General features: G+C 50.2%; 100 protein-coding genes, 3 tRNA genes and 1 other RNA gene (1 of these 104 cut by a window edge). 57 read left to right on the forward strand and 47 right to left on the reverse strand.

Features of this window, described 5'->3' with window-relative positions; translation table 11 throughout:
- Positions 1–10 precede the first annotated feature (10 nt).
- The 5 genes from AC3QL0_RS03275 to AC3QL0_RS03295 all read left to right on the forward strand — a co-directional run bounded on the left by AC3QL0_RS03275 (position 11) and on the right by AC3QL0_RS03295 (position 6,134).
- Positions 11–877 carry a LysR substrate-binding domain-containing protein gene (locus AC3QL0_RS03275; protein ID WP_493010065.1) on the forward strand — a complete coding sequence of 289 codons (867 nt, stop codon included), beginning with the start codon at positions 11–13 and terminating at the stop codon, positions 875–877.
- Positions 878–1,054: 177 nt separating this feature from the next.
- Positions 1,055–3,121 (forward strand): LamG-like jellyroll fold domain-containing protein, encoded by a 2,067-nt coding sequence (locus tag AC3QL0_RS03280; protein WP_493010066.1) that lies wholly within the window; start codon positions 1,055–1,057, stop codon positions 3,119–3,121.
- A gap of 9 nt (positions 3,122–3,130) precedes the next feature.
- Positions 3,131–3,313, forward strand: a complete 183-nt coding sequence (locus AC3QL0_RS03285) for a hypothetical protein (RefSeq protein ID WP_493010067.1) — start codon at positions 3,131–3,133, stop codon at positions 3,311–3,313.
- A 21-nt stretch (positions 3,314–3,334) separates the two neighbouring features.
- Positions 3,335–5,512 carry a phosphocholine-specific phospholipase C gene (locus tag AC3QL0_RS03290; protein WP_493010068.1) on the forward strand — a complete coding sequence of 726 codons (2,178 nt, stop codon included), beginning with the start codon at positions 3,335–3,337 and terminating at the stop codon, positions 5,510–5,512.
- A 121-nt stretch (positions 5,513–5,633) separates the two neighbouring features.
- Entirely contained in the window at positions 5,634–6,134 is a 501-nt protein-coding gene (locus AC3QL0_RS03295; protein ID WP_493010069.1) for a hypothetical protein, read from the forward strand.
- Positions 6,135–6,165: 31 nt separating this feature from the next.
- On the opposite strand, the gene gspF is transcribed toward AC3QL0_RS03295, so the two are convergent.
- Genes gspF through gspG form a run of 11 tightly spaced genes read right to left on the reverse strand, consistent with a single transcriptional unit; the run spans position 6,166 to position 16,153 of the window.
- Entirely contained in the window at positions 6,166–7,368 is a 1,203-nt protein-coding gene (gspF, locus tag AC3QL0_RS03300; protein WP_493010070.1) for a type II secretion system inner membrane protein GspF, read from the reverse strand.
- 3 nt (positions 7,369–7,371) lie between these two features.
- Positions 7,372–8,787: a type II secretion system ATPase GspE gene (gene gspE / locus AC3QL0_RS03305; RefSeq protein WP_493010071.1), complete on the reverse strand. Its 1,416-nt coding sequence runs from the start codon at positions 8,785–8,787 to the stop codon at positions 7,372–7,374.
- The gene (gene gspD, locus AC3QL0_RS03310) at positions 8,787–11,081 is read right to left on the reverse strand and encodes a type II secretion system secretin GspD (protein WP_493010072.1); all 2,295 of its coding nucleotides are present in this window, start codon (positions 11,079–11,081) and stop codon (positions 8,787–8,789) included. Before gspD ends, gspE begins: the two co-directional genes overlap by 1 nt.
- A gap of 22 nt (positions 11,082–11,103) precedes the next feature.
- On the reverse strand, positions 11,104–11,820 hold the full coding sequence (gene gspN / locus AC3QL0_RS03315) for a type II secretion system protein N (RefSeq protein WP_493010073.1): 717 nt from the start codon (positions 11,818–11,820) through the stop codon (positions 11,104–11,106).
- On the reverse strand, positions 11,817–12,404 hold the full coding sequence (locus AC3QL0_RS03320) for a type II secretion system protein M (RefSeq protein ID WP_493010074.1): 588 nt from the start codon (positions 12,402–12,404) through the stop codon (positions 11,817–11,819). Before AC3QL0_RS03320 ends, gspN begins: the two co-directional genes overlap by 4 nt.
- Entirely contained in the window at positions 12,401–13,375 is a 975-nt protein-coding gene (locus AC3QL0_RS03325) for a hypothetical protein (protein WP_493010075.1), read from the reverse strand. Before AC3QL0_RS03325 ends, AC3QL0_RS03320 begins: the two co-directional genes overlap by 4 nt.
- Positions 13,376–13,377: 2 nt before the next feature.
- A complete protein-coding gene (gene gspK / locus AC3QL0_RS03330; RefSeq protein WP_493010076.1) occupies positions 13,378–14,262 on the reverse strand; it encodes a type II secretion system minor pseudopilin GspK in 885 nt (294 codons plus the stop codon).
- Complete coding sequence (locus tag AC3QL0_RS03335) at positions 14,259–14,885, reverse strand: PulJ/GspJ family protein (RefSeq protein ID WP_493010077.1); 627 nt, start codon at positions 14,883–14,885, stop codon at positions 14,259–14,261. Before AC3QL0_RS03335 ends, gspK begins: the two co-directional genes overlap by 4 nt.
- Positions 14,882–15,253 carry a type II secretion system minor pseudopilin GspI gene (gene gspI, locus AC3QL0_RS03340; RefSeq protein ID WP_135865962.1) on the reverse strand — a complete coding sequence of 124 codons (372 nt, stop codon included), beginning with the start codon at positions 15,251–15,253 and terminating at the stop codon, positions 14,882–14,884. The genes AC3QL0_RS03335 and gspI overlap by 4 nt, the downstream gene beginning before the upstream one ends.
- On the reverse strand, positions 15,250–15,726 hold the full coding sequence (locus AC3QL0_RS03345) for a prepilin-type N-terminal cleavage/methylation domain-containing protein (RefSeq protein ID WP_493010078.1): 477 nt from the start codon (positions 15,724–15,726) through the stop codon (positions 15,250–15,252). The genes gspI and AC3QL0_RS03345 overlap by 4 nt, the downstream gene beginning before the upstream one ends.
- Positions 15,701–16,153 carry a type II secretion system major pseudopilin GspG gene (gene gspG, locus AC3QL0_RS03350; RefSeq protein WP_430224241.1) on the reverse strand — a complete coding sequence of 151 codons (453 nt, stop codon included), beginning with the start codon at positions 16,151–16,153 and terminating at the stop codon, positions 15,701–15,703. The genes AC3QL0_RS03345 and gspG overlap by 26 nt, the downstream gene beginning before the upstream one ends.
- A 104-nt stretch (positions 16,154–16,257) precedes the next feature.
- On the opposite strand from gspG, the gene AC3QL0_RS03355 reads away from it, so the two are divergent.
- On the forward strand, positions 16,258–16,689 hold the full coding sequence (locus tag AC3QL0_RS03355; protein WP_493010079.1) for a type II secretion system protein N: 432 nt from the start codon (positions 16,258–16,260) through the stop codon (positions 16,687–16,689).
- Complete coding sequence (locus AC3QL0_RS03360) at positions 16,686–17,309, forward strand: prepilin peptidase (protein ID WP_493010080.1); 624 nt, start codon at positions 16,686–16,688, stop codon at positions 17,307–17,309. The genes AC3QL0_RS03355 and AC3QL0_RS03360 overlap by 4 nt, the downstream gene beginning before the upstream one ends.
- A 22-nt stretch (positions 17,310–17,331) precedes the next feature.
- Here the strand turns inward: AC3QL0_RS03360 and tenA are convergent, their stop codons facing one another.
- From tenA to xerD, 4 genes are read right to left on the reverse strand one after another with little or no spacing between them, the layout of a single operon-like run.
- Positions 17,332–18,009 carry a thiaminase II gene (gene tenA, locus AC3QL0_RS03365; protein WP_493010081.1) on the reverse strand — a complete coding sequence of 226 codons (678 nt, stop codon included), beginning with the start codon at positions 18,007–18,009 and terminating at the stop codon, positions 17,332–17,334.
- Between the two features lie 50 nt (positions 18,010–18,059).
- Positions 18,060–18,446: a VOC family protein gene (locus AC3QL0_RS03370; protein WP_493010082.1), complete on the reverse strand. Its 387-nt coding sequence runs from the start codon at positions 18,444–18,446 to the stop codon at positions 18,060–18,062.
- A 19-nt stretch (positions 18,447–18,465) separates the two neighbouring features.
- Positions 18,466–18,963, reverse strand: coding sequence for a Cys-tRNA(Pro) deacylase (gene ybaK, locus AC3QL0_RS03375; protein ID WP_493010083.1), 498 nt, complete (start codon positions 18,961–18,963; stop codon positions 18,466–18,468).
- Between the two features lie 7 nt (positions 18,964–18,970).
- Positions 18,971–19,861: a site-specific tyrosine recombinase XerD gene (gene xerD, locus AC3QL0_RS03380; RefSeq protein WP_493010084.1), complete on the reverse strand. Its 891-nt coding sequence runs from the start codon at positions 19,859–19,861 to the stop codon at positions 18,971–18,973.
- Positions 19,862–20,014: 153 nt separating this feature from the next.
- On the opposite strand from xerD, the gene modA reads away from it, so the two are divergent.
- Genes modA through AC3QL0_RS03395 form a run of 3 tightly spaced genes read left to right on the forward strand, consistent with a single transcriptional unit; the run spans position 20,015 to position 22,210 of the window.
- Positions 20,015–20,788: a molybdate ABC transporter substrate-binding protein gene (modA, locus tag AC3QL0_RS03385; RefSeq protein WP_493010085.1), complete on the forward strand. Its 774-nt coding sequence runs from the start codon at positions 20,015–20,017 to the stop codon at positions 20,786–20,788.
- A gap of 16 nt (positions 20,789–20,804) precedes the next feature.
- Complete coding sequence (modB, locus tag AC3QL0_RS03390) at positions 20,805–21,482, forward strand: molybdate ABC transporter permease subunit (RefSeq protein WP_493010934.1); 678 nt, start codon at positions 20,805–20,807, stop codon at positions 21,480–21,482.
- The gene (locus AC3QL0_RS03395) at positions 21,482–22,210 is read left to right on the forward strand and encodes a sulfate/molybdate ABC transporter ATP-binding protein (protein ID WP_493010086.1); all 729 of its coding nucleotides are present in this window, start codon (positions 21,482–21,484) and stop codon (positions 22,208–22,210) included. The genes modB and AC3QL0_RS03395 overlap by 1 nt, the downstream gene beginning before the upstream one ends.
- On the opposite strand, the gene AC3QL0_RS03400 is transcribed toward AC3QL0_RS03395, so the two are convergent.
- A complete protein-coding gene (locus AC3QL0_RS03400; RefSeq protein ID WP_135865556.1) occupies positions 22,207–23,022 on the reverse strand; it encodes a TOBE domain-containing protein in 816 nt (271 codons plus the stop codon). The two genes, AC3QL0_RS03395 and AC3QL0_RS03400, sit on opposite strands and share 4 nt — an antisense overlap.
- Positions 23,023–23,122: 100 nt before the next feature.
- Here AC3QL0_RS03400 and AC3QL0_RS03405 point away from each other — a divergent pair, with 100 nt between their 5' ends.
- The 6 genes from AC3QL0_RS03405 (at position 23,123) to recR (ending at position 33,062) form a co-directional block, all read left to right on the forward strand.
- Positions 23,123–25,783, forward strand: a complete 2,661-nt coding sequence (locus AC3QL0_RS03405) for a PD-(D/E)XK nuclease family protein (RefSeq protein WP_493010087.1) — start codon at positions 23,123–23,125, stop codon at positions 25,781–25,783.
- Positions 25,770–29,105 (forward strand): UvrD-helicase domain-containing protein, encoded by a 3,336-nt coding sequence (locus AC3QL0_RS03410; protein ID WP_493010088.1) that lies wholly within the window; start codon positions 25,770–25,772, stop codon positions 29,103–29,105. The genes AC3QL0_RS03405 and AC3QL0_RS03410 overlap by 14 nt, the downstream gene beginning before the upstream one ends.
- Positions 29,106–29,740: 635 nt before the next feature.
- An RNA gene (gene ffs, locus AC3QL0_RS03415) (signal recognition particle sRNA small type) lies at positions 29,741–29,838 on the forward strand.
- 134 nt (positions 29,839–29,972) lie between these two features.
- Positions 29,973–32,090: a DNA polymerase III subunit gamma/tau gene (locus AC3QL0_RS03420; protein WP_493010089.1), complete on the forward strand. Its 2,118-nt coding sequence runs from the start codon at positions 29,973–29,975 to the stop codon at positions 32,088–32,090.
- A 34-nt stretch (positions 32,091–32,124) separates the two neighbouring features.
- Positions 32,125–32,451, forward strand: a complete 327-nt coding sequence (locus tag AC3QL0_RS03425; protein WP_135866171.1) for a YbaB/EbfC family nucleoid-associated protein — start codon at positions 32,125–32,127, stop codon at positions 32,449–32,451.
- On the forward strand, positions 32,451–33,062 hold the full coding sequence (recR, locus tag AC3QL0_RS03430) for a recombination mediator RecR (protein ID WP_493010090.1): 612 nt from the start codon (positions 32,451–32,453) through the stop codon (positions 33,060–33,062). Before AC3QL0_RS03425 ends, recR begins: the two co-directional genes overlap by 1 nt.
- Positions 33,063–33,078: 16 nt before the next feature.
- On the opposite strand, the gene tal is transcribed toward recR, so the two are convergent.
- Entirely contained in the window at positions 33,079–34,044 is a 966-nt protein-coding gene (gene tal, locus AC3QL0_RS03435; RefSeq protein WP_493010091.1) for a transaldolase, read from the reverse strand.
- Between the two features lie 173 nt (positions 34,045–34,217).
- On the opposite strand from tal, the gene carA reads away from it, so the two are divergent.
- The 9 genes from carA (at position 34,218) to greA (ending at position 47,150) form a co-directional block, all read left to right on the forward strand.
- A complete protein-coding gene (gene carA / locus AC3QL0_RS03440) occupies positions 34,218–35,372 on the forward strand; it encodes a glutamine-hydrolyzing carbamoyl-phosphate synthase small subunit (protein WP_493010092.1) in 1,155 nt (384 codons plus the stop codon).
- A gap of 25 nt (positions 35,373–35,397) precedes the next feature.
- A complete protein-coding gene (carB, locus tag AC3QL0_RS03445) occupies positions 35,398–38,628 on the forward strand; it encodes a carbamoyl-phosphate synthase large subunit (RefSeq protein WP_135866626.1) in 3,231 nt (1,076 codons plus the stop codon).
- Positions 38,629–39,000: 372 nt separating this feature from the next.
- Positions 39,001–40,320, forward strand: a complete 1,320-nt coding sequence (locus AC3QL0_RS03450) for an ABC transporter substrate-binding protein (RefSeq protein ID WP_493010093.1) — start codon at positions 39,001–39,003, stop codon at positions 40,318–40,320.
- Positions 40,321–40,417: 97 nt separating this feature from the next.
- Positions 40,418–42,124 carry an ABC transporter permease gene (locus tag AC3QL0_RS03455; RefSeq protein WP_166409352.1) on the forward strand — a complete coding sequence of 569 codons (1,707 nt, stop codon included), beginning with the start codon at positions 40,418–40,420 and terminating at the stop codon, positions 42,122–42,124.
- A 2-nt stretch (positions 42,125–42,126) separates the two neighbouring features.
- On the forward strand, positions 42,127–43,215 hold the full coding sequence (locus AC3QL0_RS03460) for an ABC transporter ATP-binding protein (RefSeq protein ID WP_493010094.1): 1,089 nt from the start codon (positions 42,127–42,129) through the stop codon (positions 43,213–43,215).
- 8 nt (positions 43,216–43,223) lie between these two features.
- On the forward strand, positions 43,224–44,123 hold the full coding sequence (locus AC3QL0_RS03465) for a LysR family transcriptional regulator (protein ID WP_493010095.1): 900 nt from the start codon (positions 43,224–43,226) through the stop codon (positions 44,121–44,123).
- A gap of 6 nt (positions 44,124–44,129) precedes the next feature.
- Positions 44,130–44,777, forward strand: coding sequence for a histidine phosphatase family protein (locus AC3QL0_RS03470; protein WP_493010096.1), 648 nt, complete (start codon positions 44,130–44,132; stop codon positions 44,775–44,777).
- 344 nt (positions 44,778–45,121) lie between these two features.
- Entirely contained in the window at positions 45,122–46,441 is a 1,320-nt protein-coding gene (locus AC3QL0_RS03475; RefSeq protein WP_430224229.1) for a solute carrier family 23 protein, read from the forward strand.
- A 232-nt stretch (positions 46,442–46,673) separates the two neighbouring features.
- A complete protein-coding gene (greA, locus tag AC3QL0_RS03480) occupies positions 46,674–47,150 on the forward strand; it encodes a transcription elongation factor GreA (protein ID WP_493010097.1) in 477 nt (158 codons plus the stop codon).
- Between the two features lie 75 nt (positions 47,151–47,225).
- Here greA and AC3QL0_RS03485 read toward each other — a convergent pair whose 3' ends face one another.
- Complete coding sequence (locus AC3QL0_RS03485; RefSeq protein ID WP_135863950.1) at positions 47,226–47,732, reverse strand: YhbY family RNA-binding protein; 507 nt, start codon at positions 47,730–47,732, stop codon at positions 47,226–47,228.
- An 18-nt stretch (positions 47,733–47,750) separates the two neighbouring features.
- Between AC3QL0_RS03485 and AC3QL0_RS03490 the strand changes: the two genes are divergently transcribed.
- From AC3QL0_RS03490 to AC3QL0_RS03510, 5 genes are all read left to right on the forward strand, one after another.
- A complete protein-coding gene (locus AC3QL0_RS03490) occupies positions 47,751–48,386 on the forward strand; it encodes an RlmE family RNA methyltransferase (protein WP_493010098.1) in 636 nt (211 codons plus the stop codon).
- Between the two features lie 107 nt (positions 48,387–48,493).
- Positions 48,494–50,404, forward strand: coding sequence for an ATP-dependent zinc metalloprotease FtsH (ftsH, locus tag AC3QL0_RS03495; protein WP_493010099.1), 1,911 nt, complete (start codon positions 48,494–48,496; stop codon positions 50,402–50,404).
- An 18-nt stretch (positions 50,405–50,422) separates the two neighbouring features.
- Positions 50,423–51,271, forward strand: a complete 849-nt coding sequence (gene folP, locus AC3QL0_RS03500; RefSeq protein ID WP_493010100.1) for a dihydropteroate synthase — start codon at positions 50,423–50,425, stop codon at positions 51,269–51,271.
- Positions 51,258–52,604 (forward strand): phosphoglucosamine mutase, encoded by a 1,347-nt coding sequence (gene glmM, locus AC3QL0_RS03505; RefSeq protein WP_493010101.1) that lies wholly within the window; start codon positions 51,258–51,260, stop codon positions 52,602–52,604. Before folP ends, glmM begins: the two co-directional genes overlap by 14 nt.
- 66 nt (positions 52,605–52,670) lie before the next feature.
- Positions 52,671–53,465, forward strand: a complete 795-nt coding sequence (locus AC3QL0_RS03510) for a GNAT family N-acetyltransferase (RefSeq protein ID WP_493010102.1) — start codon at positions 52,671–52,673, stop codon at positions 53,463–53,465.
- Positions 53,466–53,514: 49 nt separating this feature from the next.
- Here AC3QL0_RS03510 and AC3QL0_RS03515 read toward each other — a convergent pair whose 3' ends face one another.
- Positions 53,515–55,011: a Ppx/GppA phosphatase family protein gene (locus tag AC3QL0_RS03515; RefSeq protein ID WP_493010103.1), complete on the reverse strand. Its 1,497-nt coding sequence runs from the start codon at positions 55,009–55,011 to the stop codon at positions 53,515–53,517.
- 191 nt (positions 55,012–55,202) lie between these two features.
- Between AC3QL0_RS03515 and ppk1 the strand changes: the two genes are divergently transcribed.
- From ppk1 to pstB, 5 genes are all read left to right on the forward strand, one after another.
- Positions 55,203–57,287 (forward strand): polyphosphate kinase 1, encoded by a 2,085-nt coding sequence (gene ppk1, locus AC3QL0_RS03520; RefSeq protein WP_493010104.1) that lies wholly within the window; start codon positions 55,203–55,205, stop codon positions 57,285–57,287.
- A gap of 104 nt (positions 57,288–57,391) precedes the next feature.
- Complete coding sequence (gene pstS / locus AC3QL0_RS03525) at positions 57,392–58,435, forward strand: phosphate ABC transporter substrate-binding protein PstS (RefSeq protein ID WP_493010105.1); 1,044 nt, start codon at positions 57,392–57,394, stop codon at positions 58,433–58,435.
- Between the two features lie 170 nt (positions 58,436–58,605).
- Positions 58,606–59,544 carry a phosphate ABC transporter permease subunit PstC gene (gene pstC / locus AC3QL0_RS03530; protein ID WP_135866727.1) on the forward strand — a complete coding sequence of 313 codons (939 nt, stop codon included), beginning with the start codon at positions 58,606–58,608 and terminating at the stop codon, positions 59,542–59,544.
- 18 nt (positions 59,545–59,562) lie between these two features.
- Positions 59,563–60,429, forward strand: coding sequence for a phosphate ABC transporter permease PstA (pstA, locus tag AC3QL0_RS03535; RefSeq protein ID WP_493010106.1), 867 nt, complete (start codon positions 59,563–59,565; stop codon positions 60,427–60,429).
- A 17-nt stretch (positions 60,430–60,446) separates the two neighbouring features.
- A complete protein-coding gene (gene pstB / locus AC3QL0_RS03540) occupies positions 60,447–61,232 on the forward strand; it encodes a phosphate ABC transporter ATP-binding protein PstB (RefSeq protein ID WP_135866731.1) in 786 nt (261 codons plus the stop codon).
- Between the two features lie 60 nt (positions 61,233–61,292).
- Here pstB and AC3QL0_RS03545 read toward each other — a convergent pair whose 3' ends face one another.
- Entirely contained in the window at positions 61,293–61,898 is a 606-nt protein-coding gene (locus AC3QL0_RS03545) for a cupin domain-containing protein (protein ID WP_493010107.1), read from the reverse strand.
- Positions 61,899–62,073: 175 nt separating this feature from the next.
- On the opposite strand from AC3QL0_RS03545, the gene AC3QL0_RS03550 reads away from it, so the two are divergent.
- Genes AC3QL0_RS03550 through AC3QL0_RS03575 form a run of 6 tightly spaced genes read left to right on the forward strand, consistent with a single transcriptional unit; the run spans position 62,074 to position 68,995 of the window.
- On the forward strand, positions 62,074–63,756 hold the full coding sequence (locus tag AC3QL0_RS03550) for a peptide ABC transporter substrate-binding protein (protein WP_493010108.1): 1,683 nt from the start codon (positions 62,074–62,076) through the stop codon (positions 63,754–63,756).
- Positions 63,757–63,759: 3 nt separating this feature from the next.
- Positions 63,760–64,710, forward strand: coding sequence for an ABC transporter permease (locus AC3QL0_RS03555; RefSeq protein WP_493010109.1), 951 nt, complete (start codon positions 63,760–63,762; stop codon positions 64,708–64,710).
- An 11-nt stretch (positions 64,711–64,721) separates the two neighbouring features.
- Positions 64,722–65,606 carry an ABC transporter permease gene (locus AC3QL0_RS03560; protein ID WP_493010110.1) on the forward strand — a complete coding sequence of 295 codons (885 nt, stop codon included), beginning with the start codon at positions 64,722–64,724 and terminating at the stop codon, positions 65,604–65,606.
- Positions 65,606–66,649 carry an ABC transporter ATP-binding protein gene (locus AC3QL0_RS03565; RefSeq protein ID WP_493010111.1) on the forward strand — a complete coding sequence of 348 codons (1,044 nt, stop codon included), beginning with the start codon at positions 65,606–65,608 and terminating at the stop codon, positions 66,647–66,649. The genes AC3QL0_RS03560 and AC3QL0_RS03565 overlap by 1 nt, the downstream gene beginning before the upstream one ends.
- The gene (locus AC3QL0_RS03570; RefSeq protein WP_493010112.1) at positions 66,642–67,643 is read left to right on the forward strand and encodes an ABC transporter ATP-binding protein; all 1,002 of its coding nucleotides are present in this window, start codon (positions 66,642–66,644) and stop codon (positions 67,641–67,643) included. Before AC3QL0_RS03565 ends, AC3QL0_RS03570 begins: the two co-directional genes overlap by 8 nt.
- A 20-nt stretch (positions 67,644–67,663) precedes the next feature.
- On the forward strand, positions 67,664–68,995 hold the full coding sequence (locus tag AC3QL0_RS03575) for an NAD(P)/FAD-dependent oxidoreductase (RefSeq protein ID WP_493010113.1): 1,332 nt from the start codon (positions 67,664–67,666) through the stop codon (positions 68,993–68,995).
- A 2-nt stretch (positions 68,996–68,997) separates the two neighbouring features.
- Here the strand turns inward: AC3QL0_RS03575 and AC3QL0_RS03580 are convergent, their stop codons facing one another.
- Genes AC3QL0_RS03580 through AC3QL0_RS03590 form a run of 3 tightly spaced genes read right to left on the reverse strand, consistent with a single transcriptional unit; the run spans position 68,998 to position 71,359 of the window.
- Positions 68,998–69,939 carry a 2-hydroxyacid dehydrogenase gene (locus AC3QL0_RS03580; protein WP_493010114.1) on the reverse strand — a complete coding sequence of 314 codons (942 nt, stop codon included), beginning with the start codon at positions 69,937–69,939 and terminating at the stop codon, positions 68,998–69,000.
- Between the two features lie 49 nt (positions 69,940–69,988).
- Complete coding sequence (locus AC3QL0_RS03585; protein WP_493010115.1) at positions 69,989–70,930, reverse strand: 2-hydroxyacid dehydrogenase; 942 nt, start codon at positions 70,928–70,930, stop codon at positions 69,989–69,991.
- A gap of 18 nt (positions 70,931–70,948) precedes the next feature.
- Positions 70,949–71,359, reverse strand: coding sequence for a DoxX family protein (locus AC3QL0_RS03590; protein ID WP_493010116.1), 411 nt, complete (start codon positions 71,357–71,359; stop codon positions 70,949–70,951).
- A 140-nt stretch (positions 71,360–71,499) separates the two neighbouring features.
- Here AC3QL0_RS03590 and AC3QL0_RS03595 point away from each other — a divergent pair, with 140 nt between their 5' ends.
- The 3 genes from AC3QL0_RS03595 (at position 71,500) to AC3QL0_RS03605 (ending at position 75,113) form a co-directional block, all read left to right on the forward strand.
- Positions 71,500–72,225 (forward strand): ABC transporter substrate-binding protein, encoded by a 726-nt coding sequence (locus AC3QL0_RS03595; RefSeq protein WP_493010117.1) that lies wholly within the window; start codon positions 71,500–71,502, stop codon positions 72,223–72,225.
- Positions 72,222–74,606, forward strand: a complete 2,385-nt coding sequence (locus AC3QL0_RS03600) for a phosphoketolase family protein (RefSeq protein ID WP_493010118.1) — start codon at positions 72,222–72,224, stop codon at positions 74,604–74,606. The genes AC3QL0_RS03595 and AC3QL0_RS03600 overlap by 4 nt, the downstream gene beginning before the upstream one ends.
- A 63-nt stretch (positions 74,607–74,669) precedes the next feature.
- Positions 74,670–75,113, forward strand: a complete 444-nt coding sequence (locus AC3QL0_RS03605) for a DUF411 domain-containing protein (RefSeq protein ID WP_493010119.1) — start codon at positions 74,670–74,672, stop codon at positions 75,111–75,113.
- A 129-nt stretch (positions 75,114–75,242) separates the two neighbouring features.
- Here AC3QL0_RS03605 and AC3QL0_RS03610 read toward each other — a convergent pair.
- Positions 75,243–75,319 (reverse strand) — tRNA-Pro (locus AC3QL0_RS03610).
- 43 nt (positions 75,320–75,362) lie between these two features.
- Positions 75,363–76,658, reverse strand: coding sequence for a phospholipase A (locus AC3QL0_RS03615; protein WP_493010120.1), 1,296 nt, complete (start codon positions 76,656–76,658; stop codon positions 75,363–75,365).
- 209 nt (positions 76,659–76,867) lie between these two features.
- Here AC3QL0_RS03615 and AC3QL0_RS03620 point away from each other — a divergent pair, with 209 nt between their 5' ends.
- From AC3QL0_RS03620 to AC3QL0_RS03640, 5 genes are all read left to right on the forward strand, one after another.
- Positions 76,868–77,581, forward strand: coding sequence for a polysaccharide deacetylase family protein (locus tag AC3QL0_RS03620; RefSeq protein ID WP_493010121.1), 714 nt, complete (start codon positions 76,868–76,870; stop codon positions 77,579–77,581).
- Between the two features lie 73 nt (positions 77,582–77,654).
- Positions 77,655–77,731, forward strand: a tRNA-Arg gene (locus AC3QL0_RS03625).
- A gap of 149 nt (positions 77,732–77,880) precedes the next feature.
- The gene (locus AC3QL0_RS03630; protein WP_493010122.1) at positions 77,881–78,420 is read left to right on the forward strand and encodes a hypothetical protein; all 540 of its coding nucleotides are present in this window, start codon (positions 77,881–77,883) and stop codon (positions 78,418–78,420) included.
- 457 nt (positions 78,421–78,877) lie between these two features.
- Positions 78,878–79,717, forward strand: a complete 840-nt coding sequence (locus AC3QL0_RS03635; protein ID WP_493010123.1) for an arylamine N-acetyltransferase family protein — start codon at positions 78,878–78,880, stop codon at positions 79,715–79,717.
- Positions 79,718–79,918: 201 nt separating this feature from the next.
- On the forward strand, positions 79,919–80,959 hold the full coding sequence (locus AC3QL0_RS03640) for an LLM class oxidoreductase (protein ID WP_493010124.1): 1,041 nt from the start codon (positions 79,919–79,921) through the stop codon (positions 80,957–80,959).
- A gap of 46 nt (positions 80,960–81,005) precedes the next feature.
- Here the strand turns inward: AC3QL0_RS03640 and AC3QL0_RS03645 are convergent, their stop codons facing one another.
- The 9 genes from AC3QL0_RS03645 to AC3QL0_RS03685 form a co-directional block, all read right to left on the reverse strand.
- Positions 81,006–82,250 (reverse strand): ArsB/NhaD family transporter, encoded by a 1,245-nt coding sequence (locus AC3QL0_RS03645; RefSeq protein ID WP_493010125.1) that lies wholly within the window; start codon positions 82,248–82,250, stop codon positions 81,006–81,008.
- Positions 82,251–82,455: 205 nt separating this feature from the next.
- Positions 82,456–83,814: an 8-oxoguanine deaminase gene (locus AC3QL0_RS03650; RefSeq protein WP_493010126.1), complete on the reverse strand. Its 1,359-nt coding sequence runs from the start codon at positions 83,812–83,814 to the stop codon at positions 82,456–82,458.
- A gap of 140 nt (positions 83,815–83,954) precedes the next feature.
- Positions 83,955–85,289 (reverse strand): nucleobase:cation symporter-2 family protein, encoded by a 1,335-nt coding sequence (locus AC3QL0_RS03655; RefSeq protein ID WP_493010127.1) that lies wholly within the window; start codon positions 85,287–85,289, stop codon positions 83,955–83,957.
- Between the two features lie 342 nt (positions 85,290–85,631).
- The gene (locus AC3QL0_RS03660; RefSeq protein ID WP_493010128.1) at positions 85,632–86,768 is read right to left on the reverse strand and encodes a M20 family metallopeptidase; all 1,137 of its coding nucleotides are present in this window, start codon (positions 86,766–86,768) and stop codon (positions 85,632–85,634) included.
- Positions 86,769–86,791: 23 nt separating this feature from the next.
- Entirely contained in the window at positions 86,792–87,790 is a 999-nt protein-coding gene (locus AC3QL0_RS03665) for an ABC transporter ATP-binding protein (protein WP_493010129.1), read from the reverse strand.
- The gene (locus AC3QL0_RS03670) at positions 87,787–88,779 is read right to left on the reverse strand and encodes an ABC transporter ATP-binding protein (protein ID WP_493010130.1); all 993 of its coding nucleotides are present in this window, start codon (positions 88,777–88,779) and stop codon (positions 87,787–87,789) included. The genes AC3QL0_RS03665 and AC3QL0_RS03670 overlap by 4 nt, the downstream gene beginning before the upstream one ends.
- Positions 88,779–89,732 carry an ABC transporter permease gene (locus tag AC3QL0_RS03675; RefSeq protein ID WP_493010131.1) on the reverse strand — a complete coding sequence of 318 codons (954 nt, stop codon included), beginning with the start codon at positions 89,730–89,732 and terminating at the stop codon, positions 88,779–88,781. Before AC3QL0_RS03675 ends, AC3QL0_RS03670 begins: the two co-directional genes overlap by 1 nt.
- Positions 89,732–90,709: an ABC transporter permease gene (locus AC3QL0_RS03680; protein ID WP_493010132.1), complete on the reverse strand. Its 978-nt coding sequence runs from the start codon at positions 90,707–90,709 to the stop codon at positions 89,732–89,734. Before AC3QL0_RS03680 ends, AC3QL0_RS03675 begins: the two co-directional genes overlap by 1 nt.
- Before the next feature lie 39 nt (positions 90,710–90,748).
- Positions 90,749–92,365, reverse strand: a complete 1,617-nt coding sequence (locus tag AC3QL0_RS03685; protein ID WP_493010133.1) for an ABC transporter substrate-binding protein — start codon at positions 92,363–92,365, stop codon at positions 90,749–90,751.
- Positions 92,366–92,541: 176 nt separating this feature from the next.
- Here AC3QL0_RS03685 and AC3QL0_RS03690 point away from each other — a divergent pair, with 176 nt between their 5' ends.
- Positions 92,542–93,453: a LysR family transcriptional regulator gene (locus AC3QL0_RS03690; protein ID WP_493010134.1), complete on the forward strand. Its 912-nt coding sequence runs from the start codon at positions 92,542–92,544 to the stop codon at positions 93,451–93,453.
- Between the two features lie 95 nt (positions 93,454–93,548).
- Here the strand turns inward: AC3QL0_RS03690 and AC3QL0_RS03695 are convergent, their stop codons facing one another.
- The 7 genes from AC3QL0_RS03695 to AC3QL0_RS03725 all read right to left on the reverse strand — a co-directional run bounded on the left by AC3QL0_RS03695 (position 93,549) and on the right by AC3QL0_RS03725 (position 99,938).
- On the reverse strand, positions 93,549–93,737 hold the full coding sequence (locus AC3QL0_RS03695) for a 4-oxalocrotonate tautomerase (protein WP_135863921.1): 189 nt from the start codon (positions 93,735–93,737) through the stop codon (positions 93,549–93,551).
- A gap of 21 nt (positions 93,738–93,758) precedes the next feature.
- A complete protein-coding gene (locus AC3QL0_RS03700) occupies positions 93,759–94,553 on the reverse strand; it encodes a class II aldolase/adducin family protein (protein WP_493010135.1) in 795 nt (264 codons plus the stop codon).
- Positions 94,550–95,062, reverse strand: a complete 513-nt coding sequence (locus tag AC3QL0_RS03705) for an ureidoglycolate lyase (RefSeq protein ID WP_493010136.1) — start codon at positions 95,060–95,062, stop codon at positions 94,550–94,552. Before AC3QL0_RS03705 ends, AC3QL0_RS03700 begins: the two co-directional genes overlap by 4 nt.
- A gap of 215 nt (positions 95,063–95,277) precedes the next feature.
- Entirely contained in the window at positions 95,278–96,747 is a 1,470-nt protein-coding gene (locus tag AC3QL0_RS03710) for a phospholipase D-like domain-containing protein (RefSeq protein WP_493010137.1), read from the reverse strand.
- Between the two features lie 656 nt (positions 96,748–97,403).
- Positions 97,404–97,691 (reverse strand): DUF5339 family protein, encoded by a 288-nt coding sequence (locus tag AC3QL0_RS03715; protein WP_493010138.1) that lies wholly within the window; start codon positions 97,689–97,691, stop codon positions 97,404–97,406.
- Positions 97,692–97,970: 279 nt separating this feature from the next.
- Positions 97,971–99,548: an SEL1-like repeat protein gene (locus AC3QL0_RS03720; protein WP_493010139.1), complete on the reverse strand. Its 1,578-nt coding sequence runs from the start codon at positions 99,546–99,548 to the stop codon at positions 97,971–97,973.
- Positions 99,549–99,862: 314 nt separating this feature from the next.
- A tRNA-His gene (locus AC3QL0_RS03725) sits at positions 99,863–99,938 on the reverse strand.
- A gap of 143 nt (positions 99,939–100,081) precedes the next feature.
- Between AC3QL0_RS03725 and AC3QL0_RS03730 the strand changes: the two genes are divergently transcribed.
- The 5 genes from AC3QL0_RS03730 (at position 100,082) to AC3QL0_RS03750 (ending at position 104,182) form a co-directional block, all read left to right on the forward strand.
- Positions 100,082–100,708, forward strand: coding sequence for an L-threonylcarbamoyladenylate synthase (locus AC3QL0_RS03730; RefSeq protein ID WP_493010140.1), 627 nt, complete (start codon positions 100,082–100,084; stop codon positions 100,706–100,708).
- A gap of 76 nt (positions 100,709–100,784) precedes the next feature.
- Positions 100,785–101,435 carry a site-2 protease family protein gene (locus tag AC3QL0_RS03735; protein ID WP_493010141.1) on the forward strand — a complete coding sequence of 217 codons (651 nt, stop codon included), beginning with the start codon at positions 100,785–100,787 and terminating at the stop codon, positions 101,433–101,435.
- A gap of 83 nt (positions 101,436–101,518) precedes the next feature.
- The gene (gene dapA / locus AC3QL0_RS03740; protein WP_135865881.1) at positions 101,519–102,424 is read left to right on the forward strand and encodes a 4-hydroxy-tetrahydrodipicolinate synthase; all 906 of its coding nucleotides are present in this window, start codon (positions 101,519–101,521) and stop codon (positions 102,422–102,424) included.
- 5 nt (positions 102,425–102,429) lie between these two features.
- Entirely contained in the window at positions 102,430–103,554 is a 1,125-nt protein-coding gene (gene bamC / locus AC3QL0_RS03745) for an NlpB/DapX family lipoprotein (RefSeq protein ID WP_493010935.1), read from the forward strand.
- Positions 103,555–103,684: 130 nt separating this feature from the next.
- The gene (locus AC3QL0_RS03750; protein WP_493010142.1) at positions 103,685–104,182 is read left to right on the forward strand and encodes a hypothetical protein; all 498 of its coding nucleotides are present in this window, start codon (positions 103,685–103,687) and stop codon (positions 104,180–104,182) included.
- Between the two features lie 108 nt (positions 104,183–104,290).
- Here AC3QL0_RS03750 and mutS read toward each other — a convergent pair whose 3' ends face one another.
- From mutS to AC3QL0_RS03765, 3 genes are all read right to left on the reverse strand, one after another.
- The gene (gene mutS / locus AC3QL0_RS03755) at positions 104,291–106,963 is read right to left on the reverse strand and encodes a DNA mismatch repair protein MutS (RefSeq protein ID WP_493010143.1); all 2,673 of its coding nucleotides are present in this window, start codon (positions 106,961–106,963) and stop codon (positions 104,291–104,293) included.
- Positions 106,964–107,123: 160 nt separating this feature from the next.
- Positions 107,124–107,765, reverse strand: coding sequence for a LysE family translocator (locus AC3QL0_RS03760; protein WP_493010144.1), 642 nt, complete (start codon positions 107,763–107,765; stop codon positions 107,124–107,126).
- A gap of 100 nt (positions 107,766–107,865) precedes the next feature.
- A complete protein-coding gene (locus tag AC3QL0_RS03765) occupies positions 107,866–108,654 on the reverse strand; it encodes an AraC family transcriptional regulator (RefSeq protein WP_493010145.1) in 789 nt (262 codons plus the stop codon).
- A gap of 106 nt (positions 108,655–108,760) precedes the next feature.
- Between AC3QL0_RS03765 and AC3QL0_RS03770 the strand changes: the two genes are divergently transcribed.
- Positions 108,761–109,984 (forward strand): MFS transporter, encoded by a 1,224-nt coding sequence (locus tag AC3QL0_RS03770; RefSeq protein ID WP_493010146.1) that lies wholly within the window; start codon positions 108,761–108,763, stop codon positions 109,982–109,984.
- Position 109,985: 1 nt separating this feature from the next.
- Here the strand turns inward: AC3QL0_RS03770 and AC3QL0_RS03775 are convergent, their stop codons facing one another.
- The gene (locus AC3QL0_RS03775) at positions 109,986–110,795 is read right to left on the reverse strand and encodes an AraC family transcriptional regulator (RefSeq protein ID WP_493010147.1); all 810 of its coding nucleotides are present in this window, start codon (positions 110,793–110,795) and stop codon (positions 109,986–109,988) included.
- Positions 110,796–111,073: 278 nt separating this feature from the next.
- On the opposite strand from AC3QL0_RS03775, the gene leuA reads away from it, so the two are divergent.
- Entirely contained in the window at positions 111,074–112,753 is a 1,680-nt protein-coding gene (gene leuA / locus AC3QL0_RS03780; RefSeq protein ID WP_493010148.1) for a 2-isopropylmalate synthase, read from the forward strand.
- Positions 112,754–113,181: 428 nt separating this feature from the next.
- Here the strand turns inward: leuA and AC3QL0_RS03785 are convergent, their stop codons facing one another.
- On the reverse strand, positions 113,182–114,174 hold the full coding sequence (locus AC3QL0_RS03785; RefSeq protein ID WP_493010149.1) for an alpha-L-glutamate ligase-like protein: 993 nt from the start codon (positions 114,172–114,174) through the stop codon (positions 113,182–113,184).
- Positions 114,175–114,177: 3 nt separating this feature from the next.
- Positions 114,178–115,343, reverse strand: the 3' portion of a protein-coding gene (locus AC3QL0_RS03790) for a UUP1 family membrane protein (protein ID WP_493010150.1). 367 nt of this gene lie beyond the right edge of the window; only the last 1,166 of its 1,533 coding nucleotides appear in the window; its start codon lies beyond the right edge, outside the window; it ends in the stop codon at positions 114,178–114,180.

A 115,343-nucleotide genomic window follows, 5' to 3' on the forward strand; every position in this document is an offset into this window, starting at 1 on the left:
AGTGCCAACGATGATTTCCCTGCCATTCCAAGCTTTTTTGCTGGTCGCCCAGCATGGCAGCATTACGTATGCTGCTCAACGGCTAGCGCTTAGCCAGCCCACCATCACTAACTATATACGGCAGATAGAACAACGCTACGGTATTGAGCTGTTTTATAGGCAAGGTAAAGGGCTGGTTATCAGTAAGGAAGGGCAGCAAATATTGCCGCATTTGCTCTTACTGCAGCAGCAAGCCACGCAAGTGGAGTTTATGCTGCGCGACTATAAAAAAATGCAGGGTGGATGCTTACGGGTAGGGGCGACAGGCCCGTACTACATCATGGAAAAGGTGCATGCTTTTCAAGCGTGTTATCCAGCGGTAGAAGTTTGTTATCTGCAAAAAAACTCTGTAGACATACTGAATGCGGTACGCAACTACGAACTGGAAATAGGTACGTCTTCTTTACTCATACAAGACGATGCCATGAGCTGCAAAGTGTTGGCGCAGGATCAACTTTTCTTCGTGTGCCACGCGCGCCATCCCTTAGCAAGAAAAACGTCAGTGTCCTTAAACGATCTGGTGAAGCATGACTTCTTAGTGCGTGAACAAGGGTCGATGACGCGCCATATCGTATTGGACAGTTTGCAGCAGCACAATGTGAAACTGGCCTCCCTCATTGAGGTGGGTAGCCGTGAAGCCATCCACTGGGCGTTGCGCCATAACATGGGCTGCAGCTTGTTGCCCCAACGTGAAATTCCTCCTTTTCCTGACTTACGAACTATCCCGTTGTTGGATGTGTCATTGCCCGTGCACGAGTACGTGTATTTCTTGAAAGAGCGCCAAGAAACAGCGGTGATACAAGCCTTCGTCGACACCTTGGAATTGACCGCACCGTAAATTTTGTAATGCATGCATCAAGAAAAGCATGGTTGCTGTCATTCACCTATCACTTCACCTCGCGATACTGGCACATGTTCCTGGTTGTACGTGTGTGCAACGTATCACTTGCTATAGGCATGACAAAAGAGGGGTGGGATTTGTCATGTTGTGTGGCGATTTTAAAGAAGCTCTATCATGAAATTGGTTCCTCTTCGTAAGAAAAAAGGCTGGCGCGCAGGAACAGTTACCGTAACGGTGCTGTTGACAGCATTATTAAGTGCGTGTGGTGGCAGTAGCGATGATGACGATTCATCGGTCAAACCACCTGAGCAAAATTTTGGTGCTCTGGGTGGTAAGAAAACACTAGTCGTTCATGTGGATGGTTTGGTGATGGAGCCGTTGCAGGCTGCGTTATCTGCACATCCTAAATTGCAGGAACTGGGTGACGTGTTGCCGTTGCGCAGTGGTGGCTATGCCGGTACTTCATCAGAACAACAAACAAAAGCATTGCCAAGCTGGGCATCCTTGCTAACCGGCACATGGTCGTTAGAGCACGGTCTGAGCACGACACTGCCTAGCACCGGCCCAGCACTCAAAACACCCACTATTTTTGATTGGGTAAAACAGGCTGACCCAGAAGCGCAAACCGCGTTGGTGGTAAGCACACCGGATTACCTCACTACCTTGCAAGCCAACGTAGATGAGGGTGACATTACCGAGGTGTCTGAATGTGCCAATAACGATAGCTGTGTGACCACACAAAGCCGTGAAGCCGTGGTGGAAGGCGCTGATTTTATTTTGGCGCAATACTCCGATTTGTTGGCTCAGTCAGGAAAGTACGGCTTGGGCTCTGAGCAGTACAAGAAACAACTACAAACAGTGCTGAACGATATTGACGGTTTGTTGACGTTGATCGCAGAACGTGAAGCGTTGGCGTCGAACGAGTCGTGGCAAATCGTGCTGGTAAACAGCTACGGTATGGATGAGTTCGGCACGGTGTCGGGCGCACAGTTCGAGCGTAATAAAACGGGTTGGATGTTGAGCAATATTCCTGTGAGTGACACGGTTATTGCAGACGGTGATGCGTCGCGTGGTGTGCTGGATCACGCGGCTATTGTGGACGTACTGCCTACGTTGTTGGTGGGTATGGATGTGACTCAGCCAGTGGGTGCCTATGCCTTTAACGGTAACGATCTGCGTAACCCAGTGCAGCTATCCAAACTGGTATACGACTACAACCTCAGCACGTACAACTTGGTGCTGGAGTGGACGCTATACAGTGACGATCAGTTTGCCGCGCCAGTGGAAATTTATCGTGAAGGCCAATTGTTAGCGAGCGTTGATGCCACGACTCGTCGTTATGTGGATTACATGATCCCTAGCGGTGCAGAGGGCGAGTTGTTGCCATTGCGTTATGAGATTCGTACACAAGGTGGCACAGCAGCGGTGCAAACCGTGGTGTTGCCTCCTCCTATGCTAAATCCTAGCGTGCTGAACGGCATGGTGATGTATTACCCATTCCTGAATGGTAAAGCTGATGACGTGAAGCAGGTATCTACTTTCACACCATGGAATGCCGCTAACCCAGGCGGCACATGGGTGAACAATGCCAGCGATTTACCGTACAAACCCTCCACAACACCTAGTGCCAATAGTGCCTTGACGATGGATCTGGGCGTATACAAACAAGGTGGTTTTGCGGGTTACAAGCTGAACATGGCGAATGCTGATGTGACGATGGATCCTTCCGTTGATGCCTTCACGATTGGCTTTTGGTTCAAAACAGACGGTGTATGTATTGGCGGTGGTTCTTCTGTTCTGGCGAACAAAGACTACGACAGCGGTAATAACCCCGGTTTGGCAATTGGTATGTTTGGTGGCTGCGAACTGCGCTTCAACACAGGCGGTGGTGGCAGTAGGGACGAGTTGCAAGGCTTTAGCTTGACGCCTAATGAATGGGCGTACGTCGCTGTGGCTGTGGACAAGAAAAACAAACAACTTTACGCCTATTTGATGGACCCTAGCGCTGGTCAGCAAAACAGCCAGAAAGCCATGGCAGATGCCCGAGTGAAAGCCATTGGTGGTACGGGTGTAGGTCTGATGGGCTTTGGTGACGACGTGACCGGCAAGTACTCCAGTAACTACAACTTTACCGGCATAAAGAGCTACACCGATTTGGCCGTGTGGAACCGTCTGTTAACGCTGGATGAGGTGAAAAATATTTACGCCTCTCGTTACCCCATTTCTTCCTTGCTCCCTTAAGGGTCAGTTATGCACACCTCAACTTATTTCTTGCGTTCCGCTACATGGGGACGTTACGTAGGCCGCCTATTTTGTGTGGTGGCGCTCAGCATAGGATTGGCCGCTTGCGGTGGTAGCGATGACGATGACTCATCTCCTACTACACCTGAAAAGCCAGAACCACCCGCCGCAGTAATGCACTGTGCTCCTTAATTGCAGGACAAGATAAACGTCATGAGTGTATCCAGAAGAAATTTTATTCGTGGTATGGCTGGTAGCAGTGTTGCTGCAAGTGTGTTGGCAACCTTCCCGCCTAGCATTAAACGTGCATTGGCCATTCCTGCGAATTCGCGTACCGGTACGATTAACGATGTAGAGCACATCGTGGTGCTGATGCAGGAAAACCGTTCCTTTGACCACTACTTTGGCACCATGAAAGGTGTGCGTGGTTTTGGGGATAGATTTACGATTCCAGCGCCTAATGGCCGTTCCGTTTGGGAGCAGCATGATAGCGCCGGTAAAGAAATTACGCCTTATCACTTAGATAGCAGCAAAGGTAATGCGCAACGTGTCAATGGCACACCGCATAGCTGGGTAGATGGTCAGCTAGCATGGGATCATGGTCGTATGACCGAGTGGGCCAAGCATAAACAAGCGCACTCCATGGGGTTCTATCGTGAAACAGAAGTGCCTTTCCAGTTTGCGATGGCTAATGCATTTACCTTGTGTGATGCCTATCACTGCTCCATGCATACCGGTACGAACTCTAACCGTTTGTTCATGTGGACAGGTACTAATGGCCCTACGGCCTCTAACGAAGCAGTAGTGAACAATACGCTGGATGGCATTGGTCCATCCACAGATGGTTTTGAGTGGAAAACTTACCCTGAGCGTTTAGAAGAAGCAGGCATTAGTTGGAAGGTATATCAGAACATGCCTGATAACTTTACGGATAACCCATTGGCTGGGTTTAGACAGTACCGTAAAGCCAATGAAGACTCCGGTAAGCCTGTGGGTGGCAACCCCTCACCAGCCTACCACCCTGACGACGATGCGGTTGCACCGCTGTACAAAGGTATTGCGAACACCATGCCCGATGGTGGTATGTTGCAGCAGTTGCGTGACGATGTGCTGAACAATGAGCTGCCACAGATTTCGTGGATTGTAGCGCCAGCTACGTACTCCGAGCACCCAGGACCATCTAGCCCAGTACAAGGTGGTTGGTATACCCAAGAGGTGTTGGATGCGTTAACAGCAAACCCAGAGGTATGGAGCAAAACAGTATTGCTGGTGAACTTTGACGAAAACGATGGTTACTTTGACCACGTACCGTCACCGTCTGCACCGTCTTACAACCCAGATGGAACGTTTGCGGGTAAAACCACATTGCCAGAGCAGGATGTGAGCTACGAGTACTACACTCACCAAAAACCAGTGAGCGCTGGTGGCCAGCCTGCACCAGACAAAAAAGTGTATGGCCCAGGTATTCGTGTTCCCATGTATGTGATTTCCCCATGGAGCCGTGGCGGTTGGGTGAACTCTGAAGTGTTTGATCACACCTCTGTGATCAAGTTTATGGAAGCGCGTTTTGGGGTGATGGAACCTAACATCAGCCCATACCGTCGTGCCGTATGTGGTGACTTGACCTCTGCTTTCAACTTTAAATCACCTAACGATGAGCCATTGCCATTCTTGAAAGGTCGTTACACCAAAGGTGAGGCGGACTCTATTCGTGCTGCTCAACAGGCATTGGCACAGGTACCACGTCCGTCTATTACGAAGTTGCCTGCACAAGAAGTGGGTGTACGTCCATCACGTGCCTTGGATTATCACCTGCATGTGAGTGCACGTTGTGATGCCAGCGCTGGTGTGATGCTAATGTTCAGCAATACCGGTAAACGTGCGGCGGTATTCCACGTATATGACAAGCTGAATCTGGACCGTTTGCCACGTCGCTACATGGTGGAACCAGGTAAAACTCTGGAAGATACATGGAACGTTGTGAAAGACAACGTGGGCCGATATGACTTGTGGGTGTTGGGCCCTAACGGCTTCCACCGTCATTTCAAAGGCAACACGAGCAATCTGACCTTCAATCCAGCCATCCCAGAAATTCGTGTGTGTTATGACGTCACGAATGGCGATGCGTACGTGGAACTGATGAACGGTGGTAAAGAAGCATGTACCTTTACGGTACAAGCTAACTTCTACCGAGAGGATGGTCCATGGGCGGTAAAAGTAGGCCCAGGTGAGAAACAGAAGTTGGCATGGGAATTGAAACAGAGCGGTCATTGGTATGACTTCTCGGTGACTACCGATACTGACAGCAGCTATGTACGTAGATTTGCTGGTCGTGTAGAAACCGGCCAGCACGGCGTGAGTGATCCGGCATTGGCTTTGCAGGATTTCTAAGCTAATGCTGCACTATGCAGGCAAACGCCCATGAGTCTCTCATGGGCGTTTTTTATTGGTGTGGGGGCGTGGCTAAAGGATAATAGGCAAAACACCAGAAATTGTGCAAAGGAGTTAAATAGTGGCCGTGAACCTTGCCGCCGAGTTAGTGCGTATTAGCGAACTTGATGAGATAGAGAGCGCGCACGCTTATGAAGACCTTATGTACGATGCGTCCAGTTTGGTTGAGCAGGGCCAGATTGAGGCGGCGTTACCTATACTCGAGGTACTGGCAGAGTTGGATCCCTACGATGATTTACTACAGGCCGTTGTGGAACCTGCTATCACGTATTTAGAGGCATTAGGGCGTCGAAGCCCCATACCTCTCTCAGACATCGAGCATGATTTGTTGCAGCGATTTCATATGTTGGCGGACGATAAAAAATATGTAGCCGTGGCAACGAGTTTGTTTAGAAGCTACGAGCACAAAAGACGCGATGCGTTGATGCTGGCGTTGGTCTATGTGGATAAGTTGCCCGAAGCAGCGAGCCATTCCAAGGTTGGAGCATTAGCGGCACAAATTCATAAGGCCCTAGCGCAACCTATAGGCATAGAAAGTGTGCGTATAGGCGGCAGGTGTTGAGGCGGGAGATACGACGGCGGCAAGTACGGGTTTATTGAATCAACTGGTTCAATTCGATAATAGGCAGCATCACTGCCAACACAATCAGCATTACAAAGCCGCCCATAAATAGAATCATCAGGGGTTCTAGGATGGCTGTACTGGTGGTGGCACGTTGCTCTAGTTCGGTAGAAAGCGTGTTGGCAGCGCGTTCTAGCATGAGGTCTAATTGCCCTGTGCGTTCACCACTTTGCACTAGGTGTATTAATAGCGGTGGAAAGCCTTGGTGTTGGCGTAAGGCTGCGGCAAGACTAGAGCCTTCTTGTACGGCCAGCGTGCTTTGAGCGATGGCTTGTTGTAAGTGGGTATTGCGTATGGTGCGCTGTGCAGCCTGTAAGGCTGCCAATAACGGGACGCCACTGCTATTCAAAATCGCTAAGGTAGACGCAAAGCGAGCAATATCCACGCCTTGTAAATACTTCCCTAGTAAGGGGGCTTTAAGCAGTTTGGCATCCCAGGCTAAGTGTAGTGCTGGCACGCGTAAGGCAAGGCGCCAACCCACAACGGCCATGCTCAGAACAATAAGACACACCACACCCCATTCACGGGTGAAGTCACTTAACCAAATCATCGCGACGGTTAAGGGGGGCAAGCTATTCTGGGTTTGTACAAAGGCGTTTACCACCTGCGGCACGACATAGCTCAGCATAAAGATCACAATCAATACCGACACAATGCTGACGATCACAGGGTAGATCAGCGCATTGGTGAGCTTATTGCGTAGTTGGTGACGTTTTTCTATGTAGTCTGCCAGTTTGGTCAGCACAGTATCCAACTGGCCTGAGTGTTCGCCAGCATCCACCAAGGCGCGATAAATGTCGGGAAAAATGTGTGGAAATTGTCCTAAGGCTTGGCCTAGGCGTTGCCCTGATCGTATTTCTTGGCGTATGTGGCGTAGCACCTGTTGTGTGGCCGCGCTGTCGCTTTGTTCTATCACCGCAGTTAAGACCGCCTCTAAGGGCAACTGCGCATCTAACAAACTAGCCAGTTGGCGGGTCATCCAACTTAATTCTCGGTCGCCTAGTTTTAAAGAACGCTGAGAGTGACCTCCTGTGCGCGATTTGGCGCGCAGTTTCAGCACTAACAAGCCTTGCTGCGCCAGTAACGATTGCGCTTGTTCGGGCGTGTCAGCTTCAATGAAGTCCTGTATGGTTTTACCGGCAGCGTCTAGGGCGTGATAGTGAAAGTACGTCATGGCTTAGTGTTCTCGCGTGACGCGTTGTAGCTCTTCTTCCGAGGTTTGTCCGCTGTCTAACCAGCGTAAACCGTCGTGATGTAAGTCGTGCATGCCGTGTTCTTGTGCATGGTGGCGCAACGTATGCGTATCAGCGTTTTGGCTAATCAGGCTACGTAAGTTGTCATCCACCACAAACAATTCATGTATGCCTGTACGGCCTCGGTAGCCTGTGAACCCACAATGCTCACAGCCCTGTGGATTGCGCTGTGCACGTCCAGAATCTATAGGTGTTTTGCAGTGTTCACACAGCTTACGTATCAATCGTTGAGCTAAAGCACCTTGTAGCGTACTGGCAAGCAAAAACGGTTCTATGCCCATATCAATCAAACGGGTGACGGCTGATACCGCATCGTTGGTGTGCAAGGTGGCTAACACCAAGTGTCCGGTCAGCGATGCTTGCACGGCAATTTGTGCGGTTTCTAAATCGCGGATTTCACCGATCATGATGACGTCTGGGTCTTGGCGCAGGATGGCGCGCAGCGCCGTGGAAAAATGCAGATCAATGCGCGAGTTCACTTGTGTTTGCGAGACGCCAGCCAAGTCGTACTCAATAGGATCCTCTACGGTCAAAATGTTGGTGGTTTGCGCATCTAAACAACCAATGGCGGCATATAAGGTGGTGGTCTTGCCGCTACCGGTAGGGCCAGTCACCAACACAATGCCATGGGGGCGACGTATCAATGAGGTCAACTGCTGGTAATGGCTAGGGGCCAAACCTAAGGCGGACAGCTCTAGCCTACCTGCTGACTTGTCCAGTAAACGCAGTACAGCCCGTTCGCCGTGACCAGTGGGTAAGGTGGACACACGCACGTCAATGGCGCGCCCCCCTACACGTAACGAGATACGGCCATCTTGGGGCAGGCGTTTTTCAGCAATATCCAACTTAGCCATGATCTTGATACGCGAGATCAAGGCGTTATGTAGGGCGCGCTTGGGCTGCACAATATCGCGTAGCGTGCCGTCTATGCGAAAGCGCACCACCGAACGGTTTTCAAAGGGTTCTATGTGTATATCGCTGGCACCTTGGTTAGCGGCTTGGGTCAGCAAGGCGTTGATCATACGGATGATGGGAGCATCATCGCTGGACTCTAACAAGTCTTCCACCTCCGGCATTTCATGCATGAGGGAGTCCAGATCAATCTCGTTGCTGGCGGCATCCATTACTGCCGCTGCGTTGTCTTGCTGACCGTAAGAGCTGTTTAACCACTGTTCAATTTCTTGAGCAGGCACCAGTTTGAAATCAGCTTGCCTATAGCGTCTACGTACTTCGGCCAACGCCCAGTCGGGCGTGTCGGTACAGTGCAGAGCTTGCAGTTGGTGATTGTCCTCACGCAGGATCAGACGTTGGGTTTTAGACCAGCTATAGGGCAGTAGCATTACTGTTGGCCTCGCAAATCTACCTGAGATTGCTGCAACGGTGCTAGGTCTGGCAAGGCATTAGGGCCGCCAATGTTGCTGAACCACAGGTCGTTGAAAGGCATGGCTTGTTGAGTAGAACGCATGTAGTTGTAGCGGTCCAAAGTCAGGCGTTGGCTATCTTGCTGGTCACGCACAATGTGGGGGCGCAAGAAGATCATCAGGTTGGTCTTGGTGCGTTTACGTGTTTCATAGCGAAACAGGCTACCTACTACGGGCAAGTTGCCCAAAATAGGCACGGCAGAGGTGCTGTCGTGCGTGCTGTCTTCCAGCAAACCACCCAGCACAATCACTTGACCATCATCCACCAGCACATTGGTTTCCAGCGCACGTTTGCGAGTCACTAAGGTAGAGCTACCCATAGAGGCATTGGGATCTATGCTGCTGACCTCTTGGTACAAGGCCAGTTTGACCGTACCGCCTTCCGAGATTTGTGGGCGTATGCGTAAGGTCAACCCCACGTCTTCACGCTCAATGGTTTGGAAGGGGTTGCTAGCACCGTCGCCCGAGGTGGTGTATTGCCCCGTCACAAAGGGTACGGTTTGGCCTACGATAATGCTGGCTTCTTCGTTATCCATGGTGAGCAGGTTAGGTGTGGACAGGACATTAGCCGCACCATTTTTTTCCAAAGCACGGGCGAGCACTCCCAAGTTGACGATCTCTTGGCCTAGTACATTGACGGTGCCTTTTACCAAACCCAAGCTTAAGCCTTGGCCAAGTGCATCTAATGTTGTGGCACCAGTCAGCGTAGTGCCTACGCCGCTACCACCTAAGTTTGTGCCGCCTACAAAGCCGCTGCCACCTTCACCTAAGTGGCTACCACCTGCCATCCACTGAATACCAAACTCGGCAGCATCTTCGGCGTTAACTTCAATGATTAAACTTTCTACCAGCACTTGCGCGCGGCGTTGATCCAGCAGATCAATCACCTCACGTATGCTGCGATACAGCGGTGGTGGAGCAGAAATAATTAAGGTGTTGGTAGAGGGGTCCGCTTGAATGGTAGCGCCCCCGGCGGAAACACTCACCGGCTGCAAATTGCTGGGTTGTGGCAGGGCGCCAGACGCCATCAAGTTATTTTGCATGGTGTCAGCATTGATGGCTGTGGGCGCTGGATTAGTACTGGCTGGGGCTGCCGCAGGCATGGCCGATCCCATGCCCGTGCCTGTCGCGGAGCTTTGTGGGTTTAAGCCTTCTAGTGCACCTTTCAGTACCTGTGCCAAATGGGTGGCCTGAGCATTTTTAAGGTACACCACATGCAGATTGTTAGGTCTGGCATTAGGCGAATCGATTTTGTAGATTAGGTCTTTGGCCATCTCTAATCTAGACGAACTACCAGCGCGGATAATGATAGAGTTCGTGCGTGGGTCAGCGACGATTTGCGTACGTGCATAGGGTTCGCTATTGGCATCATTCAGCAGTTGATTTGCCAAGGCCGCTACGTCCAATGCTACACCGTGTTCGATGGTGATGAGCTCAGTGTTTAAGCTGTGTGAGGTATCAATGCGCGCAATCACATCGGCGACGCGAGCAATGTTGTCGGCGTAGTCGGTAATCACCAAACTGTTGTTATTGGGGTAGGCGGTGATGGGGTTGCTGGGCGACACCATCGGGCGCAACACAGCGACTAAATCAGCAGCTTTCTCGTAGTTCAGGTTAAAGACCTGCGTGACAATTTCACCGCTGAGGTTGGTCAGTTCTGCCGCCGAGTAACTGACGGCACTGGCGTGCACTTTGGCTTCTGCTTCTGGCACCACTTTGCTGCTGCCTTCACTGTGTACGACAGCAAAGCCCTGCATACGCAACGCACCCAATAGCATGCTGTAGGCTTGTTGTGGGCTCACAGGTACTTCAGACACTAACGTGAGCTGCCCTTGTACACGAGGGTCTACGATGAAGTTTCTGCCCGTGAATCTTGCCAAGGTGCGTACCACTTGCGCTAAGTCGGCTTCCACAAAGTTTAGGGTCAGGGTATCGCCAGGGTTTTGTGCCCCTATAGGGGCTGGGGCCGATAATCTAGGTGTTTCAGCGGCTTGTTTCCACGTAGAGGCAGGGCGCACAGGGCGTCTGGAGCTATCGCCTACTGTACGTGTGCCCGCAGGTTGAGCGTAGGCATCTGCGGCCACGGTTCTTGAGGTTTGAATGGTGAGCGGGCTAGACGGCTGGCGGGACTCTGACTCTGACAAGGTACTACAGCCTTGAAGTACCAAAATGCTGCTTAATGCTGCTAACGGGAAAAAACGTTCAATACGCATAACAAAAAATCACGCCAAATGATCAATGTGCAGCCTGCAGGCGAATAGCAGCACGTCCATCTTGGACGGGGCCTAGCAGGTGCAATAACGGTTGTAAGGCAGCAAAATATTCTGGGTTGCTGTAAGCCTCCCCGGTAAAACTCCAGGGTTGTGTGGCGCCGAAGCTGCCTTGACCACGCAATTGCAGCGGGCCTTGTTCGGTACGTAGTTGCAATGAGGACGACTTGGCCAGTTGTAGGTCCAGTACATACGAGCCCAAAGGGCGTAAGGAACTGACGGCCACAGTGGCGTCTTGCCAGCGCAGTTGCAGGTCTATGGCTGCAGAGGAGTTGGCATAGAAGGTGGGCCAGCTTAGGCTAAGGTTGCCTTGGGGTTGCAGCGATGCCAGTAAGGGATGGGCGCTACTTAACAGGCTGGCCGGTAGTTGCAAACGCGATTGACCAATACTGAGTCTGGTACCGTTCAGAGTCAGCAGTAAGGGTTGTGCAAGGTCATCGCTGTTGATCTGTAGTTGGGGCCACGGAGTCCAGTTCCACTGCCAGTGAATACGCGAAGGTAGCGCTTGTGGGTGTTGAGTATTCACGATGAGTTGTGAACTTCCTTTCCATAGAGTGCCTTCACTGACATTGAGTTGTAGAAAGGCTGGCATAAAAACGTGTAGCCAGGATGCGGGAGCAGCCACCAAAAAACCGGCTGCAAACGCGAGGGCAGCCATAAGAATAAGAAGAATTCGTGTCATGATTGTGACACTCCCTCAGTAGTGGGAGTTTGGTATTGCACGGTCACGCTTCCACTGAGTACGCCAGCTTGTTCTCGTCCTTCAACGCGTGACCGAGAAAGCTCGGTAGCCGTAATGTGTAGGTTCAGCGATGCAGGGGTGTGCAGCAGCCATACCAGAACATCCGCTGCGGGTACGTGATGTAGGCGTAATTGCCAGCGGTTCGTGTGATCGGGCAGGGCAACCAGTGTGGCCTGTTCACTCTTAAAGGGCTGCAAACTGTTTTGCAGTGCCTCGTATACCTCTGTAGGTGAGTATTGGGCCGTCGGCGTTGCAGTAGGTGTGGGCTGACCTAGTAGTGTTTGCAACTGGGTAAATTCGTAGTGCGCGACGCGTAGCTGCTGCGTGTGTTGTTGTGATAGCTGCCACAGTTGAAACGCTACGTATCCCAGCACCAAAAAAGGCAGACACCATAACAGCACACGTGCCCGCAACCGTTCTCGTGGGGTTTGGCGTTGCCACTGTTGTTGTAGGCCAGAAAGTAATGGTTGCAGACGCTGATCTAGACGCTGGCGTAATTGCAGTAAGGAGGAGGCCGATTTCATGGTGTTAAGGGTTGTAGTTGCAGCACAAGAGGGTCTTTTTTAGGCTCATATAGCCACTGCAATCCTTGTGCTTGCAGCTGTGTGTGAGTCTGTTCCAGTAATGAGTCTACGGATTGCGTATTGCTATCTGGTTGCAGCGTGATGCGTAGGGTGTGATCGTCCCAGACTATGGATTGCACGGCAGGGGCCAAGGGCTGCAGCCATTGGGCTGATTGTTGTAGTAACGTCGGCAAGCTAAGCGCAACAGACTGATCTGGTTGGCCAGCACTTTGCAGCGCTTGTTGTGCTTGTTTAAGGGGCGCAATCACCACCGGTAATTGAGGCCAACGTTCACTAACGGCTTGCTGTGCCAGAGTTTGTAGCTGTTGCAGTTCATGACGTTGTTGGCGGGTGTGCACATACAGAGCGGCTACCAGCACCGCCAACGCGATTAATGCCCAGCCTAGCGGACGGCGTAGTCGCTTTTCAAAAGGGGTGTGGTGTTGCAGTTGTGCGCCTAATTCCAGCGCTTTATTCCAGACATAGCAGGTGGGGGCGTTGGCCTGCGTTTTGCTCAGGCAAACAGGCTGCATCAGCACACGATTTACCCCTAGCGCATGCAGACTATGTAGCAAGGTTTGCAAAGGTGCTCGCTCTGTCCACGCCACACTAAAGGTGTGCTCTGGTAGCGGCTCATAACAAAACAGATGTTGCTGCAGTGGTGCCAGCAGCATTTGCTGTAAACGGCTTTGTATGGCCATGGCTTGCTGGGCTTTTTTGACGGGAGGGATACGAATGGTGGTGTGCACCGTATCCAACGTATGCACCATCAATAGAAATGGCACCGTTGCAAACTGTTGGGCCAATTGCCTAAGCGTAGCGTTGCCTTGTCGTGTAATGTGCTCACGCTTGTAGATCAGCGCAAACGTCACCTCACTTTCTACGGTGAGATGCTCCAACTCAGGCAGCAAAATTTGTAAATGGGTGCGCATGATTAATACCGTATCCAGCGGGTGAAGGCTTGTGAGCCTTTGCGTTCTAACAGGGCGTGCAACGATTGCTGGGTGCCGGAGATTTCCAATAGTCCTTGCGCGCTAAACCAATGGCTTTTTACGCCTAAGGTGCGAGCAGGAATGGACAGCCCCGACGGTAGTTGCAAACTGAGGTCTGAGGCTTGGTTAAACCATCTGCCTTGGTCTCGTTGTGTGGTGAGCCTTACCGCATCGGCAAGGCTTAAGCCGTCTATATAGCTATGCAGTACTTGGGGGGAAGCCATGTTGATGTTCAGCAACGTAGCTGGGGGTAGCAACGTGGTGTAGTCGTCTAAACGTGCGCGCTGGGCCGGGCTTAACGATTGTGCAGCGATGAGCTCCGAAGGAAGCCTCGGCCCCACTTGGGTGGCAGGGTGCTGCGTGCTTTGATAGGCCTGAGCAAGCTGTTGAGCGAATGCGGTAGCCAAGCTTTTGGGTAGCTGCACACTGTGCAGCAGTTTTTCTAATCGGGTGATTTCTTCAGGACGAGTTTCACCGTTACGCTGCAAGCGTAATAGATTGAATTTGGCTTGTTCATCGCTAAGGAAGCCCGAGAAATAGGCTGTGGTGCGTTCATCTTCTATAGGCATGCGGTCTATGCGTTGTGCCCACAAGCCATTTTGGGTAGTAATGGCGCTATGGCGGTTATCTTGCTGCAGCAATTGACGCGTCCAGTCCATCGCGCCGCGCAGCAACCACGTAGCTTGGGTGACATCATTTTCAATGATGGACTGTTCGCTGGATTGCGTTTGTTTGCTGATTAAAGCTGCGGCAATTGCGCTGGTGGCAAACACGATGACCAGCGCATTAATGACGGCCAAACCTTGCTGTGATGTGAAGCGATTCATGATAGCGGGATCACCTTGCGATAGCGTACCGATTGGCCGCGCTCTAGTCTGACGATAGTGATTTCTATGCCAGTAGGTGCTCGTGTGGTTTGTGTCAGCGGTAGCGGCATCCAGCCTCGCGCTGGTATCCACGCTCGTGCTGTGAATTGTTGAACGTCATCCAATACTGGGTTTTGTGCAGCGGGTAAGGCACCAGGCAAGGTCGCAAACGGTATGCCTTGGTCTCGGTACAGTACGTTGTTCTCACTACGCCATTGCAGCCACACATTGCCCACAGCAGGTGGGGTGGCGGTTTGGCGTATGGCTAAAAAGTTGCTGCGTGGGTGTTGCTCCCAGACCAGTGCGTTATAGGCCGAAGCTATACCGTCAGGATGCAACGGAAAATCGCTAAGCTCTTCGTTCAGCAACGGTGAACTGTGGCGTTGCAGTATGTCGTGCTCCAACTGCTGTAGCACAGCATGTATGGATTGATGGCGTGTTTGCGTGTCTTGCAACTGTGATTGCGTACGTTGTATGTAATCCAGAGCACGCCATGACAGTACGCTTAGCAAGCTCATGATTAACAGCGTCACCAACACTTCTAATAAGGTGAAGCCGCGCTGTGTTGTCGCTGTGCGCTTCATGGTTGCATCAGAATGCCGTGTAAATAGGCAAAATTCTGCTGATGGTCGGGCAGCGTGACGCGCACGGTGATTTGTCTAAACTTGGCATGTTCGGTACTAGCGCTGGTGACTTCACAGTTGAACTCGTACATGCCTTGCGTACAGGGGTAATTCTGCGTTCCTGGAGAGGGAAACTGCTGTTGCAGGCGTAGTTCAGCCAGTGTGTTGCTAGCACTGTGCAGAGCCAGATTGCGCATCTTGAGCGATTGAGTGCTGCGGGTGCTAAGTTGCAAGGCTTGCAACACTGCCGTCAGCGCAATGCTAATGATGGCCAGAGCCACCAACACCTCTACCAAGGTGTAGCCCTGTTGTGATGCGGTGCGTTTCATGGTGTGCTGACATCAAAATTGCCATGCAAATCTCGGCGGATAATCAGCCTGTCTACGCCGTTATCGAGTGTGATGAGCAAGGGGGAGTACAACCACGAGGGTTCTATCAATAACGTGCTGGATGGTTGCAGCGTTACCTTGGTGGATCGTGTGCCGCGCCATGAGATATGGGAGAGGTGGGCGGGTAGGGGCGGGGCGAAGACGCCATTTCCTAGTGCTTCAAACCCAAAACCATCTTCGTGCTTTTGCCAACGCAATATTTGCTGATGTTGGATGGCGTAGCGCTGGGCGGCCTGAAAGCGCTGCGTCAACAACTTGGCATCTTGGCTGACGCTGTTGTCGTAGGTAGAGGGTAGGTAATGTATGCCTACGCTGGTGCTTATGCCAATGATGAACAGCACAATAATGACTTCCAATAAGGAAAAGCCGTATTGCCTAGCGTTGTGCTTATTGCCAAGAGCCAATGTCAGCATTCATTTCTTCGCCGCCGCGTTGACCATCCGCGCCAAAAGAGAACACATCCACATCGTTACTCACGCCGGGATTGAGGTATTGGTACGCATTACCCCAGGGGTCCGTAGGCACTTTATCCAAATAACGCTGCCAGTTTTGTGGCACAGGCGGTGCGGAGGGTTTTTGCTGTAACGCTTGCAGACCTTGTTGTGCATTGGGGTAGAAACCATTGTCTAAGCGGTATAGCTTCAACGCTTGCATGATGCCGGCAATATCTTGTTTGGCAGCGACAACGCGGGCCTGATCGGGGCGACTCAATAGGTTAGGAACCACCAGTGCGGCCATGATGCCCATGATGACAATAACCACCATGATTTCTATCAGGGAGAAACCGCGCTGTGAGGCTTGGGCGGCTGTAGAACGGGGGAGTGAATGCTGTGGTGTCATACTTCTTTCATTAATACATGCCAGACTCTGAGGTGGAAAAAATCATGCCGGTCAGAGCACTGTTGAATCCGGTCCCCAGTGTATAGATGAGATATGTCAGTTTTATGGCGCGATGGATACAGCGTTTAATGGTGGTGATAGCTGCTGCCGTAGCCGGTTATGGCACTGCCTATTTGGCTGCACCAACCACATTACGTTTTGCGCCGTTGGCTGCGACGCATACTGTGTTGCAAGGTATGGAAGCCGATGCCGTAGCATCGTGGTTTGGTACAGCAGGCGGCCCAGTGCGCATACTCATACAAGGCGTGATGAGTTCTAGCCAAGCTAACCAAGGCGCCGCGCTATTAAGCATTGATGGTGCACCCGCACAAGCCTATAGAAATGGTGATTGGTTAGCCGATGGTGTGCGTTTAGTCGTGGTAGGACCGCGATCTATACAAGTAGAACAGCACGGCGCTCGCTACACGGTGGAGGCCCCTCAAGAACCCGTTGCAGTCTTGCAAGAAGCCATACGCGTGGTACACCCTGCACCATGATGGTAATGCTAGCGGTGGGGCTACTATCCCTTTGGTATTTACGCTGGCAATGGGTAGTCTGTTGCCATGAGTTTTCAGTCGCTGGATTGAGCAATAGTCGTCGGGTAGGTCTGTTTTACAGTGGGATAGTGGCGAGTGTATTGCTGGCCCTGTTTTTGCCTGTTAACGGGCAGCAGCAGGTGGCACTGAGCGTGTGTTTTGTACAGCTATGGCTGTTGATGTGCTTTGACGGCTGGTATGGCTATTTACCCGATAAGTTGAGCTACACCTTACTGTGGTCTGGATTGCTGTGGTGTGCTTACGATGCGCCGTGGTTATTGCAAGATCGTGTGTGGGGGGCAGCACTAGGTTACGGTTTACCGTGGGCAGTAGGTGCCGTATTTGCGTTATTACGCGGTAAAGAAGGCTTGGGGCGTGGGGATGCTAAGTTCTTGGCTGGTATAGGTGCATGGTTAGGCGTGCTAGCTGTGCCCTATGTGCTGTTTGTGGCCAGTGCGTTGGCCTTGTGTTATGCCGTGCTGCAGCGTTGTCGTATTGCCAGTTGGCCCACCATGCTGTATTTTGGCCCGTTTTTAGGGCTGGCCGCTGGCATTATGTTGGTGGTGCAGTATTGGCGTTAAGGCCAGCGGCAAGTACGTCGTGTTAGTCGGTTTGGTCTAAACCCATCTGCCAGAAATCTACCTCTAAACGTGTGGCATCTCTAAAGGTAGTGGCCAGATAATCCATACGAGCTGGACCTATGTGGCTAAGGTGTTGGTTCAACCAGTCTTTCTCGGCGTTGGCGGCCTGCTGAAACTCTGGGCTGATATACATCTTGATCCAATCGGCGTATGGGTTGTTGTCGGATAAATCAGTGAAATCTTGTTCCACCAACCAACTGGCGATTTCAGCGTAACCAATCAGACACGGCACCAGCGCGACGTGCAAATCCAATAAATCACCACGGTTACCGGCATCCAATACATAGCGGGTATAGGCCATAGTGGCGCGGGCTTCAGGTAACTCGCCTAGCTCTTTTTCGCTAATGCCCCAGCGCTCGCAGTACTGAATGTGCAGGCCCATTTCCAGATCAACAATGGCTTTAAGGCTATCCAGACCTTGGCGCAGTTCTTGCATGGAACGGCTTTTATAAACAGCTAAACCCCACGCACGGGCAAAGTGCACGAGGAACAAATAGTCTTGGCGTAAATAGTGTTTGAAGGCTTCGGCAGGTAATGATCCTGCACCTAATTGGCGCACAAAATCGTGCTGAGTGTAGGCTTTCCACGCATCGTGGCAACGTTGTTTAAGCTGATCAAAAGGAAGCAGAGTAGAACTCATGGGGCCTCTTACAAAAGAAAAAGCGCTATAGGGGCTCACACTACAGGGTGTTAGGGTGTGGTGAGGGGCTCAGAAATTTCTATTAAGTTCAGGTCGGGGTCACGCAGATAAATAGAGCGTATGGGGCCTGTGGCACCTGTGCGTGGCACAGGGCCTTCCACAATGGCGGCGCCTTTTTTCTGCAAATGGGCAATGACCTCGTCTAACGGGCGATCAGCCATAAAACATAGATCTAGCGCGCCGGGTACAGGCAAGTGTGCTTTGGGCTCAAACTCAGCGCCTTTAACATGCACATTGATTTTCTGATTGCCAAAGCTAAAAGCTTTGCGGTTCTGGCCAAAGGTGACCAACTCCATGCCTAAACAGTCCACATAAAAGGCTACGCAGGCTGCTTCGTTGCTGGTGGTCAGTACCAAATGATCGAGGTGATGAATCATGCGCTGTTCCAGTAAAAAATTAAGCGTGCGCGTCTAGCCCGGCGTCTACAGGTGTAGCACCTAAAGCAGTGACCAGTGTGCTAGGAGGCAGTTCTAGCAGGTAACCACGCTTACCGCCGTTGATCAAAATAGTAGGAAATTCCAGCAGGCTTTGTTCTATGAAAATAGGCATGGTTTTGCGTGTGCCAAAAGGTGATGTGCCGCCCACCATATAACCAGAGTGTCGTTGAGCAACTTCTGGTTTGCAGGGGGTGACTTTCTTCACACCTATTTGTCTGGCGAGGTTTTTAGTAGAGACCTCGCGGTCGCCATGCATCACGATAATTAGCGGCTTGGCATTTTCATCTTCCATGATCAGCGTTTTTGCGACTTGGGCGGGCGGAAACTGTAGCTGTCGGGCCGCCTCTTGAGCGCCACCGTGATCAATATAGTCATAGTTGTGTTCAATAAAGGCGATCTTTGCTTTGCGTAGCCACTGGGTGGCTGGGGTTTCGCTAACGTGTTTTGCTTTGGCCATAACGAAATTATGCTCGTGGATGGTGTTGTTGATGCAGTTGTTTGAGCCGTTCTCTGGCAACGTGAGTGTAAATCTGAGTGGTGGAAATATCAGCGTGACCAAGCAGCAATTGCACCACGCGCAAGTCTGCGCCGTGGTTTAACAAGTGCGTGGCAAAGGCGTGGCGCAGTACGTGTGGCGATAGCGGTGCTTGAATGCACGCTTGCAGTGCGTACTTTTTGATCAGCAACCAAAATGCTTGTCGGGTCATGGCTTGGCCACGGCCGGTCACAAACAAAAAGGGGCTACGCTGTTGGCCTAAAATCAGTTGCCGTGCATGTTGCAGATAATTCTGTAGGCTGTCTTGGGCTTGTGCGCCCAAAGGTACTAATCGGTCTTTACCACCTTTACCGCCTACTACGCGTATCACACCATCGTTCATGCTTAGGTGTTGCAGCTGCACGTTGATGAGTTCACTCACGCGCAGCCCGGTGGCATACAGCGTTTCCAACATGGCGATATCGCGCAACCCCAAAGGCGTATCGGCGGGTGGTGCTTGCAGTAGCGCATCTACTTGCGCTTCGCTTAAGGTGGCGGGCACACGAACGGCTTGTTTGGATGAGTTCAAATTTTGGCAGGGGTTATGTGCGATCAGTTGTTGACGCAGCGCCCAGCCATAGAACTTTTTCAACGTCGCCAAACGGCGGTTGGTGGTGGTGGCTTTATGGGTTTGAGCCTCTACGCTGCGCCAGGTCTGTATATGTTCGGTTGAGGCATCCAACAAGGTTTTGCTGTGTTGTTCTTGTAACCATTCAGCAAAAATAAGGAGGTCGCGCTCATAGGCAGCCAACGTATTGTTGGCCAATCCTTCTTCCAATAAACAGTATTCTAAAAAGGCGGCAAGTTGGGGCGTAGTCATGCTTAGCATATTACACCGAGAGAGTAGGTAAGGCAGTGGGGAGCCACCGCATTGCTAATCACCTAAAAATCCAAGGTTTGTAGTGTTTGCGGTATCTATATACATCTATATATAATGCTTTCATAGATTCTTACAACTTGCCAAGGAGAAGGCATGAAAAGCTATAGCCGTATTGTTCGCGCTCTGTGTGTATCGGGTGCATTGAGTGCAGGTCTGGTTTTTGGTACTGCTGTTCAGGCCGGTGAATTGTTGGTGTCGGGCGCTGCTAGCCTGACTAACGCGTTCAAAGAAGTTGGTGAGGCGTTCGAGAAAAAACATGCGGACACTAAGGTGCTGAACAGCTTTGCTGCATCAGACGTGTTGTTGCAGCAAATCGTGAATGGTGCTCCGGCTGATGTGTTTGCATCGGCAGACCAAAAAGCGATGGATAAAGCGGTTGAAGCGGATGCCATCGTGCCTGATTCACGTGCCGATTTCGTGCGCAACCAAGTTGTGCTGATTGTTCCTAATGACAATCCTAAAAATGTAGAAGGCTTGGCATCGTTGTCCAATGCTGACGTTACTCGCATCGCTTTCGGTAACCCTGAAACTGTGCCTGTAGGCCGTTACACCAAAGGTGCTTTGGAAAAAGCAGGCGCCTGGGATGCAGTAACTGAGCGTCAGGTTTTGGGTCAAAACGTGCGCCAAGTATTGGATTACGTGAGCCGTGGTGAAGTGGACGCAGGCTTTGTGTTTGCCACTGATGCTGCCATCATGAAAGACAAAGTGAAAGTTGTAGAAGTGTTGGAAACAGTGACTCCTGTAACTTACCCAATCGCTGTTGTGAAACGTGATGGTGCTAACCCACAAGCACAAGAGTACGTAGATTTCATCTTGTCTGATGAAGGCCAAGAAATTTTGGCTAAATACGGCTTCTCTAAGCCTTAATTAGGCTAAGCATATGCTGTCAGGACTGTGGGTCCCCCTGTTACTTTCATTGAAGGTGGCAGGGTGGGCCACTTTTTTTGCCTCCATTCTGGGTATTGCCGGTGCGTACGCCTTGTCGCGCTGGAAGTCCCCATTCTGTAACGTGGTTGACTCAATCTTGACGTTACCGATGGTGCTGCCTCCTACCGTAGTGGGGTATTACCTGTTGGTATTGTTGGGGCGTCGAGGCGTGGTAGGGCAATGGTTAGCACAGTGGAACATCGAACTAGTGTTCACCTGGCAGGGGGCTGTGGTCGCCGCGACAGTGGTGGCCTTCCCCATGGTGCTGAAAGCAGCCAGAGCGGCCTTTGAGGATGTGGATCAGCGTTTGGTGAATGCCTCTAAAATTTTGGGTGTGTCCGATGCTGCCACCTTTTTTAGAGTCACTTTACCCTTAGCGATGCGCGGCATTATGGCTGGGGTATTACTAGCTTTTGCCCGTGCTTTAGGTGAGTTTGGTGCCACCTTAATGATCGCGGGTAGTATTCCGGGTCGCACACAAACCTTATCCATTTCTATTTACGAGGCTGTGCAAGCAGGTAATGATGATTTGGCGATGGTATTGGTGATTACCACCTCTATTAGTTGTGTGTTGGTACTGTGGCTGGCAAGCTATATCAAGCCTGCTTATGCTCGCCGACAAGGGGCACGCTGATGAGTATTACCATACGCATACAGCGCACCGTAGGGCAGGGCGATAGAAGTTTTAGCCTCGATGTAGACATACATACTGAAGCCAGACGCATTGCGCTATTTGGCCCTTCAGGCTCTGGCAAAACCTTAACGGTTCAAGCCGTGGCAGGTTTGTTACGCCCTGATAGCGGCCATATTGCCGTGGGCGACAGGGTGTTATTCTGTTCGGAAAAGAAAATTCTGGTATCGCCACAACAGCGCAGGTTGGCGTACCTGCTGCAAGATTATGGCCTGTTCCCTCACCTCACGGTGGCGCAGAATATTTGCTATGGCTTGCGTCGTTCGTGGTTGAATCCTAGCCGCAAGTTTTTACCTGAATCCGCAAAACGTTGGGTGCAGGCATTTGAGCTAGAAGCGGTATTGCATAATTATCCAGCCGAAATTTCTGGTGGACAAAAGCAGCGTACAGCCTTGGCACGAGCGTTGGCCGTAGAGCCAGAACTGTTGATTTTGGATGAACCGTTGGCGGCACTGGATGTGCATCTACGCCGAAAAATGCGTGTAGAGCTACGAGAGCTTCAGCAGCAGTTGGATATCCCGTCAATTATCATCACGCACGACCCAGAAGATGCCGTGGTGCTGGCTGATGAGGTGTATCGCATACGTCGAGGCAGCATTGAAGGCAGTTGCTCACCAACTGCCTTACAAGCTGAATCTGAGCAGCAATTAGCTCAGGAAGAAGTCGCTTAATCTAAGGTGCCCAGCAGTACGCTGGACGCTTTGAAAATTGCGCAGGCGTCTTGCCCCAATGTGAGTTTCAAACGTTGCAGGCTTTCAGTGGTGATGGTGGCTGCAATACGATGACCGCTAGGCAGTTCCAACCCCACTTCAGCACCCACAGCCTCGCTTTGCAAATGCACGATTTTCCCTTGCAGGATATTGCGTGCAGACATGCGAGTATTGGCGCAATCGGTACCGATGATAATGGATGATGCTTTGATGAATGCCAAGGCGCGTACGCCTTTGGTCAAGCCTAGTGTTTCCACGCTTTCACGTGTGACTGACGACACAATATCAAATTGCTCACCAATGCTCAGTCGTACTTCAGCGCTAATCTGCGACAAGGTGACGTCGCTGACTGTGCCAATAAAGTTATTTCGTGCAGAAGTTTGTACCATCATGTTTTGCAATACTTGCATGGTTTGTTCAGAGCCCGGGCGGGCACGGGACAGGCGCTTCATGAAGCGTTGATGCACTTCATCAAGATGCTCGTAGAGTTCCAGAATTTCAATGGCTTTTGGCGTCAGCGTCGCACCACCACCGCGTTGTCCGCCGGTGTTGCGCTGGATGAGGGTTTCATCAGACAGGTTGTTGATGGTGTCTATGGCATCCCAGGCGGCTTTGTAGCTTAGCCCTATGTCGCGGGCTGCTGCAGAAATAGAACCATGCTCACGTATCGCGGCCAACAAAGCCATGCGACGTGGGTTTCCCCAGTTCTGGGTTCCAGATCTAAACCAAATAGAACCAGCCAGTTCAAATTCAGGCAAAGAAGAGTCGGACATAATTCAAACAGTAGCGTCAGAAAGGAAACGACATCCTAGTATGGGAGGTCGCTACAATAAGCATCTATATTACAGGACAAAGCGGAGGCAAATCCCCGTCATGCAGGAAATTCCTTATTTGCAGATGCACGAACTGGGCGAGTTGGAGAGTACTCAAACCCTGATTCTGACGGTGAACAACCGTTTTGCCCGGCGTATTCTGGAAACGTTGCAGCGCTCGCTGAATGCTGGCCAACGTACGATGGCGGTGCCAGAAATCATGCCAGTAGGAGCGTGGTTGCGCCAGTTGGCTGACGAGCTGTGTTTTAGCGAAAGCTTTTCTCCAGCGGCACACGTGTTGGACAGCTTCGGTTGTCACTATGCATGGGAGGAATCCATACGCGAAGAGGAAGCCTCTGAAGGGGAAGGCTTGCTGGATATGCGTCAAGCCGCCAAGCTAGCCAGTGAGGCCGACACCTTGCTAGACGATTGGCAAATAGAGGTAATAGAAGCCGAGCAGTCCCCCGACTACGAGCGTTTTTTGCGCTGGCGCGAGCGTTATAAGACTAGGTTGCAAGAGTCAGACTTAGACGATGCCAATAGGTCTGCCAATAGAGTGTTGCAGGCGCTGCAAGCCTCGGCCTTACAGCCACCGTTTGCCATGCTGGTGTTGGCGGGCTTTCACGAATTGTCGCCACGTTTTACCGTGTTGCTGCAAGCATTAAGTGCTCAAGGGGTAAGGTGCTATCAGTTGGCCACACCTGAAGTAGAGGTCTCGGATCCGTTGCAAATAGCCGCCCACGATAGTGATCAAGAATGGCGTTTGGCTGTGCAATGGGCGGTAGAGCAGTTGCGCGCTAATCCGCATCACCGTGTGGCGATTGTGGCGGCGCAGTTGGAAAAAAATGTGCCCTTGGCGCATAGGCTGTTAAGTGAAGCCTGTCGTGGCGATGGTGATAATGTACCGGCTCTGGCATGGAACGTGGCGGTAGCTAGGCCCTTAACGGAATGGCCATTGGTGCGTGCTGCGTTGGCATGGTTAGAAGTGATGGCCGAGTTATTGCGCACGGAAAAAGTTGCCGCTGGTACCTTAGGTAAAGCCTTGTTAGCCGGTGCGTGTGCAGGCAGTATGAATGAAGCTGCTGCCCGGGTGATGTGGGATGTGCGCTTACGTCAGCAAGGCGAACTCAGTCTGGATACCCTCACATGGGAAACTGCACTCACCGAGCGTCTACCTGAGTTGCATCAAGCGTGGGGTGTGGCATGGGCGCATTTGCAAGCACAGCCAACACGCCAGTCAGCATTAGGCTGGGCGCAATGTATGCGTACGCTGTTGCAGCACCTAGGCTTTCCTGGTCAAGAAAGTTTAGATAGCCATGCGTTTCAGGTGATGGAAGCCTTTGATGCCAAGTTGGGGCAGTTTGCTCAGCAAACGCCCTTGTTGTCCACACTACGTTTTGGGCAAGCGCTGCGACTGTTGACCCGTTTGCTGCGTGAAACAGCCTTCCAGCCACAGCGTGACCCCTCATCCCGTTTGGATGTGTTGGGGATGCTGGAAGCCGAGGGCGGTCAATGGGATGCTATCTGGATTTTAGGGTTAAGCGACGAGGTATTGCCCGCTGCAGTGCGGCCTAATCCGCTCATTCCTTACAGTGCACTACGTCGCGTGAATGCGCCTCGCTCTACGCCTGAGCGTGAGTTGCAATGGGCGCGTTATTTATTTGCTTCGCTATGCGGCAGTGCCAAGACGGTACGCGTTAGTTATCCACAGTATCAGGGTGAACAGTTATTGCGTCCTAGTCCGCTATTAAGCAAGTTGGAACAACAAGACTACGCGTTACCGGCGGTGGATACTGCAGGCGCTGCGCTGGAGTATTTGCGCGATGAGCATGGCCCTGCACTACTGCAAAATACGCAAATCCGAGGTGGTGCTGGAGTGTTGGATACGCAGGCGCGATCTCCCTTATGGGCGTTTGTAAAATACCGATTATCTGCTGCCGCCTTGCCAGACTACGCACAAGTGGGTGAGCAAAACGTGCGTGGTCAGTTTTTGCACAGTGCAATTGAACGCGCATGGGAGGCGTGTGAGCCACGCACGCAAGCGGGCTTGGCACAGTGGTTAGAAACTCAGCCCGAAGGGTTGGGGCAGTGCATTGAAAAAGCTGCACAAGAAACCTTACACGGCTATTCAGCACGTTTGCGTCAATTAGAATGCGAACGCGCCGAGGTGGTATTGCGTAGTTGGTTTGGCTTTGAGCTAACACGTCCCGATTTTGAAGTGCGATCACTAGAGCAAACCTTGTATTGGGCCTATCAGAATTTGAGCTTATCCATGCGTTTAGACCGATTGGATCAGTTAGCGGATGGCAGCGTGGTGGTGCTGGATTACAAAACTTCGTTGAATAGGCGTAACCCGCTAGACGACTGGTTGCGGCCTAGACCTATAGAGTTGCAGTTGCCGCTGTATGCCGCGCATTTGCAGCAACAAGGTGAAGAGGTGGGCGGAGCCGCGTTAGCGTGGCTGAATACCCGATCGCCCGGTGTGACAGGTTATGCGCAACAGCCGTTTGGTGACGTGACCACGCCAGAGTCAGCCAGTAAAAAATATGATCTGCCCGATTGGGAGTCACAAGTGCAACAGTGGCAGCAGGCTATTGAAGCCTTGGCAGCAGAGTTCTGCGCGGGCTATGCCGCAAATCAACTATGGAATGAGCAAGATCTTATGTTTTGTGACGTACTGCCGATGCTGCGCTTGAATGAGGTGAACGATGATCACGCCTAATGATGCCGCCGTCCGGCAAACCGCCATTGATCCCAGACGCTCATTTTTGGTGCAGGCCCCTGCAGGCTCTGGGAAAACCGAACTGCTTACCGATAGAATTCTGGCGTTGCTGGCAACTGTGCGACGACCAGAAGAAGTGGTCGCTATTACCTTTACCAAAAAAGCCGCAGCTGAAATGCATGCGCGGGTGCTGGAAAAGTTGCGTGTAGGGTTATCGGATACGCCGCCCGCAGAAGCCTATAAGCGCCAAAGTTGGGAACTCGCTCGCCAAGCCATGCAGCGTGACGTAGAGCTGGGTTGGAATTTGTTGGAATACCCCGCACGTTTAAGTATTCGTACCATTGACTCCTTGTGCGCGCACTTGGTGCGAGCCATGCCGTGGGTGAGTGGCTTGGGCGGTATGCCTGCCGTAGCCGAGGATGTGAGCCAGCATTACCGACGTGCCGCGCAAGCGACGTTGGCGATGATTGAAGAACAAGAGCCAGTCGCTAAAATGATGGCGCACATGGATGTGCACGTACCGGCAGCAGAAGAGCTATTGATGCAAATGTTGGCGAGCCGTGATCAGTGGCAGCCTATTTTGGGTGATCCAGAAAGCATCTTCCAAATCGAAGATAACCTTGAAGAAATCCTGCAGGCAGAACTAGCCTTGTTGGCATCCGCTATGCCTTTAGGCTGGGCGCAAGATTTAGCGCCGTTGGTGCGCCATGCTTCTGAACAGCTCGCGGCAACCGGTAATGACAGCCTGCAGTTATTGCAGCAATGGAATGGTGAGCCCTTACCGGCAAACATAGACGCGTTACCACAGTGGCGCTGTTTGGCTGATTTTCTGCTGACTGGCAAAGGTGATCTGCGCAAACGTATTACAGTTGCTCAAGGTTTTGCTCCTAAAACAGCCGAAAAAGCAGCATTAGAGGATTGGATTGCATCCGCCGCTGTTGAGGCTCCGTGGATAGCTGCCTTAGCGCGTGTACGTGATTTGCCTAATGGCTACAGTGAAGAGCAGCTAGACGCGTTGATGAATTTCATCCAAGTACTGTGGTTAGCAAGCTTTCAGCTACGCCAAGTGTTTGCCGAACAAAGCGAGGTGGATTTCATTGAGATCTCACAGCGGGCTTTGCACGCCTTGGGTAGTTCCGACGAGCCTTCAGAGCTTTTGCTGAAGGCTGACCGTGCCATACAGCATTTGCTGGTGGATGAGTTTCAAGACACCAGTTTGACGCAAATCGCATTGTTGGAACGCTTAAGTTCTGGATGGGAAGCAGGTGATGGTCGTACCTTGTTCTTGGTGGGCGATCCCATGCAGTCAATCTACCGATTCCGTAAAGCGGAAGTGGGTTTGTTCTTGCGCGTGAAAGCGGCACGAGCCTTAGGTTCAGTAGATTTAGAACCTTTGACCTTAACCACTAACTTCCGTTCGCAAGCGGGGTTGGTAGAGTGGGTGAACGTAGCAGGTAGGTGGCTATTTCCTGCTTACGATGATAGCGATATGGGGGCGGTGAGTTATAGTCCGTCGGACCCATTTAATCCCTCGTCTGAACACGTTGCAGTGAACTTTCATCCTGTCTGGAGTACCACTGAAGACGAGAGTACCGATCTCATTGCTCAGCAATCACAGCAACAGGTGGTGGCGTTATGTAGAGACGGCTTGCAGCGATATACGGGCAGTGCCCACCCTGTTGCAGTGTTGGTGCGAGCACGTAGTCATTTGCGCCAAGTGGTACGTGAGCTCACCATGCAAGGCATTCCGTGTAGGGCAGTAGAGCTAGAGCCTCTGGCCAATAGACCGGTAGTGGGCGATTTGGTGCAGTTGGTGCGTGCTTTGTGTCACCCCGGCGATAGATTGGCATGGTTAGCAATCTTGCGCTCCCCCATGGTGGGGCTGACACTCAGCAGCTTACACAGCTTATGTGGAGATGATACCAGCACGCCTATTCCCGAATTATTGTCTGCGCTATTGACCAGTCCAGAACGTAGTGCGGCTTTGGAGGGTAATGAGTTGGCGAGATTGCAGGCGGCAAGCGCTGCCTTATTTGCACAAAGCAATCGCAGTGGAAGCCAACCTTTTGCGGCGTGGTTACAAGAGGTCTGGCAACGCCTGGGGGCCGAGCAGGTATACGCTCACACCGCCGATCGTGACGATGCCGAACAGGTATTCCGCTTACTTGAAAATCTTGCGCCCTATGGTGACGTGAGCGTCAACGACTTTGAGGAACGCGTACAGCGATTATTCGCTGTGCCGCAGGGAGCAGGGGAGTGTGTGGAAATCATGACCATACACAAATCCAAAGGCTTGGAGTTTGAGTCGGTCATTTTGTACGGCTTAGAACGTGCCGCGCGTGGCGACACAGCGCCGCTGATACGTTTAGAGCAAAGTGATGGGCGTTTACTATTAGGGCCAGTCAAACCGCGCGGCAGCGAAGACCAAGACCCGGTTTCAGCCTTTTTAGCAAAACGCGAACAGCAGCGAGCCTTTCATGAGGCCAACCGCTTGCTGTACGTAGCCGTAACCCGTGCACGTAGCCAACTACACATAGTAGCTGACATGAAAGTAGACGATGCAGGCCAATTCAAAGCACCGAGCGGACAGAGTCTATTAGGCAGGATTTGGGATTGCTTACCTAAAGATGATGCTGCAACAACCATGGCAGAGCTTGGCACAACAGCAGCGACCTCAGGTACGCAGCGTTTGTTGAAACGTGTACAACAGGTACAGCCCGTTGTCGTACCTCCCAAAACAGTCGCTGTGGCACATAACGCGTGGCGCTGGCCAGAATCCACACAAAACGAAAGTGCTCTAGGTATAGTGGCGCACGCGTGGTTAGAGCGTATGGCCGCAGCACCTGCACAGTTTACTGATGCGAGCAGCATCACTCCGTTTGCTAACACCATGCGCAAACAGTTGCTACGCGCGGGTACAGAGCCAGAACGCGTCATGCAGTCTCTGGATATTCTGCAGCAAACTCTTAAAGCTACGATCAGCAGTGAGCGAGGGCAGTGGTTATTGGGTGTAGCCAAAGCCTATAGAGAATGGTCATTGCTAGATGCTGGTGGACGGGTTTCAGTGATTGACTTAGCAATCTCGCAAGAAGATCACTGGTTGATCGTGGATTACAAAACCTCCGCGCCAGCAGAAGGTGAAACCGTTCCCATGTTTGAGCGGCGCATGCTAGAGCGTCACGGCGCACAGTTACAGCGCTATTGCGAACAAGTGCAGGCGTTGGATGGGCGGCAGGCTAAAGCGGCGTTGTACTTCCCACGAGTAGACTTGTGGGTGCCCTATGTGATTACGCCGGTGGGGAGCCAGATGGCGTTGCTGTGAGCCTGCTTGTTCACAGCATGGGTGATGAGTGCTGCATTGAGCTGATCAACGGTTGATTGCATTAGCTAGCACTGCGAAAAGTATTTTTTAATTTGTACACCAAATAAAAAAATACTTTCCTCCGTTTTCCCTTCATCGCTTGCCACGGTTTTTAGTGCGGTTGCTGTTGGAGATGGTGAGTACTTCTGTGGCCAATGAAAGAGGCACGCTCACCAATTTCTGAAGATGCCTGCTTATCCCATGTGCAGATAATCTCGGCACTTGCTGCCTCCATAAAAATAACTAAGCTGTATTTTCTGATGATACAACTGACATTACAGGCAGTCTCAAAGCTAGCTTCCCAACTGGATCAAGCCGCGCCAACACCCCAAAAGAAAGGGCTGTAAGCCTCACCACATTCAAAACAACCGGGGGACGGAGAGGAAACTTGTTTGATTTGGTGTCTCAAATCACAAAAAGTATTCCTGCAGTCCCCCAGCATGTGTGATGAACACAGCACAAAGTTATTCTGCAGTCTCCAGCAAGAGCGATAAAAACCTCCCCTTACCTTTACGTATCAGCACCTTATAAAACCACCACCTAGAATTTCACCTAGCCTGCCACACAGCTGTAATACCTATGCTACAATCTTCCGTGGCGGGTCCCTTCGCATGGTTCAACAGTCAACCTGGTCAGGTCGGGAACGAAGCAGCCATAGCTGTCCCGAATCAGTGCCGAAGTCAGGCTCGCCACCCTTCTACTGGCCTATGCCTATCTGTTACATCTCCCCCTTTAGCGTTATTCTGCCCATCGAACACGGGAATCCGGTACACTTTTGCTTTCGATAGCATCTAGTGGATGCTGGTAATTTTCTGGCCTTCTAAAAGCATGACCTATCTTGTTCTTGCCCGTAAATGGCGCCCCCGTTCCTTTGATACCCTCATTGGTCAGGACCACGTTGTCCGTGCGTTGAGCCATGCGTTGACCACGCAAAGGCTGCACCACGCGTGGCTGTTCACGGGTACTCGTGGGGTGGGGAAGACCACGTTGTCGCGTATTTTGGCAAAGGCGCTGAACTGCGAAACAGGTATTACACCTAATCCCTGTGGGCAATGCCGGGCGTGTCAGGAAATTGATAGCGGTAGGTTTGTTGATTATGTAGAGCTGGATGCGGCGTCCAACCGTGGTGTGGACGAGATGACGCAGTTGCTGGAGCAAGCAGTGTATGCACCAAGTGTGGGCCGTTATAAGGTCTACATGATTGACGAGGTGCACATGCTGACCGGGCATGCGTTTAACGCTATGCTGAAGACCTTGGAAGAGCCGCCAGCACATGTGAAGTTTATTTTGGCGACCACTGATCCACAGAAAATTCCTGTGACGGTGTTGTCGCGTTGCTTGCAGTTCAACCTCAAGCAAATGACAGTGCCCGCGATCGTTGAGCACTTGCAGCAAATTCTAGAAGAAGAAAAAATCGAGTTCGATGTGCCAGGTTTGCGTTTGATTGCGCAAGCGGCAGCGGGCTCTATGCGTGATGCGCTGTCATTAACCGATCAAGCTATTGCCTATAGCGCCGGCAACGTGAGTAACGATGCGGTGCAAGGCATGTTGGGCACTATTGACCAAGGGCATTTGTGCCAGTTGTTGCGTGCGTTGATTAACCGTGATGCACAAGCCTTGATTGCTGTGGCGGATGATTTGGCTCTGCGTGGGCTGTCTTACTCGGCCGCGCTAGGTGATTTAGCCGTATTGCTCTCGCAGATTGCGGTAGAGCAGCGCCTACCGGGTGCTACACCTGCCGAGCATCCCCTGCAAGCGGATATTCAAGATTTGGCCAAGCAGTTGGGGCCAGACTTCGTGCAGTTGTTTTACTCCGTCGCGGTACATAGCCGTAAAGAATTGAGCTTGGCTCCGGATGAGTACGCTGGCTTTGTGATGGGGTGCTTGCGCATGTTGGCGCTGATGCCGGGTGATACCTTGCCATCACAGCCTGACATTCGTAGAGAGCCGTCAGTGGCCGCGCCTACTGTGGCTGCTGCGGTGGTGACGGCGCCCCAAGTGGCATCACCACAGCTAGAGCAGGCGGTAGAGTCTGCAGTAGAAGCCGCTCAGCATGCTCCTGTGGACAATCCAGCGCCAGCGGCTGCCGTTGAGCCTGCACCGGCAGAACAAACGGCTCAAGCCGTTTCGCCTAGCCCTGCGGCGACAGCACCAGTGGAAACACCCGCTGTGCAGCAACCGCCTGCGGCACGTGATGATGAGCCACCCGCACCGCCAGCAGGTGCGATGCCGCCAACCACAGAGGTGGGCGGTACGATTCTGAATAAGCCTAGTGCTCCTGCGCCAGAGGTTGCGGTTGAGCCAGCAGCGCCGGTGGCTGAGCCTGCTTCGGCGGCGAATGAGCCCCCTGCGGGTTTTGATGATATTCCGTGGGAAGATGAAGCCAGCGCGAGCGATGATGCTCCGTATGAGCAAGCGGGTGATCCAGGTTTTGATGACTCGTTCTCGGGCCAAGATGATGTGTCGTCTTTTGAGGCGAATGTCGCGGAACCAGATTTATCGGGTTTAATCACAGAACCTAGAGAAGTCGCAAAATCTGCGTCTCTCAAAAGAATGAACTCTGAAGGTTGGCCTGCGGTGGCAGCTAGCTTGCCGCTTAGCGGTTGGGCGGCGGAGCTCGCACGTCAGAGTGAATGGATTGGTGCTGACAAAGAAGGCCAGATCGTGTTGCGTGCGCAAATACGTTCAGCGGACGATAGCCAAGCTAAAGCCAGATTAAGTACCGTGCTTGCTGAGTATTTTGGGCAAGTAGTACGGGTTAATATTGAATACGGTGCAACGGGCGATGCAACGGCGTATGCGGTAGAGCAGGCCGAGCGCGAGCAGCGTCAGATTCAGGCGGAGCAAGATGCGCCTAAAGACCCGTTTATCGTCAGTTTGATTCGTGAGTTCGGGGCGCAAATTATGCCTGGCTCCATTCAGGCCAATCATTTGAAGGCCGTTTAAGTTTTAGGTTTTATTTCAACAGGAAGACGTTGTTATGATGAAAGGACAGATCGCTGGGTTGATGCGTCAAGCGCAGCAAATGCAAGAAAACATGAAAAAAGCCCAAGAGGCCTTGGCTAGCATCGAAGTAGAAGGTGCTGCAGGCGGTGGTCTGGTGAAAGTGGTGATGACATGTCGCAATGACGTGCGTCGCATCACTATCGATCCTAGCCTGTTGGAAGATGACAAAGACATGTTGGAAGACTTGGTTGCTGCAGCGATGAACGACGCACTGCGTAAAGCTGAAGCCACTTCCCAAGAGAAAATGTCTTCTGTGACAGCCGGTTTGCCATTGCCTCCAGGCATGTCTCTGCCGTTCTAATGTCCACACCCGTATTACCTGAGCCCGAACCACTACGGGCGCTTATTGATGCGCTACGACGCTTGCCCAGTGTGGGTGAACGTACCGCGCGTCGTATGGCGTATCACCTGCTGCAGCACGATTTGTCAGGTGCGGTGGTATTGGGGCAGGCGCTGGATAGAGCCACTCAATCATTGAAGCATTGCGAACAGTGCAATAGCTTCAGTGAGACAGTGGTTTGTTCCCTGTGTGACAATGCACAGCGCGATAAATCGTTGCTGTGTATTGTGGAAACTCCTGCTGATCAGAACACCGTTGAGTCCAGTCATGGTTATCAAGGGTTGTATTACGTGCTGATGGGCAGACTTGCACCCATAGAAGGCATAGGCCCGAACGAGCTGCAATTCGATAGATTGCTGCAACGAGCCAGTGGGGATGAGGTGCAGGAAATTATTCTAGCGACTAACTTCACCGCAGAAGGTGAAACCACAGCGCATTATTTGGCTGAGCTTTTGCGTCAGCGCGGTAAGCGCGTGACACGTTTGGCCAGAGGTGTGCCAGCTGGTAGTGAGCTAGAATATGTAGATGCCAGTACGATGGCATGGGCATTGCAGGAGCGTAGGGAAACCTAACGCTCCCGCGTCGCCATTAGGCTTGCTGAGCTTTGACCTGAGTGATCAGTTGATCCAGAGTCAGCGCATCTGCAGTAAACAGTCTGATGCCTTCGGCCAGTTTTTCTGTAGCCATCGCATTGTCATTCAGACGTGTGCGGAAATTAATTTCATTATTGGCACGCCATTCAGGTGCTACATCTTTGGCGTATTCAGGATCTAACTGCAACGGCACCTCGCCTGTTTTTTCTTGCAGTTCAGCCAACAGGGCAGGGCTAATAGTCAGTAGATCGCAGCCACTTAGTGCTTGGATCTGGCCAATATTTCTAAAACTCGCCCCCATGATCTCAGTTTTGATGCCATAGGTTTTGTAGTAATTAAAAATCTTGCGCACGGATTTCACGCCTGGATCGTTCACGCCAGCGTTAGCGGCTTCGTCCCAACTGCTGCCCGCACTTTTCTTGTACCAATCGTAAATGCGCCCAACAAAGGGTGAGATCAGGGTGACATTAGCTTGTGCGCAGGCAACGGCCTGTGTCAGCGAAAACAACAACGTCAGGTTGCAATGAATGCCTTCGGACTCAAGCTGGCGTGCCGCTTGTATGCCTTCCCACGTGGCGGCTAATTTAATTAGCACACGCTCACGGGAGATGCCGGCAGCTTCATATAATTCAATAATAGTACGGGCACGCTCGATACTGGCTTGGCTGTCAAACGACAAGCGGGCGTCTACCTCAGTAGAAACGCGGCCAGGTACTATGTCTAGAATGGCGCTGCCAAATGCCACTAACAGGCGGTCGCACAGCTCGGTAATGCTGGCTCGCGGTGCAGCCTTCACAGTTTTTTCCAGCAGGTAACGATATTGTTCCTGCTGTACGGCTTTGAGAATCAGCGACGGGTTAGTGGTCGCGTCAGTGGGCCTGAAGGCCTTCATGGCTTCAAAATCGCCGGTATCGGCCACAACGGTGGTGTGTTGCCGTAAAGATTCAAGCAAGGTGGTCATGGTCTACTGCCTTATCACATCAACTACGGGTCAGATACAAGCCACATACTGTAAGCTATTTTCTGAAAAAGCGTGGAATATAAACGTCTGATTTTCGTAGTCCTTTATGTGAAGGCCGAAGTCAGCGTATAATTGGAAGGTTTATTTGTAAATTTAAAATCCGGGGTTTAAACGTGCTGCCGTCTCTCTTTCCTGAAGAGTCTCATGCTACATCAACTGCAATCCTGGCCCTTTCCGATGGTACGGTATTTAAAGGTATCTCTATCGGTGCAGAAGGCCACGCAGTTGCCGAAATAGTCTTCAATACAGCCATGACTGGCTATCAGGAAATCCTCACCGATCCCAGCTACAGGGGTCAGATCGTTTCTCTCACTTATCCACATATTGGTAATACAGGCATTAATGCTGAAGACTCAGAGTCTGCAGGCGTTCAAGCTGCCGGTTTGGTGGTGCGTGATTGCGCGTTGATGGTTTCCAATTTCCGTTCAGAACAATCGTTGCCAGAATACCTCAAGAAAGAGGGCATTGTGGCGATCGCTGGGGTTGATACCCGTAAGCTGACTCGCATACTGAGAGAAACAGGCGCTCAGGGCGCATGTATCTTAGTTGGCGATGACGCCGAACGGGCCATTCAACTGGCCCGTTCTTTTGTGGGAATGGTTGGTCAAGATTTGGCCAAAGAAGTTTCCGTGCGCCAACCAGGTGGTTGGACACAAGGTTCCTGGGCTTTGGGTGGTGGTTTCACATCCCCAGAACTGAATCGCTTCAAAGTGGCAGTGTATGACTTTGGTGTGAAGGCCAATATTTTGCGTCTGATGGCAGACCGTGGTTGCGATATCACTGTATACCCCGCGCAAACACCTGTTGCCGACATCTTGGCTACACAACCTGATGGTGTGTTCTTGTCTAACGGTCCTGGCGATCCAGAGGCATGTAGTTACGCTATCGAGGCGACCAAAGCTGTTTTAGAAGCCAAAGTGCCTGTGTTTGGTATTTGCTTGGGTCATCAGATTCTGGGCTTGGCACTAGGTGGCCAAACCGTGAAAATGAAAACTGGCCACCACGGTGCAAACCACCCGGTACAAGAAGTAGCGTCGGGTCGTGTGTTCATCACCAGCCAGAACCATGGTTTTGCGGTAGACGCCAAAACGTTGCCAGCAACTGCCAAGGTTACTCATATTTCGTTGTTTGATGGCACGTTGCAAGGGTTCGAGCTGACAGACCGTCCTGCGTTTGGTTTCCAGGGGCACCCTGAAGCCACTCCAGGCCCCCGTGATATCGCCGCCTTGTTTGATACCTTCATCAACCTGATGGAAAAACAGGCCTGATCCGCCTAGCAGACGAAAAAGTATTATGCCAAAGCGTACAGACATAAAAAGTATTCTTATTATTGGTGCCGGCCCTATTATTATTGGTCAGGCGTGTGAGTTCGACTACTCTGGTGCTCAGGCGTGTAAAGCCCTGAAAGCCGAGGGTTACCGCACGATTCTGGTCAACAGTAACCCGGCGACCATCATGACTGACCCTGCTACAGCAGACGTCACGTACATTGAGCCCATCACATGTGAAGTAGTAGAGAAAATCATCGAGCGCGAGCGCCCAGATGCTTTGCTGCCAACCATGGGTGGTCAAACAGCCCTGAACTGTGCTTTGCAATTGGCAGAGCGCGGTATCTTGGACAAATACAACGTCGAAATGATTGGTGCCAACGCGGCAGCGATCGATAAAGCAGAAGATCGTCAGAAATTTAAAGAGGCGATGACTTCCATTGGTTTGGAGTCTGCGAAATCTGGTGTGGCTCACTCCATGGAAGAAGCATGGGATGTGCAACGCCAGATCGCCGCTGAAGTTGGTACATCCGGCTTCCCCGTGGTGATTCGTCCTAGTTTCACATTGGGTGGAACAGGTGGCGGTATTGCTTACAACCACGAAGAATTCGAAACCATTTGCCGTCGCGGCTTGGAAGCTTCACCAACTAAAGAGTTGCTGATCGAAGAATCCCTGCTGGGTTGGAAAGAGTTCGAAATGGAAGTGGTGCGTGATAAAGCAGATAACTGCATTATCGTGTGCTCTATCGAGAACTTGGACCCAATGGGCGTGCACACTGGTGACTCCATTACTGTGGCGCCAGCTCAAACACTGACCGATCGCGAATACCAATTGATGCGTAATGCATCTATCGCTGTATTGCGTGAAATCGGCGTGGAAACAGGTGGTTCCAACGTACAGTTTGCAGTGAACCCAGATAACGGCCGTATGATCGTTATCGAGATGAACCCACGTGTGTCCCGTTCTTCTGCTTTGGCTTCCAAAGCAACCGGTTTCCCTATCGCTAAAATCGCAGCACGTTTGGCCGTAGGTTACACACTGGACGAGCTAAAAAACGAAATCACAGGCGGTCTGACTCCTGCTTCGTTTGAACCTACTATTGACTACGTAGTTACTAAGGTTCCTCGTTTTGCTTTTGAGAAATTTCCTCAAGCTGACTCCCGTCTGACCACACAGATGAAATCTGTAGGGGAAGTGATGGCGATGGGTCGCACCTTCCAAGAGTCCTTCCAGAAAGCCCTGCGTGGTTTGGAAGTAGGCGTGGATGGTCTGAACCAAATGACTACCGATCGCGAAAAACTGCAGATCGAGTTGGGTGAGCCTGGTCCTGAGCGTATCTGGTACGTGGGCGATGCATTTGCCCAAGGCTGGAGCTTGGAAGAAGTACACAACATCACCAAGATTGACCCATGGTTCTTGGCGCAAATCAAAGATATCGTGGATATCGAATTGGCGCTGGAACAAAAAACATTGGCCGATTTGGATCGTGACACACTGTTCGGTTTGAAACGTCGTGGTTTCTCCGATCGTCGTTTGGCCTTCTTGCTGGATACAGCAGAGTCCGAAGTACGTAAAACACGTCACCAGCTGAATGTTCGCCCTGTGTTCAAACGTGTAGACACCTGCGCTGCAGAGTTTGCTACTAACACAGCGTACATGTACTCCACGTACGAAGAAGAGTGTGAGTCTCAGCCTACTGATCGCCAGAAAATCATTGTTCTGGGTGGTGGCCCTAACCGTATTGGTCAAGGTATCGAGTTTGACTACTGCTGCGTGCACGCCGCTACGGCATTGCGTGAGCAGGGTTACGAAACCATCATGATCAACTGCAACCCAGAAACAGTGTCCACAGACTTCGATACATCGGATCGTCTGTACTTCGAACCACTGACTCTGGAAGACGTGCTGGAAATCGTACACATCGAAAAACCGGTAGGTACTATTGTTCAGTACGGTGGTCAAACACCATTGAAATTGGCACGTGCTTTGGAAGCTAACGGTGTACCTATTATTGGTACTAGCCCAGAATCCATCGACATTGCTGAAGACCGTGAGCGTTTCCAAAAACTGTTGACCAAATTAGGTCTGCGCCAGCCACCAAACCGCACTGCTCGTACAGAAAGCGAAGCGATTGCGATGGCGGGTGAAATTGGTTACCCACTGGTGGTACGTCCTAGCTATGTGCTGGGTGGCCGCGCGATGGAAATCGTACACGAGCAAACTGACCTAGAACGCTACATGCGTGAAGCGGTTAAAGTCTCCAACGATTCCCCAGTGTTGCTGGATCACTTCCTGAACAACGCTACCGAAGTAGACGTAGATTGCTTGTGCGATGGCGTAGACGTATTCGTGGGCGGTGTAATGGAGCATATTGAGCAAGCTGGTGTTCACTCCGGTGACTCCGCATGCAGTCTGCCTCCATACTCGTTGTCCAACGAAGTAGTCGAAGAAATCCGTCGTCAAACAGCGTTGATGGCTAAAGCCCTGAACGTAAAAGGTTTGATGAACGTACAGTTCGCAATTCAAGATGGCGATGTGTATGTGCTGGAAGTGAACCCACGTGCCTCACGTACTGTGCCGTTCGTATCCAAAGCTACAGGCTTGCAGTTGGCAAAATTGGCTGCACGTGTGATGGCTGGCGAAATGCTGAAAGACTTGTGCTTGGAAGCTCCAGCAAAAGAAGGCTATTTTGCTGTAAAAGAAGCCGTGTTCCCATTCGTGAAATTCCCTGGCGTAGACACCATTCTGGGACCAGAAATGAAGTCTACTGGTGAAGTCATGGGTGTGGGCCGCAGCTTTGCAGAAGCATTTGTGAAATCACAAATGGCTGCTAGCGTGAAATTGCCAGAGTCCGGTCAGGCATTCTTGAGCGTACGTGATGCAGACAAAAAACGTGCTGTAGCAGTGGCACGTGGTTTGATCTCTCTGGGCTTTAGCGTTGTGGCTACACGTGGTACAGCAGCGGCAATCAGTGAAGCGGGTCTGGAAGTGAAAGTAGTGAACAAAGTCACTGAAGGCAGACCACACATTGTGGACATGGTCAAAAATGGCGAAATCGCTTTGGTCATCAACACAGTGGAAGAACGACGTAACGCGATTGCTGATTCACGCACTATCCGTACTCACGCTTTGGCGGCTAACTTGGCTTACTACACCACGATTGCTGGTGCAGTAGCGGCGGTTGAGGGTTTACAGTATATGCGTCATGGCGAAGGCCTGCGCGTGTACTCCTTGCAGGAAATGCACGGCCTGTAATAGGGTAACCAAGCCGTATAAAGTAGTAACAAAACCAGCTAGATCCGTTATGGGTCTGGCTGGTTTTTTCATGGTACCTTTACGCATGTATTCCCTGAAATAACTGCTGGACGTCATATCAAGCAGAGGGAGAAAGCGCCGGTTTTCCCAGATAAAACATTCATCAATAATAAAATCTGGTTGCAGGAAATAACGATACTAGACCTACTCAGGGTTATTCTGGGTATGGTGCTTAAGCTTTTGTTCTATAAAGTATTTTTGTTGATTTATAGCTAGTATCAAATATTTTTATTGGACGTAGTGTCAGGCATTCCCTATCTTGCTGTCTAACCTTAACTCTAGGCTAGTTATTTTTACAGGGAGACTACCGCAATGAAGCTACGCTGCAAACCTTTGTTGGCTGCTCTGATGTTGGCGGCCACTGGTCCAGCTTTGGCTGGAACCGTGACAGTCATTACCTCTTTCCCCAAAGAGCTGACTCAAGCGTATAAATCTGCTTTTGAAAAAGCGAATCCGGATATCAAACTGGAAATCCTGAACAAAAATACAGTTTCCGGTATTGCTTACGTACGTGAAACACCTGAAGGAAAACGTCCTGAGATTTTCTGGGCTAGCGCACCAGATGCATTTGAAGTGTTGTCCCAGGCTCAATTGCTAGAAAACGTGTCCGACATCGCTAACCCAGCGGTACCTGCGACTATCGGTAGCTTCCCTATTAATGATCCTAACGGCATGTTCTTGGGCCAAGCCTTGGCGGGTTACGGCATTATGTACAACACCCGTTTGGTGAAAGCGAAAAAACTGCCAGAGCCTAAAACATGGGAAGACTTGTTGCGCCCTGAGTGGTTCAACAACGTAGGTCTGACCTCGCCATCGCGTTCCGGTACCACTCACCTGACGGTAGAAACTATTTTGCAGGGTGAAGGCTGGGAAAAAGGTTGGGAAACATTGCTTCGTATGTCTGGTAATAGCGCGGCATTGACTGACCGCTCCTTTGGTGTGCCCGATGGCGTGAATAATGGCCAGTTTGGTGCCGGTCCCGTGATCGACTTCTTTGGTCTGTCTAGCAAGTACTCGAATTTCCCTGTGGAGTTTGTTTACCCCGATGAAACCGCGATTGTGCCAGCCAATATTGGCTTGATTGCGGGTGCAGCCAATACTGAAGAAGGTAAAAAGTTCATCGAGTTTTCGCTGAGCAAAGAAGGCCAAGAGCTGTTGTTGGCCCCGCAAATTTCCCGTTTACCTGTGTTGCCCTACGACCAATTGGACAACGTCCCAGAGAACTATCCAAACCCACTGGAAATCGTAGAGCGCAGCAAAGTGAACTTTGATGTGGATCTGTCCCAACAGCGCTACTACATTGTTCAAACTCTGTTCGACCAGACAATCACCTTCCGCCACAAAGAACTGCAAGCAGCGAGCAAAGCCATTATCGATGCTGAAGCCAAACTAGGCGCTAACCCACAAGGTCAAGCGGCTGAGTTGTTGGCCGAAGCCAAGAAACTGGCTTGGGCACCACTGATCAGTGCTGAACAAGTGAAAGACCAAGCATTGATAGACCTGTTTGCAGGCGATAAAAAAGATACCCAGATCAGCCAACAATTGTCCAAATTGCAAGGCGACTGGAACAGTCAAGCCAAGGCTAACTATGAGAAAGCTGTTGAGCTGGCAAACCAAGCTGCGTCCCTATAAGGCGTAGATGTGACACACCCACTCTTCTAGCCGGAAGAGTGGGTCTTACTGTTTTTTATTACTGACGCGATGTGAGCAGTCTTGTCGCGGTGTATTCATGGCGCACTCTTTTTCTTCCCGCTATCCAGTAGGACTAATCATGGCTGCACTTGTAGTGCTGTCCTTTTTAGTATTCTTTCTGGTTGTTCCTGTAGGGAACGTGTTCTACACAGCATTCTTGGATGCTGACGGTGGCTTTACGCTGGGTCACTTTGGTGCATTTTTCCACCAAACCCTGCTTAAAGAATCGTTCATGAACAGTTTATACGTGGCCTTTATGTCCACGGTGTTCGCGTCGTTGATTGCCATTCCTTTGGCGTATTTGACGATTCGATTCCAATTTCGTGGTGCGCTGATTATTCAGACACTGGGTATTTTGCCGTTGATCATGCCGCCCTTTGTAGGCGCGGTTGCAATGCAACTGTTGTTTGGCCGTTCTGGTTCGTTGAACCTAATGCTAGACGACTGGTTTGGCATCACGCTGCCCATTATGGATGGCTTAAACGGTATTATTTTTGTTGAAGCGCTGCACTATTTCCCCTTCATCTTGATGAACCTCACCGTTGCTCTGCGCAACATTGATGGTGCGATGGAAGAGGCTGCAGTGAACTTGGGTTCTAAAGGCTGGCGCTTGTTCCGTCGCATCATTTTCCCATTGGCGTTGCCTGGTTACATTGCTGGTGCATCGTTGGTGTTCGTGAAAGTGTTTGATGACTTGGGGACACCGCTGGTATTGGGCATTACCAATATGCTGGCTCCGCAGGCGTACTTGCGTATTACCCAAGTAGGTATTGATGATCCGTTGGGTTACGTCATCAGTGTGCTGATGATTGGTTTCTCTATCTTGGCATTGTGGTTGTCCGCATCCGCATTGAAAGGTCGTGATTATTCCACCATCCAGAAAGGCGGCTCGTCTATACAGCAACGTCGTCTGACCAAGCCTCAAGCATGGTTGGCATACATCTGGATTGCCTTGGTGCTGCTGCTGGTATTGTCACCGCACATTGGTGTGTTGTTGCTGTCCTTGGCGACAGTATGGAGTTACGCGCCGCTGCCTGATGGCTATACCTTGGCGCACTACACGGCAGTATTCCAAGAGTCGCAGGGCATGATTAAAAACACCTTGTTGTACTGCGGTATAGCAGCAGGTGTGGATGTGATCTTGGGTACGGCAATTGCCTATATTATGTTGCGTACCAAAATACCGGGGCGTCAGTTTATGGACTGGATTGCGTCTGCCGCGTTGGCGGTGCCCGGTATTGTGTTGGCCATTGGGTTTATGCGTACCTTTAGGGATGTGAATCTACCCTTTACTGAAGTGGGGCTGACCTCTACGTGGCTGCTTATCATGATTGCGTATGCGGTGCGGCGATTACCGTACGCGCTGCGATCGTGTGTGGCCGCCTTGCAGCAAATTAGTGTGTCACTAGAAGAGGCCGCAGCATCTGTTGGTGCTAACCGTTTCAATACGATCCGCCGCGTGGTGATCCCACTGATGGGTGGCGGTATTTTGGCCGGTTTTGTGACAAGTTTCATTACCGCAGCGGTGGAGCTATCAGCCACCATTATGCTGGTGACGCGCGATAGCGATGCACCCATGAGCTACGGTATTTATCTGTATATGCAAAGTGCATCAGGCCGTGGGCCAGGTGCAGCGTTAGGGGTATTGGCAGTGGTTGCGGTGGCAGTCGGTACCTATATTTCCCATGTCATCGTTGAACGTACGTCTGCGCGTCAGCGCCCAGGTAAGGTGGATCAGGAATAGCCATGAAGAAAGTAAGTGTTGAATGCCGTAACATCCGGCTTGCCTACGGTAAAAATGAAGTACTGAAGGACATCAATTTAACGATTGAGCCCGGCGAGTTTTTCGCTTTGTTGGGGCCTTCAGGTTCAGGGAAATCTACATTGCTGCGTTTGATTGCTGGTTTTAATCAGCACAACTCCGGCCAGTTGCTGATTGATGGTAAAGACATTGGCAATATGCCTCCGCACAAGCGCAACATCGGTATGGTGTTCCAGAGCTATGCGCTGTGGCCACACATGACAGTGTGGGATAACGTAGCTTTTGGTTTGGTAGAGCGTAAGCTGCCACGTGCTGAAATACGCGACAAGGTAGCTTCTGCACTGGAGCTGGTGGGGTTGGCTGACTTTGCTAAACGTAGGCCTAACCAGTTGTCAGGTGGTCAGCAACAGCGTGTGGCATTGGCACGTACAACAGTGATTGAGCCGCAGGTCCTGCTGCTAGACGAACCGTTGTCTAACTTAGACCAAAAACTGCGTGTACAGATGCGCCAAGACTTGCTGTCGTTACAGCGTCGTTTGGGTATCACCACCATTTTTGTGACACACGATCAAGAAGAAGCCATGACTACAGCCGACCGTATGGCTGTGATGGATCAAGGGGTGGTGCAGCAAGTAGGTGCGCCAGCTACCTTGTTTGACTTCCCGTGCAACCGATTTGTGGCGAACTTTGTGGGTACCATGAACGTGCTAAACGGTACGGTTAAAGAGCGTTCTGCCTCGTCTATCACGCTGCATGTGGAAGGCATAGGTGATGTGAATCTGCCTCTGACACCGGATGTGCCTGAAGGTAATAGCATAGCCTTGAGCTTCCGTCCGCACACTGTGCAACTGGAAAGTGGCAATATGGGGAAAATGGATGCGCGTTATCTGTGGATTCCTGGCAAAGTGGCGCGTAGCGAGTTCTTGGGTGAGTTCACGCGTTACGAAATTGATGCGGGCGACCAGATTATCGTGGCCGATCAGGCGCACTACGCTGGTTCTTCCTTGTTGATGCCAGGCGCACCTGTAGCAGTTGGGGTAGAACCTGCGCAGATTCGTTTGCTTCCCGTCTAACCCGCTCGATGGAAATTCATCAAATCAGGGCTTTTGTTACCGTAGCGCGTCTAGGCAACGTGACGCGTGCAGCAGAAGCTCTGAACCTGACTCAGCCTGCGGTGACCACGCAAGTTAAAGCGCTAGAACAGAGCTTAGGGGTGAGTCTTTTTGAGCGTGCAGCAGGGCGCATGAGCTTGTCCAAAGCAGGCGAACGTTTACTGGCTACCGCAGAGCAGCTACTGGTTCAGTCCCGACAACTGAAATCCGAAGCCAAGCAACTGCAAGGTGAGTTGAATGGTGTGATTTCATTAGGGCTGCCCAGCGAGCACTTAGACTTTTTACGCCTGGGCGAGTTGGTCAATAAAATCTCTACCCAGCTTCCTTTAATTGAACTGCAAACGCAGATCATGCCGGCAATGCAGCTGGAAGAGTACGTCAGTACCAGTAGACTGACAGCAGCTTTCAGTATTTCAGTGTATCCACCCAGAGACGTTAACTGGTTGCCATTGCGTAGCATCAGTTACCGATTGGTACTGCCGAATAAAATGGCACAAGAAGTCAGTTTAGGGGGGTGGTCTGAAGTGGCAGCGCTGCCGTGGCTAGATGGTTCCCTTGGTAGTCATACGCATTTGTTATTGCGTGACGTATTTGAAAAACGAGCCCTTACCCCCAGAATCATTTTGCACAGTGACGATCAGGCACAAATGGATGCCTTAGTACGTGCAGGCTCCGGGTGTGCGTTGTTGCGTGAAGAAGTAGCCTTGCAAGGCGTGCGACAAGGCCACTTTACGATCTGGGGTAACGTTAAAATGGAAGCGTCGTTGGGGTTTATTACCCCACTGGAAAGCGTGGAGTCGCCCCTAACAGTGGCGTTGATCTCCATGCTGCAGCGTATCTGGCACCTAGATGGTGCCTCTACAACATGAGTAGTTATGGCTAGTACACATATTTGGTTGATAAGGCACGGCGAAACTGCATGGAATGCAGATCGTCGTTTGCAAGGGTGGCAAGATATTCCTCTGAATGAGGTGGGTGAGCAGCAAGCCCGTAATCTGGCAAGTTTCTTAGCGTCGGATAGGTTTGACGTGCAGTTTGATCAGGTGGTGAGCAGTGACTTGCAACGTGCTGCTCAAACCGCAGCCATTGCGTGCGCGCACACAGGCTTAGATGTAGTGCTAGAAAAAGGCTTACGCGAGCGTGGTTTTGGTGTCTTGGAAGGACGTAGTTGGGACAGTTTTGGTGGTCGAGTACCCGATCAACCTGGCGATAGCGCCGATCTTGCGCCAGAGGGTGGCGAGTCTATACAAACTTTTCAGCAGCGGGTGTTAACTGCTGTGGAGCAGTTGGCCGATAAGTACCCAGGTCAGAAGCTAGCTGTGTTTGCGCACGGTGGTGTGATTGATATGGTGTGGCGTAGATTGCTGCAGGTGGATTTGTATGCACCTCGCACGCAAACTATTTTGAACACCAGCATTAACCATTTCAGCGTAAGTCCGAGCGCATCGGGTTACGACTGGACAGTGCAGCGCTGGGGGCAAGCCTCGCATATTTCTGAAAATGCGCTGGATGATGTAGGTTAATAGCCCCAGTGGTGTAGATAAAAATAAACCCCGCCAAGGCGGGGTTTTATAGTGTTCTAAGGCTGTTGCGCCAACCTTTGAACGATAACCGCTGGGCAGGCGGTGGCTTTTTATTGTTGTAGTAGAACGCATAACACTGCCTAGGGCAGTATTGAACGTAAATTCTATTGTAAGCCTATTCTCAATGAAAATTTGATTATGGTTTATACCAAGAACTGAGAATAGTGTTGCATGTTACATGCTTTTGTTCATAAGTCCTTGTTGTTCCATGAATACTGCTTGCCCGGATTGTAGCTCAGTCTTAAACTTTCGCCTCAGTTAGCTACTCTTTTCTTCTTTTTCCTATGTCTGATTCTTATTTTCCCCGCTGGAAGCGCGTGTCTCACGTACAAGCGGATGGGGTAGTGCAGCCTGATGAATGCCTGCCTGGCCCACAAAGTGTGGCGATGGCTGCTCAGCACGTAGTAGCGATGTTCGGCTCTACTATTCTGGCTCCCTTGTTAATGGGTTTTGATCCCAACTTGGCCATCCTGATGTCGGGGATTGGTACATTGATTTTCTTTGTGTTCGTGGGCGGTAGAGTTCCTAGCTATCTGGGTTCCAGCTTCGCGTTCATTGGTGGTGTGATTGCCGTCACTGGTTATGCTGGTGTGGGCCCCAATGCAAATATAGGCGTGGCACTAGGTGCTATCATCATGTGTGGTCTAGCTTATACCCTAATTGGGGCATTGGTATGGGCCATGGATTACAAAGCCGGTCGTGCAGCAGCCATCATCAACCGCATGATGCCACCTGTAGTAACGGGTTCCATCGTTGCCGTAATTGGTTTGAACTTGTCGCCCATTGCCGCCAAAAGCGCGATGGGTGGCGGCACCTTCGATTCCATGATGGCGTTGATGACAGTCATGTGTGTGGGTGGTGTAGCCGTATTCACGCGTGGTGTAGTGCAGCGTTTGTTGATTCTGGTGGGGATGATCGTAGCGTGTTTGTTGTACGCGATTTTCACCAACGGTATGGGCTATGGCGTGCCTATAGATGTGAGCGGCGTGAGCAATGCCAAGTGGTTTGGTATTCCTAGCTTTTCATCTCCAGTCTTTGATGTACAGGCCATGAGTGTGATTGTGCCTGTGGCTATCATTCTGGTCGCAGAGAACTTAGGCCACATCAAAGCAGTGTCTGCTATGACTGGCCAGAACCTGGACAAATACTTGGGCCGTGCCTTTGTGGGTGACGGCGTAGCGACGATGTTGTCTGGTTCGTTGGGCGGTACAGGTGTGACGACATACGCTGAAAACATCGGTGTAATGGCAGCTACCCGTATTTACTCCACATTGGTATTTGTGTTTGCGGCCATTATTGCGTTGTTCTTGGGCTTTTCACCTAAGTTCGGTGCGGTGATCCAAATGATTCCAGGCCCTGTGCTTGGCGGTATGTCGGTAGTGGTCTTTGGTTTGATCGCTGTGGCCGGTGCTCGTATTTGGGTAGTGAATCAGGTGGATTTCAGCCATAGCGGTAACTTGCTGGTCGCAGCGGTGACCTTGGTTTTGGGGGCAGGTAACTTCTCCTTAGACTTTGGCATGATCCGTCTGGATGGTATTGGAACTGCCACCTTTGGTGCCATTATCTTGCAGGCTATTCTAGGCCAGCGGCAAAAAACAGCGTAAGCCTTGTTGAGGGTTTTCCTGTAACGGTAGTGCTTGCAATTTCTAGTGCTTTTGCCGACAATGTACCCAACCGCCCCAAGAAGCTTGGGGCTTTCTTTTCGACTATTGAGCCTGTGCAGGCAGCACGTCACAGTCGGAAAATTCCAGTGATCAGGGTAGCGAAACCCTGAAAAATGTAATGAGTGCGCCCCTGTAGAATGTGGGCGCTTTTTAATTGTTTATCAGGAATACTATGTCCGCGATCCCGTTGACAGCGCAGGGCGCAGAGCGCCTGCAGGCAGAACTGCACAGATTGAAAACCACCGAGCGTCCCGACGTTATCAACGCGATAGCTGAAGCACGTGCGCAGGGTGACTTGTCTGAAAATGCCGAGTACGAAGCCGCGCGCGAACGCCAAGGCTTTATCGAAGGCCGCATCCGCGAATTGGAAGGCACGTTGTCCAATGCGCAGATCATCAATCCAGCAGAGTTGGATGCTGATGGCCGTGTGGTGTTTGGTGCTACCATCCAAATCGAAGATCTAGACTCTGGCGAAGAGCTGAGCTACCAAATTGTGGGTGATGTGGAAGCCGATATCCGCTCACTGCGCATTTCTATTTCCAGCCCCGTTGCTCGAGCTTTGATCGGTAAAAGCGAAGGCGATGTGGTGGAAGTTAAAGCTCCCGGTGGTGTGCGAGAGTTTGAAATCATGCGCGTTCAGTACATCTAAGCCTAGGCCTAGAAACTGACGTAGATAAAAAAAGCCCATGCACTGTTGCATGGGCTTTATAATTTCAAAAGCAAATCAGTACGATTTAGCAGGTTTTCTAGGTTTGCTTAGGCTGCTAGGTGTACGCTTTCTACTTTGTGTGTCAGCTGTGGCTACACGGCTTGCAGGATTGGACGGCTGTCTAGAAGGTTTCTTCTTGGTTTTAGTGACGCCAACTGCAGCGAGTTTTTTAGGTGTGTAAGGCTCATTGGCTTTACGCACAGCACGGGTAGCAGGTTCGGAGGCATCCAACAGGTCTGGACGTTCAACATTGCGTCGGTAGATCGTTAAAATCTTACCGATATGGTGAATAGGTTCGGCCTGAAGGGAACTGCAAATAGTGTCGAAGGCGGCAAGACGGCTTTCACGGTCATCGCCGGCAACACGGATTTTAATCAGTTGGTGTGCATTCAAGTGCACGTCGATTTCTTTCAAAACTGCATCCGATACGCCCTTGTCGCCAATCTGTACTACAGGGCGAAGGGAGTGGGCAGCGGCGCGTAAATCGTTGCGCTGTTGGATAGAGATATTTAATGTGGGCATAGCCAAGATTGTACGGGAATGGGCAAGAAAAAAACTTCAAAAGCGTGGGTGCAACAGCATATAAATGATCCTTACGTCAAAATGGCGCAACAAAAGGGTTATAGGGCACGGGCGGCTTTCAAATTGTTGGAGCTGATTGATGCAGAAAAGCTGTTGCGGCCTGGCAACGTGGTGGTGGACCTAGGGTCTACACCGGGTAGCTGGTCTCAAGTGGCGCGTGAGCGCCTAGTAGGGCCAGGCGGCATTATTAATGGCCGTATTATCGCATTAGATCTGTTGGAAATGGAGCCTATTGAAGGGGTGGAATTCATCCAGGGTGACTTCAGAGATGATGAGATATTAGAAACTTTAGAAAAAACACTAAAAGGTGAAAAAGTAGACCTTGTAATTTCTGATATGGCCCCCAATCTATCAGGAGTAGCATCCGCTGATGCAGCGCGTATTGCCCACGTTTGTGAGATTGCTCTAGACTTTGCTGTGAATCACTTACGTCCTGATGGGGCGTTAATTGTGAAAAGCTTCCATGGAAGCGGCTTCTCACAAATCGTGAAACTGTTCAAAGAGCACTTTTTAAACGTTGCTGAGCGTAAACCTAAAGCCTCACGCGACAAGTCATCAGAAACTTTTTTGGTGGCTCGTAATTTAAAGCTTTAGAGTTGGGTTACGCGCTTTTTTATCGGGTAGAATGAGACTTACGGTTTCTGTTCAGCAATATGTCAGTCATGGCGTTGGGCAGTTAAAGAAACAGCAGGAGGTTGGCATTGAACAACTCATTTTCTAAAGTTGCGATCTGGATGGTGATTGCATTGGTACTGTTTACTGTGTTTAAGCAGTTTGACAGTCGCCCCGCAACCACCGACGGCGTAACTTACACACAATTCATGAACGATGCCCGTGGCGGACGCGTAAGCAAGGTGGATATCCAGGGCGATACCCTGTTTGTTACCCCTGATTCGGGTCGCAGCTACACCCTGACATCGCCCGGCGACCTGTGGATGGTTCCCGAGTTGGTAAAAGCTGGGGTGCAGGTGTCTGGGAAAGCGCGCGAAGAGCCTTCTTTCCTGGCTAGCATTTTCATTTCCTGGTTCCCAATGCTGTTGCTAATTGGGGTGTGGATCTTCTTTATGCGTCAAATGCAGGGTGGTGGCAAGGGCGGAGCATTCAGCTTCGGTAAATCCCGCGCTCGCATGCTAGACGAAAACACCAACCCCGTGACGTTTGCTGACGTGGCTGGTTGCGATGAAGCCAAAGAAGATGTGCAGGAACTGGTAGATTTCTTACGCGATCCAACACGCTTCCAGCGTTTGGGTGGTCGTATTCCTCGCGGTATTTTGATGGTGGGTTCACCTGGTACAGGTAAAACCTTGTTGGCTCGTGCGATTGCGGGCGAAGCCAAAGTACCATTCTTCAGCATTTCTGGTTCCGACTTCGTTGAAATGTTTGTTGGTGTGGGTGCCGCGCGTGTGCGTGACATGTTTGAAAACGCCAAGAAACACGCACCTTGCATCATCTTTATTGATGAGATCGATGCGGTAGGTCGTCAGCGTGGTGCAGGTTTGGGCGGCGGTAACGACGAACGTGAACAAACCCTTAACCAGTTGCTAGTAGAAATGGACGGTTTTGAAACTGGCCAAGGTGTACTAGTAATTGCTGCAACTAACCGTCCTGACGTATTGGATCCAGCGTTGCTGCGTCCAGGTCGTTTTGACCGTCAAGTGGTAGTGGGTCTGCCTGATATTCGTGGCCGTGAGCAAATTCTGCACGTGCACATGCGTAAAGTGCCTTTGGCCGGTAACGTAGATGCACAAGTGTTGGCTCGTGGTACACCTGGTTTCTCCGGTGCTGACTTGGCTAACTTGGTGAACGAAGCTGCATTGTTCGCGGCACGCCGTAATGGTCGTACCGTTGATATGCAAGACTTTGAAAAAGCCAAAGACAAGATCATCATGGGTGCTGAGCGTCGTACGATGATCATGCCAGAGGAAGAGCGTCGTAACACGGCTTACCACGAATCTGGTCACGCCTTGGTAGCACGTCTGTTGCCAAAAACTGATCCGGTCCATAAAGTTACTATTATTCCTCGCGGTCGTGCCTTGGGTGTGACCATGCAATTGCCAGAACAAGATCGTTACAGCATGGATAAAAACCACTTGCTGAACATGATCGCAGTATTGTTCGGTGGCCGTATTGCAGAAGAAGTGTTCATGAACCAAATGACCACGGGTGCTTCTAACGACTTTGAACGTGCTACACAAATTGCACGTGACATCGTGACTCGTTACGGTATGACTGATTCATTGGGCCCTGTGGTGTATGCAGAAAACGAAAACGAAGTATTCTTGGGTCGCAGTGTGACCAAGACGACTAACGTGTCTGAGGCCACCATGCAGAAAGTGGATCAGGAAATTCGCAAGATTATCGATGAGCAGTACAACATTGCTCGTAAACTCATCGAAGATAACAGCGATAAAATGCATGCTATGGCGAATGCTCTGTTGGAGTGGGAAACCATCGACGCAGAACAAATCGAAGACATCATGCAAGGTCGTGAACCACGTCCTCCAAAGGACTACAGTGACAAGAATGCAGGTGGCAAGTCGGATGAAAATCCTCCTGCTTCAGGTGCAAAACCAGCAGAGGACGGAAATTCAGCCGCCACCACTCCGGTTTAACCTTTACACTATATTTCCATGAATCAAACATGGCTTTGCGGGCGTTTCGAGTTAAGTCTCGAACGCCCGTTATTGATGGGTATTGTGAATATTACGCCCGACTCCTTTTCGGACGGCAATGCCCACTATCGTACTGACTTGGCATTGGAACATGCCAAGAAGCTCATTGCCGACGGCGCAGATATTCTAGATATTGGTGGCGAGTCCACCCGACCAGGCGCTGAGCCGGTATCTATAGAAGAAGAGCTGCGACGCGTCTTGCCTGTTATTGAGGGCTTGCGTGCGGCAAATATTCCCCTATCCGTAGACACTTTCAAACCTGCAGTGATGCGTGCTGTGCTAGATGCTGGCGCAGACATCATCAATGATGTGGCTGGTTTTCGCTCGGAAGAGGCTGTAGCGGCGGTACAAGGTAGTCGTTGTGGTGTGTGTGTGATGCACATGCAGGGCGAACCCAAAACTATGCAGCAAGCACCGCAGTACGACGATGTACTAGAACAGGTGCGGCGGTTTCTGATGCACCAGGTGCAGCGCTTGCGTACTGCCGGCCTGCGTCCTGAGCAAATTATGTTGGATCCTGGGCTGGGATTTGGCAAAACGGTAGAACAAAATTACCAGTTGTTACGCTCGTTGCCCCAGCTCCTGCAGGAAGGCTATCCTGCGTTAATAGGCCTATCACGTAAATCAATGATTGGACACGTAGTGAATAGGCCTCCCATGGAACGTGTAGCGGGTAGTTTGGCTGGCATGTTGGCCGCAGTGCGGTATGGTGCTGGCGTATTACGAGTACATGATGTTGCTGCCTCTGCAGACGCTTTGCGCGTCTGGAGAGCAGTAGAGACCGGAGTAATTGATGAACGCACGTAAATATTTTGGTACGGACGGCGTACGTGGTTTGGTAGGCGGTTCTACCATTAATGCGGAGTTTGCTCTACGTTTGGGCTATGCAGCAGGTAAGGTGTTTAGCCGCTCTTTGCATACAAAGAACAACAGACCAACTGTCATTATTGGTAAAGATACTCGTATCTCTGGCTATATGTTGGAGTCAGCACTAGAGGCTGGTTTGTCAGCCGCTGGGGTGGACGTATTGCTGGCGGGGCCCGTGCCTACACCAGCAATCGCTTACCTGACAAGTACCTTGCGTTTGACAGCAGGTATTGTGATCAGTGCTTCGCATAACCCGTATCACGATAACGGTATCAAGTTTTTCTCTAGCCAAGGCATGAAGTTGCCAGATGAAATCGAGTTGGCTATCGAGGAGGCATTGGACTCCCCGTTAGATTGTGTGTCTTCTGACAAACTGGGTCGAGCTCGCCGCTTAGAAGACTCCGCTGGGCGTTACATCGAGTTTTGTAAAAGCACCTTCCCCAATGAACTGGACTTGTCGGGTCTGAAAATTGTGGTGGATGCTGCTAACGGTGCTGCCTACCATATTGCTCCGCACGTATTTCGTGAGCTGGGTGCAGAGGTACATGCCATTGGTTGTGAACCAGATGGTTTCAATATCAATGCAGGTGTAGGCGCTACACACCCAGAGCATTTGCTAGAGGTGGTACGTGAGCTAGATGCAGACCTTGGCATAGCGCTAGACGGTGATGCTGACCGTTTGCAGATGGTTGACCGTTCGGGTAAGCTTTATGACGGTGACGAATTGCTCTATATCATCGTACGTGATCGCATGAAATCACGTCACGTGAAAGGGGTGGTTGGTACCTTAATGACCAATTTCGGTCTAGAAAAACGATTACGTGAGTTGGGTGTGTCGTTTGCCCGCGCCAACGTAGGGGACCGTTACGTTTTAGAGCAATTGTTACAAAGAGGTTGGTTATACGGTGGCGAAAGCTCAGGGCACTTGCTCTGTCTGGATTACCACACCACGGGTGATGGAATTATTGCCGCGCTACAGATACTGACCGCGCTTCGTCATGACAATTGTCAATTGGCTGACTTGGTAGCAGACCTTAAAATGTATCCGCAGACCATGGTCAATGTAGTGTGGGAGCAGGGAAGGGATTGGCGACAGCATGAAGGGCTGGTACAAGCCAAAAATGAAGTGGAAGCAATGTTGGGTGATCAAGGGCGAGTATTGATCCGAGCTTCCGGTACAGAACCCAAGTTACGCCTGATGGTGGAAGCCGAAACGGCAGAGCTCACCGAGGCTGGCATAAATAAACTACAGTCGGTTGATGTTACAAAATAGACATATAGATATCAAGAACCTGCAATATCGGCAAGGCATGATAGAACAAACGCTTTGGAGGCCACTATGCTAATTCCAAGAAAGTCTGTTTCGCAGGGGAAGATCACTCAGTCGGTCTGGAGCAATCCAGAAGCCCGGGGCATACAGCTTAGACTGGTGCAAACACCGGAAGAGCTGAGGGCTGTGCAAAAGTTACGCTACGACGTGTTTACTAGCGAAATGAATGCCGTCTTTCCCAGTGCCGATTTAGGGCTGGATATAGATCAATACGATGAACACTGCATCCACTTTATGGTGGTAGACGAAGAGAAAAAGCAGGTGGTAGGTACCTACCGCATGCTGATGCCCGAAGGTGCAAAGAAAGTAGGGGCGTATTACTCTGAGTCTGAGTTTGATATCTCGGCACTGAAAGACGTGCGCGATAGCGTGGTTGAAGTTGGGCGTTCCTGCATACACCCTGCCTATAGAAATGGCGGTGTGATTATGCTGCTATGGACGGGCATTATTTCGCTTACGCACCAAGCAGGCTTTCGTTACTTACTGGGTTGTGCGAGTGTGAGCTTGCGTGACGACGGCGTAACAGCCGCAAAAGTATGGCGCGAAGCCAAAGACTTTATGGAGCGTAATCCTAACGTAGTACGCTTACAGCCTTTGCATCGCTACCCCGTAGAAAAGCTCAACAGCCAATTGCCAGCACGTATTCCACCACTGATCAAAGGTTACCTGAACTTAGGTGCTCAAATCTGCGGTGAACCTGCATGGGACCCTGACTTTAATACAGCGGACTTTCCTATTCTGCTAGACATGGAAGAAATGGATATACGCTATAAACGTCACTTTGGTATTGCAGACGAAGAGTAAATAAAAAAACCAGGCATTTGTCTGGTTTTTTTATGCTGCACGGTACGGTTTACTTAGTGGTTTTGAGTTTGACACTCAGTAAGCCTGTACGCTCCCATTGCTGCTGTTCAGTGCGCAAAGCAAACTCGGATAACGGACGAGCTGCTAGCCAGTCTTTATTCGTGTGTATGAACAGCTTTTCTGGGGTGTTTTGTAGGTGTAGGGGAAGCTCTTCTAAGTCTTCACGTCGGCGCATCAGCATGACGGCCAAGCGCAAACAGAGCAGCGCCTGCCAGTGTGTAGGTTCTGCTTCAAAAGAAGGCAGCTTAGTGAGCTTACTTTGATGGCCTCGGGTTAAGAAGGCCAACAGAAACTGGTCATCTTTGGAAAAACCAGGCATATCTGCGTTTTCCAGCACATAGGCGGTGTGGCGGTGATAGTCGCTATGCGCGATGCTCAGGCCCACCTCATGCAATGAGGCTGCCCAACCTAATGAACGACGTAGTTCTTGGTTCTCTTGATTGTTCACCAGCGCTAACTGATCGAACAAGGTGAGTGCAGCAGTTTTAACGCGTGTGGCCTGCTTGATATCCAGATGGTAGCGTTTGCTTAGTTGTATAACGGTTTCTTCACGTTTATCGCGTTCAGAATCACGTCCAAGCAGGTCGTAGAGCACACCCACACGCAACGCGCCTTCACCGGGTAACATGAGCTTGATCTTCAGCTCTTGGAACACCGCAATCATGATTGCCAGACCAGCCGCTAGCACCGGAGCACGGTGTGGCTTGATGTCGGGTAGCTCGCTAATTTTGACGGTGCGATCACGCACTAGTTTGGCTTTAAGCTGTTCCATGCCTTCCAACGTAATGCCCTTTTTAGACATCTCGGTGGCTTGCAGGATGGCAATAATACCTTTGGCAGTACCCGACGAACCATAGGCTTCTTGCCAGCCAGTTTTACGGTATTGCTTGGCAATGCCTTCTAACTCATTACGCGCCGCCAGAATGGCTTTCTGCATGCGAACTTCGGTAATGGTGCCGTCTGGAAAAAACCGGTCGGTATAGCTGACACAGCCCATGGATAATGACGACAGCAACATGGGCTGAAAGCCTTTACCAATAATGACTTCCGTAGAGCCACCACCTATATCAATCATTAGGCGTCGGTTAGGGGAAGGGGGGAGTTCATTGCTGATACCAGAGAAAATCAAGCGAGCTTCTTCGTAGCCGGAGATCACTTCAATGGGGAAACCCAAAGCGTTCTCGGCAGCTTCAAGCAAGGCCTGACGGTTTTTGGCAACGCGGAAAGTGTTGGTGGCGACTGCACGTACTCGATTGGGGTGAAACCCCGCAATACGCTCGTGAAAGCGTTTCAGTACGGAGACGGCACGTTCAACCGCTTCAGGATGTATGCGTTTGTCTGCGCTCATACCAGAGGCAAGACGTACGGATTCATTCAAGCGATCTACCGCATAGATCTGAGCATGACCATTATGCTGTTCCACTCTGCCTATAGACAGGCGAAAACTATTTGAACCCAGGTCAACCGCTGCGAGTAGTTGTTCCATTATCTGTGCTTAGTGCTGACAATTATTATGCGATTATACGTATAAGCTACCAACTATGGCACGGTAAATATCAAGGCAAACTATGGGGCTGTAAAAAGCACATACACCTTCTTTGTTATGAACTTTCATAAAACTGTCAAAATAGCAGTGTAAAAAGTGTGACGACGGCAACGATGAGTACCTTTTGAACTATGCTCCCTTCTCCTGATGCGATTTTCTTAAATCGCGAACTTTCCCTGCTGAAATTTAACGAACGTGTGATGGCCATGGCGGAAAACCCCACGGTGCCATTGCTGGAGCGACTGCGTTATCTATGTATTGTGAGCTCGAATCTGGACGAGTTTTTTGAAATTCGGGTGTCCAGTCTTAAAGAGCAAATCCTGCAAAAAAACGATCACGTGGGTGAAGATGGTTTTACACCACAGCAAGCCTTCGATAAGGTGCAGCAGGCAGCTCACACGCTGGTCGATAAACAAAATAAGCTGTTGGTGCACCATGTGCTGCCGCAGTTGATGGAAGAGGGCATTGGTTTACTGATGCCTAATACCTGGACGGATGAAATTCGTGAGTGGGCCTATGAGACCTTTAGCCGCGAAATCATGCCGTTGCTCACGCCTATCGGCTTAGACCCGGCGCATCCGTTTCCACGTGTGTATAACAAGAGTCTGAATTTTATTATTCAGCTTAGTGGTTCAGATGCCTTTGGGCGCACAGGTTCTATTGCCATTGTGCAAGCTCCTAGAGCATTGCCACGATTAATTGCGGTGCCACCAGAAATCGCTGGTATTCCGCATGGCTACATGTTGTTGACGTCGTTGATCAAGGCATTTGTGGGCGAACTGTTCCCCGGCATGATCTTGGACGGCGTCTACCAGTGGCGTGTGACACGTAATAGTGATTTGTTTGTAGACGAGGAAGAGGTCACTAACTTGCGTCAAACCCTGCAAGGGGAGTTGTCGCAGCGTAATTTTGGTGCGGCTGTACGCTTGGAAATAGACTTGTCTGCACCCGCCAACCACGCTGAATTTTTGCAGCGCGAATTTAACCTGACTGAAGCGGACACGTACCGTGTGTTGGGCCCGGTGAATTTGTCTAGGCTATCGAGGTTGTGTGATAACGATGATCGCCCAGACCTACTGTTCCCGCCCTACCGTGCGCCAGTGCCTGCGCCATTTGATCTGTTGGATGATGATCCTAGTGACTTTTTCAACGTATTGTCTAAGTCAGATCAACTGTTGCATCACCCGTACCAGTCCTTCTCGCCTATTTTGAGTTTCTTGCGTGCCGCAGCGTTGGATCCACATGTGGTGGCGATTAAACAAACGATTTACCGTACCGGTGAAGATTCCGAGCTGATGAGTGTGTTGCTGATGGCAGCCAGGGCCGGTAAGGAAGTGACGGTAGTGGTAGAACTGATGGCACGTTTCGATGAGCAAACCAATATTAATTGGGCAGCACGTCTGGAAGAAGTGGGCGCGCACGTTAGTTACGGGGTAGTAGGGCATAAAACGCACGCCAAAATGGCGTTAGTGCTACGCCGTGAAAAAGGCTTGATTCGTCGTTATGGCCACTTGGGTACGGGTAACTATCATCCACGTACAGCCAAACTGTATGAAGATTTTGGTTTGCTTACCGCCGATAACGCGATTTGCGAAGATATGGACAAAATTTTTGCTCAGTTAACTGGCTTGGGCGCTAGACGTAATCTCACATGTTTATTGCAAGCGCCATTTACCTTGCATGAAGCCATGATTGCGCACATACACCAAGAGCGTGACAACGCGCTGGCCGGTAAGAAAGCCAAAATTATGGCGAAGATGAACTCGCTGCTAGAGCCACGCATCATCAAAGCGTTGTATGAAGCCAGTCAGGCGGGTGTGAGTATCTCGTTGGTGATTCGCGGTATTTGTGCATTACGCGCAGGTGTGCCGGGGCTATCTGAGAATATTCAGGTGCGTTCTATTGTGGGACGCTTCTTAGAGCACTCTCGCGTGTTCTATTTCTACAATAGCGGCGAAGAAAATGTGTATTTGTCATCTGCAGATTGGATGGAGCGTAATTTCTTCCGTCGCGTAGAGCTGGGTGTGCCTGTATTAAACAAGCGCTTGAAACGTCGTGTGATTACCGAGTCCTTTACGTATTCGATGAAAGACAACCAATTGGCATGGAAGGCCTTACCTGATGGTAGATATGTACGTGTAAAAGGCCGTGGCAAAGCCGTGAATGTTCATCAGTTGTTGATGGATAAGTTAGGGCCAGGCAACAATAAATCCTAAGATGTCTACATGTCATGAACATGTAATATTTGGGTTTTACTATAGCTATACGTGCAGGGATGTGCCTGTATAACCAAACGAATATCCATCTCGAGGGTGTCTAGATGTTGAAACGAGTTTTTTCTAAAGTTGCTGTGGTCGTTACGTTCGGCGCTCTGGCTGTGTCGGCACAAGCAACTAATATCACTGGTGCTGGTGCATCTTTCCCTTTCCCAATTTACGCTAAATGGGCTGCCTCCTACCACACAGAAACTGGTAAACAAGTGAACTACCAGTCCATCGGTTCTGGTGGTGGTCAACAGCAGATTATTGCAAAAACTGTAGATTTCGGTGCTTCTGATGACCCGATGAAAAGCGATGCATTGACTGAAAACAACTTGCTGCAGTTCCCAGCCATCATTGGCGGTACAGTGCCTGTAGTAAACGTTGAAGGCGTGGCTCCTGGTCAGTTGCGTTTGTCTGGTGAAGTATTGGCTGACATCTTCTTGGCAAAAATCACTAAATGGGATGACGAAGCGATCAAAGCGCTGAACCCAGAACTGACACTGCCTTCCGCATCCATCATTGTGGTACACCGTTCAGACGGTTCCGGTACAACATTTGGCTGGACTAACTACCTGTCCAAAGTATCCAACGACTGGAAAGAACAAGTAGGTGAAGGTAAAGCTGTTAAATGGCCTACAGGTCAAGGTGGTAAAGGTAACGAAGGCGTTGCCGCTTACGTACGCCAGCTGAAAAACTCCATCGGTTACGTTGAGTACGCTTACGCCAAACAGAACAACCTGTCTTGGACACAGCTGCAAAACAAAGATGGTCAGTTCGTACAGCCTTCCCAGGCTTCCTTCGCCGCCGCAGCCGCGAATGCTGACTGGACTAGCGCTCCTGGTATGGGCGTGATCCTGACTAACGAAACTGGTGCTGAGTCCTGGCCTGTAACGTCCGCTTCCTTTATCTTGGTACACAAAGTGCAAGATAAACCTGAAAACGGTAAAGCTGTGCTGGATTTCTTCAACTGGGCTTTCGAGAACGGTGCTCAGCAAGCCGAAGAACTGGATTACGTAGCGTTGCCTAAAGAAGTGACTGATCAGATTAAAGCCAGCTGGGCTGCAGAGATCAAAGCAGCTGATGGCACAGCTATCTGGAAATAAACAGCTTTTGCTTCAAGTTGTAGTGTAAAAGCGTAATTCTTCGAGGACGGTTCCAACCTGTTAGGTGGTTCCGTCCTTGTTATGTGACAATTACGCTTTGTTAATTTGGGATACGTGTTGGTGTCCCGTACAATTTACACAAAAATGGGGCACGATCCCGAGACGCTGTTATGAAACAAACCCAGAATTCTTTCTTGGATGCCATATTCAAGAACCTGACCCGCTCTTTTGCTTTCTTAGTATTTATCCTTCTTGCTGGGATCATGGTGTCCCTGATCTACGGTAGTAGGGAATCTATTGCAGAGTATGGTCTGTCTTTCCTCTGGACCAATGAGTGGGATCCTGTACGTAACGAGTACGGTGCATTGGTACCAATCCTAGGTACGATCGCAACATCCTTTATCGCACTGCTGATTGCCGTGCCAGTATCCTTCGGGATTGCGATGTTCTTAACCGAGCTGTCACCAGTTTGGTTGCGTCGTCCACTGGGTACAGCGATTGAGATGTTGGCGGCTATTCCGTCCATCATCTACGGGATGTGGGGGTTGTTTGTGTTTGTGCCCCTGTTCCAAGAGTATGTACAGCCAAGCCTGATTTCCTTGTTTGAAGGTGTGCCAGTATTGGGAGCTATCTTTGCGGGGCCACCCTTTGGTATCGGTGTGTTCACAGCAGGTTTGATTCTGTCCATCATGATTATTCCGTTCATCACCGCCGTTATGCGCGATGTGTTTGAACTGGTGCCTTCCTTGTTGAAAGAGTCAGCCTACGGTTTGGGTAGCACGACATGGGAAGTGACCTGGAAAGTGGTATTGCCCTTTACCCGTAACGGGGTAATTGGAGGGGTGATGTTGGGGTTGGGTAGGGCCTTGGGTGAAACCATGGCAGTAACCTTTGTGATTGGTAATGCCTTTAATTTGCCAAACTCCATCTTCGCGCCGTCCAACTCCATCGCGTCTGCGCTGGCGAATGAGTTTAACGAAGCGGGCGGTATGCAGAAATCGGCATTGTTAGAGCTGGGCCTGATTCTGTTCTTGATCACCACCGTTGTGTTGGCCTTGTCCAAAGTAATGTTGCTTCGCTTGTCTAAGAGCGAAGGTAGCAAAACTTAATAGGAAGGCGACATTATCATGACTACAAAACCAACTTCTATCCTGAACCTGAATAACTCGGTGTACAAACGCCGCTCTGTGATCAACAAGCTGATGCTGACGCTGTCGTTTATTGCGTTGATCTTTGGTTTGTTCTGGTTGTTCTGGATCATTATTACGCTGCTGATCAAAGGTGCCTCGGCACTGAGCTTTAGCCTTTTTGTGGAGTCCACTCCTCCTCCGGGCAGTGATGGTGGCTTGCTGAATGCCATCTTGGGTAGCTTTATGATGGCAGGTATGGGTACGTTGATCGGTACGCCAATAGGTGTATTAGCCGGTACATACTTGGCTGAATATGGCCGCCGTGGGTGGTTGGCTCCAGCGACTCGTTTCTTGAACGACGTTCTGCTGTCCGCACCGTCCATTATTATTGGTTTGTTTATCTATGCTACGTATGTGGCACAAGTAGGCCATTACTCAGGTTGGGCAGGTTCGCTGGCTTTGGCGATTCTGGTGATTCCTGTGGTGGTGCGTTCTACCGATAACATGCTGCAGTTGGTACCTAACAGCTTGCGTGAAGCCGCTGCTGCATTGGGTTGCCCACAATGGCGTGTGGTCACAGCGATCTGTTATAAAGCGGCTCGCTCAGGCATTATCACTGGTGTTCTACTGGCTATCGCCCGCATTATGGGTGAAACAGCGCCGCTGCTGTTTACCGCTTTGAACAACCAGTTTATGTCCATGAACATGAATGGCCCTATGGCCAACTTGCCAGTGGTGATTTTCCAATACGCGGCAAGTCCTTTTGAAGACTGGAACCGTCTGGCATGGGCCGGCGCTGTACTTATTACCTTGTTTGTGCTGGGCATCAACATTCTTGCCCGCTCGCTGTTCCGCAACAAGTAGATTGAACCGGAGTAACCATGTCAGAACAGACAACGACTATGCAAAATTCGAACACAAAGCTGGAAATCAAAGATCTGAATTTTTACTACGGTGGTTTCCATGCGTTGAAAAACGTCAACATGTCCATCCGTGAAAAGAAAGTGACGGCGTTTATTGGCCCATCCGGTTGCGGTAAGTCCACCTTGTTGCGTACCTTCAATCGTATGTTTGAGCTGTACCCCGGCCAACGCGCAGAAGGTCAAATCTTGCTGGATGGCGAGAACCTGCTGACTTCTAAGCTGGATATCTCCTTGATCCGCGCCAAAGTGGGTATGGTGTTTCAGAAGCCAACTCCGTTCCCAATGAGCATCTACGACAACATCGCTTTTGGCGTGCGTTTGTTTGAAAAGCTCAGCAAAGGTGAAATGGATGAGCGTGTGGAATGGGCGCTGACCAAGGCAGCGTTGTGGAACGAAGTGAAAGATAAACTGCACCAGAACGGTAACAGCTTGTCCGGTGGTCAGCAGCAGCGTCTGTGTATTGCTCGCGGTGTAGCGATCAAACCAGAAGTATTGTTGCTAGACGAACCTTGTTCAGCGCTGGATCCTATCTCTACCGCTAAAGTGGAAGAGCTGATCGCTGAGCTGAAAAGTGATTACACCGTCGTGATCGTAACGCACAACATGCAGCAAGCGGCACGTTGTTCCGATTACACCGCCTACATGTACTTGGGCGAGCTAATGGAATTCGGCGAAACAGATCAAATCTTTGTGAAACCTACTCGCAAAGAAACTGAAGACTACATCACAGGTAGATTCGGTTAAGCTGCTACACGGTGTGTAGAAATAAAAAACCTGCCAGAGTTGATGCTCTGGCAGGTTTTTTTAACTGTTAGGTTTGTCCAGCAGCACAATATTCCATAAAAAACGGCAGGGTCTGTCACTGGTGTTAGCAAAGGAGTGCTGGGTATGGGTGGGGATGCGGAAGCTGTCACCTGTCTCCAGTAACACCGAGTGATTGTCTAAACTGACCTGCAGTTTCCCCTCAAGTACATAGCAGAATTTTTCGCCGGTGACGTCCATGTATTTGACCTCTCCAGAGCGAGCTCCTGATTCTAGGATAATTAAATATGCCTCAATTAGTCCAGGAGAGTCAGGGGAGGTAAGGTACTTACTCATCCCCGCTTTATTCAGAATTAATCTACGTTGTTCGTCATGGCGCACTATGTAGCGTTCTGAAGAATGATGATGTTCAGGTTCATCAAAAAAACGCGCAATAGGTGTACCTAACGCCATGCTCAACATACGTAATGAGCGCATAGATGGATCTGTAAGATTACGTTCAATCTGGCTGATTAGGCCTGCTGACATGCCGCTCAGATTGGCTACCTGCTGTAAGGTCAGCCCTGCTTGCTGCCGCAGTTCTCGAATGCGCAGGCCAAAGCGGAAGCTCTCGTCCGCTGGATCAGTGGGTGAGTATACGCGTGACACGGCAGTATTTGTCTCCGAGTTTCAAGAAATCATTGCCCGTTTATGAGTGGCCTCTAGGGATAACCCCAGAGAGAATCGTATTGACGGTACTTCAGTAAACCTATAATAATTTTAGTGTGATTAAAAAATTATAAGAAGCAATTTAGCACAATTAAATTTCGAGAGAGACAATATCATGCACAAAATTGATCCTACCTTAGCTCTATCTGTTGGGCAATTCACCCGACGTCGTGTTATTCAACTGGGCTTGTCTTGCTGCATGGGATTAAGTGTCTTCAGTACTGCGTTGTGGGCACCACAGGCAGTAGCGGCTCCACCTAGTAGCCCTACAGGGCAAGTAGTGATGGGGTTGTCACAAGAGCCCACCATTTTGCACCCTTTAATTTCCTCTATCGAAGCTGATCATGGGGTGTGGTGGAATTTGTACGATCCTCTGTGGGCACCAGACGAAAAGGGGAATTTCGTACCACGTTTAGCGGTAGAGGTACCGACTGTAGAGAATGGTGGGATATCTGAGGATGGCCTGACATGGCGCGTCAAACTGCGTGATGACGTGGTATGGCACGATGGTGAGCCCTTTACCGCTGCAGATGTGAAATACACCTTAGATTTGATTAATCAGGAAGGGTTTAATACTCGTACGCGACAAGGCCATGAGCTGATCGAGAAAGTAGAAATCATTAACGATCACGAAATTATGTGGACCATGAAAGAGTTGTACGCTCCGTACATTTCGCAATTGAGTTCCACCTTCATGGTGCCTAAACATGTTTTGGAAAAAGATGCGGATCCTAATGCTTCCAGCATGAGCCAAAAGCCTGTTGGCACGGGCCCATTCAAATTTGATAGTCGAGTACCCGGTGACCGTGTGGTGCTGGTAGCAAATGAGCAATATTACGGTGATGGCCCTTATTTGCAGCGCTTAGAGTTTAAATACATTCCAGATATGAATGGGTTGTATACCCAGTTCCGTACGGGGCAAGTAGATGCGGTTGGTATACAAGGCATTCCGCATAACTTCTACGATGAGATTAAGGATGTACCGGAGTTGGATGTGCACGTTGTACCTATCGCATCTATCGAAGGGATTGCCATTAACCATGAGCATCCAATTCTGTCTGAAAAGGTAGTGCGTCAGGCGTTGTTTCATGCGATTAACCGTGATGCCATCGTAGAACTCATTTATTACGGCCTACCTGAGACGACAGAAAGTTTCCTACCCAAAACCTCATGGGCCTATGCCGATGATTTACCTGCCCAAGAGTACAACTTAGAAAAAGCGGCCCAGCTGTTAGATGAGGCTGGTTGGAAAATGGGTGCAGACGGTATACGCGAGAAAGATGGTAAGAAACTGTCCTTTATCGTGGCTACCACCTCAGGTAATGAGTTGCGTGCTCAGACTCAGCAACTGATACAACAAGATTGGAAAAACATTGGTGTAGAACTGAAGATCAACAATATGCCAGCAGCGGTTATGTGGGGTGATCACTGGTTTAAATCGCAATTTGAGTCGGTTCTGGTCAGTGTGAACTACATGACGGGTAACGATCCCGATGCTAACTATCGCTTCAATAGTCGTGCGATTCCAGCTCAAGGCGGCAGTGGCAGTAATGTGGGTCAGTATAAAAATCCAGAGGCGGATGCGTTGCTAGAGAAAGGGCGTAAGACCATGGACCTAGAGGGACGTAAAAAAATCTATCACGATCTACAGCATGTGCTGCGTGAAGACCTGGTGATCTTGCCGCTGTATCAGACGGTACATGTAGAGGGGACCAAAAAAGGTTTGGAGGGTTTCACACCTAACGTGAACGTGTTGTCCAACGCATGGAATGCGGGTTCCTGGTACTGGGATAAATAAACCATGGCAAATTTTATTGCACGACGGCTGTTGATGGCTGTTGGCATCTTGTTGCTGGTGACAATGATAGGTTTCACGGTGCTGCATATGGCACCGGGAGGCCCAATGTCCCAGTTTGCAGCCAGCAGTGATTTAAGTGCCGCAGATATTGCCGCCATTGAGGCTCGCATGGGGCTAGATCGCCCAGTTTACATACAGTACCTAGATTGGGTGTGGCGTATGCTGCAGGGCGATTGGGGCGCATCATTCCGCGACCAACAACCAGTACTGTCCGTGATTGGTTCGCATTTGGGGGCCACCTTCCAGCTCATGATAGCGGCAACGGTTTTGGCGGTATTGCTAGGTGGCTGGATAGGAGTAATGGGGGCGATACGTCGTAACTCATGGTTTGACTCTATTAGCACTATTGCGTCCATGATCGCTATTTCCATTCCCACGTTTTGGTTTGGCTTGATAGTGATTTATGTGTTTTCCATTGAGTTGCAATGGTTGCCTTCAGGAAACCGCTATACAGCAGGCGATGGATCTTTCTGGAATTACATCCATCACTTGATTGCTCCCTCTATCGTGCTGGCATTGGTATCAACGGCAACATGGAGTCGCTATATGCGTTCTTCTATGTTGGATGCCATGAGCCAAGATTTTGTGCGTACTGCACGGTCTAAGGGGGCTAGCGAAAGCCACATTTTATTTGGGCATATTTTGCGTAATGCCATGCTGCCCATGATTACCGTAGCAGGTTTGCAATTACCTATGTTGCTAAGTGGAGCCTTGGTAACCGAGACGGTATTTGCATGGCCAGGTATGGGGCGATTGTTTTTGGACTCTATCAGCTACCGTGATTATCCCGTGGTGATGGGCGTGTTGATGTTTACCGCCATCTTGGTTCTGTTGGGAAGCTTATTGGCTGATTTGCTGTATAGCGTGGTGGATCCACGTATACGTGAGCACTAAGGGGTAAAACTATGGCAACTGTAGACGTGATTCAAGAAGGGGTAAGCCCTCTTCAACATCGCAATACAGCACTGCGCCGTTTCATGAGCCATCGCTTGGCCATGTTTGGAGTGGTAACGATTGTTGTGTTGGTGACAGCTTGCGTTTTTGGGCCGTATTTTCTGACGCATAACGATACACAGGTCAATATTCTGGCTCGTTTCACACCGCCTTTAGATGGGGAGTATTGGTTTGGTACTGATCAACTAGGTAGAGATATGCTGGCTAGACTGTTGATGGCAGGGCGTATTTCACTAGCAGTGGGTTTTGGCGCCATGCTGATTAGTATGTGTATTGGTGTTGTGATTGGTGTGGTAGCCGGCTATTTTGGTGGCAGCATCGGCACGCTGTTAATGCGTTTTGTAGATGCGGTTTTGTGCTTTCCCACTATTTTTTTGCTGCTGGCATTGGCTGCATTTATTAAACCTGATGTGAGCTCCATTATTTTTCTGCTGGCCGCCACAGGGTGGATGGAGGTTGCACGTATTGTGGAAGCTCAGATGCGCTCATTGAAGCAGCGTGATTTTGCAGTGGCATCGCTTGCATTGGGCGCTAGCAGTTGGCGCATTATGTTTAGAGAGTTATTGCCTAATGCGGTAGCCCCCATTGTGGTAGCGGCCACATTAAGTGTGGCGTATGCCATTCTAATGGAGTCTTACATTAGCTTTCTAGGCTATGGCATTCAGCCACCAGTTCCTAGTTGGGGAAATATGTTGGGGGGTGCGCAATCATATTTGCGCAATGCGCCGTGGTTGGCAATTTTGCCTGGTTTGATGATTACCTTGTCTGTTACTAGCATCAACTTTATTGGTGATGGTTTGCGTGATGCGTTGGATCCTAAAGCGGAGGTGCAGTAATGCAGAATGAATCCAAACAGGCTACACCAGTATTGCAGGTAAAAGACTTGAACGTGTGTTTTAAAACGGTCAACGGCTTGGTGACAGCAGTAAACCAAGTGTCTTTCGATGTGGCGCAAGGAGAAACCGTAGCGTTGGTGGGTGAGTCGGGCTCAGGTAAAAGTGTCACTAGTTTAGGTGTGATGCGTTTAACGCCACCCGCTCCTCGAGCGCAGCTATCGGGCGAAGTTTGGTTCCACGGCAGAGAAGACACCCAGCCAGTAAATTTGTTGTCCTTGTCTGAAAAAGAAATGCGTAGCCGTAGGGGTAAAGATATTGCCATGGTGTTTCAAGAACCCATGACATCGTTTAACCCGCTACACACTATAGGCAAACAGATTGCAGAAGGGGTACGTATACACCATGGGATCAGTAAAGCGGCTGCCTTAGATAGGGCGGCAGAGTTACTGGATATGGTGGGTATTTCTGCGCCGCGAGAGCGTTTGAAAAACTATCCACACGAGATGTCTGGAGGGATGCGTCAGCGTGCCATGATTGCCATGGCATTAGCCAATGATCCCTGTCTATTGATTGCCGATGAACCTACTACGGCATTGGACGTCACTATCCAAGCGCAAATTACAGAGTTGCTGCAAGAGCTTCAACAAAAAACCAAGATGGCACTACTGTTCATTACCCATAACTTAGGGGTAGTGGCAGAAATTGCTGACAGGGTCATGGTGATGTATTGCGGGCAGATTGTGGAGCAAGCTAATGTCGAGGCTTTGTTCGCACAACCTGGTATGCCCTATACACAGGGGCTACTAAAGTCAGTACCTAAATTGAGTTTGGGGGAGGGGCATCAAAGTGATCTGCCTGCTATCCCGGGTTCTGTACCTAGTCCTTTGGCATTACCTTCAGGTTGTCATTTCGGACCACGTTGTGCGCACTTTGATGCGGATGTTTGTCAGCAAGAAAATCCTGTGTTGGCTGAAGTCAGCGCTCAGCATTGGGTACGTTGTAGTCGATGGAAAAACGTAGCGGAGAGCCTGCAACATGCATGAAGAAACTGTATTGGATGTGCAAGGGCTGAGTAAGCGTTATGCCATCAAAAAAGACTTTTTTGGACGAGTGCAGCAAGAGCTTCGTGCTGTGGATAACATTAGTTTTAGTTTGCAGCGCCAAGAAATTCTAGGATTGGTCGGGGAGTCTGGCTCAGGTAAGACAACAGTAGGTCGCAGTGTGCTGCGCTTGGTCGAACCTTCGGCAGGAAAGATACTCTTCAAAGGGCAGGACATTACCCAGCTTGATAGAGGCAGTTTGAGAGCTATACGTAGAAAAATGCAGTTGGTGTTTCAAGATCCCTATGCTTCGCTGAATCCTCGCCACACCATTGAGGCCATTCTTAGTGCGCCGCTGGAAATTCATAAATTAGCGCAGACACGCGAAGAGCGTCGTAGCCGTATAGAGGAGATGCTAAAGATGGTAGGCTTGCGGGCCGATCAGATGCAGCGTTATGCCCATGAGTTTTCAGGTGGACAACGGCAGCGGGTAGGTATTGCACGAGCACTGATGTGTGAACCTGAGCTTTTGGTAGCAGATGAGCCAGTGTCGGCACTGGATGTTTCTATTCAAGCGCAGATAGTAAACCTGTTGCTGGAACTAAAAAGCAAATTGGGTATTTCCATTTTGTTTATTGCCCATGACTTATCTGTAGTTGGACATATTTCCGATAGGGTGGCGGTGATGTACCTAGGTAGGATGGTAGAAATCGCACCTACTGCTAGCTTGTTTACGAGCCCGCAACACCCGTATACCGAAGCGCTGCTTTCTGCTGTGCCCGTGCCAGATCCTGCTAAAACCAAGCGTGATCGTATTGTGTTGCAGGGTGATATTCCTAGCCCTATTAATCCTCCTTCTGGTTGCGTATTTCGTAATCGTTGTCGCTATGCAATCGCAGGTTGTGCCGAAACGCGACCAGAACTTAAAGAGGTGCAGCCGGGGCACTGGAAAGCCTGTATACGTGATGATCTTAATTTGCGTGCTGTTGAGCTTTAACTCCATATAAAGGTATAGATATGCCATCAGATTTGCTGAAAATAGATGTGGATCAGGACATACCTGCTAGCACCGAGGTGGTGGTAGTTGGGGGTGGGATTATCGGTGTGGCCACAGCGTATGAGTTGGCACGCAAGGGTGTTCAAGTGGTATTGCTGGAAAAGGGGCGTATTGCTGATGAGCAGTCCAGCCGAAACTGGGGATGGTGTCGTAAGCAGAATCGTGATGAACGTGAAATCCCACTGATCAAATACAGTTTGCAACGATGGGCCGAGATTTCTGAAGAAATTGGGCGGGATATTAGTTTTAGGGCATCTGGTATTACCTATGTATCGGATAAGCAGGCTGATGTAGATCAGTGGGAAGCTTGGAATCAGATGGCTAAAGCCTATGATATGGATTGCAGAATGCTTAGTGCGCGTGAAGCACAAAGTATGGCAAAAGGCACTACTAAGCAATGGTTAGGCGGTGCAAATAGTCCTACAGATGGTAGGGCGGAGCCGGGTTGTGCTGTACCATTTTTAGCACAAGCGGCGCGACGTGCTGGCGTGATCATAGTGCAGCATTGTGCGGTGCGCGGGGTAGAGTTGAGTGCAGGCCGTGTCAGTGGTGTTTATACTGAAAAAGGTCACATTACTTGCCATACGGTAGTGTGCGCAGGTGGGGCTTGGTCTTCTTTGTTTTTGCGTAGGTTGGGCATTAGCCTGCCGCAAGCTAGCGTGTACAGCACGGCTTTACGTACAGGACCTGCACCAGAGATTTTTACCGGTGGGTTATCGGTGCCGGGGGTAGCCATGCGTAGGCGTATAGATGGTGGTTATACCTTAGGCCTAGGAGGGCGTGGACGTTTGGATATCACGCCTCAGGGAATGCGCTATGCGCCCAAATTTATACCCATGATGAAAGAACGCCATGGTGGATTAAAAATACGTATAGGTAAAAGTTTCTTTGAGGGGCCAGAAGCGTGGTATTGCAAGTGGTCTTACGATGAAGTTTCACCCTTTGAGCGTTTTAGGATTCTGCCTCTGCGGGCCGAAGGCTCATTAGTAGCCGAGGCAGAGAAAGTGATGGTGAGTACTTTCCCTGAGCTTAAGGGGGTAAAAATTGAAGAGGCTTGGTCAGGTTTGATTGATAGTACGCCTGATGGTGTGCCTGTTATTTCTGCAGTGGACGATATTCCGGGTTTGATTATTTCTTCGGGCTACAGTGGGCACGGTTTTGGTATAGGTTTGGGGGCTGGGCGGCTCACGGCAGATTTAGTGTGTGATGACACGACCGTGGTAGATGCGACGCCGTTTCGCCATGCTAGATTGGTAGATGGCAGTGCGATTCAGCGTCCAGGTATGATGTAACGTTAATAACCTAGTTCGGGACTATAGATGTTTTGCATCGTTTGTCCCGACTCATGTGCCGTAATTTGGGCTGATAAGTAGGTCACCCGGGCTGTACGTGGGGCGTTAGCGGCCACGTGTGGACTGATGATTACTTGTGGGTGGGTCCATAGCCAGCTTTGAGTATCCAGAGGTTCTTCCGCAAACACATCTAAATAGGCATAACCCAAGTGCTGTGCATCCAAGGCATTTTTTAGGGCTGCAATATCCAGATGTGTGCCCCTGCCTACGTTAATAACGGTTGCGCCTTTAGGAAGTTGGGCTAGAGTTTGAGCATTCAGAATATGCTGCGTTTCGGGTGTTTGGGGTAGCAAGCACACGATTATTTGGCTGCGTTGTAGAAACGTGGATAATTGCTCGTCGCCTGCGTAGCTGTCCATAAATGGAATGTGTTTGGCAGAGCGTGACCAACCTATGACTTTAAAGCCAGCATTGTGCACGTATTGAGCAGTGTGTAGCCCAAGATTTCCTAACCCCATAATGCCTACAGTAATATCGCTGGCAATCGCCGGCGTTTCGTAGGTATGCCAGGTTTTTTGTTGTTGCTGATGTGTGGCTTGAGCAAAACCACGCGTGGCCATCAAACAGCACATCAATACATGCTCGGCCATATGTTGTGCGGATTCGGGCGTATACATGCGTACCAGAGGGATATGCTTAGGGTAGTCTGGGTCACGTGCTGTGATATGGTCTACCCCAGCGCCACTGCTGAAAATAACCTCTAGGTTAGGGAACTGCCCTAAAAAACCAGGATCGGGTTCCCACACTAATACATAACGTACGCTCTCTGGGTCTACGCTGGTATCTTCCCACCAGCGTACTGTTAGCTCAGGCAAATGCACAGAAAAGAGTGATTGCCATTGCTGAATAGAAGAAGGGTCTCCGGATTTTATAAGTATGGTCATGCTTGTCTCACAGTACTACTACGTACATAGCGTAGAAGAATAATAAGTATCAATACTTCTGCTGCACGTCATACACATTACGCAGTGCTTGCCCAGCTTCAAAATTACGTATTTGCTCGCTGACATACTGAATGCTGGCCTCCAGTGTTGCATTGGCGGCTACGTGTGGGGTAGTGATGACGCTAGGGTGCTGCCATAGCCACGAATCGGCAGGCAGGGGTTCTTGTTCAAACACGTCTAAGAACGCATAGCTCAAATGTTGGGAATCTAGCACAGTACGTAAGTCATCGGTTTTTACGTGTGCGCCACGGCCTACGTTAATCAGGCTAGCGCCAGCAGGTAGTTGGCGTAGTGTGTGCTGATTCAGAATATGGTGTGTGGCATCTGTGCGGGGCAGTAAACATACCAAGATGTGGCTGCGTGATAGAAAGTCAGCGAGCTCTTCTTGGCCGGCATAGCACTCCATAAAGTCATGCTCATGGCGTGAGCGTGACCAGCCAATAACTTTAAAACCGCTGCGATGCAGTTGTTGAGCAGTGTGCAAACCAAAGTTACCTAGCCCCATAATCCCCACTGTAGTGTTAGCGATGCTGCGCGGGATTTCATAGTCTTGCCATTGGCTTTGCTGCTGTGCACGCATGGCGATGGGGTAGCTTCGTACACTCATCATGCTGCACATCAACACGTGTTCTGCCATTTGTTGGGTGGCTTCTTGCGTGTGCATACGTACCAGCGGTACGTGCCATGGGTAGTGTGGGTCGCGGGTGATATGTTCTACACCTGCGCCAGTGCTAAACACTGCTTTTAGATTAGGTAGCGATGCTAAGAAACCAGGTTCAGGTCGGCACACCATAGCGTACTGAATGCTTTCTACATCCAGATTAGGGTCGTTCCATAACGTTATAGGTAGGTTAGGAAGGTGCTGCGCAAATTGCTGGCTGTAATCGTCTAGGGTTTGGGTGCTGTATTCGGGTTTGGCTACTAGGGTCATAACTTACACAATAAAAACTTAGTTCCAGCGGCCACCAGAGCCACCAAGGCTGTGTCTACCAGCGCCTTGTAGGGCTATGCATAGGCTGCCAATCAAGAACAGGGCTTGAAGTTCAATACGCCAGCCACCGCTGCTGTTTAGGCTTAGAAATTGATGGCTGTGCGCTAACCATAAAGCAAAAAGCATACTTACGGTAGCTAGCCAACCTGCTAAGCGGGTGTATAGGCCAGTAATCATGAGTAGCGGGGCGATGATCTCGCCTACAAAAACTCCCCATGCTAAATAGTGGGGCAGTCCTTTGTTAACTAGCAGTTGCTCAATGCCGCTTACGCCATAAGAGAGCTTATGCAGGCCATGCAGCAAGAGTAAGATGCCCACACCTAAACGTAGCAGTAGTTTGGCCAGATCATCGGATGAAGAAGAGGACATAATAAGCCTTTGAGTTGCGGAGATGCTGACCGCTATAGGCCAGCTTTTACTAGGGGACTAGCGCTATTATAGAGAGTTCATACACAGGGGTTACCGTAGAGTAGGTAATTCTCTGTAAACAAGTTGACGAGGAGAAAAGCATGATGGAAACACAGGAGGTGTTACGTAATCTGGCTCCGTCGGGCGTACTGCGTGTGGCCATGAATTACGGAAATCCCGTGTTGGTGCAGCGTGGCGAAAGTGATAGCCAGCCGCGTGGTGTGGCAGCAGACTTGGCCAGAGCAGTGGCAGAACGTTTGGGTGTGACCCCTCAGTTTGTCAGTTATGACGCGGCAGGCAAAGTGGTGGCTGGGCGTGAAAAAGATGAGTGGGATTTGGCGTTTTTGGCCATAGATCCATTGCGTGCCCAAAGCATTCAGTTCACTGAAGCCTACGTACAAATAGAGGGTACCTATATGGTGGCAAACGATTCGCCATTTACTCGCGTAGATCAATTGGATCAAGCGAGTGTGCGTATCGCTGTAGGGCAGGGAGCGGCTTACGATTTGTTTTTGTCCCGCCATTTGCTGCATGCCAGTTTAGTGCGCGCTCCTACTTCGGCGGCTGCGATGGATTTATTCGCTGAACAGCAATTAGACGCCGCGGCGGGTGTGCGTCAGCCTTTGTTGGCCTATGTGGCCGAGCATCCTGAGTATCGTGTATTAGAAGGGCATTTCACAGCTATTCAGCAGGCAATGGCTGTCCCTAAGGAGCGTCAACTGGCCTATGATTGGTTAGTAAGCTTTTTGCAAGATATGAAACACAGCAACTTCATACGGGCGGCTCTGGAAGCGAGCGGCCAATCAGCGGAGATAGCAGCACCATGACAACACAAACAATGAATGCTCTACAGTCACAATGGCAACAGGGTAAAGGCCCTATTCGTCACCAACCAGAGACCGTAGTGCGCGTGCAGGCATTGCTAGAGCGCTTGCATGCCGAGGGAAAATTGCCAACGGTAGAAGCTGGCTATAAATTGCTGTTGGCGGCTGATAAAGTCAGTTGCATGGCCATGAGTATCGTGGCCCACATGACCTATGCTCAGCGCATCAATTTGTCGGGAGCACCATTACAAGCCGAAGACTTTAAACCTGTTCCTGAAGGGCATACTGGTGGTGCTCTGAATATGGTGCCAGCCTTTGTGGCCTATCTGGTAGCGAATGCGCTCACAGGGGATACCCGTTCGTGGTTGATGGGGCAGGGGCACTGTGTGGCAGCAATCGAGGCTATTAATGCGCTAACTGGTGATGTGTCCTCATATCAGAAAGGTCGTTATGACCGCAGTGAAACAGGGTTGGCCCAGTTAATGAAAGATTTCTACAGCTACGCGATGGATGCAGAGGGTCACGCTGCTGTACCGCTGGGTAGCCATGCCGGTCCAGCAACAGCGGGTGCCATTATGGAAGGTGGTTACTTGGGCTTTGCGGGTCTGCAGTATGTACACATGCCTGTGCCAGGTGAAAGCGTAGTAGCGTTCTTGAGTGATGGAGCTTTTGAAGAGCAGCGCGGTGCGGATTGGGCGCCGCGGTGGTGGCGTGCCGAAGATAGCGGTATGGCTATCCCTGTAATGGTACTGAATGGCCGTCGCATTGAAGAGCGTACGCAAATCGCCCAAGAGGGTGGTGCGCCGTGGTTGGCTGAAGATCTACGCCACAATGGTTTTGATCCTATGATCGTAGACGGTAGAGACCCGGCTGCGATTGCATGGGGGATTCTAGAGGCTGAACATAGACTCACTAACTTTATTGCACAGCCCCAACATCAGTACCCAGCACCGTTGCCATACATCATTGCAGAAACCGAAAAAGGTTTTGGTTTTGCGGGTGCGGGCACGAATGCTGCCCATAACCTGCCGCTGGGGGGGAATCCTTCTAAAGATCAACACGCACGTGATGCGTTTAATAACAGCGTCAGTGCGCTATTTATTCCAGCAGGTGAGTTGGATGAAGCTTTAGCGTGTTTGGATAACCATCAGCAGCAAAACAGGGTAAAAGAAAGCCAGCATGCGCTGGTGGATCGTCAACCAGAAAACATTACATTGCCGGCGTGGAAAGGCGAGACTGTCGGAAAAGTGGCATCGCCTATGCAGGCCTTGGACGATTGGTTCCTGAGCGTATTAGATGCTAACCCAGACGTACGCGTACGTATTGGTAATCCAGATGAGCTAGCCAGTAACAAGATGGGCGGCACCTTGCAGCGTTTGCGTCACCGTGTGAACGAACCAGAAGCGGGCGTACCTGAAAGCGTGTTGGGTTCGGTGATCACTGCACTAAACGAAGAGGCTGTTGCAGCCGCTGCCTTGGCGAACAAAATAGGTCTGAATTTGATTGTGACCTATGAAGCCTTTGCGGTGAAAATGCTGGGTATCTTGCGTCAGGAAATTATTTTCTCCCGTCGTCAACGTGAAATGGGGCAAAGCCCTGCGTGGTTGTCGGTGCCACTGATCGTGACATCGCATACATGGGAAAACTCCAAAAACGAGCAGTCTCACCAAGACCCAACGATTGGTGAAGCCTTATTGGGCGAGATGTCCGATACGTCTCGCGTGCTGTTCCCGGTAGACGGTAATACAGCAATTGCGGCGATGAGTAATGTGTATCAACACCGCGCTCAAGTGGCGACCTTGATTATCTCTAAGCGTGATACGCCTAACCGTTTTGACGCTGATACCGCAAAGAAATTGGTGGAAGCAGGGGCATGGCATTTGGTAGGTGCGCCAGAATCTGCTGAGGTGCAGTTGGTGGCCATGGGTGCGTATCAGCTAGAGGAAGCCTTAAAAGCACATGCTTGGCTAGAAAAACGGGGTCGCAGCAGTTGTGTGACCGTGATTATGGAGCCGGGTCGTTTGCGTGTGCCTCGCGACAAGCTAGAAGCACAAAGCGTGTTGGATGATGCCTCCTTGCAGCAGCTGTTCCCTCTGGGTATGAAGCGTGTCTTGCTAACTCATACAAGGCCTGAGCCTATGTTGGGGGTGTTACGTAGGTTAGATAGCGGTGTGGCTAGTACACGTGCGTTGGGTTACATCAATCGCGGCGGTACCTTAGATGTGTTCGGTATGTTGTTTGCTAACAGTTGTACATGGGCGCATGCGGTAGATGCTGCTGCTGAGCTATGTGGTTGGGAGAGAGCACAGGTACTAGAGCCACAGCATCTGCTTGCGTTGGATGGCAAAGGGAAGCCCTCTGATCTAGATCATCCAGAGGTGTAAAAAACTTGACCCTGACACAGTAGGAAGCTTTAGCCTGTCAGGGTCAAATTTTCAGGAGTGATCATGACTCGTTTAGCTTCCTGTGTGCTGGCTTTAGCCGCACTGGTTCCTGTGGGTTCTGCAGTCGCTGCACCGGCAACGTTGCAAGCCGTGTTGCACAAAGATCCATGGTGCGGCTGTTGTAATGCCTATGCTGATTATTTGGAACAGCACGGTATGACTGTCACGCGCGTGGATCATGCGGACATGATGCCCGTCAAACAGCAGTTAGGCACAGATCAAGCACCTAGTTGTCACACGGTAGAGTTAGATGGTTACGTGATAGAAGGTCACGTACCTGTGGCTGCAATTCAGAAGCTCTTGGCTGAACGTCCTAAGGCGGTAGGTATTTCGGTGCCAGGTATGCCGCAAAACTCACCCGGTATGGGGCCAGAGATTCCAGGAACGTTGCCCGTGTATTTGCTGGATGAGTCCGGTAAGGTGGTTGCTGAGTACGGCCGCTTCTAATGCGGTACCTGTGAGCCTTGCTTCGCCGTAAAAAACAAAGCCTCTGGAATCCAGAGGCTTTGTTTTTGGCCGTGCGTTTCAGCCATGAAAAAAGGGATTACATCGTGTGATGTAATCCCTTTTTAGTATTGGTCGGGGCGATAGGATTCGAACCTACGACCCTCTGGTCCCAAACCAGATGCGCTACCAGGCTGCGCTACGCCCCGAAGAATTAAATATTAACACGGCCATTTTTAAAAAGAAAGCTTTTTATGGAACTAAAGCTAAACCGATGCGTAATTGGGGTTCGCTTTTGTGTCTGTAGCCCAATAAAGTCTCGCCGTAACCGCGATAATACTGCAGGTACAAATAGCCGTTCATCCCGCTATACAGTCGTTTCAAGGGCCATGAGGCATCCAGCTGCATAGAATTTCGCCCGTGATGACCTTGTCTGTACGTGCCTGCTAATTTCAGGCCATTATCTTGTGCCCAGCTCACTTTCCAGTCCACTCTACCCAAATAATTGGGGTAGTCACCGTTTTCGCTCATCGCAAAATAGGCTTTTACACGTGGACTGAACTTCAATGTGCTGCCGCCATCGAAGCGGTAGGCAAATTCTGGCTGTATGTAGAAATCATTCAATGAACGCGAGTCATCACCATCTTTTCCGTTAGAGGCGTGTTCTACCCCTGAGTTCAAGCCAACGAAGAAGCGATTGTTTGCGCTGTCCCACATGCGTTCTTTGTACCAGAACACGCTAGGGTTGTAGGTGGTATCTACAAACGGCAGTGAGTCGGAGCTTAAGTCCCACAGAGAGGTTTGGGTATAGCCCGCATAGAAGTGATTCATGAAGCTATCTTGTGTTGGGTCGGTAGGATTGAACAGACGGTATTTAAAGCTCAGTTGGAAACGCGCATTGGTTTCTGGTCTAGTGCCCAACACAAAGTAAATAGGCTCATACAAAGAGATCGCATTGCGGAAGTTCTCAAACGCTGATGTACCCACAGGAGCATGCGCGGTTTGGGTGACCGAAGGGCCGTAGCCTTGCGTAGCGCCTGCAGCACGCACTGTGTGCTCATCTAGAACTGGGTCGCTGGTGTCACCGGGTGCGGCGGCACCGGCATTCACCACAGGAGTTTCAGCTAACGAAGCCAGTAACGGGTTAGGATCACCACGGCTAGTATCCAGCGCAAATAAATCCGGAGCACCTTCAACGCTAACAGCTTGAACGCCATTTACTGCCGTAGGAACGATAGCCGTCCAATTGAAAATAACAAAGTTGTTCACCGGCACATCAACGGGTTTGTCTTGTGTTTGCAAATACGCCAAGCTGCGTGTGACGGAGTCTTTGCCACGCCATTGCATGACTAAGTTTTTAGGTGGCGTCCAGCTAAGCGGTGCGCTGCCATCATTGAACAAAATGGCACGTACGGTGACGGTTTCACCTGGAGCAGCCTGATTTTCTAAAAGTGAGTAACTGATACCAGCCTGAGCGGTGGTTAAACCTAGCACTAACGTCAGTAGCGCAATACTGAGGTGGCGTAGAACTAAAACGAAGGAAGTCATTATAAAGACAGGGAAGATAAGGGTTACAGCGTAGAATGACTGCACCAGTATATAGCGTTTAGGTCCCTGATTTTGTTGGTTTCCTTACGCTCCAAGGTGACTATTTGTACACGCTAGGTGTGAATGTTGCATTCTAGTCAGAAGTACAGTGCAATAATGCTGTCTTGATTTACTCCTTTTTAGATGCTCTAGCGATGATACCCATACTGATGTATCACCAGATTGGTGAGCCCTCACCACGAGGCACATATTTGCGCGGTGCTACAGTGCATCCACGCCGCTTTGCGAACCAAATGCGGTTGTTGAAGATGCTGGGCTATACCGGCGTGAGCATGCGTGACGCTTTACCGTATCTGCGCGGAGAAAAACAAGGCAAAGTCGTTGCACTAACCTTCGATGATGGTTACGTGAACGTGCTGGAAAATGCGATGCCAGTGTTGTTAAAGCACGGCTTTACCGCAACGAATTACATGGTGTCTGGGTTGCGAGATAACGGCTGGGCTCAAGCCAAAGGGGCTTTACCTTCAGAACTGATGAACGCCGATCAAATGCGACAGTGGCATGCAGCAGGCCTTGAGGTGGGTTCACACACCATTGATCATGTTTACATGACTAAAGTGGGCAAACAAGAAGGCGTACGTCAGTTGCGGGAGTCTAAGTCGGTGCTGGAAAACATTACCCAAGCCGAAGTGCAGTCATTTTGCTATCCCTTTGGTGATGAGTCAGTGGAAGTGCGCGAGTGGGTGAAAGAGGCTGGTTATAGCAACGCTACGGCGACATTCCGCGGTTTAGCACATGCAGGAGATGATATGTTTGCTTTGCCAAGAGTCTCTATTTTGCGTTCCACACACCTTTTTAACTTCTGGCAAAAGTGCTGTACACCACGTGAAGAAAAGAAGCGTCAGCAGAATGCTCAGCGATGATACGCGTAGAGCTTTCTTTTGCGCCTAGCTTCACGCTATAATCTCGGATTCACCGGAGTTTATCTCCTGAAACGCGTCCATAGCTCAGCTGGATAGAGCACCCGCCTTCTAAGCGGGCGGCCGCAGGTTCGAATCCTGCTGGACGCGCCAGAATTACCTAAGTTAGTGCCTGCAAACCCGCTATTACCAGTGATAGCGGGTTTTTTGTTGCTCAGAAAAAAGCATAGTGCAGTATGTGGCTATGTTAAAGCGGGAAATGCGACGTCTACGGCGTTACTGCAGAAATTGAACAATCAACCATGACTACTGAACCTACTAAAGAATACTCCCTTGAATTTCGTCGCGAGATTGCTGATGAGGCGTATTTTCGTACTACGGATGGCTATGAGAATCTCGCTAAGCGACGTGGTATTCCGAATGAACTGGTGTGGCAGTGGGTAGAAGAGTTCCACCCTAAAGGGCTGCAGCCCAACGATGTTATACATTGTTGGGTTGGTACGTTTCCGGGTGATACATTCGCTTTTTATGATTACCTAGGTAATGACGACGGGAGTGATTCCGAGATGCTGGCGGATATGGGTGAGGAAGGTGAGTTCGACTACGATCTGTTTTATGCAGAGTATTTTGACGAACTACTGCCCGTGGCTGATGCGTTAGCGGATGCAACGTTCTCAACAAACACTGCTGAATCTGCAGCCTTAGCACGGGCAGTAGCGCTAGGGATTGAACAGGTGAATGCTGTTATTTGTTATGGCGATCCATTATTAGTGGTTCCTGAGGACACCATATTTCGTGGTCTGCATTATTTGGGTGTGTACCCCGATCGTCCACAGCGATAGCGGCAAGATATTGCACTAGGTTTGATCTCGACGGTAGGTCAATGACTGCATCGCAGGCGTGCTTTTGCTCTACCTAAACTCAAACAGTTCATAGTGAATGTTCTGCGCGGGGAGGCTGTATTTCTTCATCAGTTTTTGACGTGTGAAAGTAGGCCGAAACTAAGTTGTATGTGTCCAGTGTTGGTGGTTTGCGCAGCAGCGGCTAGTGTTTAGCTTTGTTGCTACTGTTAGACCTGTTTACGAAAAACGTGTAGATATAGCCCGTAAATGTGAAATACTGGGGTGATCAATACGTGGCGGTGAGCAGTCATCCGTATCTGCTGTTGAACAGATGTATTTGCAGAGGTGCAGCATACCTCATCATTCAATGATCTAATTGAATGTGTTAGAGTACATAAATAGTTAAACAAACATCGGTTTGCCGCAAACCAGTCTTATACAGAAGGTCATCCTGCTTATGTCTTCTACTACATTGCTATCTCGTTATTTTGATCGCCTTGGTTATCAAGGTGAGCGCCTTCCTACATTGGCGTTATTGCGCACGTTACACGAGCTGCATCCCCAAACGTTTACCTTTGAGAATCTTGCTCCGTACAACAACTTGCCGGTACCGCTAGATCTGGATGCTTTGGAAAACAAGCTGTTGATTCAGCGGCGTGGGGGCTATTGTTTTGAACACAATACACTCTTTAGAGAAGTATTAGAGCAACTGGGCTATGAGGTAGTGCCGTTGATTGCACGCGTGCGTTGGCAGGTTCCCGAACATGTGGAAACAGGGCGTACTCATATGTTTCTAGGGGTACGCATAGAAGGGCGCTTATGGCTAGTTGATGTTTCGTTTGGCTCTACCACGCAAACAGCGCCGTTAGCGTTCGTGGTCGATGTTCCTCAAGAAACACCGCACGGTTACTATAGAGTGACGGAAAATACCCCTGGGTACTACAGCGTAGAGTTCCAAATACCTAGAGGCTGGCGGACGGTATATCAGTTCAATTTAGAGCCGGCGCAACGGGTCGATTATGAGCTGGGGAATTGGTACACCAGCACGAATCCTAACTCTGTATTTAAACAAGAATTGATCATTAGCCGTACCCTGCCAGGCGCACGTGAGCTTTTGCATAACGCCACATTAACGAGACGTGGCAGCGCAGAGCATAAGGTGTATAGACAACATTTTACCGAGGTAGGAGAGTGGGCGGAGTGCTTGAAAGATAGATTTGGATTGGTGTTAACAGCAGACGAGGCCGAACAAACCTTTGCGCGAGTTCGTGCGGCACATAAAGGCATAGAACACTAAGTTTTTTATAAGTTTAGTTTTTCTAAATTTATACGCTAGAAATGATCGTTTTACTCAATGACATGCTCAATGGAGAATAGTCTACTTGGTAGCTACTAAAAATTAGAAATACTAATTTTAGTGGCCGTGTAGCGTAGTCACCGTTTGGTGCAAAAGGCCTGTTGTAGCTCGGTTGGGCTGTGTGTCATTGAGGAAATGATCATGAATACTGCTGTAGGTTCGTCTTCTGTCGTGGCGGGGGCGTCTTACCCTGCGTTTAGTACCCACCCAGGCTATAGCCGTATGTTTGCGCCCGAACGGTTGACCCTAGGTGTGTTCTTGCCCTTACGGTTTTTTCAAGGGGATATGACGGTACTACAAGGCCAAGCGGATTTGGTAGAAAAGCTAGATCATTACGGGTTTGCTGCGACGTGGGTACGTGATGTGCCGTTGTTCGACCCATCATTTGGTGATGCGGGCCAAGTGTTTGATCCTTTTACTTATTTGGCATTTTTAGCAGCACGTACGACAACTATTTCATTGGCAACGGGCAGTGCTATTTTTACGTTACGTCATCCTTTGGATTTAGCGAAAGCCGCCACAACTATTGATCAGTTGTCGGGTGGTAGATTGGTGTTGGGGATAGCGTCAGGCGATAGGCCGGTAGAGTTTCCTGCTTACGGTTTAGAGCATAGTGAACGAGCACAACGTTTTGCTGAGTCGGTGGCGTATTTCCGTCGAGTGATGCAAGAGGGCGAGCTGTCTATTCACTCTACGCTGGGAGCAGTGAGTGGAGTAGAGTTCTTGCCCAAGCCTGTGACAGGGCGAGTTCCTTTGCTGGTTACAGGGGGCTCGGGGCAATCGTTGTCGTGGATTGCTGAGCATGCAGATGGATGGTTGACGTACCCAGACGCAACGCATCATGCACAAGGTCCGCAACGTTTGGCAGAGAAAATACGCGCATGGCGTGAGCAGATTCCCGATGGGGGCTTTCGTCCGCATACCACCAATGAATGGATTGATTTGGTGGAAGATCCCAATTACCCACGTACTCCCTTGCAGGGTGGTTTTGTGTTGCGTACCGGGCGTAAAGGCTTGATGAGTTTATTGAATGACTGGCAGGCGGCAGGGGTAAATCATGCGGCATTAGGTATTCAGTTCGCTAAAAGGCCTGCCGCAGAGGTGATTCAAGAGTTGGCAGAGGAAGTGTTGCCGCACTTTCCTTCGCATAGTGCAGTAATGCCGCATACAGTATCGTGGTGATAGCGATGCAGCCCCAACTCTTGGGGGCTGCTGTTTTTATGGGTGATTAAGTAATCAGCATTAACCAGCCCATGGCCATTAACATGCAGGCTGCTGCCACAATACCGCCAGAGCGGGTGAACTCGGCAAACGAGATTTTTACACCGCAGGTGGCGGCCTGTTCCACCACGATAATGCCAGCCAAGCTCCCAAATACGAATAGGTTGCTGGAAAAGCCAGAGCCTAATGTGAGTGCTGCACCTAAGGCATCTTGTGCTCCTGCTGCGGGGTGAAGGAAGGGAATGAGCAACATGACAGCGGGGTTATTGCCCACAATGGTACTCAGTACGCCAGTAGTCCAGAAGAGTAGCAATGGGTTGTTAAGGTTTACACCCCACTCGTTGAGGTGGTGCAGTAGGTCTTGTGGCAAGCCGGTGTTGGCAAAGGCTGCATTCACCACAAATAGTCCCATGATCAACAACAGCAAGTTGCCATCCACATGTTTAAGCATGTCGCTGGAGGCAATTTTACGGTTCATGAGTAAAAAGCCAGCAGCAGTTAGGGCGATTAATTCGCGAGGCCAGAGGTCAACCATAAAGGCTACGATCACCAGCAGTGTGATGAAACCGGCTTTGAGAGTTTCCCAACGGTCTAGTGGGGGCGACACTACCGCGGTAGGAATGGGTGATGCAGGACGCTCAGTAGCCGGTAGCGCCCAGCGGCCACGGTATAGCCATGCCAATACTGCCCAGATCACGACTAACGACAGCAATGCGGGTAAGCCAGAAACTTTGAGCAACCCCATAAATGACAGGTCTAAGCCTTGCGCTGCAATCATATTTTGCGGGCTACCAATCAAGGTGCCAGCTGCACCGTTGTTGGCAGCAAAGCAAAAGCCTAGCAAAAATGGGATAGGGTTTAGGCCGCGTGATAAGGTAATAGATACCAGTAATGGCGTCATGGCGACTACCACCACATCGTTGGTGAGTAATGCAGAAAGTAGCCCACCCACACCAATTAATACTGCCAGTAATGTGGGTTCGCTGACTTTTAATGAGGCGACGCGCTGTGCTGTCCAATCATAAAAGCCAGAGACGATAAAGCTGGAGGACACGACCATTAATCCAAACAGCATGCCTATGGTGGCGTAGTCAATGGATTGCCAGGCTTGAGCGGGGCTGATGCTACCTATCGCCATCATGGCGAGTGAACCAATAACCGCAGCACCAGTGCGATCAACTTTGAGTCCGGGCAGTTTGCCAAAACCCATGGCAACGTAAACCAGCAAAAATACTATGACGGTTTGGGTCATGCGATGTCAGCCTGTGAGCAGGTGGGGCGTAAAAGAATCCCAAATTGTACTGGATAGGGCTGACAAGAATAGGTCAGACAAGAGTGACCAATGATCAAGTAAGTAAAAGGGGCACGCACACAGACGTAAGCGGTAGCTTACGTCTGTGTGCGTTCAGTTTTTTGTTCCCTTTAGCTTGAACCTGTGGTGCTAACTACAACATAGATTACTGCGAGAGTAGTTGATGGCTGAGTTGATTGTGGGTGCGCACAATCGTAGAGATATCCACATGCTGGAATTGCCCGTCTTGTATGAGCATGCGGCCATTCACTATGTTATGTGAGACAGCAGCACTGCCGCACAATAAGGTAGCCGCAATGGGGTCGTGTAACGCCCCTGCGTAAGCAAGATCATTGAGGTCAAAGGCGATGATGTCTGCTGCAAACCCTACGCTGAGTTGGCCTATATCATGGCGATTGAGTACGGCAGCTCCGCCACGGGTAGCTGTCCATAACGCTTCACGGGCAGTAAAGCGACGTGGGTCTTCTGCTGCTACACGTTGCAGCAGCATGGCTTGGCGGGCTTCGTTCAGTAAGTTACCTGAATCGTTAGAGGCACTGCCATCTACCCCTAAGCCTACTTTCACCTTTTGATCCAACATGGCACGTATGGGGGCAATGCCTGAACCTAAGCGCATGTTAGAGCAGGGGCAGTGGGCAATGCCTGTACCAGTACGTGCAAAGAGATTGATGCCGTGATCATCCAGATGTACACAGTGCGCATGCCAGACATCAGGGCCTACCCAGCCTAGTTCTTCTACATACTCAGCAGGGGTGCAGTTAAATTTTTCACGGGAATAGGCCAAGTCATTTTGGTTCTCGGCCAGATGCGTATGTAGCGATACCTTCAGGCTGCGGGCTAAGTCAGCACTTTCACGCATCAAGTCTCTGGAAACCGAAAACGGCGAGCACGGGGCAAGCGCTATACGCAGCATCGCGCCGTGACTAGCATCGTGGTAGCGTTCAACCAAACGCTGCATGTCGCGAAGAATATGGTCTTCGTCTTCTACCAACGTATCGGGCGGTAATCCACCGTTGCTTTCACCTACACTCATGGCGCCACGACTAGCATGAAAACGCATGCCCATTTCGTGAGCCGCTTCAATGGTGTGATCTAGCTTGCTGCCATTAGGGAACAGATACAGGTGGTCTGAGCTGGTCGTGCAACCGCTACGCAGCAATTCAGCCATAGCTGTTTGTGTAGAGGCGTGCAACATAGAAGGTGTGATGCGACCCCAAATAGGGTATAGCGTTTTTAGCCATCCAAACAGTTCAGCGTCTTGTGCTTTTGGGACGGCACGCGTCAATGTTTGGTACATATGGTGGTGGGTATTGATCAGCCCTGGCATCACCACGTGATGGCTAAGATCTACGGTTTGATCTACGTGAACATCGGGGCAGTCTGCTTGTGAGCCCACATATTCGATGATGTTTCCGTTAATCAGAATAGCCGCTTGTTGCAGTTCATCTTGGCTGTCGTTCATGGTGGCCAGAGTATGAATGTTGTTGAGCAGAATGCGAGTCATCGTTAAAACCTTATGAATACCAGTTGTGCAGAGGCACGGTTTGGTGTGAATGCCAATGGACTGATACGCGTACCGGCGGTGCAAGGGCGACCCCCTTGTCGGGCTGATCGTAGTGCTAAAGACAACGATCAGCCGGAATATTAAGTTTGATGCGGTGCGGTGGATTGCTTCAAGCCGTTGAAATACAGGTTAAGCAGCACGGCTGAAAATGAAGCCAATAAAATCCCGCTGTGTAATATGGGCTCTAGCGAATCGGGTAATTGACTAAAGAATTTAGGTGCTACGGTAGGAATAAGCGCCATGCCTAAGCTGATGGCCACGATAAAGGTGTTATGGCGCTGATGGGTATAGTCTACTTGGGACAAAATACGTATGCCGGTGGCAAGCACCATACCGAACATTACAATGCCTGCGCCACCTAATACAAAAGTGGGAATAGAGGCGACCAGTAGCGAGATCTTAGGCACCAAACCTAGCACCACCAGAATAATACCGGCCATCACGCCTACCCAGCGGCTACGTACACCGGTAATGCCTACCAGCCCTACGTTTTGTGAGAATGAGGTATGTGGAAAGGTATTAAAGAAACCACCAATCACGGTGCCTAACGCATCGACGTTCAAGCCTTTTTCTAGGGCTTTACGGTCTACTGGGCGTTCTACAATTTCACCCAAAGCGAGGAACATCCCCATGGATTCGATGAAGGTGATGAGCATGACTACGGTCAGTGTCACGATAGACCATAGCTCGAATTTGGGTGGGCCAAAATGAAAGGGCAGAATCAGCGCAAACCATGCCATATCATCAATGCCTTGTAAGCTGACTTCGCCCATAAACATGGCGATGATGAAACCAAACGCCATACCTAATAAGACGGCAATGTTTGCGATGAAACCGCGTATGTAGCGGGTAATCAGCAGAATGAATACCAGTACAGCAAGAGACGTCAGCAGATAACGTGGTGCACCGTAGTCAGGGCTACCCACGCCGCCAGCTGCCCAGTTGATCCCCACGCCTATGATGGATAGCCCAATAGAGGTAATCACAATGCCGGTCACCAGTGGTGGGAAAAAGCGCATGACTTTGCCGATTAACGGCACAAACAGTAGTGAGATAGCGCCGGCGGCGATGGTAGCTCCAAAAATGCCTTGTAAGCCCATGTCGGGATTTAGGCCAATGCTGACCATGGGGCCAACGGCGGCAAAGGTCACCGCCATAATGACAGGCAGGCGGATACCAAAACGCCCAAATCCTATACATTGAATTAAGGTCACCACACCACAACAGAACAGGTCGGCGCTGATCAGGAAGGCGATAGTGGCTTTGTCCAATTGCAGCGCGCCGCCAATAATCAGCGGCACGGCAACCGCGCCAGCATACATCACTAGTACGTGTTGTAAGCCTAGGGTGAAGAGCTGCATAAGAGGGGGGCGTGCATCAACAGGATGCGCCTGTGGTGCTGCGGTATTTGACATGTTGTCTCCATTGATTTTTTATAGTTTGGTGCTTGTGCAATTGGGGGTGTCTTTAGGTCATGGTGTAAGCAGTAAAAGCAAAAGGGGGATAGTGCTGAAAATCATCACTAGCACACGGAAAATCGGACAATTGGTCTTAAAAAGTATGGACAGCGATGTATGGCCTGTCCATAGTTGAACTGGAATGACGGTTATTCCGATTTGCTGAACTTCATTGGTAAACGGGCATAAAAAAACCCGCATACTAGAGTTATTTCTCTAGTGTGCGGGATGCAAAAAATGGTAGTGAGTGAACTATAGAGGGTAAGGAGTAGGTGTTAGTACATCACTAAATAACCTAAATTAGTTCAGGTTTTTAAGCATTTTCTGCCAAAAGACCAAGCGCTCAGGCAACGTAGATACCAAAATGTGCTCACGTAGGGTATGGGCACCATCGCCATCTGCACCTAATCCATCCAAGGTGGGAATGCCTAGGGCAGCGGTAAAGTTGGCATCGCTGCCGCCACCTGTCATAGGAGCCTCTTCCAATATAAAACCAGCCTCTTTGGCATAGCCTTGTGCTTTCTCTAGTAAGGCGGCAGTGGATTCTGTACGGGGCATAGGTGGGCGATTAACTGCAAATTTCACCTCTAGCTCTACATCGGGGGTTACCGGTTTGAGTTGATCCACTTTTTCACGTAAAACGTGTTCTGCCTCTGGGTCTGGAATACGGAAATCAACATCTACGGAGCAGTTCTCAGGTACTACGTTAGAAGTCGTGCCACCTTTAATCAGCCCAACACTCACGGTGATGCCACGTTCATAATCAGTCATGGCTTGCAGTGCTAAAACCTGATGTGCCATTTCTTGAATAGCATTTCTGCCCTTTTGGTGTTGTACACCAGCGTGAGCAGGGCGGCCATGGGTCGTAACATAAATATGACCAGTTCCCTTACGGGCCGTTACGCAGCGTCCACCATCAGCACGGGCTGGTTCGCATACCAGTACGTAACGAGCATTGCGTGCGAATTTTTCGATGTGTGAACGTGAATAGAATGTACCGGTTTCTTCGTCAGGCACAATCACAAAATCAATAGGCAAGGCACTGCTATCAGGCTCAGATAGCGAGCCCATAGCGGTAAGTGCTAGCCACGTACCTGCTTTCATATCGTAAATACCGGGACCGTACAGACGGTCTTCTTCTTGGCGAAATGGGTTGCGTGCCAAGGTACCTACAGGGTGAACAGTATCGTAGTGTGCCAGTAGCATAATGCCAGGTCGATCATCACCAGCACGACGATTATGGAAGTGCAGCAATGGGCCAGTTTCTTCGCTTAGCGATAGCGTTTCTGTGTGTAAACCCAGTGCTGCGGCATCACGCAGCAGTATGTCGGCCATGTTGCGCAATGCGGATGGATCATGTGAAGGGGACTCGCATTCAACCCAGCTCTGGATATGACGAATCATCTGATCAATAGAAAGTGGCGATGTGGAAGACATAATAAATTGCTTTATAAAGGTGGTCAGGCATCCAAAAGATGGCAGGCTGCTTGGTGTTGGCTATTTAATGAGCGTAGTACCGGCGCTTCTTCGCGGCAGCGTTGCATTGCATGTGGGCATCGCGGATGAAACGCACAACCAGATGGAGGATTAAGCGGAGAAGGAAGTTCACCCTTAATAGGGGTGAAATTCCGCTTTTGACGGGACATGTCAGGCATTTCAGCCAACAGTGCCTGGGTGTAGGGGTGTGCGGCATGGTTGAATACCTCGCTAGTAGGGGCGATTTCAACAATGCGGCCTAAATACATGATGGCTACACGATCAGAGATATGACGAACTACACCTAAATCGTGGCTGATGAATAAATAAGTGAGATTGCGTTGATCACGTAAATCCATAAACAGGTTGATCACCTGCGCTTGAATCGACACATCTAACGCGGCAACGGGCTCATCACAAACTAGAAAAGATGGCTGCACCATCAGAGCTCTCGCAATACCTATACGTTGACGCTGACCACCAGAAATCTGATAGGGGTAACGATTACGGTACTCTTTATCCAAGCCCACTTCGGCAAGGGCAGCATCAACACGATCAGGAATCTGATCAGGTGCGGCCAGTTTATGCACCTTTAGGGCTTCACCTAAAATTTGATGTAATTTTTGCTTAGGGTTGAGCGATGCTTGGGGATCCTGAAAGATCATTTGCACGCCTAAGGTGTAATCTAGCAACTCCTCACCACGTAGGGTGGAGATATCACGCTGTTGGTAGTGAATGCTGCCATCAGTGGGGCGAATCAACCCCGCTACCATACGTCCTAAGGTGGACTTGCCGCAGCCAGACTCACCGACCAAACCTAACACTTCCCCTTTCTGTATTGAGAGAGAAATATTGCTGACTGCATGTACGGTAGGAGAAGTGGCATTTGCCCCAAATAGCCCAACCAGTTTTTGTACTAAATCGGGTTTTTTGCTGAACTTTTTGCTCAGATCTCTGATTTCAATAGCAGGATGTGAGGTCATGCGTGTTCCTGTGTAGAAGAGATAGGGGCATAACAACTGTAATAACGATCGCCTTGCCACGTTTGTGGCGGCACAGCAGTGGCGCACTGACTGGTTTGGTACGGGCAGCGCGGTCTAAAAGTACAGCCGGCCTCACGGCCTGTCAGCGTAGGAGCCATACCGTTAATTTGGCTAAGACGCTTACCGGGAAGCGTCGCGGTAGGCATAGACTGCAGTAAGCCTTGGGTATAGGGGTGGCGTGGTGAGTTAAGAATCTCAGCTACGCTGCCGTACTCCACAATACGACCGGCATACATTACGGCAACTTTGTCTGCTAGTTCAGCCACTACACCTAAGTCGTGAGTGATCCAGATCATGGCAGTGTTATGCTCGCGACAGAGCTGCTGCATCTGATACAGAATTTGCCCTTGAATAGTGACGTCTAGAGCTGTGGTGGGTTCATCAGCAATGATTAAATCGGGATGGTTTAGCATGGCAATAGCAATGGCCACGCGTTGACGCATGCCTCCCGAAAACTCATGCGGATAGCTGTTTAAGCGTTTTTCGGGTGCAGGAATTCCCACCATTTCCAAGGCTTCAATACAGCGAGCTTCGGCTTGTTTGATGGGTGTCTTTGGGTAATGGCACTGAATGGCTTCCATCATCTGCTCTTTAATGCGCAGTACTGGATTCAGCGTCATCAGGGGATCTTGGAAGATCATGGCGATTTTATTGCCACGTAACTGGCGCAATTCTGCTTCAGGCATATCTCGTAGGTTTTGCCCGTTAAACAAAATATCACCAGACACTACCTCGCCGGGTGGGTCTATTAAGCCCAGCAGAGAAAAACCTGTTACCGATTTTCCTGATCCTGACTCTCCAACTAGACCAACAATTTCACCACGCTCGACGTTAAGGTTAACGCCATCAACCGCCAGCCAAGCACCTTCGTTAGTATGAAATGCAGTACGTAAATCGCGTACTTCCAATAATGGGGTAGTAGTGTTCATTAGTGACGTGCATCCAGGCTAGTACGCAGGCGGTCGCCCACGATATTAATAGACAAAATCAGCAACAGCAGTGCAATGCCGGGGAAAATGCTGATCCAGTAATCACCTGAAAGCAGGTACTCAAAACCACTGGAAATCAATAATCCCAGTGATGGTTCGGTGATCGGGACACCGACACCAAGGAAAGAAAGTGTGGCCTCAAGCACAATGGCCGTAGCGATCTGTACAGTAGCAAATACCATGATGGGACCAGTGCAGTTAGGCAATAAATGCAGCAGCATGATTCGCCATGTTGGGAACCCCAAGTTACGGGCTGCTTCTATGTACTCTTTGCCACGCTCTTGCAGTACACGGCCACGCATAATGCGGGCGTAGTGTGCCCATTGCACAATGACTAATGCAAAGATCACTTTATCTATGCCGCGGCCCAGTACAGAGAGCAGTACTAGAGCTACCAGAATGGTGGGAAAACCTAAAATGAAGTCCACCAAACGCATGATGAGTGTATCGACGATGCCACCACGGTAAGCAGCGATGAGACCAGCTAGAGAGCCAATGACAGTGGCAAGAAACACCGCACCTAAACCTACTAGCAAACTGATACGCAGACCGTACAAAATAGCACTAAGCATGTCGCGGCCCTGTGAGTCTGTTCCTAGCCAGTAAGTCCAGCCATTCATGTTTTCAGAGCCGGGAGGTAGGCGACCGTCGAGTATGTCTAAGGCCAGCAGATCATAAGGATCTTGAGGGGCGAAGAAAGGGGCCACCAAAATCAAAGTAATCAGCACAAAAAGTGCGATCAGCGATCCACGTACCGTGGGCCTAGATTGCAATCTATGCAAGATTTTGGAACGCTTGGGCGTTTCTAGCAGAGGCTGAATACGCTTGATGGTCTCCGGCGTTGCGGCGGAAGGCTCTTTGGGAGCTACTGATGGTGGTAAGTGGTTAGACATTAGTGACTCTGCTCCGTCAGTTGTACGCGCGGATCCAGCACGGCATAAAGAATGTCAACGACCAGGTTAATCAGCACAAATAGCAGGGTAACCAGCATGACGTATGCCACGATGACGGGTCTATCTAGCTGATACACACTGTCAATTAATAGCTTGCCCATGCCAGGCCAAGAAAATACTGTTTCGGTAATGGTGGAGTAGGCAATTAAGGTGCCAAACTCAATACCAATCACAGTAATGACGGGGATCATGATGTTACGCAGAATGTGTCGGTACACAATGCGATTGGGATTGATACCTTTAGCACGTGCAAATTTCACATAATCTTGGTGCATGGCTTCGGATACGCCTGCTGCCGTCATACGTAAAATTAAGGCAATGTTGGCGATTGCTAAATTCACCGCAGGCAGAATAATGTGAGACCACCCGTCGGCGCTAAAGATACTTAGCGGCACACCCAGCACTGTGACTGTGGGGCCACGACCTGACGCGGGTAACCAGCCAAGCCATACAGCAAAGAGCAGAATTAGTACCATACCTTGCCAGAAGTTTGGTAACGAGAAACCTAATACGGAACCGGCTAAGATTCCTCTGCCCACGCGTTGTTCACGGTGCAAACCTGCCACCATGCCCAATGGAATACCGATGGTACAGGTTAAGAACATGGCCACAATAACCAGCTCTAGTGTGGCTGGGAAACGTGACAAAATCAGGCTGCTGGCAGGAATACCATGTACAAAGGAGATGCCCAAATCGCCATGTAGCATGCGCCAGAAAAAACTACCGTATTGTTGCCAAATAGGTAGGTCTAGCCCCAAGCGCGCAATCAGAGCCTCACGCTCTGCCTGACTGGCGCTGGGGCTGACTAGCAGCTCAATCGGGTCTCCCACGGTATACACCGCGAAGAAAACCACGATAGAAACTGCCAGCAGTACAAATAGGCTCTGCAAGAGTCTACGCAGAATGAAAACAGACAAGGTATCAACCCTTAACGCTAAAAATAATCAAGTAGGGGGTTAGTTGGCGGGCTTGGCTGCCGTACCCATCGTGCGTTGGTCCGCACGCCCTTCGTACGTCAACCCTTTACGGAATGCCCATACGCCACTTTCAAAGTGCAGAGGAATGTGTGCCATGTCTTTCAACGCTAGATTGACACTCTGTTGTAGCAGTTCACTGCGACGAGCATCGTCCATAGTGCGAATGGCTTCTAGGTAGGCGGCATCCAGTTCAGCGTTGGAGTAACCACCGTAGTTACTGCTGCCTACGCCTAACTCTGGGTTGCGTGTAGTGACCCAGTACTGGATGAAGTTACTGGCCTCACCTGTTTCGGAGCCCCAGCCACCCAAAGCGGCGCTGAAATCTTGTTTAGCACGTCTAGGGAAATACACAGAACTGGTCATGGTATCTACGTTAGTTTTGACACCAATGCGGCTCAGGTATTGTGCAATGGCTTGTGTTAGTTGGCCATCGTTGATGTAGCGGTTATTGGTTGCTGATAAGGTCAACTCAAAACCATCGGGATAACCGGCTTCGGCCAGCAGCTCTTTAGCGCGGGCTGGGTTGTACTCCAGAGCAGGGGCTCCTTCGATGCTGCCAAACATCCCTTCAGGCAAGTACTGGTTAGCGGGTGTGGCAATGCCATCCATGATGCGGTCAACCAATGTCTTGCGGTCAATAGCCATGGAAAGCGCTTGGCGTACGCGCACATCTTGCAGTGGATTGTCGTTTGGTCCCTTAGGTGATTTTGCAAAAGGGCTAGGCGCACGACCTACATCCAATTGGAAGAACATGATGCGAACAGACGGTTTAACTTCGTATTCAAAGCCGCTGTCACTGATGCGTTTTAAATCGCGCGCAGCTGGGTTCTCGATCAGGTCAAAGTCGCCAGACAGCAAGCCTGTTAGACGTGGGCCTGCAGCAGGCACCGCGGTCATTTGGATAGTCTGCCAGTGATTAGGGGTTTTGCCCCAGTAGTTGTCATTGCGTTCTAGCGTAATGCCAGCGCCTTTTACGTACGATTTTAAGGTGTAGGGGCCAGTACCGATAACGGGTTTGCCTGCGTTAAAGTCAGTCACAGTAGGCCAAGTACTCGTCACACCACAGCCTTCTTGAGGGGTGTAGGTTAAGTTCTCAAAGGTGGCAATCCCGCTCCAGATCATGGGGATACGAGCGAGCTCGTTTGGCAGCACAGGATAAGGTGAGGCTGTTTTTAAATGCACGGTTTGCGCGTCTGGAGCCTGGATATCTACGATGCGCCTAGCTACGTTAGTCGCACCACCACCAATGGCGGTTTCATTATTCAAGATACGACAGAAGCTGTAGATCACGTCATTGGCAGTAAACGCTTCGCCGTTAGAAAAACGAGCGTTAGGATCCAGTTTGAATTCCCATGTATTGTCATCAATGGCTTTCCACGACTCAGCCAGAGCGGGCTGTAGCACCATGTCAGGACTCATTGCCACCAAGGGTTCAAAAATGTGTGACAAGAACGCTTCGTTGGGAGTGGTTTGGTGATAGTGAGGATCAGCAGATGTAGGTTCTGAGGCCAAGCCTATTTTCAGTGTTTGTGCTGAAACAGGGGCGCTAAAGGCTGTAAACAGCAAGGTCAGAAAAGTAAGGTTTTTCAGCTTCATGGCGTATCCGGAAAAAGAGGGCACTATGGTTTTATGATGCTTTGCATTCTAGGAGTCGTGAAGTTGAATGAACAATCATGGTTTCTACTAATTCGTAATTAATAGCAAATGATTTGCTTTTATTAGAAAATAACAAAAAAGAGTAGGGCATCGTATTGGTAATAGAGGGGGGAGTGATGCAAAGTCTGGCTTTCAAATACTTCGTAGAAGTAGCGGAGTATGGCAGTTTGAGTGCAGCAGCAGAAAAGCTGGGTGTGGCTATTTCGGCCGTAAGTAGGCAGGTTTCTATGTTAGAGGGGCGTGTAGGAACAGCATTGTTTGAGCGTGGTGTGCGTGGTATGGCCTTAACCGAGGCTGGGGCTTTATTACTGCAACATGCAAGACGGCAGATATTAGAAACAGACGCGACATTGCAAGAAATTGCACGCTTACAAGGGATGGCGCTGAATCATATACGCATTGCGTGTACGCAAGGTCTGGCTAATCAGTTGGTGCCCAAAACTATCGCAGGGTTTCAGAAAGAGTGGGCAGACACTACGTTTGATTTATGGATAGATAGGGCAGCGACGGCTGCAGGTAGGGTAGCAGATGGTAATGCGGATATTGCAATTACGTTCAGCACTAAGCCTGTAGACAATGTTGCGGTACGTTATGTGCAACGTTCTCCGGCATTGGCGGTGATGAGTTGTTCACACCCCTTGGCATCACGTAAACAGCTAACACTGAAAGAAATAAAGGCGTATCCAGTAGCGCTGACAGATCATGACACCTCTACCCGAAAAATGTTTGAGATGGCGTGTAATATTAGCGGCATACAAATTAAGCCCGCGTTGAACAGCAACTACGCACAAACGTTGCACAGTTATGTGCGTTATAGCGAGGCTGTTTTATTTGCGAGTTATGTGTCGGTAGCAGACTTACTCGGGCAGCAGGGCTTAGTTGCTGTGCCTATATTGGACAAGGAAATGCATGCCCGCAGTTTGCAGGTGCAAGTGATGAAAGATCGCTTATTACCGCCTGCTGTAGAGGCGTTTATTACGATGATGATTAGAGACTTAGAGCAGGTGAGACTTTCTGCTCCTGTGTAGTCTTCTAAAGGCAAAGGTGATCCGTTTTAGGCGACACTAGAGTCGCATGTATAAAAGGGATCACCTACGGTAGTGAGTTAGATGGTGTGGATGAGCTATTTTTTATCGGACCACAGTACACCACCGGTTGCCCAGTTTTCGCGTTTTACATCAACGAAAACGATGTCTACGGCTTCAGGGGAGCACCCCAAAACACGGCAGGATTCGGCTGTTAGCGCTTCAGCCAATTCACGTTTTTTCTCGACAGTACGGCCTTCAAAAAGTTGTACGGTAATAGAGGGCATGGTGTTTCCTTGTGTGTGAAATCAAGTATTGAAATCGGGTTCTTCGCGTAGCAGTTTACGCAAGAGTGAGGCCCATTCCAACTCACCGTCTGGTGTGGGGCCTAGCGCTAAATTGGCTTGGGTCTGGCGCAGCACATCCTCAGAAGGCTGTATGAGCTGGTCTGAGGCGGCCATGGCTGCCAATTGTGTCATACAGGATTTATCCAGATCAAACATCAATACATAGGCTTCAGCTACCGTGCGCCCACAGGTCAGTGAACCATGGTTGCGTAGGAGCATAGCGGCGTTATCGCCTAACGATGCCAACAAGCGGCTCTGTTCGGCAGCGCTTAAGGCTAGGCCCTCGTACTCATGGTAGGAAATATGATTCCAGAAGCGCATGGCATGTTGAGACAACGGTAGCAGTCCTTGTTTTAGCGCACCTACGGCAATGATGGCGTCGTTATGCAGATGCATCACGCAATGTGCATCGGAGCGGGCGTTGTGCACAGCACCGTGAATCGCAAAGCCGGTAGGGTTGCCTCGGCGGTTGGTGCCATCAATCACATTGCCTAGCGTGTCTACCAGCAGTAGATTGGACGCGGTAATTTCCTCGAATCTGAACCCGTAAGGGTTCATCAAGTAGGCATTGTCACGGTCTGGTACTCGCAATGAGATATGGGTGTAAATTTGATCATCCCAACCGTGACGCGATGCCAATCTATAAGCTGCAGCCAAATCAACACGAGCTCGCCACTCTACTGGGCTAATTTCTGCAGGGCGCGCTGCGTATAGCGTGCTACCTGGTGCGGTGCGAGGGTCGGTGGGGTACATCATGCGATACAGCTCTCTAGCTCTGCAATGAGCGCTGTATGGTTTAGGGTCACGACATCACAGTTGTCGCCAGGGCCTTGTCTGTCGATCACAATAAAATCCACTACAGTCTCTAGACCCAGCAAGGGGTGATGCCAAACGCCAGTTGCATAGTTCACGCCTTGATCGCCTCTGGCTAAAAATAAACGTAAATCGCTAGGTTTTGGTGCGTCACCTTTTGGGGCGACTACAACCAAGTAGGGGTGGCCAGACATAGGAATAAACGCTTGGCTACCTTTAGGATGGCGCTCCATCATGGTGATGGTAAACGGTAAGTTGCGGGGTTGGCCTCGGAAAATAGACACAATAGCCTTACCGTCTTCACCCGGATCAATAGTAGCCAGGTCGTGATAGCGTTGAGTGTTACCCTCGTTGATGCTGAATTGCTGTGCATGCTCGCAGGCTTCAATGACCTCACCAAAAGGAGCAAATGCCTCGTGGGTTAGGGTTTCCAGTTTTAATACTAGGCTCATGCTTATCTCCTTTTATCTTATTGGTATAGGGCAGGTAAGCGCGACGCACCGCCTGCCGACAAGGCCTGACGGCATTGTCCAACCTAGTATTATCGGTGTTTTGTAAAACCTGACTAGTGCTGTGCAAGTCTATACAGCACAAGGTTTTACTATTTGCTCAGAGAAAGCGAGAAGGGATAAAGAGAAAGAGCAGACTGGTGCCTGCTCTTAGTTATTTACAGATAGGGGCTGGCTAACCAGATCACTCTGTTACGCAAACGTTTGTGGAAAGGTAGGTTTTGCAGGTGTTCCAGCGTGAGCGCTTCAGCAGTCTCGATTTCATTATCAATCAGATTGGAAACTTGGTTCGTAATGTCGGCATCGTAGATTTCCAAGTCCAACTCGAAGTTCAGCCGTAAGCTGCGTGGGTCCATATTTGAAGAACCCACGTAACTCCATTGACCATCTACTGTCGCCAGTTTGGAGTGATTGAAGGTGCCTGTTGCCATCCACACGCGGCAGCCTGCATGTATGAGCTGATCTATTTGCGCCATCATGGCGTAACCCACCAACCGCAGGTTGTTATTCTTGGGGATCACTATATCGACTTGCACTCCTCGGCGTGCAGCGGTGTTGATGGCTCCCATCAACACTTGATCAGGCAAGAAATAAGGGCTTTGGATACGAATATGGCGAGTTGCTACTGCGCAAGCACCTTGCAGCATATGGTGGTTGCTGCCAATAAAGCGGTCTGGGCCTGAGCGTATACAACGTGCGGGCACATGAGGCAGCGGGGCATTCCACCCTTTCACGCACCAGTCTGAATAGGGCAACTCTTCCTTGGTGGTGAATTCCCAGTCGTGAGCAAATGATGAGAACAACTGCAAAATAGCCGGGCCTTCAATGCTGAAATGCGTATCTTTGGCGGTGTTTTCTTTGCCAAACTCTGTCATGAAGACTTCGCGTATATTCATACCGCCCGCGAATGCGTGGTTACCATCCACAATCAGCAATTTACGGTGACTACGCAAATTCGCGTAAGGCATACGCATGAAACCCAGTGGGTTAGTCATGAACAGCGCATGAGGAATCTGGTGTTTACGCAGCAGTCGTGTAATAGGAGGGTGCGAATATTTGGCACCTACTGCATCAATCAATACACGTATATTGACACCGCGCTGATGTGCTTCGGCTAAAGCATCAATAAAAATACGGCCAATATGGTCATTATCAAAAATGTATGACTGCATGGCGATGGTGCTTTTGGCATTGCGAATGGCTTCCAGCATGGCTGGGTAGGCCTCATCACCACCGGCTAATAAACGCACATGGTTGCCATCGCGCAATTGAAAGCGGCTGACCCTGTCACCCAATATATGTAGTGAACGGAACTGTATGCCGGCACAACTTTCAATATCAGAGACGGGAGGGGCGGGGTAATTGATGAATTGCTTGAAGGTTTTGTCGCGCTGCTCATAGATTTGGCTGCGGCGTACACGGTTAATACCAGCGATTAGATAAAGCAAAGGCCCCAGTAACGGTGACATGATGATCACCCCCACCCACCCAATGGCAGCACGCACATCGTTTTTGTTCATGGCTGCGTGAACGGCAGCAGACGCACTAACGAGCACGCTAAAGGTTAGAACAATATGTGGCCAGTACTCAGACAGGAATTCGTGTAGGGTAGAAATGTGTTGTTGCATGGATGCCAGCGCAGACCTACGGGAGTGTGAGTGAAGAACCTAAGTCGTACAGGGTATAAGAAAGTGGCGATTTATACCAGTGTGTTAAGACACAGAATTGTGGACTTAGGTGAACACCATAGAGGGCTTTCAGTACAAGTTGCGTTCTTTTTGCGAGCCTAGGTAGACGAGCTAGGGTGTGGATCCTGTAGCAAACATGTTTTTGGTAAGTAGGAAGGCATTTTCTTACCGCTGGTAAGTGGGGGGGGCTTTTGGGTGGCTGTGGTTTTCTAACTTATTGAGTATTGTAAAAACTAAATTTTTATTAATTGATTGTCAATTATTTTTTGGCTGTCTATTAATTTTTATTTAATTGGTATTTTGTTGATTGTTTGTTTGTAATTTTAATTAATAAACCTAAGTAAAAACGGAGGTTTATTAGTACCGTTCATCGTGTAAGGCACTCTACTGTAAGGTTGAGGACGGAAGTAATGGTGCACACAAGGCTGGGCCAGCGTTAGCGGCGCTCTTGTAGCCTAAGGTGATGGGGAGGTTGCTCATAAAGAGCTGGATGGAATATAGGTTTTTATTATTAGTGTGTTTACGCATATAGCGATATGGCTATAAGAACTACATGCGGAAAGAGTACTCTCCTTCTGCATGTAGTGCTTCAATGATTACTTGCCCATACTTTTCATCATCTCTTCAGCTTGCTTCATCGCATCATTAGCGGCGTTGCATGCTGCGTCTTGTGATTCTTTAGGCATGGATTCGATCATTTTTTTGGAATCATCGTATTGTGTTTTGATCATATCTACTTGGCCTTTCATGGCGTCGTGAGATGCAATTTGCTCGATATATTTATCCATAGCTGCATAATAGTCTGTGCATGCTTGGGACATATCAGCAGCAAAAGTAGCCGAAGACATAGATGCAATAACGCCCGCCAAAATTATTTTTTTCATAAATTACCTGATTCTAGTAAGTGAGTAGTGAGTTTTTGCAGAGATTTGCATTGACTCGGTAAAAGCCTGAAACTTTTACGGGTGTAATTTAAGCAAAATCGATTAAGGTTAAGAGTTACGATGTGTATCCGTGTTGTTTGCAGGTTAAGTCTGTAATGAGTTGCTGAAAAGTGAGAGAGCAAGGCGTCTTATGATGGTTTGGTTGTGGAGTGACAAAGCAAAAGCCCCATTACGGGGCTTCGGTGCACTACTAAGACGAAAAGAAATTACTCAGAAAGCTTATTGATTCAGGATGTTGTAGTTATTACAACCGGTGGCGTGTCCATTATCACAAGCTTGTTTGAAAAGCTCTTTTGCAGCTGCTCTGTTTTGAGGGGTGCCTGCGCCCGTGTCGTACATAACACCTAGATTAAACTGTGCAGAAGCATGCCCCTGTTCAGCCGCTTTCTCGAACCACTCAAACGCTTTAGTATCGTTTTTAGGAGTACCCTGACCACTGTGATACATAATTCCTAGATTGAGCTGTGCAGAAGCATATCCCTGTTCAGCCGCTTTCTCGAACCACTCAAGCGCTTTCTCATCGTTTTGAGGAACACCCTGGCCCGTGTCGTACATAACCCCTAGGTTGTACTGTGCGGAAGCATGCCCCTGTTCAGCCGCTTTCTCGAACCACTCAAGTGCTTTTGTATTATTTTGCTGAACACCTTGGCCAACATCGTACATAACCCCTAGATTGAACTGTGCAGAAGCATTCCCTTGTTCAGCCGCTTTTTTGTACCATTCAAACGCTTTTGTATAGTTCAGAGGAACGCCTTGGCCCGCTTCATACATAGTTGCTAGATTGAACTGTGAAGAAGCATCCCCTTGTTCAGCCGCTTTCTCGTACCAAGCAACAGCTTTAGTATCGTTTTTAGAAACGCCACGACCGTTGCGGAGCATATTACCTACGTTAAATTGTGCTTGAGCCATTCCTTGCTCGGCGGCTTTTTCGTACCATTCAAACGCTTTAGTGTCGTTCTGGGGAATTCCCTGACCAATGTCGTACATAATCCCTAGATTGAGCTGTGCGGAACTATGCCCTTGTTCGGCGGATTTTTTGTACCACTCAAACGCTTTTGTATAGTTCAGAGGAACGCCTTGGCCTGTTTTGTACATAACACCAAGGTTGAACTGTGCTTGAGCATATCCTTGTTCAGCAGCTTTCTCGTACCATTCAAACGCTTTAGTGTCGTTTTGAGAAACGCCCTGGCCGGTGTCGTACATAATCGCTAGGTTAAACTGCGAAGTTGTATGCCCTTGTTCAGCGGCTTTCTCGTACCACTCAATAGCTTTTGTATAGTTCTTAGGAGCGCCACGACCATTACGGAGCATATTCCCTACGTTAAATTGCGCTGGAGCAATGCCTTGTTCAGCGGCTTTCTCGTACCATTCAAACGCTTTAGTGTCGTTTTTGGGAGCGCCCTGACCGGTTTCGTACATAATCCCTAGGTTAAATTGCGCGGCAGCAATGCCTTGCTCAGCGGCTTTCTTGTACCACTCAAATGCTTTCGTATCGTTTTGAGGAACGCCCCTACCCTTGTCGTACATAATCGCTAAGTTAAACTGCGCCGATGTATGTCCTTGTTCAGCAGCTTTCTCGTACCAATCACGTGCCTTTTCGTAGTCGTTCATTTCGTAATAAAGAAGGCCTAGATTGTATTGTGCAATAGGATTGCCCTTTTCTGCTTCAAGTTGAGCGGTCTTAAAAAGCTCTTGATCCTCGGGTGTCAGAGAAGATATAGACTCAGCTAGAGACGCAGAGTTGATGCCCAAGAAAAGTAGCAAGTAAGTGAAAACTTGCGCCCATGTTTTTTTCATTATCAATTCCAGTCGTCGCTTAACAAATATTCGAGAAGGCTCAATCATAGCAACTTAATGAACAGAGTTAAGTGACCTTTGGTTTCGGTTTTCCCTTCAGCTTTCTACATGACAAAGTGGCGCAGCAGGTTACAGCGTGTATTGTGTTTTTTTCGGTCTGTAATGCCCGTTGTTAAATGCCGGTAAAACGGGTGTAATAGACGAAAAAAAAGACTGCCAAATGCAGTCTTAGTTCTGAAGCTTATTTTTTGTTCTAACCTTTCATACTATGAAAAATTGTTTTTCTTTTATGTGTATGAAAATTAGAAGAAATTTGGGGTGACCGATGGGGCTCGAACCCACGACAACCGGAATCACAATCCGGGACTCTACCAACTGAGCTACGGCCACCATTGTGTAGCAAAGAAAAATGATTATAGCAGTATTTTTATTTTTTGCACAAGTTTGCAGCAAAATAAATAAAGTTTAACGAGTTTGGCGAGAAACAGCGCTTTGCTCTATAGTGGTTCAGACCTATACAAAGGAGTTTGACTATGACACAGGTATTTGTTGTTCATCCTGAAAATCCCCAAGGACGCATTCTGGCTCAAGCGGCGCAGATCCTAGCTAAGGGCGGCTTAGTAGCTGTACCAACCGACTCTAGCTATGCCGTGGTTGCGCGTCTGGACGATAAGTCAGCCGCTGAAGATTTGCGACGGGTACGAGGTCTGGATGAGCGTCATAACCTGACGGTGTTATGTCGAGACTTGGCAGAGATTAGTACGTTTGCCAAAGTAGGAAACAGTCAATACCGTTTGCTGAAGATGGCTACGCCTGGTCCGTGGACGTTTATTCTAGAGGCAACTAAAGAAGTACCTCGCCGTGTGTCTCACCCTTCACGTAAGACTATTGGTATACGTGTGCCTGATAACAAGATCGTACGTGAGCTGATTGATCAAGTGGGTTCGCCACTGCTATCAACTACGCTGATTCCTGAAGGGGAAAGCGAGGCGCTCAATGACGTGGTGGAAATTGAAAAACGCTACAAGGGCCAAATTGAAGCGGTGGTAGATGGTGGGGCATGCTCTATGCAACCGACTACAGTGATCGACTTAACTGACGAAACACCGGTAGTGGTGCGTGTAGGTGCAGGTGATCCTACCAAATTAGGACTATCGTAAGGGTTAAGGCAGTTTTTTTGCTTTTGTGCACAACTCTGGTGAATAATGGCAAAAATGCTTTGAACTACGGTTTTTCATGAATGACTTAATACAGACCATCACGGTCTATGCTCTGCCTGTTTTGTTTGCGATTACGTTGCACGAAGCCTCTCACGGCTATGTGGCACGCTTCTTTGGCGATAATACGGCAGCACAGGCAGGGCGCATTACGCTGAACCCCATTCCCCATATAGATCCCATCGGTACGATTGCTGTACCGCTATTCTTACTATTTACTACTAGCATGATGGGTGGGGCTGGTTTATTGTTCGGTTGGGCCAAGCCCGTACCAGTAAATTGGTCCAAGCTGCGTCAACCCAAACGCGATATGTTGTGGGTGGCGTTGGCGGGGCCAGCCTCAAACTTAGTGATGGCCATAGGTTGGGCTATTGCCCTGCGCTTGATGCTGGATAACGGTATGCCTCACACCGGTTTCTTCCCCCGTATGGCGATAGCCGGTATCTGGGTGAACTTGGTGTTGATGGCCCTGAACCTAATTCCGTTGCCACCACTAGATGGGGGCAGGATAGTATTTAGCTTGCTGCCTAATAAATGGGCGTATCAGTATGGCCGAATCGAGCCATACGGCATGCTGATTTTGATTGTATTGATGCTTACTAACGTATTAGGTATAGCTTTAGCACCATTTTTGTCATTTGGGCAGAAAGTGGTGAGCTGGTTCTTATGATTTTGCGGTGAATCCTGTAAACTGCAATGATCTTTATGTTGTAAGATGTGTGCCGCTTTTTGATTCTGGAGAAAACCTCGATTATGGCAAACTCGGAGAATGCAACGCCTGTATTTCAAGGCAGTATGGTTGCGCTTGTTACCCCTATGTTCCCGGATGGGCAGCTGGATATCGAGGCGTATCGAAAGTTGATCGATTGGCATGTGGCTGAAGGCACAGATGCTATCGTTGTAGTGGGTACATCAGGCGAATCGCCTACCGTCAGCATGGATGAAAATGCTGAACTGATCAGCATTGCTGTTAAGCACGCTGCTGGTCGTATCCCAGTTATTGCTGGTGTAGGGGCGAACTCTACAGCTGAAGCCATCGAACTGTCTCGTCACGCACAAAGCGTAGGTGCTGATGCAGGCTTGTCCGTCGTGCCTTACTACAATAGGCCTACTCAAGAAGGTATGTACCAACATTTCCGTAAAATTGCGGAAACAGTTGATCTGCCGTCTTTCTTGTACAACGTGCCAGGCCGTACAGTTGCTGACATGGACAACGACACCATCGTGCGTTTGGCTCATGTGCCAAACATTATTGGTGTAAAAGATGCTACTGGAAATATCGGTCGTTTGAGCGCACTGCTGCGTGACAAACCTGAAGAATTCATTGTGCTGAGCGGTGACGATGCTACTGCTGCTGCACTGATACTGCTAGGTGGTAAAGGCAATATCTCTGTGACTGCCAACGTGGCACCACGCATGATGCACGATCTGTGTATGGCCGCTTTAGCAGGCAATTTGCCAGAAGTTCGTCGCTTGAACATGGTTTTGGCCGAACTAAACAGCAAATTGTTTATCGAAGCCAATCCTATCCCTGTAAAATGGGCGCTGGCTGAAATGGGGAGAATGCAATTGGGTTACAGATTGCCATTGACTCCCTTGAACGAGAAGTTTCACGATATGTTGCGTCAAACATTAAGGGATGCAGGTCTGATTTCATGAGAACAATGCGTTTAACCAAGATTTGTGCCGCCTTGACGGTAGGCCTGGGTGCTGTAGCGCTAAGTGGCTGTTCCACTCTGGAAGAAATTACCGGTGGTGCAGAAAGCGTAGATTACAAAAGTACAGTACGCGGCGAGCCTTTAAGCGTTCCACCTGATCTAACACAAGCTCAGGCCGATGCTCATTACAAAGCACCGGAAGGCACCAGCTTCAGCAGCTACATGCAGTCACGAGAAGCGCAGCAACAAGCAGCCTCCAGTGGCTCTAACATCCTGCCGCAAACAGATGGTATTGAGGTTAAGCGCGATGGTCAGTTGCGCTGGCTGGTTGTGGACATGCCTGCAGAGAAAATTTTCCCAGAAGTGATTGAGTTCTGGGGAACACAAGGCTTTACGATTCGTAGCCAAGATCCTCGTGCTGGTGTGATCCAAACAGATTGGGCTGAAAACCGTGCCAAGATTCCTGAAGGCTGGATTCGCAGTGCGTTGGGCGCCATCGTGGATCAAGTATTCGACAGTGGCGAGCGTGAGCGCTTTACTACCCGTATGGAACGTGTGAATGGCAAGACTGAGATTTATATCAGTCACCAGCACATGGAAGAAACGCCTACACCTGACGGTACAACCTTCAAGTGGGTATACGGTAAAGAAGATCCTAACCTGAACGCAGCCATGTTGGCTCGCTTGATGGTGTACTTGGGTACGGATCAAGAACGTGCTCAGTCCAAAGTGACACAAGCGGAACAAACAGAGCGCGGCACAGCAGTAGAAACCGTCACTACCTCTAGCGAAGCTTTCTTGCGTTTGAACGAGCCGTTCGACCGTGCATGGCGTCGTGTGGGTGTAGCGATTGATTCCGCTGGTTTTGCGTTAGAAGATCGTGATCGTTCCAGCGGTGAGTACTTCATCCGTTACTTGGATTCCGACACTGGTGAGAAAATCGAGCAAGCCAACATCTTTACTCGTATGTTTGGTGGTCGTAACACGGCAGAAGCTCAGGTATTCCGCATTCGTGTGGTATCGCAGGGCAGTGGCTCTGTGGTTACTGTGCTGGACAAAGATGGTCAAACCATCTCTACCGATACGGCCCGCCGTATCATCACGGTACTGTCCAACCATATCGGAAAATAAGCAGCACGTTTTTCGTAAAAGCCCACCTATAAACAGGTGGGCTTTTTTATTGCACTAAAGGCTAGACAATCTCTCTCAACTTATAGATAATGAGAATTAATATCATTTAATGTTGGTGATGAGGCAGGACATGACTAGTGCATATCTTTCGGCGGTAAAAATGAATCAAGCAGAGCAATCTCGCTTGGACCAGGCTTTGCGCAAAGTGCTTAAACCGGGTAGCTGGGGTATGTTGTTATGTGTGGCCAGCTTTATTTTGGCGTCTGTGCTGGTGGCGTATGTGGGTTTGCAATGGCAAGAGCGTTTCTCTACCACTAAGCTAGATGCCGGTACTAAAACGCTGACGCATGCATGGGAAGGGGCGGCCTATCTAGAGCTGTCACCAGGCGCTAAGGCCAATGTGGTGGAGTATGGCAATAGACGCGAAGTCTATATGCTTACAGGCTCTGCTGTTTTGCATGTATCCGGTGATCATGCTATGCCTACGTCTTTACACATAGGTAATAAGGTCTATCCCATTGCGGATGCTACGGTACAAGTCTCTGTAGCGTCGGAACGCTATAGCGGTTTGGGCACCAATCATGAGTTATTGGTATTACAGAATACGGCTCCTGATCCTTTAGGCTAAAACTGCGCTACGTATATAAAAAGCCCCGCGTGTGTACGTGGGGCTTTTTAGTATTCAGGGTCATGAGCCTTGCTGTGTAGGGCAATGCTCATGTGAGCGATCTTCTCTTTACTGGCGTGGAAACTGTTGCTTCCAGTCGTACAGCAAGTCCAACGCATCGCGTGCACTTAAATTGTCCACATCTAGCTCATTAAAGCGGCGTTGTAGTTCTAGCGCTTGCTCATCTTCAATACTAGGTACAGCAGCTAAGCTGTCTTCCGCTGCAGGAGCAGAGAACAAATCTAACTGATTGCTGGGGTGTTGCGATTCCAGATGGTTCAGTTCGCGCATGGCTTGTCTAATCACCGCCATAGGAATGCCAGCGCGTTGCGCCACTTGAATACCGTAACTACGGCTGGCGGGGCCTTCTTGAACTTCGTGCAAGAACACTATGCCTTGGGAGGATTCTGCCGCCGCCAAATGTACGTTCATGCAAGCTGGTTCGCTATCGGGCAGTCGAGTGATTTCAAAGTAGTGCGTAGCAAACAGCGTGAGAGCTTGGTTGTGGGTCAGCAAGCGATGTGCAATAGCCCATGCCAGTGCCAAACCGTCGTAGGTAGACGTACCTCTACCAATTTCATCCATCAGCACAATGCTGTGAGAAGTGGCTGAGGCCAAAATAGCCGCCGCTTCGGTCATTTCCATCATGAAGGTAGAACGACCACCAGCCAAGTCATCAGCAGCACCAATACGCGTGAAAATACGGTCTACAGGGCCAATGCGTGCCGCAGTAGCGGGGACGTAACTACCCGTACGGGCCAGTAGTGCAATCAGTGCATTCTGACGCATGTAGGTGGATTTACCGCCCATGTTAGGACCGGTAATCAGTAGTAAGCGTCTGTCGTGGCGCAAATCACAATGGTTGGGCGTGAAGTGCTCAATGCTGTGTTCTACCACAGGGTGGCGGCCAGCTTGAATCCATACACCAGCTTGATCACTCAACTCAGGCGCTACCCAGTCATTCATCAAGGCGTGATGGGCAAAAGAAGCCAGAGCATCAATTTCCGCTAAGGCAGATGCTGCCAATGACAAAGGAACGGTGAAATCTGTCAGTGTTTGCAGCAGCGTTTCAAACAGGAATTTTTCTTTGGCCAGACTACGCTCTTTGGCTGACAGCACTTTGTCTTCCCACTCTTTTAGCTCGGGCGTGATAAAGCGTTCTGCATTTTTGAGTGTTTGGCGACGACGGTAGTCTTCGGGCACGTTGTCGGCTTGAGCGCGGCTAACCTCAATAAAGAAGCCATGTACACGGTTGAACTCTACACGTAGGGTAGAAATGCCTGTGCGCTCACGCTCGCGCTGTTCCATTTTCATCAGGAACTCACCGTTATCGCTGGCAAGTGATCGCAGTTCATCCAATTCGCTATCATAGCCATCCGCAATCACGCCACCATCACGTACCAGGAGGGCGGGTTCAGGCGCAATAGACTGGTGCAATAGTGTGGCAAGTTCTGGATCTAGCTGCAATTGACAAGTCAACCGTTCCAACGCTGGTGTGGCAGGAAAATGCTGGCTCAACAGTTGATGAAAGGTAGGTAGTTCTTGCAGCGCGTCGCGTAGGCTAGCCAGCTCGCGCGGGCGCACACTGCTTAATGCGATACGGGTAGAGATACGTTCTAAGTCGGGAAAGTTACGCAGCAGCTTATGTAGCGTCTGAAAGTGCTGGCTAGGTACACCAGTGAGCAGCGACGACACGATTTGCTGGCGCTCCAGTACTGCATCGTTATTACGCAGTGGATGGTGCAGCCAACGGCGCAATAACCGTGCACCCATAGGGGTTTGGCAATGATCCAGTGTAGAAAACAGTGTGGGGGACGTTTCACCACTAATGGTTTCAGTAAGCTCTAAGTTCTTACGTGTCACGCTATCCAGCACCACAAACTCGCCGCTGTGATGCACGCTCAGTTTGTGGATGTGGTTTAAGCTTTGCGATTGTGTATGGCTTACATAACGCAGCAGGGCGCCAGCTGCACACAGCGCTACAGGGTAGTCATCTAAGCCAAAGGCCGACAAACTATCCACAGCAAAATGTGTGCACAGTGTTTGTTCCGCGCCTGTGCTTTCAAAGTGCCAGTCTGGCACACGGCTAAGTCTATACGGGTTGGATAGCGTTTGTTGGCAGCTATCGCTCATGACCAGCTCAGCAGGTTCTAAACGGCTGAGTTCAGAATCCAGCATATCGGGTTGGCATTCGCTTACGGTAAATTCACCGTTAGCCAAGTTCATCCATGCCAAGCCGATGACATCTTGACGGTTTTTACGTCCCGGTACCAAGGCAGCAATAATACGGTCGGCTTTGCTAGGTAGCAGAGCATCATCGGTTAAGGTGCCTGGCGTGACAATACGCACAATTTGGCGTTCTACCGGGCCTTTGCTGGTAGCAGGGTCACCCACTTGCTCACAAATGGCGACTGACTCGCCCAGTGCGACGAGTCGTGCTAAGTAGCCTTCCATAGAGTGGAAGGGTACACCCGCCATAGGTACAGGTTCACCGTTAGACGAGCCACGTTTAGCAAGCGTGAGGTTTAGCAGTCGCGCACCACGCTCGGCGTCTTGGTAGAACAGCTCATAAAAATCCCCCATTCGGTAGAACAACAGATGCGAACCGGCCTCAGCCTTGAGACGCAAGTATTGCTTCATCATCGGCGTGTGATTCGAGAACTCCAAGGCTTCAATATCAATGTTTTGAGTGGTGTTGCTTTGCAATGATGTATCAGGAGTCGTACGTTTCTTGTCGGTCATGTTGGTGCTATCTGTGCCTATCTAAACGGGTGTAGAGAATGCAAGGGATCACGCTAGTACCTGTAGCAGGTAAAAGGGTGATCCCTAGTGTAGTGCATAGTCGCTATTGTCGCGTGGGATGGGTGGGCTATGCAATCCGCAGGTAGGCAGATGTGATGATTTAGGTTGCTGCGCTATTTCTAGAAAGTAGCAACCCACACCCCGCCGCCCCAAGCAATGTCGCACAACCACGGTTAAACCGGCGCTGGCGTTCTGGCACGGCGAACCATTTACCTAAGTGCGCGCCCATGTACGCGTAGGCGGCGATGGCTATCCATTCCAATACCAAAAACAAACTGCCTAACACCAAAAACTGGGGGGCAGCGGCATCTGCAGGGTTCACGAATTGGGGCAAGAAAGCGGTGAAGATTAAGATGGCTTTTGGGTTACCGGCCGCCACCATAAACTCTTGGCGCATCAGTTTCCATAAGCTGTAGTTTTTACTGGTGCCGCGGTTGTCATCTTGAGGGACTTGGCTAACCGGCGCACGCCACAATTGCCATGCCAAGTAAAACAAGTACATGGCGCCTACTACTTTGATGACGGTGAAGGCGATGGCCGAGGTTTGTAGCACCACGGCTAAACCGGACGCCGCAATAGCAATCATGCCTACAAAGGCGACTAAGCGGCCTATGCCCGCTAAGCACGAGACACCAAAACCAAAGCGGGTAGCGTTAGAGACAGAAAGCAGGTTGTTAGGGCCTGGCGCCATATTTAAGGCAAAACAGGCTGGTATAAATAACAGTAGTAATTCTAAAGACATGACTAGGCTTTATTGCTGTGATTATTAGGCGATAGCACGCCTTTATTCTACGATGCTGGGGTGCTGAATGCACTGTTGTAGCGCGATGATGACAGGGACTCTACTGTTCCGCAATATAGCGACCCGGTGGTTTACCCAGTGCTTTGCGAAACATCGTAATAAAGGCACTGACGGACTCGTATCCCAGTGCATCCGACACGCGTTGCACACTAGAACCTGCTGCTAATTGTTGTAGGGCAATCAGTATGTGTAATTGCTGACGCCACCGCCCAAAACTCATACGGGTTTCACGCTGTACCAGTCTGGCTAAGGTGCGCTCACTCATCGCCACTTGTTCCGCCCATTGCGCGACGGTGTTGCGGTTGTTTGGGTGGCGTATGAGCGCATAAGCGATGCGTTGTAATGCCGGATGTTCGGGTATAGGCAGGTGAAGTTGTTCTACCTGCATGCGTCGTAGCTCTTCAAGCAAAACGGCGGTGAGTTGCTTTTCATGTGGTAGATCTAAGTCGCTAGGATCTTCCAGTTGCGCTATGTGCCGGATCAGCTCAACGACTAAGGGAGTCAGCGATAGTGTGCAACAGTGCTCGGGTAAGCCACTAATAGCAGGGTCTACAAATAGTAGGTAGACGTGTCCGTTGGCAGTGATGTGATTGCTGTGTAGCATACCCCCAGGAATCCATACCCCGCAGCGTGGCGGCACCATCCACATGCCACCCTCAGCCTGACACATCACGCCACCTTGAAACGAAACGACCAGTTGCCCTTTATGGTGTCGATGAAAGGGTAACTCTCTAGATTCTTCGCGTGCATTATCCCGTAATGCAGTGACAGGGTATGGCAGAGCATCGGGATCGAAGCTGGTCGTAGCTTGATACAGAGGGGCTGGCATGAATGTTGACCGTTTTTAGCAATAAATAGTCATTATAAGTAAATTCAGAAAGGGCGGGGTGGGCTATCGTAGAGGCTGGCTAATTCAACATGTAGTGAATCTCTGTATGTCAGTGTTTTCTAAACTTCCCCGGTCGGCATGGTTGGTACTGGGGATTTTACTTTTCGCGACCACCTTGCGTGGACCCTTTACCGCGGCAGGCCCATTATTGGAAAGCCTACGACCGGTGTTTGGGCTAAGCACCAGTGAGGCGGGGTTATTGATTACCTTGCCACTGTTGAGCTTTTTTGTGGTGTCGCCATTTGCGCCATTGTTGGCACGAAAAATAGGCTTGGAGCGCGCTCTGTTTGTGGCGTTGCTGATTATGTGCGGTGCCATTGTGCTGCGTTCGTCAGGGTCGCTGTGGGGGCTGTATGCCGGTACCAGTATTTTGGGGGCGGGGATTGCGGTAGGTAATACCTTGCTGCCCAGCTTGCTGAAGCGCGATTTCCCTACACAGATTACAACGCTGACGGCGGTGTATGCCATCACCATGGGGGTGGCGTCGGCTGCGGGTTCGGCAGTTGTAGTACCGCTGGCGCAAAGCCTGAACTGGCAATGGTCATTAGGCGTATTTTTGGTGTTGCCATTGCTAAGTGCCTTGATTTGGTTGCCGCAACTTAAAGCCGTACGTGCCCAGCCCGCCACGGCTACCACTAAAAAGACTACCAAACGCAGCGTATGGAGCATGGGTTTGGCATGGCAGGTGAGCTTGTTCTTTGGTACCACATCGTTGACCTACTACTCTGTGGCAACGTGGTTGCCCGCTATGTTGGTGGACTTGGGTTATAGCCAAGCGCAAGCGGGCTCGTTACACGGTTTGATGCAGTTGGCCACAGCCTTTCCTGGATTGGTGTTGGTGCCTTGGGTGAAGCGCTCTAAAGATCAGCGCGGTATTGCGATCTCGATGGCGAGCTTGTCCTTGTTGAGCTTGTTGGGCTTGGTGTTGTTTCCTGTGGCCGCCACAGTATGGGTAGCGGTGTTTGGTTTTGGTGTGACAGGTACCTTCATTTTGGGGTTGTCTTTCATTGGTATGCGGGCCGCCACCACCGCACAAGCAGCCGCTTTGTCGGGAATGGCGCAGTGCATAGGGTATTTGTTGGCAGCGGCAGGCCCCATCGTGTTGGGTGCATTGCACGATTCCGTTGGTAATTGGCAAGTGCCGCTGTATGTATGTATGGCGCTGTGCGTGCTGCAAGCCGTGCTGGGTATGGGGGCAGGCCGAGCCATCCATTTGCCACAAGATGAACCCGTAGCTGAGGCAGCAGTCGCTACCGCAGCAGCAGAGTAATCTACGCTTGGCGTGTTGCCGCTACAAAGCTAGAGGGCGACACGCCAAAGTGTTTTTTGAAGGCGACAGAGTACGCGCTGTGACTTTCATAACCGCACGTCAGTGCAACGCTGACTATAGGTGCGTCATCCAATAGCATGGGTAACGAGTGCAGCAGTCTACATTGTTGACGCCAGCGTCCAAAGGTCATGCCCGTGCTGCGCTCAAAGTGCCGATGAAAACTCTTGCTGCTCATGGCAAGGCGATCTGCCCAATCATTGGCCGTAAACGAGTGCGACAAGTTGGCCGTAAGGGCATCACACACTTGGGCCATAGCAGGGTCTGTGGGCCACGGTAAATAGCAGGGCAAAGGCTGTTGTTGCTGCAGTTCTTCTAGCAGTAATTCTGACAGTAGCTGATGACGCCGCGAGAGTGTTGGGGGCGTAAAAGTATCTTGTGACAACGCAATGATTAGCTCTCGCAGTAGTGGCGACACGTGCAGCACAGCGTCTTGATCGGCCAAGTGATTACTGATTTCAGCCTTGATAAACAACCCGTGCGCACGTACCTGACTATAGGTAAAAAAAGCATGGTCCGTTTGCGGGCGTAACCATACGGCCGTAGTGGGAGGAAGCAACCATTCGCCGCTGTCAGTCTCTACACGCATCAACCCGTCAGCGGCATACAACAAGTGATAGCAATCATGCTGGTGTGCAGGAACGTGCGTCTGAGCGGGGTAGTGCCCATGCACGCCCGTAACCAGTAATGTGCTTTGCTCGTGGTGTTTCAGATCTAGAAACGTGGCGATTCCGCCGTCTACAGTCATCGCCATAGGGTTGTCTATTTTGAACAATAATCTGTCTATTTTTCTGTAGATAGACAATCAGGTCAAGCCTACACTGTGTATTCCTTGGATGGATTTTGGGTTTTACGCTATGCATCACGTACTACACAGCCTACGACTACTACGCTCCCTGACACTAGGTTGGGGTCAGTGCGTCGCTGTGCGCACCGTGACTTGTCCTGATTCCCCGTGGCCCCAACCGTACTAGCTTTTCCCTAGCAAGGGGAGTCAGGCAAATCATCGAATTTGATTTTCCTGAGGTGTTTATGCTGAGTAATCCGGCCCAAAAATACAAACCTTTTCCCGCCATCAATTTGCCAGATCGCCAATGGCCAGAGCGTACCTTAACGCAAGCTCCAGTGTGGTTATCTACGGATTTGCGTGATGGCAACCAAGCCTTGTTCGAGCCCATGAATAGAGAACGCAAACTGCGTTTGTTTGATGAACTGGTGCGCATTGGTTTTAAAGAAATAGAAGTGGGTTTCCCATCGGCATCGCGTACAGATTTTGAGATTGTGCGCCATCTGATTGAGGATGCAAAAATCCCCGATGATGTGACCCCTATGGTGATCACACAATTACGGCCCGATTTGATACGTGAAACAGTACGTAGTGTGGCGGGGGCACATAGGGTGATTGTGCATTTCTACAATGCCATTGCCCCAGCATGGCGTGAGTTGGTATTCAACATGGAAGTGCCGCAAATTCAGGTCATGGTGCAAGAAAGCGTGCAGTTGCTGCGTGAACTGACGGACAAGCATCCAGAAACAGAATGGGTATTGCAGTACTCACCAGAAACCTTCTGCATGGCCGAGTTGGAGGTGTCTTTATTGATGTGCAACACCGCCATTGAAACGTGGGATGCAAGCCCTACGCGGCCTATGATTATCAACCTGCCTACTACCGTAGAAGTCTCTACGCCCAATGTGTTTGCTGACCAAATAGAGTGGATGCACAGACACTTGAACCGACGTGAGCATGTGGTGTTATCCGTGCACCCACACAATGATCGAGGCACCGGTGTAGCGTGTGCAGAGCAAGCCATGTTGGCGGGGGCGGAGCGAGTAGAAGGCTGCTTGTTTGGCAATGGCGAACGCAGTGGTAACTTAGATCTGGTGACCTTAGCGTTGAACTTGTACACCCAGGGCATATCGCCCAAGTTGGATTTCTCGGATATTTCGGCAGTGGCCAGAATTGTGGAAGAAACGACAGCGTTACCTATACACCCACGCCATCCTTATGTGGGCGACTTGGTGTTTACGGCGTTTTCAGGTTCGCACCAAGACGCGATTGCCAAAGGCTTTGCCGCACAAAAAACAGATGCGTTGTGGCGTGTACCGTATTTGCCCATAGACCCACAGGATTTGGGTCGCACCTACGATAGCATCGTGCGGGTGAATAGCCAGTCAGGTAAGGGCGGTATAGCCTTTTTGCTGCAGCGAGATTATGGCGTGGTCATGCCTCGACGTATGCAGGTGGAGTTCAGTGCAGTGGTGCAAGAACACGCAGACAGTAGTGAAACCGAACTGAATAGTGCGCAGTTGTGGGCTTTGTTCGAGCGCTGCTATTTGGGTGGCCAACAGGCATCCCCAGCGTATGTGTATCACAGTCATAAGCTGCATGACACTGATGCTGGTTTGCAATGCATTGTCTTGGAGATGACGGGGCCCGATGGGAAACGAGTCAGCATAGAAGGTGCAGGCAACGGGCCTATTGCGGCTGCGGTGGCCGCCTTAGGTTTACCCGTGCGTTTGGATAGTTATGAAGAACGCAGTATGGGGGCTGGAGCCGATGCACCGGCCATGGCTATTGTTGAAGTGGTGTGGCCAGGCGTACCGGGTTCGCGCTTTGGGGTAGGACAGCATCCTAATATTGTGACGGCCTCTATTCAGGCGGTGCTTAGTGCGATGAATAGGTTTGTAGCGACGGTGCCTGAATTGTCGTAATTGCTGAAGTCTGGCGATAGTATTCATCGCACGCGCGGGGAGACTGCAGGAAAGCTTTTTGTGATTTGAGACACCAAATCAAAAAAGTTTCCTCTCCGTCTCCCCGAGCATTCCACTTTGGCTACATACACAACCCTGTAAGGCACTAAGCAAGTCATCCGATTTGCCATCCGACCAAAACACCTTCTCTCATCTGTCACAGAAAGAGAAATACCCATCAGCAATTACCAAAGCAAACCCCTAGGCAAGCGACGAAGGGAAGGCGGATGGAAGTGTTTTTTTATTTGGTGTACAAATTAAAAAATACTTTCGCAGCCTAAGACTACGGCAGACAGTCGTGACTAAGCGGGCTTTTACTTGAGCGACACATAAAAAAAGCCCCTACCGTCATCAACAATAGGGGCTGTTTTAGGCATAATCGCTAGTGACTAACCGCGAGCAGCCGCTTCATCAATCAGCGTACGTAAGCCTTTCTCAGCAAACCAATGTGCGCGCTCATCCGCGGTAGGCGGGTTTTCGGCACGTTCTGCTAGCCAGTGATCAATAGCCCTAGTGCGCCAATGCAAGCCCTCTTGGTTGGCGATTTGAATCGCTAAGCCAGGACGCGCGTTCAGCTCTAGCAGCATAGGGCCGTGGTTGGCATCCAGCACTAAGTCCACGCCTAAATAGCCTAGCTCAGTTAGGTCATAACAGCGTGACGACAAGCGCAACTGTATGTCCCAATCGGGGATCTCGTGACCCGCTACCGCCACTTCGGTATCAGGGTGATGCGTGATATGTTGGTTCAGCCATACCCCAGCGGTGGTATGGCCGGTTTCCAAGTCAATACCCGTACCAATAGCGCCTTGGTGCAAGTTAGCTTTGCCGTCAGAGTGGCGAGTGGGCAAGCGTATCATGGCCATGGCTGGGCAGCCTCGGTACACAATAATGCGGGTATCGGGCACGCCTTGGTAGCTTAAGTGCTCAAAGGCTTGGCTAAATTCCACACGCTGTTCGATCATGGCCGTGTCAGGCCTACCCCCTAAGGAGTAGGCACCTGCCAAGATGTTACTGACGTGGTGAGCCAAGGCTTCAGTACTCATCATGCGGCCATTGGCGCGGCGGTAAGCGCCTTTGTCGTCTTTGCCGTTGAATACCAAAATACCGCTACCACCGCTGCCGTGTACCGGCTTTATCACAAAGCTGGATTTGTCTTGCAGCATGGCTCCTAGTGAACGTATGTCACGGTGGGTATGTATCACACCGTACAGTTCAGGTACCGCAACGCCAGCTTTGATGGCGAGTTCTTTGGTGAGAATTTTGTCATCCACCAACGGGTAGCGGCTGCGCGGATTCAGCTTGGCAATGTACTCGCCATTGCGTTGGTTCATGCCAGCAATGCCCAGACGGTGCAGTTCTCGCGGACTGATCCATCGTTTCATAGCTTACTCCTTCAGACGCGGCAGCGAGCTAAAACGGAACAGCTCAGACAAGCGGTAGCCGGTGTATCTACCCAAGGCCAGCAACAACGCCAGTACCACCAGAATGAGTTCTGGGAATACGAAGAACAAGTGTTCTATATAACGGTTCACCAGCAGCAGATAACATACGGCAGCAACTACCAAACTGCCTGCACCTTGTTGGATAGCATCGGCGGGGCCATGCTCTTCCCAGACCAGCGACATGCGTTCAATGGTCATGGCCAATACCACGATAGGGAATAAGCCCAGAGACAAGCCTGCTTGTATATCTAACTGATGTGAGAACACCGCGAGTAACGTCATCAGCACCACCACGATGGTGACAACGGCCGCTAATCGGGGGACCAGTAAGAGTTTTAAGTGTTCCAGATAGAAGCGCAGTACCAAGCCTAAGGCCACAATGGTGCAGAACATGATCACACCGTGTACTAACTGCGTTTCACGGAATGACAGCGCAATCAGCACCGGCATGAAGGTACCGAAGGTACGTAAGCCAATGACGTTACGTAAGAACACGATAAGCAGCGTGCCCAGCGGCAACAGCAGCAGGATGCGATAGGTGTTTTGCACATCAATAGGCAGGTCTTGCAGCGAGAAGCTCAAGAGACTGTCGGTGTGTTTTTGCGCAGCAGCTTGGCTGGCTGCTGTCATGGCATCCAGATAATTACTGCTGGTAGACCACGTGACCTTGCCTTGACGGGCACGGTCCAATGTCAGAGGGCTGGCGCTATCGCCTACCCACCAGACCAAGAAGTCTTCAGGAAAACCGCGTTCGCCCGTAGTAGGGTTCAACGCTACCCATTCACGGGTATTGTGAAATTGCAGCCAAGGAATCGCATTTTGGTGTTGGCTGCGATCAGACAAGCTAAAGCCATGCACTACACGAGCAGGAATACGAGCACCTGCCAATAAGTCCACAATCAATTGTGTGCGTTCTAACGAGCTTGCTGTGCGTGCCAAGAAGGCGGCTACGTTTTCACTAGGCTGGCTACGGTTAACCTCCTGCACCAACAAGGTACTGAAGGAGTCGATGTCAGCCGAGCGGCTACGAATATCGTCGAGCAAGGCATCGGCAGCGGTAGCTAATGCGGGAGGCAGCTCGGGTCTAGCGGCTACACCGGGGAAACCTT

It is taken from the genome of Paenalcaligenes sp. GW821-LYS-B07-1 (assembly GCF_058803365.1).

Excerpts from the sequence above, each read along its gene's own strand:
- AC3QL0_RS03320 (WP_493010074.1), bottom strand. The coding sequence starts at position 12,404 with ATGAAATCGGCCTCCTCCTTACTGCAATTACGCCAGCGTCTAGATCAG.
- AC3QL0_RS03345 (WP_493010078.1), bottom strand. The coding sequence starts at position 15,726 with ATGCTGACATTGGCTCTTGGCAATAAGCACAACGCTAGGCAATACGGC.
- AC3QL0_RS03615 (WP_493010120.1), bottom strand. The coding sequence starts at position 76,658 with ATGACTTCCTTCGTTTTAGTTCTACGCCACCTCAGTATTGCGCTACTG.
- AC3QL0_RS03550 (WP_493010108.1), top strand. The coding sequence starts at position 62,074 with ATGCACAAAATTGATCCTACCTTAGCTCTATCTGTTGGGCAATTCACC.
- gspG (WP_430224241.1), bottom strand. The coding sequence starts at position 16,153 with ATGACACCACAGCATTCACTCCCCCGTTCTACAGCCGCCCAAGCCTCA.
- bamC (WP_493010935.1), top strand. The coding sequence starts at position 102,430 with ATGCGTTTAACCAAGATTTGTGCCGCCTTGACGGTAGGCCTGGGTGCT.
- AC3QL0_RS03355 (WP_493010079.1), top strand. The coding sequence starts at position 16,258 with ATGGCGCGATGGATACAGCGTTTAATGGTGGTGATAGCTGCTGCCGTA.
- AC3QL0_RS03470 (WP_493010096.1), top strand. The coding sequence starts at position 44,130 with ATGGCTAGTACACATATTTGGTTGATAAGGCACGGCGAAACTGCATGG.
- AC3QL0_RS03485 (WP_135863950.1), bottom strand. The coding sequence starts at position 47,732 with ATGCCCACATTAAATATCTCTATCCAACAGCGCAACGATTTACGCGCC.
- AC3QL0_RS03685 (WP_493010133.1), bottom strand. The coding sequence starts at position 92,365 with ATGAAGCTGAAAAACCTTACTTTTCTGACCTTGCTGTTTACAGCCTTT.
- leuA (WP_493010148.1), top strand. The coding sequence starts at position 111,074 with ATGCTGAGTAATCCGGCCCAAAAATACAAACCTTTTCCCGCCATCAAT.
- pstC (WP_135866727.1), top strand. The coding sequence starts at position 58,606 with ATGAAACAAACCCAGAATTCTTTCTTGGATGCCATATTCAAGAACCTG.
- AC3QL0_RS03715 (WP_493010138.1), bottom strand. The coding sequence starts at position 97,691 with ATGAAAAAAATAATTTTGGCGGGCGTTATTGCATCTATGTCTTCGGCT.
- AC3QL0_RS03705 (WP_493010136.1), bottom strand. The coding sequence starts at position 95,062 with ATGAGCCTAGTATTAAAACTGGAAACCCTAACCCACGAGGCATTTGCT.
- AC3QL0_RS03770 (WP_493010146.1), top strand. The coding sequence starts at position 108,761 with ATGTCAGTGTTTTCTAAACTTCCCCGGTCGGCATGGTTGGTACTGGGG.
- pstS (WP_493010105.1), top strand. The coding sequence starts at position 57,392 with ATGTTGAAACGAGTTTTTTCTAAAGTTGCTGTGGTCGTTACGTTCGGC.
- AC3QL0_RS03605 (WP_493010119.1), top strand. The coding sequence starts at position 74,670 with ATGACTCGTTTAGCTTCCTGTGTGCTGGCTTTAGCCGCACTGGTTCCT.
- greA (WP_493010097.1), top strand. The coding sequence starts at position 46,674 with ATGTCCGCGATCCCGTTGACAGCGCAGGGCGCAGAGCGCCTGCAGGCA.
- AC3QL0_RS03595 (WP_493010117.1), top strand. The coding sequence starts at position 71,500 with ATGATGGAAACACAGGAGGTGTTACGTAATCTGGCTCCGTCGGGCGTA.
- dapA (WP_135865881.1), top strand. The coding sequence starts at position 101,519 with ATGGCAAACTCGGAGAATGCAACGCCTGTATTTCAAGGCAGTATGGTT.
- AC3QL0_RS03420 (WP_493010089.1), top strand. The coding sequence starts at position 29,973 with ATGACCTATCTTGTTCTTGCCCGTAAATGGCGCCCCCGTTCCTTTGAT.
- AC3QL0_RS03565 (WP_493010111.1), top strand. The coding sequence starts at position 65,606 with ATGCAGAATGAATCCAAACAGGCTACACCAGTATTGCAGGTAAAAGAC.
- xerD (WP_493010084.1), bottom strand. The coding sequence starts at position 19,861 with ATGACTACGCCCCAACTTGCCGCCTTTTTAGAATACTGTTTATTGGAA.
- AC3QL0_RS03460 (WP_493010094.1), top strand. The coding sequence starts at position 42,127 with ATGAAGAAAGTAAGTGTTGAATGCCGTAACATCCGGCTTGCCTACGGT.
- tal (WP_493010091.1), bottom strand. The coding sequence starts at position 34,044 with ATGACCACCTTGCTTGAATCTTTACGGCAACACACCACCGTTGTGGCC.
- folP (WP_493010100.1), top strand. The coding sequence starts at position 50,423 with ATGAATCAAACATGGCTTTGCGGGCGTTTCGAGTTAAGTCTCGAACGC.
- AC3QL0_RS03335 (WP_493010077.1), bottom strand. The coding sequence starts at position 14,885 with ATGAAGCGCACAGCGACAACACAGCGCGGCTTCACCTTATTAGAAGTG.
- AC3QL0_RS03720 (WP_493010139.1), bottom strand. The coding sequence starts at position 99,548 with ATGAAAAAAACATGGGCGCAAGTTTTCACTTACTTGCTACTTTTCTTG.
- AC3QL0_RS03655 (WP_493010127.1), bottom strand. The coding sequence starts at position 85,289 with ATGTCAAATACCGCAGCACCACAGGCGCATCCTGTTGATGCACGCCCC.
- AC3QL0_RS03395 (WP_493010086.1), top strand. The coding sequence starts at position 21,482 with ATGAGTATTACCATACGCATACAGCGCACCGTAGGGCAGGGCGATAGA.
- AC3QL0_RS03285 (WP_493010067.1), top strand. The coding sequence starts at position 3,131 with ATGCACACCTCAACTTATTTCTTGCGTTCCGCTACATGGGGACGTTAC.
- AC3QL0_RS03750 (WP_493010142.1), top strand. The coding sequence starts at position 103,685 with ATGACTAGTGCATATCTTTCGGCGGTAAAAATGAATCAAGCAGAGCAA.
- AC3QL0_RS03455 (WP_166409352.1), top strand. The coding sequence starts at position 40,418 with ATGGCGCACTCTTTTTCTTCCCGCTATCCAGTAGGACTAATCATGGCT.
- AC3QL0_RS03410 (WP_493010088.1), top strand. The coding sequence starts at position 25,770 with ATGATCACGCCTAATGATGCCGCCGTCCGGCAAACCGCCATTGATCCC.
- tenA (WP_493010081.1), bottom strand. The coding sequence starts at position 18,009 with ATGAGTTCTACTCTGCTTCCTTTTGATCAGCTTAAACAACGTTGCCAC.
- gspN (WP_493010073.1), bottom strand. The coding sequence starts at position 11,820 with ATGACACGAATTCTTCTTATTCTTATGGCTGCCCTCGCGTTTGCAGCC.
- AC3QL0_RS03490 (WP_493010098.1), top strand. The coding sequence starts at position 47,751 with ATGGGCAAGAAAAAAACTTCAAAAGCGTGGGTGCAACAGCATATAAAT.
- AC3QL0_RS03700 (WP_493010135.1), bottom strand. The coding sequence starts at position 94,553 with ATGATGTACCCCACCGACCCTCGCACCGCACCAGGTAGCACGCTATAC.
- gspK (WP_493010076.1), bottom strand. The coding sequence starts at position 14,262 with ATGAATCGCTTCACATCACAGCAAGGTTTGGCCGTCATTAATGCGCTG.
- AC3QL0_RS03585 (WP_493010115.1), bottom strand. The coding sequence starts at position 70,930 with ATGACCCTAGTAGCCAAACCCGAATACAGCACCCAAACCCTAGACGAT.
- AC3QL0_RS03765 (WP_493010145.1), bottom strand. The coding sequence starts at position 108,654 with ATGCCAGCCCCTCTGTATCAAGCTACGACCAGCTTCGATCCCGATGCT.
- AC3QL0_RS03650 (WP_493010126.1), bottom strand. The coding sequence starts at position 83,814 with ATGACTCGCATTCTGCTCAACAACATTCATACTCTGGCCACCATGAAC.
- gspE (WP_493010071.1), bottom strand. The coding sequence starts at position 8,787 with ATGCTACTGCCCTATAGCTGGTCTAAAACCCAACGTCTGATCCTGCGT.
- pstB (WP_135866731.1), top strand. The coding sequence starts at position 60,447 with ATGTCAGAACAGACAACGACTATGCAAAATTCGAACACAAAGCTGGAA.
- AC3QL0_RS03510 (WP_493010102.1), top strand. The coding sequence starts at position 52,671 with ATGCTAATTCCAAGAAAGTCTGTTTCGCAGGGGAAGATCACTCAGTCG.
- AC3QL0_RS03290 (WP_493010068.1), top strand. The coding sequence starts at position 3,335 with ATGAGTGTATCCAGAAGAAATTTTATTCGTGGTATGGCTGGTAGCAGT.
- pstA (WP_493010106.1), top strand. The coding sequence starts at position 59,563 with ATGACTACAAAACCAACTTCTATCCTGAACCTGAATAACTCGGTGTAC.
- AC3QL0_RS03645 (WP_493010125.1), bottom strand. The coding sequence starts at position 82,250 with ATGACCCAAACCGTCATAGTATTTTTGCTGGTTTACGTTGCCATGGGT.
- AC3QL0_RS03405 (WP_493010087.1), top strand. The coding sequence starts at position 23,123 with ATGCAGGAAATTCCTTATTTGCAGATGCACGAACTGGGCGAGTTGGAG.
- AC3QL0_RS03675 (WP_493010131.1), bottom strand. The coding sequence starts at position 89,732 with ATGTCTAACCACTTACCACCATCAGTAGCTCCCAAAGAGCCTTCCGCC.
- AC3QL0_RS03640 (WP_493010124.1), top strand. The coding sequence starts at position 79,919 with ATGAATACTGCTGTAGGTTCGTCTTCTGTCGTGGCGGGGGCGTCTTAC.
- AC3QL0_RS03660 (WP_493010128.1), bottom strand. The coding sequence starts at position 86,768 with ATGTCTTCCACATCGCCACTTTCTATTGATCAGATGATTCGTCATATC.
- AC3QL0_RS03560 (WP_493010110.1), top strand. The coding sequence starts at position 64,722 with ATGGCAACTGTAGACGTGATTCAAGAAGGGGTAAGCCCTCTTCAACAT.
- AC3QL0_RS03735 (WP_493010141.1), top strand. The coding sequence starts at position 100,785 with ATGAATGACTTAATACAGACCATCACGGTCTATGCTCTGCCTGTTTTG.
- AC3QL0_RS03600 (WP_493010118.1), top strand. The coding sequence starts at position 72,222 with ATGACAACACAAACAATGAATGCTCTACAGTCACAATGGCAACAGGGT.
- AC3QL0_RS03695 (WP_135863921.1), bottom strand. The coding sequence starts at position 93,737 with ATGCCCTCTATTACCGTACAACTTTTTGAAGGCCGTACTGTCGAGAAA.
- AC3QL0_RS03360 (WP_493010080.1), top strand. The coding sequence starts at position 16,686 with ATGATGGTAATGCTAGCGGTGGGGCTACTATCCCTTTGGTATTTACGC.
- AC3QL0_RS03775 (WP_493010147.1), bottom strand. The coding sequence starts at position 110,795 with ATGGCGATGACTGTAGACGGCGGAATCGCCACGTTTCTAGATCTGAAA.
- carB (WP_135866626.1), top strand. The coding sequence starts at position 35,398 with ATGCCAAAGCGTACAGACATAAAAAGTATTCTTATTATTGGTGCCGGC.
- AC3QL0_RS03555 (WP_493010109.1), top strand. The coding sequence starts at position 63,760 with ATGGCAAATTTTATTGCACGACGGCTGTTGATGGCTGTTGGCATCTTG.
- AC3QL0_RS03730 (WP_493010140.1), top strand. The coding sequence starts at position 100,082 with ATGACACAGGTATTTGTTGTTCATCCTGAAAATCCCCAAGGACGCATT.
- AC3QL0_RS03465 (WP_493010095.1), top strand. The coding sequence starts at position 43,224 with ATGGAAATTCATCAAATCAGGGCTTTTGTTACCGTAGCGCGTCTAGGC.
- AC3QL0_RS03665 (WP_493010129.1), bottom strand. The coding sequence starts at position 87,790 with ATGACCTCACATCCTGCTATTGAAATCAGAGATCTGAGCAAAAAGTTC.
- AC3QL0_RS03710 (WP_493010137.1), bottom strand. The coding sequence starts at position 96,747 with ATGCAACAACACATTTCTACCCTACACGAATTCCTGTCTGAGTACTGG.
- AC3QL0_RS03450 (WP_493010093.1), top strand. The coding sequence starts at position 39,001 with ATGAAGCTACGCTGCAAACCTTTGTTGGCTGCTCTGATGTTGGCGGCC.
- AC3QL0_RS03400 (WP_135865556.1), bottom strand. The coding sequence starts at position 23,022 with ATGTCCGACTCTTCTTTGCCTGAATTTGAACTGGCTGGTTCTATTTGG.
- ybaK (WP_493010083.1), bottom strand. The coding sequence starts at position 18,963 with ATGGCCAAAGCAAAACACGTTAGCGAAACCCCAGCCACCCAGTGGCTA.
- AC3QL0_RS03325 (WP_493010075.1), bottom strand. The coding sequence starts at position 13,375 with ATGCGCACCCATTTACAAATTTTGCTGCCTGAGTTGGAGCATCTCACC.
- AC3QL0_RS03570 (WP_493010112.1), top strand. The coding sequence starts at position 66,642 with ATGCATGAAGAAACTGTATTGGATGTGCAAGGGCTGAGTAAGCGTTAT.
- gspD (WP_493010072.1), bottom strand. The coding sequence starts at position 11,081 with ATGCGTATTGAACGTTTTTTCCCGTTAGCAGCATTAAGCAGCATTTTG.
- AC3QL0_RS03275 (WP_493010065.1), top strand. The coding sequence starts at position 11 with ATGATTTCCCTGCCATTCCAAGCTTTTTTGCTGGTCGCCCAGCATGGC.
- AC3QL0_RS03580 (WP_493010114.1), bottom strand. The coding sequence starts at position 69,939 with ATGACCATACTTATAAAATCCGGAGACCCTTCTTCTATTCAGCAATGG.
- AC3QL0_RS03785 (WP_493010149.1), bottom strand. The coding sequence starts at position 114,174 with ATGAAACGATGGATCAGTCCGCGAGAACTGCACCGTCTGGGCATTGCT.
- gspF (WP_493010070.1), bottom strand. The coding sequence starts at position 7,368 with ATGACGTACTTTCACTATCACGCCCTAGACGCTGCCGGTAAAACCATA.
- AC3QL0_RS03760 (WP_493010144.1), bottom strand. The coding sequence starts at position 107,765 with ATGTCTTTAGAATTACTACTGTTATTTATACCAGCCTGTTTTGCCTTA.
- AC3QL0_RS03475 (WP_430224229.1), top strand. The coding sequence starts at position 45,122 with ATGTCTGATTCTTATTTTCCCCGCTGGAAGCGCGTGTCTCACGTACAA.
- AC3QL0_RS03425 (WP_135866171.1), top strand. The coding sequence starts at position 32,125 with ATGATGAAAGGACAGATCGCTGGGTTGATGCGTCAAGCGCAGCAAATG.
- AC3QL0_RS03575 (WP_493010113.1), top strand. The coding sequence starts at position 67,664 with ATGCCATCAGATTTGCTGAAAATAGATGTGGATCAGGACATACCTGCT.
- gspI (WP_135865962.1), bottom strand. The coding sequence starts at position 15,253 with ATGAAACGCACCGCATCACAACAGGGCTACACCTTGGTAGAGGTGTTG.
- AC3QL0_RS03635 (WP_493010123.1), top strand. The coding sequence starts at position 78,878 with ATGTCTTCTACTACATTGCTATCTCGTTATTTTGATCGCCTTGGTTAT.
- ppk1 (WP_493010104.1), top strand. The coding sequence starts at position 55,203 with ATGCTCCCTTCTCCTGATGCGATTTTCTTAAATCGCGAACTTTCCCTG.
- AC3QL0_RS03620 (WP_493010121.1), top strand. The coding sequence starts at position 76,868 with ATGTATCACCAGATTGGTGAGCCCTCACCACGAGGCACATATTTGCGC.
- AC3QL0_RS03515 (WP_493010103.1), bottom strand. The coding sequence starts at position 55,011 with ATGGAACAACTACTCGCAGCGGTTGACCTGGGTTCAAATAGTTTTCGC.
- AC3QL0_RS03370 (WP_493010082.1), bottom strand. The coding sequence starts at position 18,446 with ATGATTCATCACCTCGATCATTTGGTACTGACCACCAGCAACGAAGCA.
- glmM (WP_493010101.1), top strand. The coding sequence starts at position 51,258 with ATGAACGCACGTAAATATTTTGGTACGGACGGCGTACGTGGTTTGGTA.
- AC3QL0_RS03670 (WP_493010130.1), bottom strand. The coding sequence starts at position 88,779 with ATGAACACTACTACCCCATTATTGGAAGTACGCGATTTACGTACTGCA.
- recR (WP_493010090.1), top strand. The coding sequence starts at position 32,451 with ATGTCCACACCCGTATTACCTGAGCCCGAACCACTACGGGCGCTTATT.
- mutS (WP_493010143.1), bottom strand. The coding sequence starts at position 106,963 with ATGACCGACAAGAAACGTACGACTCCTGATACATCATTGCAAAGCAAC.
- AC3QL0_RS03630 (WP_493010122.1), top strand. The coding sequence starts at position 77,881 with ATGACTACTGAACCTACTAAAGAATACTCCCTTGAATTTCGTCGCGAG.
- AC3QL0_RS03590 (WP_493010116.1), bottom strand. The coding sequence starts at position 71,359 with ATGTCCTCTTCTTCATCCGATGATCTGGCCAAACTACTGCTACGTTTA.
- modA (WP_493010085.1), top strand. The coding sequence starts at position 20,015 with ATGAAAAGCTATAGCCGTATTGTTCGCGCTCTGTGTGTATCGGGTGCA.
- AC3QL0_RS03280 (WP_493010066.1), top strand. The coding sequence starts at position 1,055 with ATGAAATTGGTTCCTCTTCGTAAGAAAAAAGGCTGGCGCGCAGGAACA.
- AC3QL0_RS03690 (WP_493010134.1), top strand. The coding sequence starts at position 92,542 with ATGCAAAGTCTGGCTTTCAAATACTTCGTAGAAGTAGCGGAGTATGGC.